94 protein-coding genes and 2 riboswitches (1 of these 96 cut by a window edge) are annotated in these 115,343 nt (G+C 54.5%); of the genes, 62 read left to right on the forward strand and 32 right to left on the reverse strand.

Annotated elements, in window-relative coordinates; all coding sequences use genetic code 11:
* Nucleotides 1–79: 79 nt before the first annotated feature.
* Nucleotides 80–997 carry an AraC family transcriptional regulator gene (locus MKY86_RS02915; RefSeq protein ID WP_076078874.1) on the reverse strand — a complete coding sequence of 306 codons (918 nt, stop codon included), beginning with the start codon at nt 995–997 and terminating at the stop codon, nt 80–82.
* 126 nt (nt 998–1,123) lie between these two features.
* On the opposite strand from MKY86_RS02915, the gene yicI reads away from it, so the two are divergent.
* Both yicI and MKY86_RS02925 read left to right on the forward strand, forming a co-directional pair.
* A complete protein-coding gene (gene yicI / locus MKY86_RS02920; protein ID WP_076078876.1) occupies nt 1,124–3,445 on the forward strand; it encodes an alpha-xylosidase in 2,322 nt (773 codons plus the stop codon).
* Nucleotides 3,446–4,031: 586 nt separating this feature from the next.
* The gene (locus MKY86_RS02925; protein ID WP_076078878.1) at nt 4,032–5,207 is read left to right on the forward strand and encodes an SGNH/GDSL hydrolase family protein; all 1,176 of its coding nucleotides are present in this window, start codon (nt 4,032–4,034) and stop codon (nt 5,205–5,207) included.
* A gap of 174 nt (nt 5,208–5,381) precedes the next feature.
* Here the strand turns inward: MKY86_RS02925 and MKY86_RS02930 are convergent, their stop codons facing one another.
* Nucleotides 5,382–7,271, reverse strand: coding sequence for a helix-turn-helix domain-containing protein (locus tag MKY86_RS02930; RefSeq protein WP_340826039.1), 1,890 nt, complete (start codon nt 7,269–7,271; stop codon nt 5,382–5,384).
* A complete protein-coding gene (locus MKY86_RS02935) occupies nt 7,268–9,106 on the reverse strand; it encodes a sensor histidine kinase (protein WP_076078879.1) in 1,839 nt (612 codons plus the stop codon). The genes MKY86_RS02930 and MKY86_RS02935 overlap by 4 nt, the downstream gene beginning before the upstream one ends.
* 133 nt (nt 9,107–9,239) lie before the next feature.
* On the opposite strand from MKY86_RS02935, the gene MKY86_RS02940 reads away from it, so the two are divergent.
* From MKY86_RS02940 to MKY86_RS02955, 4 genes are all read left to right on the forward strand, one after another.
* On the forward strand, nt 9,240–10,121 hold the full coding sequence (locus tag MKY86_RS02940) for a carbohydrate ABC transporter permease (protein ID WP_076078881.1): 882 nt from the start codon (nt 9,240–9,242) through the stop codon (nt 10,119–10,121).
* Nucleotides 10,121–10,954 carry a carbohydrate ABC transporter permease gene (locus tag MKY86_RS02945; RefSeq protein WP_076078883.1) on the forward strand — a complete coding sequence of 278 codons (834 nt, stop codon included), beginning with the start codon at nt 10,121–10,123 and terminating at the stop codon, nt 10,952–10,954. Before MKY86_RS02940 ends, MKY86_RS02945 begins: the two co-directional genes overlap by 1 nt.
* 59 nt (nt 10,955–11,013) lie before the next feature.
* Nucleotides 11,014–12,318, forward strand: a complete 1,305-nt coding sequence (locus MKY86_RS02950) for an ABC transporter substrate-binding protein (protein WP_036731279.1) — start codon at nt 11,014–11,016, stop codon at nt 12,316–12,318.
* 103 nt (nt 12,319–12,421) lie between these two features.
* Nucleotides 12,422–14,518 (forward strand): beta-galactosidase, encoded by a 2,097-nt coding sequence (locus MKY86_RS02955; RefSeq protein ID WP_340826043.1) that lies wholly within the window; start codon nt 12,422–12,424, stop codon nt 14,516–14,518.
* Here the strand turns inward: MKY86_RS02955 and MKY86_RS02960 are convergent.
* Entirely contained in the window at nt 14,508–14,738 is a 231-nt protein-coding gene (locus tag MKY86_RS02960; protein ID WP_076078884.1) for a hypothetical protein, read from the reverse strand. The two genes, MKY86_RS02955 and MKY86_RS02960, sit on opposite strands and share 11 nt — an antisense overlap.
* Nucleotides 14,739–14,885: 147 nt before the next feature.
* Here MKY86_RS02960 and MKY86_RS02965 point away from each other — a divergent pair, with 147 nt between their 5' ends.
* Nucleotides 14,886–15,800 (forward strand): LysR family transcriptional regulator, encoded by a 915-nt coding sequence (locus MKY86_RS02965; RefSeq protein WP_076078886.1) that lies wholly within the window; start codon nt 14,886–14,888, stop codon nt 15,798–15,800.
* 105 nt (nt 15,801–15,905) lie between these two features.
* Here MKY86_RS02965 and MKY86_RS02970 read toward each other — a convergent pair whose 3' ends face one another.
* Nucleotides 15,906–16,742 (reverse strand): AraC family transcriptional regulator, encoded by an 837-nt coding sequence (locus tag MKY86_RS02970; RefSeq protein ID WP_051478505.1) that lies wholly within the window; start codon nt 16,740–16,742, stop codon nt 15,906–15,908.
* A 119-nt stretch (nt 16,743–16,861) separates the two neighbouring features.
* On the opposite strand from MKY86_RS02970, the gene MKY86_RS02975 reads away from it, so the two are divergent.
* Nucleotides 16,862–18,892, forward strand: coding sequence for a beta-galactosidase (locus MKY86_RS02975; protein WP_076078888.1), 2,031 nt, complete (start codon nt 16,862–16,864; stop codon nt 18,890–18,892).
* 85 nt (nt 18,893–18,977) lie between these two features.
* Here the strand turns inward: MKY86_RS02975 and MKY86_RS02980 are convergent, their stop codons facing one another.
* The 3 genes from MKY86_RS02980 to MKY86_RS02990 are packed head-to-tail and all read right to left on the reverse strand — an operon-like array spanning nt 18,978 to nt 22,948.
* Nucleotides 18,978–20,171 (reverse strand): Ger(x)C family spore germination protein, encoded by a 1,194-nt coding sequence (locus tag MKY86_RS02980; protein WP_076078890.1) that lies wholly within the window; start codon nt 20,169–20,171, stop codon nt 18,978–18,980.
* Nucleotides 20,164–21,267, reverse strand: coding sequence for a GerAB/ArcD/ProY family transporter (locus MKY86_RS02985; RefSeq protein WP_076078892.1), 1,104 nt, complete (start codon nt 21,265–21,267; stop codon nt 20,164–20,166). The genes MKY86_RS02980 and MKY86_RS02985 overlap by 8 nt, the downstream gene beginning before the upstream one ends.
* A gap of 28 nt (nt 21,268–21,295) precedes the next feature.
* On the reverse strand, nt 21,296–22,948 hold the full coding sequence (locus MKY86_RS02990) for a spore germination protein (RefSeq protein ID WP_076079000.1): 1,653 nt from the start codon (nt 22,946–22,948) through the stop codon (nt 21,296–21,298).
* 237 nt (nt 22,949–23,185) lie between these two features.
* Here MKY86_RS02990 and MKY86_RS02995 point away from each other — a divergent pair, with 237 nt between their 5' ends.
* Nucleotides 23,186–23,743 carry a DUF1273 domain-containing protein gene (locus tag MKY86_RS02995; RefSeq protein WP_036731292.1) on the forward strand — a complete coding sequence of 186 codons (558 nt, stop codon included), beginning with the start codon at nt 23,186–23,188 and terminating at the stop codon, nt 23,741–23,743.
* A 63-nt stretch (nt 23,744–23,806) separates the two neighbouring features.
* Here MKY86_RS02995 and MKY86_RS03000 read toward each other — a convergent pair whose 3' ends face one another.
* On the reverse strand, nt 23,807–25,264 hold the full coding sequence (locus MKY86_RS03000) for an amidase family protein (protein WP_076078894.1): 1,458 nt from the start codon (nt 25,262–25,264) through the stop codon (nt 23,807–23,809).
* 317 nt (nt 25,265–25,581) lie between these two features.
* Here MKY86_RS03000 and MKY86_RS03005 point away from each other — a divergent pair, with 317 nt between their 5' ends.
* Nucleotides 25,582–26,499 (forward strand): DUF6612 family protein, encoded by a 918-nt coding sequence (locus tag MKY86_RS03005; RefSeq protein WP_076078896.1) that lies wholly within the window; start codon nt 25,582–25,584, stop codon nt 26,497–26,499.
* A gap of 102 nt (nt 26,500–26,601) precedes the next feature.
* Here the strand turns inward: MKY86_RS03005 and MKY86_RS03010 are convergent, their stop codons facing one another.
* The 4 genes from MKY86_RS03010 to MKY86_RS03025 all read right to left on the reverse strand — a co-directional run bounded on the left by MKY86_RS03010 (nt 26,602) and on the right by MKY86_RS03025 (nt 30,286).
* Complete coding sequence (locus MKY86_RS03010) at nt 26,602–27,339, reverse strand: hypothetical protein (protein WP_076078897.1); 738 nt, start codon at nt 27,337–27,339, stop codon at nt 26,602–26,604.
* 156 nt (nt 27,340–27,495) lie between these two features.
* Nucleotides 27,496–28,011, reverse strand: a complete 516-nt coding sequence (locus MKY86_RS03015) for a hypothetical protein (RefSeq protein ID WP_076078899.1) — start codon at nt 28,009–28,011, stop codon at nt 27,496–27,498.
* Nucleotides 28,012–28,190: 179 nt separating this feature from the next.
* Complete coding sequence (locus MKY86_RS03020) at nt 28,191–29,618, reverse strand: HAMP domain-containing sensor histidine kinase (protein ID WP_076078901.1); 1,428 nt, start codon at nt 29,616–29,618, stop codon at nt 28,191–28,193.
* Entirely contained in the window at nt 29,606–30,286 is a 681-nt protein-coding gene (locus tag MKY86_RS03025; protein ID WP_076078903.1) for a response regulator transcription factor, read from the reverse strand. The genes MKY86_RS03020 and MKY86_RS03025 overlap by 13 nt, the downstream gene beginning before the upstream one ends.
* A 145-nt stretch (nt 30,287–30,431) precedes the next feature.
* On the opposite strand from MKY86_RS03025, the gene MKY86_RS03030 reads away from it, so the two are divergent.
* From MKY86_RS03030 to MKY86_RS03050, 5 genes are all read left to right on the forward strand, one after another.
* On the forward strand, nt 30,432–31,145 hold the full coding sequence (locus tag MKY86_RS03030; protein ID WP_076078904.1) for a YceI family protein: 714 nt from the start codon (nt 30,432–30,434) through the stop codon (nt 31,143–31,145).
* A 95-nt stretch (nt 31,146–31,240) separates the two neighbouring features.
* On the forward strand, nt 31,241–31,621 hold the full coding sequence (locus MKY86_RS03035) for a hypothetical protein (RefSeq protein WP_340826053.1): 381 nt from the start codon (nt 31,241–31,243) through the stop codon (nt 31,619–31,621).
* A gap of 216 nt (nt 31,622–31,837) precedes the next feature.
* A complete protein-coding gene (locus tag MKY86_RS03040; RefSeq protein WP_076078907.1) occupies nt 31,838–32,629 on the forward strand; it encodes a hypothetical protein in 792 nt (263 codons plus the stop codon).
* 111 nt (nt 32,630–32,740) lie between these two features.
* Complete coding sequence (locus MKY86_RS03045) at nt 32,741–33,739, forward strand: Gfo/Idh/MocA family protein (protein ID WP_076078909.1); 999 nt, start codon at nt 32,741–32,743, stop codon at nt 33,737–33,739.
* A 37-nt stretch (nt 33,740–33,776) separates the two neighbouring features.
* Nucleotides 33,777–34,700 carry an ADP-ribosylglycohydrolase family protein gene (locus tag MKY86_RS03050; protein WP_076078910.1) on the forward strand — a complete coding sequence of 308 codons (924 nt, stop codon included), beginning with the start codon at nt 33,777–33,779 and terminating at the stop codon, nt 34,698–34,700.
* Between the two features lie 720 nt (nt 34,701–35,420).
* Here the strand turns inward: MKY86_RS03050 and MKY86_RS03055 are convergent.
* A complete protein-coding gene (locus MKY86_RS03055; RefSeq protein ID WP_340826056.1) occupies nt 35,421–35,591 on the reverse strand; it encodes a hypothetical protein in 171 nt (56 codons plus the stop codon).
* A gap of 144 nt (nt 35,592–35,735) precedes the next feature.
* Here MKY86_RS03055 and MKY86_RS03060 point away from each other — a divergent pair, with 144 nt between their 5' ends.
* From MKY86_RS03060 to MKY86_RS03105, 10 genes are all read left to right on the forward strand, one after another.
* A complete protein-coding gene (locus MKY86_RS03060; RefSeq protein ID WP_340826059.1) occupies nt 35,736–35,912 on the forward strand; it encodes a hypothetical protein in 177 nt (58 codons plus the stop codon).
* Between the two features lie 28 nt (nt 35,913–35,940).
* Entirely contained in the window at nt 35,941–36,693 is a 753-nt protein-coding gene (locus MKY86_RS03065) for a WecB/TagA/CpsF family glycosyltransferase (RefSeq protein ID WP_340826060.1), read from the forward strand.
* 58 nt (nt 36,694–36,751) lie between these two features.
* Nucleotides 36,752–37,903 (forward strand): 3-dehydroquinate synthase, encoded by a 1,152-nt coding sequence (gene aroB, locus MKY86_RS03070; RefSeq protein WP_076078912.1) that lies wholly within the window; start codon nt 36,752–36,754, stop codon nt 37,901–37,903.
* Nucleotides 37,904–38,087: 184 nt separating this feature from the next.
* Nucleotides 38,088–38,462 (forward strand): Na-translocating system protein MpsC family protein, encoded by a 375-nt coding sequence (locus tag MKY86_RS03075; protein WP_340826062.1) that lies wholly within the window; start codon nt 38,088–38,090, stop codon nt 38,460–38,462.
* Nucleotides 38,463–38,580: 118 nt separating this feature from the next.
* Nucleotides 38,581–39,366: an ABC transporter ATP-binding protein gene (locus MKY86_RS03080; protein ID WP_036731326.1), complete on the forward strand. Its 786-nt coding sequence runs from the start codon at nt 38,581–38,583 to the stop codon at nt 39,364–39,366.
* Between the two features lie 109 nt (nt 39,367–39,475).
* Complete coding sequence (locus tag MKY86_RS03085; protein WP_445669927.1) at nt 39,476–40,285, forward strand: ABC transporter permease; 810 nt, start codon at nt 39,476–39,478, stop codon at nt 40,283–40,285.
* A gap of 41 nt (nt 40,286–40,326) precedes the next feature.
* Complete coding sequence (locus tag MKY86_RS03090; RefSeq protein WP_076078915.1) at nt 40,327–41,376, forward strand: ABC transporter substrate-binding protein; 1,050 nt, start codon at nt 40,327–40,329, stop codon at nt 41,374–41,376.
* A gap of 42 nt (nt 41,377–41,418) precedes the next feature.
* Entirely contained in the window at nt 41,419–42,057 is a 639-nt protein-coding gene (locus MKY86_RS03095; RefSeq protein WP_076078917.1) for a cysteine hydrolase family protein, read from the forward strand.
* A gap of 8 nt (nt 42,058–42,065) precedes the next feature.
* The gene (locus MKY86_RS03100; protein WP_076079003.1) at nt 42,066–43,466 is read left to right on the forward strand and encodes an MFS transporter; all 1,401 of its coding nucleotides are present in this window, start codon (nt 42,066–42,068) and stop codon (nt 43,464–43,466) included.
* A gap of 82 nt (nt 43,467–43,548) precedes the next feature.
* A complete protein-coding gene (locus tag MKY86_RS03105; RefSeq protein ID WP_076078919.1) occupies nt 43,549–43,884 on the forward strand; it encodes a hypothetical protein in 336 nt (111 codons plus the stop codon).
* Between the two features lie 311 nt (nt 43,885–44,195).
* Here MKY86_RS03105 and MKY86_RS03110 read toward each other — a convergent pair whose 3' ends face one another.
* The 3 genes from MKY86_RS03110 to MKY86_RS03120 are packed head-to-tail and all read right to left on the reverse strand — an operon-like array spanning nt 44,196 to nt 47,126.
* Nucleotides 44,196–46,001 carry a hypothetical protein gene (locus tag MKY86_RS03110; RefSeq protein WP_076078920.1) on the reverse strand — a complete coding sequence of 602 codons (1,806 nt, stop codon included), beginning with the start codon at nt 45,999–46,001 and terminating at the stop codon, nt 44,196–44,198.
* A gap of 56 nt (nt 46,002–46,057) precedes the next feature.
* The gene (locus tag MKY86_RS03115) at nt 46,058–46,981 is read right to left on the reverse strand and encodes a hypothetical protein (protein WP_076078922.1); all 924 of its coding nucleotides are present in this window, start codon (nt 46,979–46,981) and stop codon (nt 46,058–46,060) included.
* The gene (locus MKY86_RS03120; RefSeq protein ID WP_155991665.1) at nt 46,974–47,126 is read right to left on the reverse strand and encodes a hypothetical protein; all 153 of its coding nucleotides are present in this window, start codon (nt 47,124–47,126) and stop codon (nt 46,974–46,976) included. The genes MKY86_RS03115 and MKY86_RS03120 overlap by 8 nt, the downstream gene beginning before the upstream one ends.
* A 244-nt stretch (nt 47,127–47,370) precedes the next feature.
* Here MKY86_RS03120 and MKY86_RS03125 point away from each other — a divergent pair, with 244 nt between their 5' ends.
* The 3 genes from MKY86_RS03125 to MKY86_RS03135 all read left to right on the forward strand — a co-directional run bounded on the left by MKY86_RS03125 (nt 47,371) and on the right by MKY86_RS03135 (nt 55,097).
* Nucleotides 47,371–49,191: a vWA domain-containing protein gene (locus MKY86_RS03125; protein WP_076078923.1), complete on the forward strand. Its 1,821-nt coding sequence runs from the start codon at nt 47,371–47,373 to the stop codon at nt 49,189–49,191.
* A gap of 85 nt (nt 49,192–49,276) precedes the next feature.
* Nucleotides 49,277–52,666 carry a tubulin-like doman-containing protein gene (locus MKY86_RS03130; protein ID WP_076078925.1) on the forward strand — a complete coding sequence of 1,130 codons (3,390 nt, stop codon included), beginning with the start codon at nt 49,277–49,279 and terminating at the stop codon, nt 52,664–52,666.
* Between the two features lie 4 nt (nt 52,667–52,670).
* Complete coding sequence (locus MKY86_RS03135; RefSeq protein WP_083684950.1) at nt 52,671–55,097, forward strand: transcription initiation factor TFIID; 2,427 nt, start codon at nt 52,671–52,673, stop codon at nt 55,095–55,097.
* A gap of 155 nt (nt 55,098–55,252) precedes the next feature.
* On the opposite strand, the gene MKY86_RS03140 is transcribed toward MKY86_RS03135, so the two are convergent.
* Nucleotides 55,253–55,666 (reverse strand): hypothetical protein, encoded by a 414-nt coding sequence (locus tag MKY86_RS03140; RefSeq protein WP_340826076.1) that lies wholly within the window; start codon nt 55,664–55,666, stop codon nt 55,253–55,255.
* Nucleotides 55,667–55,898: 232 nt separating this feature from the next.
* On the opposite strand from MKY86_RS03140, the gene MKY86_RS03145 reads away from it, so the two are divergent.
* The 12 genes from MKY86_RS03145 (at nt 55,899) to MKY86_RS03200 (ending at nt 73,975) form a co-directional block, all read left to right on the forward strand.
* A complete protein-coding gene (locus MKY86_RS03145; RefSeq protein ID WP_076078927.1) occupies nt 55,899–57,170 on the forward strand; it encodes a vWA domain-containing protein in 1,272 nt (423 codons plus the stop codon).
* A gap of 30 nt (nt 57,171–57,200) precedes the next feature.
* A complete protein-coding gene (locus MKY86_RS03150; RefSeq protein WP_076078928.1) occupies nt 57,201–57,836 on the forward strand; it encodes a beta-mannanase in 636 nt (211 codons plus the stop codon).
* Between the two features lie 47 nt (nt 57,837–57,883).
* Nucleotides 57,884–59,146 carry a hypothetical protein gene (locus MKY86_RS03155; RefSeq protein ID WP_036731360.1) on the forward strand — a complete coding sequence of 421 codons (1,263 nt, stop codon included), beginning with the start codon at nt 57,884–57,886 and terminating at the stop codon, nt 59,144–59,146.
* Nucleotides 59,143–62,337 (forward strand): GAP1-N2 domain-containing protein, encoded by a 3,195-nt coding sequence (locus MKY86_RS03160; RefSeq protein WP_143803702.1) that lies wholly within the window; start codon nt 59,143–59,145, stop codon nt 62,335–62,337. Before MKY86_RS03155 ends, MKY86_RS03160 begins: the two co-directional genes overlap by 4 nt.
* Before the next feature lie 1,453 nt (nt 62,338–63,790).
* Nucleotides 63,791–63,983, forward strand: a riboswitch (cobalamin riboswitch).
* Nucleotides 63,984–64,196: 213 nt separating this feature from the next.
* A complete protein-coding gene (locus MKY86_RS03165; protein WP_340826086.1) occupies nt 64,197–65,381 on the forward strand; it encodes a prenyltransferase/squalene oxidase repeat-containing protein in 1,185 nt (394 codons plus the stop codon).
* Between the two features lie 7 nt (nt 65,382–65,388).
* The gene (locus MKY86_RS03170) at nt 65,389–66,366 is read left to right on the forward strand and encodes an S-layer homology domain-containing protein (protein ID WP_340826088.1); all 978 of its coding nucleotides are present in this window, start codon (nt 65,389–65,391) and stop codon (nt 66,364–66,366) included.
* Nucleotides 66,367–66,819: 453 nt separating this feature from the next.
* Entirely contained in the window at nt 66,820–67,677 is an 858-nt protein-coding gene (locus MKY86_RS03175) for a DUF4430 domain-containing protein (protein WP_076078933.1), read from the forward strand.
* On the forward strand, nt 67,674–68,618 hold the full coding sequence (locus MKY86_RS03180; protein WP_076078935.1) for an energy-coupling factor transporter transmembrane component T: 945 nt from the start codon (nt 67,674–67,676) through the stop codon (nt 68,616–68,618). The genes MKY86_RS03175 and MKY86_RS03180 overlap by 4 nt, the downstream gene beginning before the upstream one ends.
* Nucleotides 68,534–70,201 (forward strand): ABC transporter ATP-binding protein, encoded by a 1,668-nt coding sequence (locus MKY86_RS03185; RefSeq protein ID WP_076078936.1) that lies wholly within the window; start codon nt 68,534–68,536, stop codon nt 70,199–70,201. Before MKY86_RS03180 ends, MKY86_RS03185 begins: the two co-directional genes overlap by 85 nt.
* A complete protein-coding gene (locus MKY86_RS03190; RefSeq protein ID WP_076078938.1) occupies nt 70,174–70,860 on the forward strand; it encodes an ECF transporter S component in 687 nt (228 codons plus the stop codon). Before MKY86_RS03185 ends, MKY86_RS03190 begins: the two co-directional genes overlap by 28 nt.
* 149 nt (nt 70,861–71,009) lie before the next feature.
* The gene (locus MKY86_RS03195) at nt 71,010–72,719 is read left to right on the forward strand and encodes a methyl-accepting chemotaxis protein (protein WP_076078940.1); all 1,710 of its coding nucleotides are present in this window, start codon (nt 71,010–71,012) and stop codon (nt 72,717–72,719) included.
* Between the two features lie 122 nt (nt 72,720–72,841).
* Entirely contained in the window at nt 72,842–73,975 is a 1,134-nt protein-coding gene (locus MKY86_RS03200) for a TolB family protein (RefSeq protein WP_076078941.1), read from the forward strand.
* A 288-nt stretch (nt 73,976–74,263) separates the two neighbouring features.
* On the opposite strand, the gene qoxD is transcribed toward MKY86_RS03200, so the two are convergent.
* The 4 genes from qoxD to qoxA are packed head-to-tail and all read right to left on the reverse strand — an operon-like array spanning nt 74,264 to nt 78,162.
* Entirely contained in the window at nt 74,264–74,557 is a 294-nt protein-coding gene (qoxD, locus tag MKY86_RS03205) for a cytochrome aa3 quinol oxidase subunit IV (RefSeq protein ID WP_036731442.1), read from the reverse strand.
* Between the two features lies 1 nt (nt 74,558).
* A complete protein-coding gene (qoxC, locus tag MKY86_RS03210) occupies nt 74,559–75,155 on the reverse strand; it encodes a cytochrome aa3 quinol oxidase subunit III (RefSeq protein ID WP_036693560.1) in 597 nt (198 codons plus the stop codon).
* The gene (gene qoxB / locus MKY86_RS03215) at nt 75,152–77,101 is read right to left on the reverse strand and encodes a cytochrome aa3 quinol oxidase subunit I (RefSeq protein WP_076078943.1); all 1,950 of its coding nucleotides are present in this window, start codon (nt 77,099–77,101) and stop codon (nt 75,152–75,154) included. The genes qoxC and qoxB overlap by 4 nt, the downstream gene beginning before the upstream one ends.
* A 44-nt stretch (nt 77,102–77,145) precedes the next feature.
* Entirely contained in the window at nt 77,146–78,162 is a 1,017-nt protein-coding gene (gene qoxA, locus MKY86_RS03220; protein ID WP_076078945.1) for a cytochrome aa3 quinol oxidase subunit II, read from the reverse strand.
* 499 nt (nt 78,163–78,661) lie between these two features.
* Here qoxA and MKY86_RS03225 point away from each other — a divergent pair, with 499 nt between their 5' ends.
* Nucleotides 78,662–79,816 carry a polysaccharide deacetylase family protein gene (locus MKY86_RS03225; RefSeq protein ID WP_076078946.1) on the forward strand — a complete coding sequence of 385 codons (1,155 nt, stop codon included), beginning with the start codon at nt 78,662–78,664 and terminating at the stop codon, nt 79,814–79,816.
* Between the two features lie 91 nt (nt 79,817–79,907).
* On the opposite strand, the gene MKY86_RS03230 is transcribed toward MKY86_RS03225, so the two are convergent.
* Complete coding sequence (locus MKY86_RS03230; RefSeq protein ID WP_076078948.1) at nt 79,908–80,525, reverse strand: TetR/AcrR family transcriptional regulator; 618 nt, start codon at nt 80,523–80,525, stop codon at nt 79,908–79,910.
* A gap of 156 nt (nt 80,526–80,681) precedes the next feature.
* Here MKY86_RS03230 and MKY86_RS03235 point away from each other — a divergent pair, with 156 nt between their 5' ends.
* From MKY86_RS03235 to MKY86_RS03260, 6 genes are all read left to right on the forward strand, one after another.
* Nucleotides 80,682–81,683, forward strand: coding sequence for an MFS transporter (locus tag MKY86_RS03235; protein WP_076078949.1), 1,002 nt, complete (start codon nt 80,682–80,684; stop codon nt 81,681–81,683).
* A gap of 6 nt (nt 81,684–81,689) precedes the next feature.
* Complete coding sequence (locus MKY86_RS03240; protein ID WP_340826108.1) at nt 81,690–82,124, forward strand: hypothetical protein; 435 nt, start codon at nt 81,690–81,692, stop codon at nt 82,122–82,124.
* 276 nt (nt 82,125–82,400) lie between these two features.
* The gene (locus MKY86_RS03245; RefSeq protein WP_076078953.1) at nt 82,401–82,790 is read left to right on the forward strand and encodes a GntR family transcriptional regulator; all 390 of its coding nucleotides are present in this window, start codon (nt 82,401–82,403) and stop codon (nt 82,788–82,790) included.
* Nucleotides 82,783–83,685, forward strand: coding sequence for an ABC transporter ATP-binding protein (locus MKY86_RS03250; protein ID WP_076078954.1), 903 nt, complete (start codon nt 82,783–82,785; stop codon nt 83,683–83,685). The genes MKY86_RS03245 and MKY86_RS03250 overlap by 8 nt, the downstream gene beginning before the upstream one ends.
* A complete protein-coding gene (locus MKY86_RS03255; protein ID WP_143803704.1) occupies nt 83,639–85,669 on the forward strand; it encodes a DUF6449 domain-containing protein in 2,031 nt (676 codons plus the stop codon). Before MKY86_RS03250 ends, MKY86_RS03255 begins: the two co-directional genes overlap by 47 nt.
* A gap of 206 nt (nt 85,670–85,875) precedes the next feature.
* Nucleotides 85,876–86,397, forward strand: a complete 522-nt coding sequence (locus tag MKY86_RS03260; protein WP_076078957.1) for a mismatch-specific DNA-glycosylase — start codon at nt 85,876–85,878, stop codon at nt 86,395–86,397.
* Between the two features lie 611 nt (nt 86,398–87,008).
* Here the strand turns inward: MKY86_RS03260 and MKY86_RS03265 are convergent.
* Nucleotides 87,009–87,968, reverse strand: a complete 960-nt coding sequence (locus tag MKY86_RS03265) for an MraY family glycosyltransferase (RefSeq protein ID WP_442792616.1) — start codon at nt 87,966–87,968, stop codon at nt 87,009–87,011.
* 94 nt (nt 87,969–88,062) lie between these two features.
* Here MKY86_RS03265 and MKY86_RS03270 point away from each other — a divergent pair, with 94 nt between their 5' ends.
* Nucleotides 88,063–88,752 carry a YjjG family noncanonical pyrimidine nucleotidase gene (locus tag MKY86_RS03270; RefSeq protein WP_076079005.1) on the forward strand — a complete coding sequence of 230 codons (690 nt, stop codon included), beginning with the start codon at nt 88,063–88,065 and terminating at the stop codon, nt 88,750–88,752.
* Nucleotides 88,753–88,857: 105 nt separating this feature from the next.
* On the forward strand, nt 88,858–89,550 hold the full coding sequence (locus MKY86_RS03275) for a hypothetical protein (RefSeq protein ID WP_076078959.1): 693 nt from the start codon (nt 88,858–88,860) through the stop codon (nt 89,548–89,550).
* A gap of 104 nt (nt 89,551–89,654) precedes the next feature.
* On the opposite strand, the gene MKY86_RS03280 is transcribed toward MKY86_RS03275, so the two are convergent.
* Nucleotides 89,655–90,638 (reverse strand): ring-cleaving dioxygenase, encoded by a 984-nt coding sequence (locus MKY86_RS03280; RefSeq protein WP_076078960.1) that lies wholly within the window; start codon nt 90,636–90,638, stop codon nt 89,655–89,657.
* Between the two features lie 151 nt (nt 90,639–90,789).
* Between MKY86_RS03280 and MKY86_RS03285 the strand changes: the two genes are divergently transcribed.
* The 6 genes from MKY86_RS03285 (at nt 90,790) to MKY86_RS03310 (ending at nt 94,915) form a co-directional block, all read left to right on the forward strand.
* Entirely contained in the window at nt 90,790–91,626 is an 837-nt protein-coding gene (locus MKY86_RS03285; RefSeq protein ID WP_083684953.1) for an AAC(3) family N-acetyltransferase, read from the forward strand.
* An 87-nt stretch (nt 91,627–91,713) separates the two neighbouring features.
* A complete protein-coding gene (locus MKY86_RS03290; protein WP_076078962.1) occupies nt 91,714–92,646 on the forward strand; it encodes a manganese-dependent inorganic pyrophosphatase in 933 nt (310 codons plus the stop codon).
* Between the two features lie 163 nt (nt 92,647–92,809).
* A complete protein-coding gene (locus MKY86_RS03295; protein ID WP_076078963.1) occupies nt 92,810–93,385 on the forward strand; it encodes a hypothetical protein in 576 nt (191 codons plus the stop codon).
* Between the two features lie 22 nt (nt 93,386–93,407).
* Nucleotides 93,408–94,109 (forward strand): pirin family protein, encoded by a 702-nt coding sequence (locus MKY86_RS03300; RefSeq protein WP_076078965.1) that lies wholly within the window; start codon nt 93,408–93,410, stop codon nt 94,107–94,109.
* 36 nt (nt 94,110–94,145) lie between these two features.
* Nucleotides 94,146–94,475: a hypothetical protein gene (locus MKY86_RS03305; RefSeq protein ID WP_076078966.1), complete on the forward strand. Its 330-nt coding sequence runs from the start codon at nt 94,146–94,148 to the stop codon at nt 94,473–94,475.
* A gap of 95 nt (nt 94,476–94,570) precedes the next feature.
* On the forward strand, nt 94,571–94,915 hold the full coding sequence (locus MKY86_RS03310; protein ID WP_076078968.1) for a DUF898 family protein: 345 nt from the start codon (nt 94,571–94,573) through the stop codon (nt 94,913–94,915).
* Between the two features lie 765 nt (nt 94,916–95,680).
* Here MKY86_RS03310 and MKY86_RS03315 read toward each other — a convergent pair.
* The 3 genes from MKY86_RS03315 to MKY86_RS03325 form a co-directional block, all read right to left on the reverse strand.
* On the reverse strand, nt 95,681–96,364 hold the full coding sequence (locus MKY86_RS03315; protein WP_076079007.1) for a peptidylprolyl isomerase: 684 nt from the start codon (nt 96,362–96,364) through the stop codon (nt 95,681–95,683).
* A gap of 142 nt (nt 96,365–96,506) precedes the next feature.
* Nucleotides 96,507–97,820, reverse strand: coding sequence for a voltage-gated chloride channel family protein (locus MKY86_RS03320; RefSeq protein WP_076078969.1), 1,314 nt, complete (start codon nt 97,818–97,820; stop codon nt 96,507–96,509).
* Nucleotides 97,821–97,892: 72 nt separating this feature from the next.
* Nucleotides 97,893–97,954: riboswitch (Fluoride riboswitch) on the reverse strand.
* An 86-nt stretch (nt 97,955–98,040) separates the two neighbouring features.
* Nucleotides 98,041–98,649 carry a hypothetical protein gene (locus MKY86_RS03325; RefSeq protein WP_076078970.1) on the reverse strand — a complete coding sequence of 203 codons (609 nt, stop codon included), beginning with the start codon at nt 98,647–98,649 and terminating at the stop codon, nt 98,041–98,043.
* A 269-nt stretch (nt 98,650–98,918) separates the two neighbouring features.
* On the opposite strand from MKY86_RS03325, the gene MKY86_RS03330 reads away from it, so the two are divergent.
* Together MKY86_RS03330 and MKY86_RS03335 are read left to right on the forward strand one after the other, a co-directional pair.
* Nucleotides 98,919–100,814: a sensor histidine kinase gene (locus tag MKY86_RS03330; protein WP_076078971.1), complete on the forward strand. Its 1,896-nt coding sequence runs from the start codon at nt 98,919–98,921 to the stop codon at nt 100,812–100,814.
* A 182-nt stretch (nt 100,815–100,996) separates the two neighbouring features.
* On the forward strand, nt 100,997–102,841 hold the full coding sequence (locus MKY86_RS03335) for an ATP-binding protein (RefSeq protein WP_340826129.1): 1,845 nt from the start codon (nt 100,997–100,999) through the stop codon (nt 102,839–102,841).
* 18 nt (nt 102,842–102,859) lie between these two features.
* Here MKY86_RS03335 and MKY86_RS03340 read toward each other — a convergent pair whose 3' ends face one another.
* Together MKY86_RS03340 and MKY86_RS03345 are read right to left on the reverse strand one after the other, a co-directional pair.
* On the reverse strand, nt 102,860–103,108 hold the full coding sequence (locus MKY86_RS03340; RefSeq protein ID WP_372238068.1) for an NHLP leader peptide family RiPP precursor: 249 nt from the start codon (nt 103,106–103,108) through the stop codon (nt 102,860–102,862).
* A 74-nt stretch (nt 103,109–103,182) separates the two neighbouring features.
* The gene (locus MKY86_RS03345) at nt 103,183–104,124 is read right to left on the reverse strand and encodes a hypothetical protein (RefSeq protein ID WP_076078973.1); all 942 of its coding nucleotides are present in this window, start codon (nt 104,122–104,124) and stop codon (nt 103,183–103,185) included.
* Nucleotides 104,125–104,512: 388 nt separating this feature from the next.
* Here MKY86_RS03345 and MKY86_RS03350 point away from each other — a divergent pair, with 388 nt between their 5' ends.
* Complete coding sequence (locus MKY86_RS03350; protein ID WP_076078974.1) at nt 104,513–106,762, forward strand: glycoside hydrolase family 9 protein; 2,250 nt, start codon at nt 104,513–104,515, stop codon at nt 106,760–106,762.
* A 119-nt stretch (nt 106,763–106,881) separates the two neighbouring features.
* Here the strand turns inward: MKY86_RS03350 and MKY86_RS03355 are convergent, their stop codons facing one another.
* Nucleotides 106,882–109,161: a helix-turn-helix domain-containing protein gene (locus MKY86_RS03355; RefSeq protein ID WP_076078975.1), complete on the reverse strand. Its 2,280-nt coding sequence runs from the start codon at nt 109,159–109,161 to the stop codon at nt 106,882–106,884.
* A 313-nt stretch (nt 109,162–109,474) separates the two neighbouring features.
* Here MKY86_RS03355 and MKY86_RS03360 point away from each other — a divergent pair, with 313 nt between their 5' ends.
* The 4 genes from MKY86_RS03360 to MKY86_RS03375 are packed head-to-tail and all read left to right on the forward strand — an operon-like array spanning nt 109,475 to nt 114,749.
* Nucleotides 109,475–110,368 carry an ABC transporter permease gene (locus MKY86_RS03360; RefSeq protein WP_076079008.1) on the forward strand — a complete coding sequence of 298 codons (894 nt, stop codon included), beginning with the start codon at nt 109,475–109,477 and terminating at the stop codon, nt 110,366–110,368.
* Nucleotides 110,369–110,384: 16 nt separating this feature from the next.
* Nucleotides 110,385–111,251 (forward strand): carbohydrate ABC transporter permease, encoded by an 867-nt coding sequence (locus MKY86_RS03365; protein WP_076078976.1) that lies wholly within the window; start codon nt 110,385–110,387, stop codon nt 111,249–111,251.
* A gap of 39 nt (nt 111,252–111,290) precedes the next feature.
* Complete coding sequence (locus MKY86_RS03370) at nt 111,291–112,856, forward strand: extracellular solute-binding protein (protein WP_076078977.1); 1,566 nt, start codon at nt 111,291–111,293, stop codon at nt 112,854–112,856.
* Nucleotides 112,857–112,880: 24 nt separating this feature from the next.
* Complete coding sequence (locus tag MKY86_RS03375; protein ID WP_076078978.1) at nt 112,881–114,749, forward strand: glycoside hydrolase family 20 zincin-like fold domain-containing protein; 1,869 nt, start codon at nt 112,881–112,883, stop codon at nt 114,747–114,749.
* A gap of 121 nt (nt 114,750–114,870) precedes the next feature.
* Here the strand turns inward: MKY86_RS03375 and MKY86_RS03380 are convergent, their stop codons facing one another.
* Nucleotides 114,871–115,343, reverse strand: the end of a protein-coding gene (locus MKY86_RS03380) for a beta-N-acetylhexosaminidase (RefSeq protein WP_076078979.1). Its footprint extends 1,459 nt past the window's final position; only the last 473 of its 1,932 coding nucleotides appear in the window; the start codon falls outside the window, past its right edge — the gene reads right to left on this strand; it ends in the stop codon at nt 114,871–114,873.

Below are 115,343 nucleotides of genomic sequence, written 5' to 3' on the forward strand. Positions count from 1 at the left end.
GGTGCTGTGGTCATCCATACCCTAACTTAAACGTATCCGGGCATCCGTAAGCAGGAAAAAGTACAGGACGGGGTTCAGCCTACGGATAAAGCTGGTTCTGCCCGGCGAAGGGACCGGCGTCCTTGCGGAATTCCGAAGGCGAGCAGTTCATGACTTTGCGGAACACTTTGATGAAGTAGCTGACGTTGTCGAAGCCGACATCCATGGCAATATCGGAGATTTTGCGGTCTCCCTGCTTCAGCAGGGCTGCTGCCTGGCGGACCCGGTAGGAGTTGATGTAATCGACGGGCGTCTTGCGGGTCATGCTTTTGAAAAAACGGCAGAATTGCCCTTCGCTCATCGGAATCAGCCCCGACAGGTCACGGGTACGGATCGGCTCCTGGTAGTTGTCCTGGATATAGAGAATTACCCGCTTCAGGCGGTCAATCTTCGTGGGCTCCGCGCCTTCGGACTGGCTGTGGTTGACGAAGCGCCCCGGCTGCGCAATCTGCGAGAGCATAATCAGCAGGATCCCTTTCATAAAAGCTTCGAATCCGGGCATTTGTTGATCATACGCGTTCATCATGCGGTTCAAATGCACCAGCAGCTCCGCCTGCCAGGGAACAGAAGGGGTGAGGTGGCGCGGAAAGCTCTGGCGTTTCTCCTGAAGCGGCAGAATAACACTCTGCTGGATGGTATCATATTGGGCGCTGGCCAGCAGGTCAGGGTGAAAGACCAGGGCGCAGAAGCGGCAGGGGGTCTCCGTAAGCGCGTATGCGGCATGGATATCGCCGGATTCAATGAACACGGCCTCACCGGGGCGAAGCGTGAAATAGTCGGTGTCCACCTGAAACAGAATCTCGCCTTCCAGCAGCAGGAAGAACTCGGCTTCCTCATGCCAGTGGGTGTCCAGGACATGCGCTCCGGCGGGAAGGTCGATCCAGTAGGCAGCCAGGGGGAACATGACATCCCCGTGTTCGCGGTCTTCTTTGAGCAAGCGCTGCGAGGTACGGTCCATTAGGGGCCTCCTTGTCTGATGACGTCAAAATAGTGTTATAAATGAGCTATATATTATTAGTTTTGAGATTTTATTATCGGTATAATGCAACTATATACACCAAATCGAAGGGTGGCAAGTGCACATATGAAATTTACAGACGGCTTATGGCTGGTTCGTGACGGAATTACAATCAATGGTGCAGTGCAGAACTATGTAGTAGAAAAAACTGAAGAAGGCCTAACCGCCATCACGCAGACGACTCCCATCACGGGACGTTCGGCGACACTCAACTCCACACTGCTGACGGTGAAATTCCATTCCCCGCTTCCGGGCGTGGTAGGCGTCAAAATTATTCATAACGACGGCGTGATTCAGCGCGGACCTTCGTTCGAGCTGACTGAGGGAACCGGCGATCATGTTCAGGTGGAAGAGAGCGAAGCGCAGACCGTGCTGATCAGCGGGGGACTCCGCGTAGTCATCAACAAGGGCACACACTGGTCGGTGGACTTCTACCGCGGCGACGAGCGTATTACCGGCAGCGGTTACAAATCAATGGCCTATATCACGGATCAGGACGGCAACACCTTCATGCGTGAAGAGCTGGACTTAGGCGTCGGCGAATTCGTGTATGGCCTGGGTGAACGCTTCACGGCTTTTGTCAAAAACGGCCAGGTGGTCGATCTGTGGAACAAAGACGGCGGTACAAGCTCCGAGCAGGCGTACAAGAACGTTCCGTTCTATGTGACCAGCAAGGGCTACGGCGTCTTCGTGAACCAGCCGGAACTCGTCTCGTATGAGATTGCATCTGAGAAGGTGAAGAAGGCCCAGTTCAGCGTAGCCGGAGAGAGCCTGGAATACTTCGTGATTGAAGGGCCGACGATTAAAGAGGTCATCACCAAATACACCTCCCTGACCGGTAAGCCTGCGCTGCCTCCGGCCTGGACCTTCGGCCTGTGGCTGACGACTTCGTTCACTACAGACTACGATGAAGCTACCGTGAACTCCTTCGTGGAAGGGATGGCGGAGCGCGATCTGCCGCTGCATGTGTTCCACTTCGACTGCTTCTGGATGCGCGAATATCAATGGACGGATTTCCAGTGGGATTCCCGTGTGTTCCCGGACCCGGTGGGGATGCTGAAGCGTCTGCACGACAAGGGGCTGAAGATCTGCGTCTGGATCAACTCTTATATCGGACAGCGCTCCCCGTTGTTTGAAGAAGGCCGGAAGAACGGTTATCTGCTCAAAAAAGCCAACGGTGACGTCTATCAGACGGACCTCTGGCAAGCGGGAATGGGCCTGGTCGACTTCACGAACCCTGCGGCTTGTGAATGGTATGCCGGTTACCTGCGCGACCTGGTGGATATGGGCGTAGACAGCTTCAAGACGGATTTCGGCGAGCGGATTCCGACGGATGTGGTCTATTTCGACGGCTCCGATCCATACAAGATGCATAACTATTATACCCAGTTGTATAACAAGGTTGTATTCGAGGTGCTGGAAGAGAAGCTCGGCAAAAATGAAGCTGCCGTGTTCGCACGCTCCGCTACCGCTGGCGGCCAGCAGTTCCCGGTTCACTGGGGCGGCGATTGCTATGCCGACTATGAATCGATGGCAGAGAGCCTGCGCGGCGGCCTGTCGCTCGGCCTGTCCGGCTTCGGCTTCTGGAGCCATGACATCGGCGGGTTCGAGAACACCGCTCCGGCGCATGTCTTCAAGCGCTGGCTGGCCTTCGGCCTGCTCTCCAGCCACAGCCGTCTGCACGGCAGCACCTCGTACCGTGTGCCTTGGGCGTATGACGATGAAGCCGTGGACGTTACCCGCTTCTTCACCAAGCTCAAGTGCAGCCTGATGCCGTACCTGTATGATGTAGCCGGACAGGCACATGAGCAGGGCTGGGCCTCGATGCGGGCCATGGTGATGGAGTTCCCGGAAGATCCGACCTGTGAAGTGCTGGACCGCCAGTACATGCTGGGCGATTCCTTGCTGGTCGCTCCGATCTTCCAGGAGAACGGCGAAGTGAAGTATTACCTGCCGGCCGGCCGTTGGACACACCTGTTGAACGGTGAGACCGTACAGGGCGGAGCATGGCGCAAGGAGAAGCATGACTTCTTCAGCCTGCCGCTGTTCGTGCGTCCGAACACCTTGCTGGCCTTGGGCAGCGAGGACAGCCGTCCGGATTATGATTTTGCCGACGGCGTGAAGTTCGGCCTGTACTCCCTGGAGGACGGGAAGTCTGCTGCGGCGACTGTGCGCGATATCCACGGCGCACCTGAGCTGAAGGTAGAAGCTGTACGCAGCGGCAGCACTGTAAAGGTTACTGCCGAAGGCAGCGGCAAAGCATTCACCCTGGCGGTGAAGGATCTCGGCGCTATCGCTTCCGTGGAAGGTGCGGAGCAGGTAGATGAGACTACAGTGAGCGTGGGCGCCGGTGAGAAGTCCGTAACGTTCACGATTACGCTGAAATAAGTGAACTATAGACGGAATTAACACACACGCAAGACTGAATTAACACAACTATAGACGGAATTAACACACCCGCACGCTGGCTTAGCCTATGGCTGTGCCCTTAAGTAACCAAGCTCTCTGATGACAGGGGACATTCGTCTCCTGGATTGGGGAGCTTTTTGGGGATCAGTGCCAATGTGATCGGTTTTTTGGTTACATTGGGCCCGTGTGGCGTGCCCGTTCCAAATGTGATCGGTTTTTCGATTACATTGGGCCCACGTGGCGTGCTCAGTGCCATTGTGATCGGTTTTTCGATTACATTCGGCCTACGTGGCGAGCCCAGTTCAAATGTGATCGGTTTTTCGATTACATTAGGCCCACGTGACGCGTCCGGTTCAAATGTGATCGGTTTTTCGATTATATTCGGCCCACGTGACGCGTCCAGTCCAAATGTGATCGGTTTTTCGATTATATTCGGCCTACGTGACGCGTCCGGTTCAAATGTGATCAGTTTTTTCGATTACATTCTCCGAAGGAGTGCCAAAGACCTAAGGAGTGACAAGGTACTGTCAGCATAAGTCGCATCAGATTAGAGGAGTCGATGACTATGAACAATATTGAGAACAGTCTAGGCGGAGTACTGAGCCAGCCGGAGTTCACCTCGGCCACCGCGCTGTCTACAGCCGCCAACTATATTATGAACGCGGCGGAGCCGTTCACCCATACGTACCGCACCTATATCCGGCTGCGGGAGAACGGCAAGCTGACGCTGAAGTTCTGGCACAGCAACGCGGTGGATTCGACCTGGGACCTGGGCGCGGATGCCGTTGCCAGTGAACCGGGCGGCGAGTGGAGCATCGAAGCGGCATATGTCGCCGATGGCGGAGCCGCGCTAGACGGCAGCGTTGTGCCGGGCTCGCAGGTGCCGGTTACCTTTGGCGGCGAATTGTCGCGGCGAGTGGAGCCGGGTGAGCAGTTCTGGAGCGACGAAGCGCTTCTGGAGCTGCCGGAGGGCCATATGCTGGCCTTCACCTGGACCTTGAAGACGGCTGGCGCAGGCAAGTCATTCCCCTTCAATGTGGAGGGAATGCTGGTCTCCGGCTACGATGCGCCGGGTACACAGGCAGCGCAGGAGTCAGCGGCGGGGTTCAGCGAATCGGATAAGCTCCAGGTGCTGCCAAGCTTCATGGGTTACAAGAAGCAAGTGGTGAAGAGACTGGTATTCCTGGGCGATTCCATCACGCAGGGGGTGCGGACCGCCAAGGACCAATATGCGCACTGGGCGGCAAGAATTGCGGAGGGGCTGGGTACAGAGTATGGAGTGTGGAATATCGGCTCCGGCTGGGGCCGGGCTTACGATGTAGCCACGGACGGTCCCTGGTTGCATAAAGCACAGCAAGGTGATGAGGTGCTAATCGTGCTCGGCGTGAATGATCTGGATATCGGCCAGCGCTCGGCAGAGGAATTGCTGGGGGACCTCGCACACATTATCTCCCGGATCAAGGAAGCACAGCCGGAGGCAGCGGTAATTCTCAGCACGGTGCCGCCTTTCAATTTCGAGGGCGAGCGTGAGACCCATTGGCGTAAAGTGAATGAATGTATCCGCATGAGTCCTCCGGCCGGAGTGGACCGCGTATTCGACATGGCGGCCGTGCTCTCTGTTGCTGTTCCTGCTGACCACCGGATCAAGCCGGAGTATATGAGCGACGAGTTCGACCCGCATCCGAACGGTGCGGCGGGCAAGGCAGTGGCGGCGGCTTTTCTGGCGTGGTACAGAGGTTAGCGAAATTTAACAGCAAACGGACTCCAGTAAGTTAGTAGAGCATCAGCTCTTCATCTGTGGATGGGTGAAGAGCCATGGAGGACTAAAAGGGTGAAGTAACCGGAGCGAATGTAGGCGAAAAACCGAATACATTCTCCCCCAGTAATCAGCATTCACATACCACCCAGACGGAGCTTAATGCTCCGCCTGATCCCGGTAGTCTTTCGGCGAATGGCCGGTGTGCTTCTTGAAGACCTTGCTGAAGTATTTGACGTCGTGGAAGCCGACCATTTCCGAGATCTGGGCCAGCTTGAGGCCCGGATTCTGCATCAGCAGCTTGGCCTTCTCGATGCGGACGCTGACGATGTAGTCGGAGAAGTTGATGCCGTATTCCTGCTTGAACCGGCGTGAGACATACTCGCGGCTGACCTGGAATTTGCCCGCCACCTCCTGAAGGGAGAGGTCGGAGGGGTAATTCTGCTCAATGTATTTTACGATCTCCGTCATCGGGTTCCGCTCTTTCTGCTGTCTGTCCGTGAGCGCCCGGGATAACTGCTGCATGAAGGCAAGGGACCAATCGCGCCAGGCGAACAGGGAGAAGGAATAGCCGCTGGGCTGCGGAGAGGGGTTCTGCTGGTCCCCGTGCTCAAGCTCAGCCAGCACGTTAGCCGCCTGGCTGCCAAGCGCTTCCCGGACCAGCCGGGAGCGAAGCAGCAACGCATCGGCCTTCCAGTCGTTCAGCATCTGCGGGGTAACCACCCCCCGGCGGCTCAGCTCCTGGGTCCAGTGCTGCGCCGCTGCGGTCAGGGCCTCGGGCGTCCCGCTGATGACTGCCATCCGCCAGTCCTCCTGGACATCGGCGAAGCTCAGCGGGACGGCACTCTCCCGCTTATCGCGCGGCTTCCCGCCGAGCATCGCCCCCGGCCCCGCACCCGCACCTGACTTCCGGCCTGTCACCTCGCCCGTTCCCGAGCCAGTCAATCCGCCTGTCGCCGCACCCGCACCTGACTTCCGGCCTGTTACCTCGCCCGTTCCCGTGCCAGTCAATCCGCCTGTCACCGCACCCAAGCCTGGCTTCCCGCCCGTCATCACACCCACATCAGTCTCCCCGCCTGCCACCGAGCCCGCTCCCATGCTTGTCCCCGCGCCCGGCAGCGCCTCCGCACCCGCATAATGGCAGTAATCCTCATGCCTGAGCAGATTCCGCCGCAGCAGGGCTTCGGCGGCTTCGGCGCGTCCCGCCGGCAGATGCGCGGGGAAAGCGCCCGGCGTGCTGATTCCGAAATGCATGCGGAATTGCAGCGTCAGGAAGATGCCCTGATTCATCCGGCTAATCAGCGAAGTGACAGATTCATGCGGCTCCCAGAGCAGGATGGCAATCTCCGGCGGCCCGCCCCAGTAGCGGAACGCGATGCCCGTGCCCTGCTGCTGCAAAAATTCGTTGCAGATGTTCACGATGGCATAGTAGAGCAGCTCGCTGTCACCGCCGAAGCGCCGCAGCAGCGGATTGTTGCCGCTGTCCGTCTGCACGAGGAGCAGACGCGAAATCTTAATGTCCGGCGGAATGATGCCGTCATGGATCAGGCGGCGCAGCGAGGCCTCGGCATTCACCTTATCGTCGATCAATGCGGACAGCAGCTTCTCCCCGAAGATCGGCTTGATCTCATTCAGCCGGAGGCTCTGGTGCTGGCGGTGGCTGCGTTCCGCCTCCTCGGCCCGCCAGGCGGATACTGCTTTGGAGACCGCGCTGTTAATCATATCCGGGTCAATCGGCTTCAGGATATAATCGATGCCGCCATGGCGGACGGTCTGGCGGACGAAGTCGAAGTCATTATGCCCGCTGACCACAATGAACTTGGTGCTGCCTGCGAATTCATCCACCCAGGTCATTAGCTCCAGGCCGCTCCCGGACTCCATCATCATATCCATAATGACCAGCGCTGGCTTCTCCTGGCGGATTAGACCGATGGCCTCATTGCCGTTACCCGCCTCCAGAATCTCCTCAATCTGATGGGCCTCCCAGTCCACCAGCAGGCGGACGGCCTTCCGGACTCTTGCTTCGTCATCTACAATCAGTGCCTTCATATCCGTTCACTCTCCACTACAATATCGATTTCCAGGCGGATGATTACCCCGCCTGTCTTCAGATTATCCACGGTCAGCAGGGCGTTATCGCCGCAAACCAGCCGCAGCCTGGCCAGCACATTGCCGAGGCCGATGCCCGCGCCCGGTGCATCGCGTCTGCTGGGGCTGTCCTGCCCGGCATTCTGCAGGAGCTCCCGTTCTTCAACGGTGCTGGACTGCTCCAGCTCCTTGCGCAGCGCCTCCAGCCGTCCTGCCGGAATCGGGAGGCCGTTGTTGGCGATGCTGATCTCCATCCGCTCCGGGGTTAGCCCGGCCACGTTAATCTCCATGTATCCGTCCTGGCGGTCAAGCTGGAAGCCGTGTTTGAAGTAATTCTCCACAATCGGCTGAAGAATCATTTTGGGCATCAGCGCCTGAAGCAGCGGCTCCTCCACCTCAGACTGGAAACTGAACTTATTCTCAAAACGCTCCTTCTGCAGCTGGATATACGCTTTGACATGATCCAGCTCATTCTGGACCGTCACCACCTTCTCATCATTGTACATGCTGTAGCGCATCATTTTGGCCAGAGCCGAGAGCAAGCCGTAGATCTGCGGCACCTTCAGCTCCAGGGCCAGCGTACCGATAATCTGGAGAGTGTTGTTCAGAAAATGCGGATTAATCTGGGACTGGAGCGCCCTCAGCTCATTGGTCCGGCTCGCCAGCTCCAGTCTGTACTCCCGCAGAATGAGATTGTTTATCGTGTCCATCATACTGCGGAAATGCTCGGTGACCACCCCGATCTCATCGTTGCCCGCCGGGCGGATCTCAATGTTGAGATTCCCGGTCTGGACCTGATTCATATACCGGGTCAGCTGCTTGATCGGCGCGGTAATCCGGAAGGAGACGAGGATCGTCAGAACAATGATCGTCACCAGCAGCAGCGCCAGCAGCAGCAGGTTGATCGCGGCGGCCTCCTTGGCTTCGCGGAACAGATAGGAGACAGGAATCTGCTTGACGAGCGTCCAGCCGAGGCCGATGCTGTCGATCTTTTGATAGATGAATACAGAGCTGTCCTGTTCAAAATAACCCTGCAACTGCGTACTGTCCGCAATCTGAGTGTTATACCAATCAGCATTCAGCGGTTTGCCGAGCAGCCCGGAATCATGGCTGTAGACCAGCCTGCCGCTGCTGTCCACCAGGTAGAGCTTCTCCTGATCCTGCTCGTACAGCTGGTCCACAATCTCACTGAGGGCTGCCAGCTTCACATCAATTGACAGATAGCCTAGCGCCTGCGAGGTAGGGATACGCTCAATTCTGCGGTGCAGCGTAAAAACCGGCTCCGGTATAAACTGCGTTAACGGCAGCCTCAGCCCGTAAGCGTTGCTCAGATGTGTACTCTGCACGCTTACCGGGGAGCTTCCGCTCAGACTGGACTGGTGGTAGGGTGCACTAGCCAGCCAGCGCTTGGGTGTTGTATTGTCCGTAATCAGCGTAGCCTTCGAGTCTTTCACACTGTATAAGTACACCTGTGAGAGGTGGGGCAGCGAGGTGGAGATATAGCTGAGCGAGTTATAGATGGCAATATCGGAGGACAGATCGTCGTACCCTGCTTCCAGCAGCCGGTAGAAATCGCCGTCAGAATACACGTTCAGCGACAGACGGTTGAGCTCCTGCAGCAGACTGTTAATGTTCTTATAGCCCTGATAGAGCAGATTCTTGTTCTCCTCGACCGCCCGGTCCCGCAGTGACTTGGTGGTGTGGGAATAGCTGACATACATTGTAGCCATAATGCAGATTAAGGTGGGCACAAGCAGGAAGACGATCAGCTTCGTGCGGATACTGGTCCATTTCATGGGGCGGGTCACATCCAGGTCAATATTTTACACCCTAAAGATCACTTGCGTAGGTGTAAGAGGCTCTGCAAAAAACAGATAATATCTTTAGATCATAAACAAGTGAGTGAGTAAAAGAAAGGGGGGCCATAACATGCGCGGCAATAAATTGTCCCAGTTCGGTCAGCAGGTATTTTTCGTTGGCCCGGCATTATTGTTTTTTACCTTGATCATGATTGTTCCGTTTCTGATGGGGATGTACTACTCCTTCACAGACTGGAACGGTGTATCCGGTAATGTAAGCTGGGTCGGCTTTGAGAATTTTAAGAGTATTTTTACGAATGATCACGACTTCTGGTCATCCTTCTGGTTTACCGTGAGATTCACCGTGCTGGGTGTGATCTTGACTAACATAGTAGGCTTCTTCCTGGCCTATCTGTTGACCAAACCCTTGAAAACACGCAATATGCTCCGGACCATTTTTTTCATGCCGAATGTGATCGGGGGTCTGCTGCTCGGGTTCATCTGGCAGTTCATCTTCATCAAAGGCTTCGCCACTATGGGCGATCTTACAGGGCTATCCTTCTTCAACCTTCCTTGGCTCGGGGATGCGACCACCGGCTTCTGGGCAATTGTCATGGTCTTCATCTGGCAGTCCTCCGGCTATCTGATGGTCATCTACATCGCTTCGCTCAGCAACGTCTCCAAAGAGGTGCTCGAAGCTGCCGAGATTGACGGCGCCTCCCGGATGCAGGTGCTGCGTAACATCATTCTTCCGCTGATTATGCCTGCGGTTACGATTGGACTGTTCCTGGCGATCTCCTGGTCCTTCAAGATGTTCGACCTGAACCTCTCGCTGACCAAAGGCGGACCGTTCAAATCTACGGAATCTGTAGCGATGAACATCTATAACGAAGCCTTCCTGAACAACCGTTATGGTCTGGGTACGGCAAAGGCGCTGTTATTCTTCCTCATTGTAGCGCTGATCACTGTCATTCAGGTTCGTATAACGAAGAGTAAGGAGGTAGAAGCTTAATGAATGCCAAGACCAAAAGCAGATGGAACATCGGCATTGAAGTGATGATGATCCTTCTGGCGCTTCTGTTCCTCTCTCCGTTCTACTTCCTGTTGGCAAATTCGGTGAAATCCTTCGGCGAGATTCTGAGCGACGCGGCCAGCTGGCCGCAGACCTTCATGTGGTCGAACTATGTGAATGCCTGGAAGCTGGCCCGGTTCTCCGAGGCCTTCCGCAACTCGCTGATTATTACGATCATCAGTGTAGCGCTTATCTCGCTGTTCAGTGCGATGGCGGCGTACCGCATGGTGCGTGCCAATAACCGGTTCAACCAGATTCTGCTGCTGCTGATGGTAGCGGCGATGGTGGTTCCATTCCAGACGATTATGATTCCGATCCTGAAGGTAGTGAACGTCCTGGGCGTGAATAACTCCTTCACAGGTCTCATTATCTCCCATCTGGGTCTGAGCATTCCGATGGCGATCTTCCTGTTCCACGGCTTCATCAAGTCTGTGCCGCTGGAGATTGAAGAGGCGGCCACGGTGGATGGCTGTAACCCGATCTCCGCGTTCTTCCGGATTGTATTGCCGCTGCTGAGGCCGATGCTGATGACCATTATCGTGCTCAATGCGCTGGGAATCTGGAATGACTATCTGTTGCCGTCTCTGATTCTTCAGGCACCCGGACTGCGGACGATTCCGCTGGCGACCTTCTCGTTCTTCGGCCAGTATACGAAGCAGTGGGATATGGCGCTTCCGGCACTGACCATCGGGATTGCCCCGATCGTCATCTTCTATCTGTTCATGCAGCGTTACATTGTTGAGGGAATAGCGGCTGGCTCGGTGAAGGGTTAATTCACCGGGCTCCCGTTCCACATAAGAAGCAGTTAAATTATTCAAGGGGGAAATATCTAATGAAGAAGAAACATTCTGCACTGATGATGTCATCCGTAATGCTAATGTCAGTAGTGCTCGCGGCTTGTGGCGGCAATGCCGATAAGTCTGCCTCAAATAATGCTTCTAATGGAAGCGCTGGCAACAGCGGCGCTGTGAAGACGGTTAAGATTTTCCAGTTCAAGACTGAGATCGTGGAAGGCCTGAATGAGCTGAAGGTGGAATTCGAGAAAGAGCATCCTAACATCAAGCTGGATATCCAGACGGTGGGCGGCGGCGCAGACTATGGTGCAGCGCTGAAGACCAAATTCGCTTCCGGCGATGCTCCTGATATCTTCAGTAACGGCGGGTATGCTGAAATGGCACTGTGGCAAGACAAACTGGAAGACCTGTCCGACCAGCCTTGGGTGAAGGATCTGATTCCACTTGCAGCAGAACCTATGACCAAGGACGGCAAAACCTACGGGATGCCAATGAACCTTGAAGGAATCGGTTATGTATACAACAAGGACCTGTTCGCCAAGGCCGGGATTACAGAGACGCCAAAAACCATTTCCCAGCTTGAAGAAGCAGCTAAAAAGCTGCAGGCGATTGGAGTAACTCCGTTCGGCAACGCTTATCAGGAATGGTGGCTGCTGGGGATTCAGGGCATTAGCGTAGCTTTTGCACAGCAGGATAATGTGGATGAATTCATCAAGGGTCTGAACGACGGAACCGCATCCATCGTAGGGAATGAGAAGTTCAAGGATTGGAGCAACTTGCTGAATCTGACGGTAAAATACGGCCAGAAGAATCCTCTGACCACGGATGCTAACACTCACCTGGCGCTGTTCGCCAAGGGCGAAACGGCTATGATGCAGGAAGGCAACTGGGCACAGACACTGGTGGATAACATTACGCCGGACATGAACATCGGGATGTTCCCGATGCCAATCAACGACGATGCGGCGATGAACGATAAGCTGTCGGTGGGTGTTCCGGCGAACCTGGTAGTGAACAAGGAATCCGGCTCCAAGGAAGAAGCGAAGACGTTCCTGAACTGGCTGGTCACTTCGGATATGGGGAAAGAGTATATCGTGAAGAAATGGAAGTTCATTCCTGCATTGTCCACCATTCCGGCAACCCCTGAGGATATCGGTCTGCTGGGTGCAGATGTCTGGAATTATGTAAAGGAAGGCAAGGTCTATGGGCTGCAGGCATCCAAATTCCCTGATGGCGTCACTCAAGAGTTCGCCAGCTCCATTCAGGAATTGATTGCGGGCAAGGTGGATGAAGCAGGCTGGGAGAAGGGCATGCAGGCTGCCTGGGATAAGCTGAAGAAATAATCTGAAAGGGAACAGATTGGATAGAGTGGTTTGGCCGGGACGCTCATGCCCATCTCAGTGAATGAGGTGAGGCGGGGCGTCCTTTATGGTTTTCGGCTAACTGGTGATTGAGGTATACTCGAATCAGAGTCTTGTACATTACGATAAGAGGGAGCTGGGCACAATTCGGGAGCGGAATCATTACAGCAACGTGCAAATCGGTGTCGACTATTATCCTGAGCATTGGGACGAATCCATGTGGGAGAAGGATATCAAGTTAATGAAGGAAACCGGGGTCAAGGTTGTCCGGGTAGCGGAATTTGCCTGGAGCCGGCTGGAACCTTCGGACGGCAGCTTTGACTTCGCCTGGTTGGACCGGGCGCTGGATTTGTTCCATGCGTACGGGATTCAGATTGTGATCGGGACGCCTACAGCAACACCGCCGCGCTGGCTGACCTCCGCTTACCCGGATGTGTTGCCTGTACTCGCGGACGGCGGCGTCTTCCATCCGGGCGTGCGCGGCCACCGCTGTTATAATAGCGCTTCCCTGCGGAAACATGGCAGCCGGATTATTGAGGCGCTTGCCCGCCAGTACAGCAGCCACCCTGCAGTTATCGGCTGGCAGACGGATAACGAATTCAGTATGCTGGATTGCCACTGTGACAGCTGCAACCTGGCGTTCCGGGACTGGGTTCAGCAGAAGTACGGGACGCTGGAACAGCTTAATTCGGAGTGGGGAACCGTGGTCTGGAGCGGAAGCTACAGCAGCTGGAGTGAACTGACAGTTCCTTATGGCGCTTCACCTTTTCAGAACCCTTCGCTGCTGCTGGACTTCCAGCGGTTCCAATGGGATTCAGTGATTGCCTTCCAGAAGTCGCAGATTGATGTGCTGCGGGCGATCTGCCCACATCACTTTATCACCCATAACTTTCACAGTTATCCGCAGCGGCTGGACATGCACGGGCTGGCAGAGGAGCTGGATGTGGCGGCCTTCGATTACTATCCGAATCCTTCGCCTAAAAAACAGGCCACTGCACCATACAGCGGGGCCTTATCCCTGGATCTGACCCGCGGGATTAAACGTCGGGGCTTCTGGATCATGGAGCAGCTTAGCGGCCCTCCGGGCTGCTGGTTCCCGATGTGGCGCACTCCGTATCCCGGCCTGATCCGTGCATATGCCTGGCAGGCGATTGCCAGAGGTGCGGATACCGTGGTGCATTTCCGCTGGAGAAGCGCAGCCGCCGGAGCAGAGCAGTTCTGGCACGGCCTCATCGACCACAGCAATGTGCCCGGGCGGAGATTTGCCGAATTCGGGCAGCTGTGCAGTGAGGTGAATGCTCTGGCTCCGCTGCTGGAAGGGACCGGAGTCATGAGTCAGACGGCTATCCTGTATTCACACGAGCAGTTGGCTGCGCTGCGGATTCAGCCCCAGGCGGAGGGGCTGGACTATTATGATAACATCAAGCAATATCACCGGGCGTTAACCAAGCGTGGCATCAGTTGTGATGTGGTGGACTGGCGTCAGCCGCTGGAGGGCTACAAGTTGGTTATCGTCCCGAGCCTGTACCTGCATGATGAAGAGGCGGCACAGGCGCTGGAATCCTTTGCGGACGGCGGCGGCACAGTCATTTTGATGAGCCGAAGCGGTGTGAAGAACATGAATAATATCTGTGTAATGCAGCCTCTTCCCGGGCTGTTCTCACGTGCGGCCGGCATAACGGTGGAGGAGTATGATCCGGTTGGAGACGAGATTCATACGCTCCGTGATGCTGAAGGGAATATGTATGCATGCAGCCATTGGTGCGACATTCTTTGTCTGGAGGGAGCGGAGCCGATCGCCTGGTATGAAGATGATTACTATGCCGGAGTTCCTGCGGCTACACTTAACCGCTTCGGGGCGGGCAAGGTATATTATATCGGAACCGATCCCGGGGAGGATTATTGGCTGAAGCTTTTGGGTGATATCGCGCTGGACGCAGGGCTTGAGCAGTTCGCGGAATTACCGGAGGGCGTTCAGGCCTTCAAGCGTACAGGAGAGAACCGGGAGCTGCTGTTCCTGCTGAACCTCAGCCGGACGGCTCAGAGCATCCGGCTGGAGAAGCACTACCGCAGCGCGCTAACCGGCAATCTGGAGACTGGAACCGTCATGCTTCCGCCTTTTGCTGTTCAGATTCTGCAAGCTGTAAGCTCTGGCCTGCAGGAAGCTGGAGTCAGGCAGTAGGGTGACGTCTCTTCTCCTGCATGCGGGAGGCCAGGGAGACCACAGGAGCTTTCGGCTGTGGCTTCCGTCTCTCGGCCTGCTGCTTCTGCGCCGCCATAAGCTCCTCTTGGCGGAACCGGCTTAGGAGGTCATGGACAGTTCTGATTTCACTTGTACCGATAGCTATTTCTATGCCATCCGGATTACCGGGCAGCTGGAACTTCCACTTTTTGTTTTCCACTGCTCTCACTCCTAGCAATTTTTTAGTCGGGGTCTCGCATTCCTGTTATATTTCCATCATAAACGGTGTATCGGATCATGTATAATGAAGGGAAATGATGGAGGCCATCACTGCGGCTGATGGGTGATCCGGGGGGAGCGATACGGCGTGGATACGGGTCTTCTCAAAGTATTTCTGGCGGTTGCCGAAGAAGGAAGTATCTCTAAGGCAGCCCAAAGCCTGAACTATGTGCAGTCCAATGTAACGGCAAGAATCCAGCAACTGGAGCAGGAGCTGAAGACTCCGCTGTTCTACCGGCATAGCCGGGGAATTACCTTGACCTCGGCCGGACGGACGTTCATGGAGTATACGGTCAAGATTCTTAATCTGCTGGATGAGGCGAAGCTGGCGGTGCTGGATTCGCCGGTGCCCACAGGCTTGATTACCATCGGCTCGGATACGACGGCGGCAGTGCGGCTGCCTGCTATCCTGTCCACTTACCGAGGATGCTACCCGGAGGTGGAGGTGCAGCTGCAGGTCGGACGGGCGGGGGAGCTGATCGAGTCGGTTCTGCAGCATCAAGTCCAGGGGGCCTTTATGGACGGGCCGGTGGAGCACCCGGAGATTGTCCAGGAGCTGCTCATCCACGAACGGATCGGGCTGGTGATTCCCGATAGTATGGATTATCAGGGCATCCTCTCTGTTCATGACAAGACCCTGCTGATGCTGAATGCAGAATGCCTGTACCGGAACAAGCTGGAGAGCTGGCTGGCGGAAGAGGGCGGACGGCTGGGTAAGATGATGGAGTTCGGGACGATGGAGGGATTACTCGGCTGTGTAAGGGCGGGAATAGGGTATGCGGTGCTGCCGTTATCCTATTTCATCCGGATGAATGTCACGGAGGGGATAAGGATCTATCCGTTTCCCGAGAAGTATGCGGAGGTGCCGACGGTATTCATCCGGCGGCGCGACCTCTATATGACGAGCGCGTTCCGGGAGTTCATCGAAGAGCTGAAGGCAGGGCTGCCGGAAGCGGTGAGCGGGACAGACAGGATGCAGAACGGCAGCGGTCCTGTGGAGTAACGGGCAGCAGTGAAGTCATAAACGCAGGATAAGATCCTATATTCGTGCCGCAAAAGACGGATACCCCACTTAGGTGGATGGTATCCGTCTCTGTATGTTCAGGAGTTAGTGCAGCTTCCTGAACTGCTCCGGCGTAACCGCCGACTGCTTACGGAAGGTGGCTACGAAATGGCTGACATCGCGGAAGCCGACCAGCTGCGAGATGGCCTTAACGGTAAGCTGGGGATTCGCAACCAGCAGCTCCTTGCTCTTGCGGATGCGCAGCCGGACGAAATAAGCATAAGGCGATAGCCCGAAGGTCTGCAGGAACAGGCTGTTCAGATATCTGCCGGACACCTCAAGCCGGGAGGCGAGATCACTGAGGCCTACCTCGGGATCACCATAATGGCTGTCCATCCATTTCAGCAGCGGCTGAAGCTTGTCCACATTGCGGGAGATGGCCGTGTTGTTATGCAACTGCCCGTATTTGTTCAGGGTCAGCAGGAAACGGTAGGCATCGCTGGATTCCCCGAGACTGAACATGTCATTCGAAGTATCGTGGCGGTCCAGCATCTCCTTCAGCATCGAGCTCAGCGGCGCCCCGCTCTCCCAGCGGTAGAACAGGCTGGTGTTCATCCCGAGCGAATCCAGAATATGCCGGGCTGAGGTCCCGCCGAAGGTGAGATAATAGGTGCGCCAAGTCTCTGAGGAGAGTGCTTCATAGCGGTGCGGTGTCCCCGGCATCAGCAGAATGCCGCTGCCTTCGGTGAGTGTGAGCTTCTTGTTGTCGAAGTGGATCATCCCGCCGCCATGCGCCGTCTGCAGCCAGTGATAGGTGTGATAGCCTTGCGGCCGGGAGACTTGTTCCTGATCAGGGTTATAACCCATACTGTCGAGGGTGATGGGGAGCAGCTGGCCGCTCTCCTGGGCGAATACGATTCTGCGGACGGTATCCAGTGACATTTCGGTTCATCTCCTGGTGTTCCATATTATTATATTCCAATTCATTAATATTATATTTATAGCGATAGAGGTAGCGATTAAAATAAGAATATACTTATACTATAAAGGATGTGCGTAGCGTGATCAACGAGAAATTACCTAAGATCTGGTACGGTGGAGATTATAACCCGGAGCAATGGGAGGCCCCGGACTGGGCGGAGGACGAGCGGATGTTCAAGCTCGCGGGCATAGACGTAGCAACCATTAATGTGTTCTCTTGGGCGCTGATTCAGCCGTCTGAGGATACGTACGATTTCAGTGGTCTGGATGAGTTAATCGACCGCTTATATAAGAACGGCACCTATGTATGTCTGGCTACGGGTACCGGGGCACATCCGGCCTGGATGGCTCACCGCTATCCGGAGGTCACCCGCGTGGATGTTCAGGGCCGGAAGCGTAAATTCGGCGGCCGCCACAACTCCAACCCGAACAGCGCAGTCTACCGCAAATATGCGGCCCTGCTGGCCGGTAAGCTGGCTGAGCGCTATAAGGATCACCCGGGCCTGGTGGCCTGGCATATCTCCAATGAATATGGGGGATATGATTACTCCGAGCAGTCCGAGGCTGCTTTTCGTGTCTGGTTGAAGGAACGTTACGGAACGCTGGATGCGCTCAACAAAGCCTGGAACACCCGGTTCTGGGGCCATACCTTCTATGACTGGGAGGAAATCGTTGTTCCGAATGAACTCAGTGAAGAGTGGGGCGGTAACCGGACCAACTTCCAGGGAATTTCTCTGGACTACCGCAGATTCATGTCGGATAGCCTGCTGGAATGCTACATCCTCGAATATGAAGCAATCAAGCAGCACAGCACGAACATTCCGATTACAACCAACATGATGGGCTTCTACCCGGAGCTGGATTATTTCAAGTGGGCGAAATATCTGGATGTAATCTCCTGGGATAACTATCCGGCACTGGACACACCGGTCAGCCATACGGCGATGACGCATGATCTTATGCGCGGCCTGAAGAACGGACAGCCGTTCATGCTGATGGAGCAGACGCCAAGCCAGCAGAACTGGCAGCCGTACAATTCCCTGAAGCGTCCCGGCGTCATGCGCCTCTGGAGCTATCAGGCAGTAGCACGCGGTGCTGACACCGTGCTGTTCTTCCAGCTGCGGCGGTCCATCGGCGCTTGCGAGAAATACCACGGAGCGGTCATTGAGCATGTAGGGCATGAGCATACCCGCGTATTCCGCGAATGTGCTGAGCTGGGCCGGGAGCTGGAGAGCTTGGGCAGCGAGCTGCTGGATGCACGCAGTGCGGCGCAGATCGGGATTATCTACGACTGGGAGAACCGCTGGGCGCTTGATCTCTCCAGCGGCCCGTCTGTTGCACTGAAATATGTGGACGAGGTCCATAAGTATTATGATGCGCTCTATCAGCAGAATATTGAAGCGGATATGATCGGCGTTGAAGAGGAGCTGTCGAGATACAAGATTGTCATTGCACCGGTGCTGTATATGGTGAAGCCGGGCTTCGCCGAGAAGGTCGAAGCCTTCGTCCAGGCAGGCGGCACCTTCATTACGACGTATTTCAGCGGGATTGTCAATGAGAATGATCTGGTTACGGTTGGCGGGTATCCGGGAGAGCTGCGCAAGGTGCTCGGCATCTGGGCTGAGGAGATCGACGCCCTGCTGCCGGGCATGAGCAATGAGATCGTGATGAACAAGGAGTGGGGATCACTTAATCGTTCATATAGCTGCGATCTGCTCTGCGACCTGATTCATCCCGAAGGCGCAGAGGTGCTCGCTCAGTATGGTGCGGATTTCTATAAAGGTATGCCTGCCCTAACGGTGAACAGCTTCGGCGCTGGTAAGGCTTATTATGTGGCCACCAGCCCGGATGCGGCCTTCCTGCGCGGCTTCCTGGCTAACCTGTGCGCCGATAACGGCATTGCACCGCTGGTCAGCGCGCCGGAAGGTATTGAGTCCGTTCAGCGTGTGAAGGACGGCGTATCCTATTTGTTCCTGCTGAACCATTCAGCAGAGGAGCTTCGTGCGGATATCGGTAACCTAGAGCGGACCGATCTGCTTACCGGGAAGAAGTTCAGCGGCTCCACTACAGTTCCCGGGCGCGGAGTGCTGATTCTCTCAGACAAGCAGTAAGGCACGACAAAGCTGTCCCGAAGGCCGTTCATTAGACACGGCCTCTGGGACAGCTTTTTTAAAACAGACTCTTAACGGGATTACCCTATTGAGTGAAGGAGCCGAAGTCCGTAATCTTCAAATCAACCGTGACATGAATAGGAGTCCGGCTGAACACCTCGTCCCAATGATCCTTCAGCTTGTTCCATAAGGCGGGTTCCTGGATGCTGAGCCTGGTGGAGAATCCGCCCACATCTGCTTTGTAATCCGACTGCAGCTTGTGAAGCATACTCTTCATCATCCGCTCCAGCCGCTCCTTGAACAGCTTCTCTGCTTTTTGGGGAAGATGGGTGGCCGCAGGGTATTCCTCTACGTTCCAGGTTTCGCTTAGCCTTCCTTCCGTTACAAGCTTGACGTCGAAGGACAGCTCGCCGCCGTCTGCTTTGGCAGTGATTTTACTCTTCATGGACTTGAGTTCATAGGTAATCGGCTCATTGTTCCAGTCGTAGGTCTTGATGACCCCGCTTTGCCCCCCGTTGGTCAGCCAGCTCAGACATTCGGTCTCCTCCTGATTCAGCGGGCCCACCCAGTGCCCGGTATCTCCCTTGATGACTCCGGCTCCCGAGAATTCTACCTCCCCATTCGCCGTTACCAGGTTCTGCAGTGCATAACTGCGTTTGGAGTGCATATTGGCATCCATTTTCGATAAAATAACAGGGTCCAGCACCTTGCTGGTTCTCTTCTGATTGCGCAGCATATCTCTGATGTGAAAGGCAGGAATTTCATTTTTTTGCTTCGCGACCATGGTGTCTGCTGCGCGGCCTTGGCTTAAGAACACCATCGTGCTGGGACGGATATCATTATCCCGAAGGACGAAATCCATTAACTGGTTTATCCTCTGCTGCTTGAGCAGCTCACTGGAGATCACTATAACCTTGAGGTGGTGGCCGATGATCGGCCGTTCACGCAGAATCGAATATTGACGGAAGATCTCCAGCACAGAATCTCCGGTTCCGGTTACATTCATATAGGGTGGACTGCTGCCGCTGCTGCCGCCTTGTTTATCTGTCCCTCCCACGGAGTTAGCCGGAACCATCTGCACAGTGGCGGTGATTTTATTCTTTTTATAATAAGTAGCGCCCTTCTCCTCCAGCTCCTGTTCTGTGGGCGAGAACTCTCCGACATCCAGAGCCAGCCCTGCGTATAGGGCCAGATCCTCAATCTCTTTACTGCTCCAGCAGGAGGTCAGTGTGGCAAGGATTAGCAGACTGCACAGCACTACCAGGATTCGTCTACACATGCTGCTTCAGCCCCTTCACCCGGATGAGCCAGACGACAGAGAGCAGGACAGGCACCAGCAGGAACAGCACCAACCCCATCTTGCCTATGGTATCTCCGAGTGCGAACAGATCGCCTAAGGATTTGGGCAGCATCGCCGAGATGAACAGCAGCGGAACCAACGCATAAATAATCGGGTGCACCTTAAGCTTGAAGATCTGTGAGAGACCCAGCGTAGACTGGAAAAAGAAGCTGCTGAAGTTGCAGAACATCTGCATCAGCCAGATGACCATGAACGGGAATTCCAGGCGCTCGAAGAAAAATCCCGGCACCTCGAAGCTGCGCAATAGATCAATAGTGGGCCAGGTGCTGGTGATGGCGGAATCAATAGAGATGCCTCCGATCACTATAATGATGGTCAGGAAATAGATGGACAGCAGGATGGCCAGGCCGCCAAGCATAGCTTTGACAGCCTTTTTGGGGTCATCCATGAATGCCACAAGCGTCATAGTGACTTCACAGCCGGTGAATACAAGCACGGTGGATTTGAGCCCGGCGAATACGGGGGACCATCCCTTGCCGAGTACAGGACGCAGATTATCGATATCGAACATCCGCAGGCTGAGCACGAAGGAGATGAGCAGAATCATAATGCTGATCGGAAAAACAATGGTGTAGACACGGGCAATAGAGTTGATGCCTCCGTATACGAGGTAGGTGCTCAGCCAGAGAAAAGGTAGGATTACTGCCCAGATCGGAGTCCCCTCCAGCAGGAAAAATAGGGTAACCTCAGCCAGTGTACGGATCTCAAAGCCGGCGATAGTGATGAAATACAGGATTAACAGCATGGACAGAATGCCGCCGATGAACCGGCCGGTCAGCAGCCTTGAGTACTGAAAGACGGTTTTTCCCGGAAATTGCTGGCTGATCTTCACCATAAGGAGGACAACCAGCATCACAATGGCCCCGCCGAGCAGGGTGGAGATCCAGCCATCCGGAGTTCCGACACTCTTGCTTACGCTGCGCGGCAGTGTGAGCACACCCGCGCCCAGCAAGGTATTGTTCAGGAAAATGGCCGTTTGTGTAGCCGTGATTTTATCATCCGTGCGTATGAACATACTGCATTCCTCCTTATACCAGGCGCGGTCATGATCTTCGTTTACTCTGCTTAGTCTTCATCATTTTCGGTCTGCGCTTCATCAGTGCCATCGGAGCGCGCAGGAACAGATCCTTCCAGTCACTGAGCCGGAAAGGGGAGAGCGGGGTCAGATAAGGCACTCCGAAGCTCTTGAGCTTGGTCAGGTGGCAGCAGATCAGCAGGAAGAACAGAATGGTCCCGTACATTCCCAGCACCGAGGCGAACAGCATACCGGCGAAGCGCAGCATCCGCAGGGTGATCCCGGCGCTGTACATCGGAATGGAGAAGGAGGAGATGGCAGTTACGGCCACCGTAATGACCAGGAACGGGCTGACGATCCCCGCCTGAACCGCTGCATCGCCGATGATCAGACCGCCGACGATGCCCATCGCCGGACCGATCGGCTTCGGCAGCCGGATGCCCGCTTCCCTAAGAATCTCGATGGCGACCTCCAGAATCAGCACCTCTATTAGAGAGGGAAAGGGCACACCCTGCCGGGTCTTAATGATCGTGATCGCCAGCTCTGTAGGAATCAGCCCCGGATGAAAGGAGATGAATGAGATGTACAGGGCTGGAGCCATCAGGGCAAAGAAGGATGCTCCAAAACGCAGCAGCCGCAGGAGAGTGCCGGGCAGCCAGCGTTCGTAATAATCTTCCGGCGACTGCAGCAGCATGCTGAAGGTCACCGGTGCGATTAGCACAAAGGGCGTGCCGTCCAGCAGAATGGCGACCCGTCCTTCCAGCAGGGCACTGATGACCCTGTCCGGCCGTTCTGTATTCTGCAGCTGCTGGAACGGGCTGAGATAATTATCCTCAATCAGCTGCTCGATGTAGCCGGATTCGGCCAGGAAATCCATATCGATTTTGCAGATGCGGTTCTTAATCTCCTCCAGCAGGTCGGGATTGACGATATCCTTCATGTAGGCCACAACGATCTCCCTTTCAATAGCGGTCCCTGCCCGGAAGGATACCATCTCAAGCTGATCGCTAAGGCCCTGGCGGCGTAAAATAGAGGTATTCTCGCTGAGCACCTCCGTGAAGCCCAGTCTGGGGCCGCGGAGCAGCGCTTCGGAGACCGGCTCGTCCGCCTGGCGGCTGGGAGCACCGGGCATCTCGATCAGGAGCCCGCAGCGCAGCCCATCGATCAGCAGGGCGGCATGGCCGAAGAGGACAGACTTATTGAAGTCCCTGATATGCTCTTCCTCTCTAAGCTCGCTGAAGGGAAGACGATGCCCGGCCATTTCAACAGAAGACTGCGGACCGGGAGGCATCGCATGCATCAGGTATTGCATGACTTCCATACTGAGCAGCCGGTCACTCTGCATGCCGTCGACATGGATGACGACTCCTTGTGCACCTGTTTTCGCATTTGTGAATGCTCTGAAATGGACATCGCTGTTGTTGCCGATGCCGGATTTTACCGCCTGCAGGTCATCCTTAAGATCACCGGTAAACCGGGCGGAGGATTCCTCTGGAGCCAGCGGCGGCGGCCCCTGCGCAGGAAGGGTTCTTGCGCCGTACCCGATCTGGCCGCGTCCGCTGCCTACCAGCTTGTAGAGCGATTTATAGAGATAGGCCAGGAGCAGCGGAACAAGCATAGCCACACCCGCTTGGGCGAAGATTGCCCAGCCGGGTATATAGGAAAGAATCATACCGAACAGTGTAATCATCCCCAGCTTTTGAATTTGGGTATAACGGAGTACGAGTTTTCATCTTCATGCAGTTTTCCAAACTTTATCTAAATTTACTCGTAATTACCGAAAATAATTTGGCACGGTGGTCCGGCTTATATGCTCCCCGGGTCCGGCAGCCCTGCCACGCGAAATAAGATATAATGCATAGAGTACAGGTTGTTCCATACATTTCGGAATGAAGCAGTCAGGAGAGAGGCGCAGCACATGAAGACTTTACTGGTCACAGGCTACCGGGCCCATGAGCTCGGCATTTATGACAGCAAGCATCAGGGCATTCCCTATATCAAAAAAGCACTCGCGAACCGGATCATTCCGCTGGTGGAGGAGGGACTGGAATGGGTCATTACTCCCGGGCAATATGGTGTTGATCTGTGGGCCTGCGAGGTGGTGCTGGAGCTGAAGCAGCAATATCCCGGACTGAAGCTGGGCATTATTACAGCCCATGCGTCACCGGAGGAGAAGTGGAAGGAAGAGAAGCAGAATGAATACCGCCGCATTGTAGCCGGTGCTGACTACTACGGAGCCGTTAGCAATGCTCCCTATGACGGGAGCTGGCAGTTCAAGGCCAGAGATGATCTGCTGCTGCGTAAAAGCGACGGGATTCTGTTGTTCTACGACGAGGATGCGGCGGAGAGCAGTGCGAAGTTCACCAAAGAGCGGGTCGTGAAGCTGCATGCTGAAGGCGATTATGAGCTGCATCTGATGCATGCAGAGGAGATTCAGAGCATTGCCGATGAAGAGAACCGGCATGACTATGATTGAGAAGGGGGTGCGCAGCTGCGAGCTGCGCACCTGGAGCCTGTCCCATGTTGGCATGAAGCGGGATCAGATGAAGCTGCGGAGTGAAGGCGGCTTGCGCACCTTATAGTTCTGCTCATAGGCGTAAGCCAGTCTGATAAGCACCGGTTCTTCATAGGCCCGGGCGGAGAAGGTTACGCCGAAGGGGGCACCGGCTGAGGTATAGCCTGACGGCACCACGATCGACGGATATCCGGCTCTTGAGGTAATCCGTGCGCCGAAGTCAGCGGGGAACAGCAGGGCATCAAGCTGATGTTCGCGCATAGTAGCGTCAATCCCGAGCTCCTTGCAGAGTCTGAGATCCGTCATGCGGTCACGCAAATATTGCGGCTCAGTGAAGGTGCCGGAGGTTGTTAATTCGGCATCGAGCAGGGTCGCTTGCCCGAACTTCAGCGTCTGGACCGGATGGGCATGATTGAAATCAATAATTTCCTTCAGGGTGCGCATCGGTGCACCCGGACCCAGGCGGGCCAGATAGGCGTTCAGTGAGGTTTTGAATTCATTCAGCACCACAGATGAATAGCTGATCTCCCGCGCCGTTGTTATCTCGGCCGGATCAATAATGGTCGCTCCAAGCTCACGCATTCTCACTACAGAGGCATTGAACAGCCCAAGCTGTTCCTCCGTCAGCTCCTCGAAGTAATAATCGCGCGGAATTCCGATTCTCGCTCCCCGCAGACCGTCTGCATCCAGGAAAACCGTATAATCCTCATGAACCTTAGATCTGTTCGTTCCCATAGCCGCATCACCGGCATCCTGACCGAGTAAAGCATTCAGCAGAAGGACGGCATCCCGGACCGTTCGTGCCATAGGCCCGGCGGTATCCTGCGTGCTGGAGAGCGGCAGAATACCCGAGCGGCTGATCAGCCCCACCGTGGGCTTAATACCGATAATAGAGCCAAGATTGCCGGGATTGAGGATGGAGCCGGAGGTCTCTGTTCCAACGGAAACGGTGCAGAAATTACAGGCCACCGCTACCGCAGACCCTGCGCTGGAGCCGCCTGTCGGCGTGGAGATGTTATAGGGGTTAAGCACCTGCCCGCCCCGGGAGCTGTAGCCGGAGGGCATGCCATTCGTCATGAAGTTGGCGAATTCCGTCATATTAGCCTTGCCCATAATGATAGCTCCCGCCTCGCGCAGCCTGCTGACGATGAAGGCATCCTCTCCGGCAAAAGAGTCCGCCAACGCGAGCGAGCCCGCGCTGGTATGCATGTTATCCCCGGTATTAATGTTATCCTTCAATAGCACCGGTATGCCGTGCAGCGGTCCGCGCGGACCCTGAAGCTGGCGCTCTACGTCCAGGGATTCAGCGATGAACAGCGCATCCGGGTTAATCTCCAGTACAGAATTCACCGTCAGACCGTTTTTGTCATGATCCGCTATGCGCTCAAGGTACATCAGGACTAATTGTCTGGAAGTGATCTCCCCGGAATCCAGAGCGGCTTGAATGTCAGACAGGGTAGCCTCTACGATTTCAAAACTCATGCGGGTCCACGCTTCTTTCCCTTTAGGATTTATATAGATTGTTCTTGTAAGTTTTTCGGACCAGGAATACGTGACTCCAAAGAATGTTTGGCCCTCCGTCACTTTCCTTGTCCTTGTGTTTCCAAATTCAATCTATATATTGGTTTCTCCATATATAAGCACAGTTTTGCCTGTCTTCATAGCATTCTTTTAACACCCGGACGACCATGACTTTGGATGTAACTTTTAAACGGCTGATTAAAAGGGGGGCTCCTGTGGTTAAATACATCACAAGATTTAACAATACTACTTGCTAACATCACTAGGAGGAATCGAACTTGAAGAAATGGACTACGATATTTATGGGTGTTATGCTGACTGTTGCCTTGGCTGGCTGCGGCAATAATGAGGAGCTCAAACCATCGGAGGGCGCTGCAACAGCTGCACCTGCAGGAAGCGCGGCTCCGGAAGCCTCCGCATCGGCAGCGCCTGCTGAACAGACATCAGATGGCGTTCCAACGGTGGATGAATTGATTCAGAAGTCGGTTGCCGCATCGGGTGATCTGAAGAGCTTCGCGATGGAATCGCAGGTGAAGCAGAAGATCAATGTGAAGACGGCACAAGGGGACAATGCGCAAGATACCGATATGACCACGAAATCTGAGTTCATTAAGGAGCCGCTGATGATGCATCAGGAGGTGCAGATGAAGACGGCCCAGGGCGACCAGAAGATCGAGCAATATGTGACTAAGGACGGCTTCTATTCCCAGATGAACGGGCAATGGATGAAGATGCCTGCTACGATGGGTGAACAGGTCCTAGCTGCTATGCAGCAGTCCGCGAACCCTGAGAAGCAAATGGAGCAATTCAAGGCGCTTACCGAGAAGACAAAAATCACCGAGGAAGGCGATAGTTATCTGCTGTCTGCTGAGGTATCCGGCGATGACGTCAAGGAGCTGGCGAAGTCTTATATGAACCAGGGCGGCAGTGCCGATCCTCAGATGGCTGCTATGATGGAGCAGATGAACATCAAGAGCATGAACATCGCTTATGCTGTTGATAAGAAGACGTATTATCCAACCCGTACAGATGTAACCATGGTCATGGATATGACCAGCAATGACCAGACGATATCGATTGATATGGATATGAAGGCGACCATCAGCGAGCACAACAAGGTCGATGAGATCAAGATTCCGCAGGAAGCGCTGGACGCGAAGGAAGTTGAAATGCCAACAACCCCGACAACTCCGTAACAGGCTTACCCGCTGAATAGCAATGTAACATATGGAAACGGCGCTGCTGTCCTGATTAGGACGGCAGCGCCGTTTTTGACGTGAATTGTTTGGGGGGTGATTTTATAAATTAAACGAGTTGCTTAGCATACCAAAGGCTGCGCCGGCAATGACGGAGGTGATCAGCTTGTAGAAAATATACCCGGTCACAATGTTGGCGATGGCAATCGGGTATAAGGTGTCCATTCCCCGGCTGCCGGCGGTGTTCAGCGGATATTGAAACAAAGCCGTATTCATGCTGATGAAGACGAACAGGAAGGACAACGCCAGCAGTGTGGTCGAGAAGGAGTACAGGCTGACAACGAGCGTGAGAATCGCCAGCACCAGCAGCGCCACGGCCGGAACCAGCAGCGTGCCCATCCGGGTAATCAGCAATTTGAAATCGAAGCTGACCTTCTCCAGCCGGAGAACGGCATAAGTGGCTCCGCAAGCAACGGCAAGGCCTACCGCCGTCAATAACAGCGGCTTCAGGAAGCCGGGGCCGAAGATGGCTGAGACATCCCATTTGATGAACAGGGTGAGGAAATATAAGGCGGTTAACAACGCTGTAAGGCCCATGGTGATCAGGCTGTTCATGAAATGGGCCACAGGAATTTCCCTCATTGTACTGTACGGGCGGGTAAGGGCTCTCAGGTAAAAGCTCCAATACTGCTTGCCTACTGCCTGTGCCTGCTGTACACGTTCATCCTTGAGCAGATTATTGAACTGCTCGGTTACCTTGCGCTGGGGCTGCGGTTGCCCAGGTTGGTTGTTAGGCCCCTCAGGATTCGTGAAGGGTGTTCCGCCTTCCGGATTGTTCATTGTGATTCCTCCTTGTGAAATATATGGAAAATGCCATTGGCTATAGTATAAGGGCACTCACCGGGGAATTCTATAAATTTGCCGGAATATGCAGGAATTCATGCGAAAAAGCCCGTAAATCGTCGATAAACGTCGATTTACGGGCCGGGCCCCCTTCTATACCTGGGGTTCGTCCACCACCCGGGCAAACCCCTCTTCAGCGAGATATTCCTCCGCTTCAGCCGTCGTCTCGAAGGCCATCTCAAGCTGTAGTCCTGCATAGAGATACCACAGATCCTCCTCGAATCTCAGGCTCAGCGTATGCCCGTCCTCATTCTTCCACAGCGACTGCGCTTCAGCTCCGCCCGTCTGCGCTTTTTTCTTTCTTTTGGAAGGGGCAGGGGCCTCGGGAATGTACATCAAGAGAGAAGTGATCGACGCATCCAGCAGCTCGCGCAGCGCAGCCTCCGAATAATCGCGGATATTGACCAGTCCCTTATCATCCGTCTCATAGCCCCGCAGCAGTCCGGCATAGACGAAGCCGTTCCCGTTCGGGTGAATATGCGAAGCCACGGTCTTCTTATCGTGACGGCTCTGCTCCAGGTGATAATTCACCCGTCCCAGTGAGACCTTCCGCGCCTCCAGCTGGGGGTAGGAATCAAGAATAGCTATTTTCTGTTCAAAAGTAAGCATATACGCCTCCGGTTCACTTGAAATATAAAAATGTATAGGTTTCACGCTATACATTATCTTTCTATTTCTCGCTGAAACGGTACCGTCCTTTAAAAGGACGGCAATACCGTTTCCGCTTGTAGTCAGTTGATTATAGCATGCAGCGGGACAATGGACTACAGCGCCTCTCCATGGATTGTTTACTCTGCCAGCGGGAGCCGCAGCACGAAGGTGCAGCCCTGCGGCGGGTTGCTGCCCAGCTCCAGGCTGCCGCCCATGGCCTCGGCCAGCAGTCTGCTGAAGGTCAGGCCCAGCCCGAGTCCGCGAAGCAGGCTCTGCTTGCCCGAGCTGCGGTAGAAGGCTTCGAAGATCCGCTCCCGGCTGTCCGGATGGATGCCCGGTCCGTTATCCGTAACAGTGATTTCGGCCTGTCCCTGCGGCGTAGAAGTAAGTTCAAGCTTCAATTGAAGCTTGCGGTCCGGCGTCTTCGCCTGCAGGCTGTTGCCCAGCAGATTCACAATAATCTGTTGGATGCGCAGCGGGTCTCCCCGCAGCACAAGCGGAGTCTCCGGCAGCAGCAGGATGGGCTTACTGACCTCCTCGTTCTGGGTCAGCATCCATTGATAGAGGATTTCCTCCAGCAGCGGGGCCGCTTCGAGCTTATCATGACGGACGGCAACCATGCCCGCTGTCAGCGCATTGTAGTCCAGCAGATCGGCGACCATATGCTGCAGCCGCCCGGTCTCAAGCAGAGCAATATCGAGGAATTCATTGGCCTCCTCGCCTTCGACAACGCCCTCGCGGACCGCATGAAGCAGTCCTTTGATTGAGGTGACCGGTGTCTTGAGCTCATGGGACACGCCGGCCAGCATGATGGCCCGCGACTGCTCGAACTGCTGCAGCTTGCCCGCCATCTCCTGGAAGGAGACGAGGAGTTCGTGAATCTCTCGCTCTCTGACCCCGGTCTCAAGCGCGATATTATACTGGCCGCTGCTGATCTGCGCGGCGGCCGCAGCCACCCGCTGAACCGGCTTGGCCAGCTTGATCGACAAGAGATAGATCGTCAGCCAGCTTAGGATAATCAGGAAGACGATGATAATCGAGAAGAAGGTGATCTCCTCTGTCGGAATATGACGCAGGGAGCGCTTGGACTGCATAACCAGCACCTGCCCCAGCGTGCCCTGGTCCCCCTGGATCTGAGCGGCAGCGGCTTTGTATTCCGAGGTCCGCGAATCGGTCAGGGTATCATTGAGCTTATATCGCATCTCCTCGTCCGTCATCGGGGGCTGGGAGTATAGCAACTCGCCTTCGGGTCCGGTGATGATTACGCACATCTCCTCAGTTACCTTGAAGAAGCGTTTGCGGTCCTCCACCAGCCTATTCAGGTTCGGGGTAATCGCTAATTGACCGTCTGTATCCACGCTCCGGTCAGCGATCTCCTGCGCCAGCAGGCCGGTCGTCTGCATCCGGTTGCTCATCGCCTCCTGCTGCATCCACCAGAGGGTGAACAGCGCAGTCACCAGCAGCCCGATACTGATGATCAGCAGATACCGCAGTGTCCAGTAAGTGAGAATGGAGGTGGTCTTCTTCTTCCTGCTGTTCTTCTTACTCTTATTTATGTTGTCCATAATTGATAACCTGTTCCTCTCAGTGTGCGGATCTCGCCTTCATCCTCCGGCCAGTGCGAGAGCGCCTGGCGCAGTCTTTTGATGGAGAGATCAACGGCCCGGTCGCTTCCCTCGTAATCCATCTCCCATACATGCTCCAGCAGTTGGTCACGGGTGCAGATCTGATTCGGCCGCTCGGCCAGGAACAGCAGCACCGACATGTCGCGCGGGCTAAGGCTGACCTCTGCCCCGTTCAGGAAGATGCTGCGGGCCGAGAAGTCGATGAACAGGCTGCCGTAATGGCGCTTGCGGCTGCCGTCCGACCACTGCGAGGGGCGGCGCAGCACCGCCCGCACCCTTGCGACCACCTCCTCGGGAATGAAGGGCTTCGACATATAGTCATCCGCCCCGCCGTCCAGACCCGCCAGCCGGTCCTTGATCCCGTCGCGGGCGGTGAGCATGATGACCGGGCAGCTGCTCCGCTCACGGATGAGCTGCAGCAGCTCGAAGCCGTCCATCGCCGGCAGCATGATATCGAGCAGGACCAGCGAGGGAGGTGCCTCCTCGAAGGCGTCCAGGGCACTCCGGCCGTCTGCGGCCCGGGTGACGTGAAAGCCAGCTTTTCGCAGATAGGCACTAAGCACCCGCGCGATGGCTTCTTCATCCTCTACGATTAGTATCGATTGCATGAGCTTCAGTCCCTTAACTAAAATTACGACAATTCTAACACATTTGCAGGCTAGTATGCTTTGACTTATTCCCGACATATTGCTTTGGTAGAATGGGAGCCAGGCCAATAGAGCAGAGATAAGAATATGGAATGGAGGAGATCGTATGAAGAAGAGAACAGTCGCTATAACCGCAGCTATCGTCGTCATTGCAGGAGCCATCACCGCCTTCATCCTAGTGAACAACAGCCTTGGCAATAAGGTGGAGATTGAATCAGTGATTCCTGAGCAGGCGCAGAACAGCGGAGCCCAGAAGGAAGGAACAGCCAATGCGGCTGCTGCCGCTGCTGCTGTAACGCCGGAGCAGTTGAACGGAACCTGGAACATTGCAGAGCCGTCCAAGGTCTACTGGTCCGTAACCACATCCAAAGAAACGGTTAACTTCGTAGATCCTGCCGTGAAGGGCACCTGGAAGGTGAATCTGGAGGATGCCTCCGCGATGACCGGCGAAGGGTCGGTCGACATGAGCGCGCTTGATTCGGGAACCGCCCAGCGGGACGAGCATGTCAAGGGAGCAGACTTCCTGTCCGTTGCGGAATTTCCGGAGGCCACCTTCAAGGTGAAGTCCTTCTCGGAGCTGCCGAAGGAATGGACAGAGGGGACGGCGGTGCCGATACAACTGCAGGGGACGCTGACCGTGAAAGGCGTCGAGAAGGAAGTGACGTTCGACTCGCAGGCCGCATATAGCGGCGGAGAGCTTAAGCTGTCGGGTACGACTACCGTAACCTTCGAGGATTTCGGCCTCAGCAATCCGCATTCCATCGTGCTCAGTACCGAGAACAACCTTGAGGTGCGTCTGGAGCTAGTGCTTAAGAAATAACATAGGGTTGGGGATGACCCTCCCCGTCTGCTGCGGATTCACGGCTGGCGGGGAGGGTTTTTGCTGTAACTTGGGCTGTTGCGGCGGCGGGGGCTGTGGAGGATGTATGTGGAAAAGCGAACACATTGGGCTGGCGCGGGGTGTACGGCCGGAATGTAATCGAAAAACCGATTACATTGGGCTGGCGCGGGGCCTATGGCCGAAATGTAATCGAAAAACCGATTACATTGGGCCGGCGCAGGGCGAATGGCTGGAATGTAATCGAAAAACCGATTACATTGGGCTGGCGCAGGGCGTATGGCTGGAATGTAATCGAAAAACCGATTACATTGGGCTGGCGCAGGGCGTATGGCTGGAATGTAATCGAAAAACCGATTACATTGGGCTGGAGCGGGGTGTATGGCCGAAATGTAATCGAAAAACCGATTACATTGGGCTGGCGCGTGGTGCGTGCTCCACAGCCCGTGACTTTTTAGAGGAATCCTGCAAGATGTGCAACAATCTATCCATGTAAGCGGTCGGTGAGAGAAGACTCTCAGAACTGGCGAGGGGGAGGCTGAGCATCGACATGAAAGCATCTTTCACCCGGTAGGGTGTTTTTTGTGACGGTGCAAATTCCCGCCTCCAGGTTAAATATAAGAGATACATAATTATTCAATAGGACCATCAGGTAAGGAAGGGAGCTAAGATACATGGATCGTAAGGCCAAAACCATACTGCAAAAATCGTTCTGGAGCGCCAGCGGCTGGAAGGGGACATACGGGCCTTTTTCCGGTGAAGATTTCGACTATGCGAAGAGCAAGGGGGTCATGTTCGATCCCCTCACAATCACCCATGATGAGCTGGTGGAGAAGCTGCGGGTGCTGCACAGCAGAAGCGTGACCCGGGACAAGGTGGCGGCGGCTTTTCTGCACAGCCTGTCTACCCGCAAGGTTCGTCTGCGGAGTGCCTTGTCCAGCTGGGCTTTAACCTCGGAGCTGCCTGCACATGAATTCGCCCAGCCCCCCGCCGAGCAGCCAAGGTATAGCAGCTGTGCTGCTTGTGATGCCAGGCACCTGATGTCTGATCAGCAGTACAACGGTGTGGATCTGAATGTGCTCAATTTCGAGCGGGTCAAATGGGGCGGCATCCGCCTTAATAAGCTGCTGTATTGCTGGCTCGATCTGGAGCTGTTTAGCAGGGAAGAGGAGGTGGAGGCTGCTCCGCAGGATCTTCGTATTTTGCAGGATATGGCCGAAGCCGTGAAGCTATGCGGCAGCAAGGATGGTGCACGGAAGCTGGAGAAGCATTGGAAGGATATATTCCCCTCGAACCAGCATGAACGGGATGTGGTGATGGAGATCTGGGGATATGCTGGCATTCTGGTTCCGCAGGAGGAGCCGCGCCAGGGGCGGGGCGGAGACAATGACTTCAACGCTGTAGCCAACTGGCGCGGGGAGGACGGTTATTCGGAGGAGCGCCTGAATTTGTTGTTCGGGCTATAATACATATCTGTATGGAGCTGGAGGGTTCCGGCGGGATGCGGACATGTACACAACAGGGAGATTTTGATAGAATCAGAGGGACCTGAGCTTCATTACGAGGAGGATATTACTATGGCAGAAGATAACGCTTACACGATAAAATGGGGCATTCTCAGCACAGGCTGGATCGCCCATCAGTTCGCCACGGATCTGGCCCACGCCAGCAATGGGGTGGCCTATGCAGTCGGCTCGCGCTCGCAGGAGAGCGCGGATAAATTCGCAGCCGATCACGGCATTCCTGTCGCATATGCCACCTACGAAGAGCTGGTTAACGATCCTGATGTGGACGCCATCTATATCGGCACACCGCATCCGTTCCACCGGGAGAATGCGTTGCTGGCTTTGCGGGCGGGCAAGGCTGTGCTGTGCGAGAAGCCTTTTACCGTTAACAGTGCTGAACTGGAGGAAGTCGTGGCCTATGCCCGGGAGCATAAGCTGTTCCTCATGGAAGCGATGTGGAGCCGGTATATCCCGGCACATGTGAAGGTGAGGGAATGGCTGGCCGCCGGGCGCATCGGCGAGGTGAAGCTAGTGAAGGCGGACCTTGGGTTCCGTTCTGACTGGAACCCGGAAGGACGTCTGCTGAATCCTGTCCTTGGCGGCGGTGCGCTGCTGGATGTCGGCATCTATCCGGTCTCCTTCACCTCGATGGTTCTCGGACCTCATCCAGAGTCGATCGCCAGCACCGTTCATATCGGGGAGACCGGCGTGGATGAGCACTTCTCGCTGCTGCTGTCCTACGGGAATGGCGTATCTGCTTCACTCCATGCCGGCATCCGCCTGAATCTGGACGATGAAGCCTATATCTATGGAACGGAAGGCAGTATCGTGGTCAATGGCACCCTGGTTAATCCGAAATCGGCCGAGCTCTACGTGAACGGCGAATTGGCGGAGAGGTTCGAAGATGACCGCGCTTCAGTCGGGTACTGCTTCGAGGCGGAAGAGGTAGGCCGTTGTCTTCAGGCCGGACTTACCGAGAGCCCGGTGATGACGCTGGATGAATCCGTAGCCCTGATGAAGCTGCTGGATGAAGTCCGGGCGCAGTGGGGACTGAAGTATCCCGGCGAATAAGTGCGGGCAGGAAGCTTCCGAGAAAGGGGGAGACCAAGTGCCATTGACTGATGATCGTTATCAGGGCTGCCTGCAGGGGCTGGCCGCCGGGGATGCGCTGGGCACAACTGTAGAATTCCAGGCACCCGGAACCTTCAAGCCAATGACAGATATTGTCGGCGGCGGGGTATTCGCTCTGCAGCCGGGTCAGTGGACGGATGATACCTCGATGGCGCTCTGTGTTGCGGAGAGTCTGCTTGCCATGCAGGGCTTCGATCCGGCAGATCAAATGCAGCGTTATGTGAAATGGTACCGCGAAGGAGCGCTTAGCAGCACCGGCAGATGCTTCGATATCGGCAACGCAACGCGTGAAGCGCTGCACCGGTATGAAGCCAGAGGGGAGGCTTACAGCGGTTCAGAGGATCCGTTCTCTGCCGGGAACGGCTCAATTATGCGTCTGGCTCCGGTGGTGATGTACTATGCGGAGCAGCCCGCTGAGGCGATCCGCTATGCAGCAATGAGTTCAAGAACCACGCACGGGGCCGCCGAGTGTCTTGCTGCCTGCCGCCTGCTCGCGGCATATATTCTAGCCGGGCTGCACGGCTGGAGCAAGCAGGAGATGCTGGCGCCGGATGCCTTCCGCGAATGGCTGGATGAAGATACGCTGACGCCGCATATGCTGAATATCAAGCAAGGCTCCTACAAGCTGAAGGAGCCGCCGCAGATTCAAGGCTCGGGCTATGTCGTAGAGTCGCTGGAAGCGGCGCTATGGGCATTCCATAAGTCGGACAGCTTCGCAGAGGGCGCGCTGCTTGCTGTGAATCTCGGCAATGACGCCGACACCACTGGTGCCATCTACGGCCAGATCGCCGGAGCCTACTATGGCCTGAGCGGCATTCCGGCCGATTGGAGCGGCAAGCTGGCGTTGCGCGGGCTGATCAGCGATTACGCGGGGCGGCTGTTTACGGAGCGGGTGCGATAGACGGAGGTAGTTAAGCTGCACGTGGCAGGCGGGGCGCATGGGTTACAGGGCGCCCCACCTGCCACGTGCAGGATGATGCGGAGTTTCGCATGTGAACTATAGAAGTTGGTTCATTGCGCTAACGCTGTAATGTGTGGGTCTGTGTTTGAAGGAGACATTCAGAGATAAGTGTATTCTGTACAATTAAAAACCGTGAAATGGCAAACATTCCTCTCCTAACTGTAGTCTGTACAACTAAATTTGCCTGAGTGGGCGAGAACCCAGATATAGAGGGATTTTAGTTGTACGAACTACAGCTAAACGGCTATCCTACGGCACATCAGACGATTTAGTTGTACAGAATGCAATTAAGTTAACCGCTTGTACCTTAATGGGGGCCACAATGGATGATAGTAGGCAATTCTGCACCTGTCGCCGGCCCCTGGACTTGAATTGAAAGCAACTGATTGTATTTCCTGCAATAGAAAACTCATATTTGACCATGAAATGAGATTCTATTGTATTTCGTACAGTGGAATGTTGCGTATTGAGCGAAAAATGGCTTTTATTCAAAATTCAAATGTACCGAATGCAATAGAATCTATTTCGATGCCCTTTTTACAGCATTCCATTGTACAAAATACAGTTACTACTGTTTCAGCGCCTACAGCATACGTATGACTGCTGCGGGAATGAGGCGTTAGTTATCTTTTTCGGAACAGGGCCGTCCACAGAAAAGCTTCACCGACAGATTCTCACTCTGCTCCGTCTGGCATCCGGACAATCCCGGAAAAAAGGAATGGCCTTCTCCTTATCCGCATAGAATCCATCCCACCATGCCCCCTCGTCCCGGAAAAGAGCGTCCAGCATCCTCAGCGTGTCCTCATGGCTATAAATCGTTTCGTTCGACATTCTATAACAGCCTCCCTTCCTCTCATCAGCGGTAAACCCAATGTACACTATGAGACAATACAGACAGTAACCCTCCTAAATTATGTTATAATATTCCGGAAATATGTTCTGTGCGGTTGGTAGGAGGGAACGGAGATTCTGTGAGTGAAGGACTTCCAGCAATACCTATCAGAGGATCTGTCCTACGCGACAATGTACAAGGAGAATAACTGCTTTGTGAAGATGGAGAAGCGGGTCCGCCGGGTGCTGCTGGAGGAATTCCGCCTGCGCGGCGTAGATGAGCCTTGGCTGGTGGAGTGGTGGAAGTACTTCGAGGATTGAATGGTATTAGACAAATGGGAGAGGTGAGATGATGAAGGACAAGGTGTGTATTCTGGGAGTCCCCTTCTCCAAACTGACGCTGGAACAGACAACTTCGCTGCTGGACGAGCAGATCATGGACGGGCAGGTAGGGCTGTTTCATCTCATTACGGCGAATCCGGAGATTACTTTGGCGAGTCAGACGGACGAACAGCTGCGGAAGATTATCCATTCGGCAGACCTGATTGTCCCTGACGGGATCGGCATTGTGATGGCTGCGCGAAGACAAGGAAATCCTATCACGGAGCGGGTGACCGGCTACGACCTGCTGCTGAGTTTACTTGCGAAAGGAAATGAGCGGGGCTGGAGTTTTTATTTTCTGGGAACAGATGAGCCTACTAGCAGACTGGCGGTGGAGCAAATTAATCTGCGCTATCCGCAGGTGAAGATTGCCGGGAGGCATCACGGGTTCTTTGCGCCAGACGAAGAGTCAGGGATCATCGCCAGTATTCAGCAGTCCAAGCCGGATGTGCTCATTCTTGCCATGGGAGCGCCTTACTCGGATAAATGGCTGTATAAGCACAAGGACGAATTGCAGGGAATCAAGCTTGTTTTTGGCGTGGGCGGAAGTCTGGATGTGATCTCCGGGAAAGTAAGACCGGCACCGGCCATCTGGAAAAAAATGAATCTGGAGTGGGCGCACAGACTGTTGTTCTCCCCCGTCGCCAAAGGCCAGAAGTCACGCTGGCGCAGACAATCTGCGCTGCCGAAGTTCGTCTACCGGACGATGATCCGTAAATGAAATCTTAAAGTTGCATTCTCCTGCAAGCTACAGTCTATTGATGAAAGGGGCTCAACCCATGTCCAAGAGCTTTGAAGTCACACTCCAAAAAGTAGTCGATCACTCGTACTCTATTGAAATCGGTGAGCATCTGTTTGCCTCAGTAGTCCGAGATTTGAAGCAGGGGCTGATTACGGGAGTCAGCAAATATGCTATTATTACAGACTCTACGGTGGAGCCGTTATATGGCCGTCCTTTATTGGAGCTGCTGCGGCGCGAGGGATTCCAGGCGGATCTGTTCTCCTTTCCGGCGGGCGAGTGCTCGAAGACCCGGGAGACGAAGGCATTGCTGGAGGACCAAATGCTAAGCCAGGCCTACGGCAGGGATTGCTGCATCATTGCGGTAGGGGGCGGAGCGGTGACTGATCTGGCAGGGTTTCTGGCAGGGACCTTTGGCCGGGGAGTGCCTTCTCTGAATTATGCTACCACCTTGCTGGCAGCAGCAGATGCCTCCGTTGGCGGCAAAACAGGCGTGAACACCCCTGTCGCCACCAACCTGATCGGCGTCTTTCACCAGCCCCGTAAAGTATACATAGATTTGGCCGCTTGGCGCACACTTCCGTCCCGTGAATTCAGAAGCGGTCTGGCCGAGACCATCAAGCACGCTTGTATGAGTGATGAGGAGTTCTTCAGCTATCTGGAAGCGAACATGGACAGGATTATTACGGAAGAAGGGGAGCTGATCCTGGATGCCGGGGTATGCGAGCAACTTGCGCTGACGAATTGCCGGATCAAATATGAAGTGGTAGAGCAGGACGAGCATGAAAGTAATCTGCGGCAGATTCTGAATCTGGGGCATACGGCAGGCCGGGCGCTTGAGGCGCTCAGCGGTTACCGGCTGCTGCATGGCGAGGCCATTGCAGTGGGGCTGGTCATCCAGGCGAAGCTGGGTGTGGAATTTGGTTATATGACGGAAGAGCAGGCTAACCGTGTGGTGGCTTTGCTGAAGAAGGCAGGCCTGCCAACAGAGCTTCCAGAGTACATTTCAAACCGGGCACTAGTGGACAAGATGTATACAGACAAAAAAGTACGCAATGGCCGCATCCGCTTCGTCTTCCAGGACGGCATCGGGAGGATGAAGCGTTTTGCCGACGGTTCTTATTCTGTTCCGGTTGAAGAATCGGCAGTCATGGAGCTGCTAGAGGAGATTCGCGTGAACCCGGCGACTTGAATGTTATATATTCTATCATGATATATATTTTTCTTTTAATTATGTTATATTATCTTCCGTATTTTTATTGACAAGTCTTTATATTTATCTATAATGATGTATAAGCGGTGGGAACACAGGCGATATAGTTGCTTATAAGTCACATTTCATAACATAATCTATTGCAGCAAAGGTGTGATCGCTAATGATCGCTTCCGCCGGACAATGGAAACAGGATATTCTACGGATTTACAACGAAATCAACAAGAAGCTGTTCAACGCCGGCGTTAAGCAGCAGAAGGTCGACTTCGTGGGCAACAAGATTATTATTTTATCCATTAATAGCCGGGTGCCCGTACTTAAGGTGCTGGATACCCATGATCCCACGGCAAGCCGTCAGATGAACCTGGTACTGCATGAAGTATTCAAAGCCGAGATCAAGCAGGCATTTCTGGATGAATTTCAAGTCAATATTAAGGCCGTTCTTAAAGATTATGATGTGGAGACCGAGTATTCCGGTACGATCATAATTTTGGAGAAGGACCTTGAGCATTATCTGAACGCTACGCTGGAACTCTGATCTTTCGGAGAGCCGGCCTGCCGTCAGTTTTCGGACATTTCCCTGCGGGGCTGTGTCCAGAACTGGCGGCTTTTTGTTTATGGTCATTATTCTATTACTTTCTTAAGGGGCTGATTCTATGAAAACCAAAATTGAGATTGCCGGTGTCAGCAAGTGGTTCCGCCGTGACGGACAGGAGATTATGGCCATGCAGGAGACGAATCTCTCCATAGAACAAGGCAGATTTGTCAGCATTATCGGCCCCAGCGGCTGCGGCAAGTCCACGCTGTTCAATATTATCGCGGGCCTGATTCCGCCCTCCACCGGCCGTGTGCTTGCAGACGGAGAGGATATCGTAGGGAAGACCGGATATGTCGGGTATATGTTGCAAAAGGATATGCTGCTGCCCTGGAGGACGATACTGGACAACATTATTCTAGGCATGGAGATCCGCGGGGTGCCGCGCAAGGAAGCGGTAGCCCGGGCCAAGCCCTTGATGGACCGCTATGGACTGAAGGGCTTCGACGGACATTACCCGGCAGAGCTGTCCGGCGGGATGCGCCAGCGGGCAGCGCTGCTCCGTACACTGCTGTATGAGCGCGATATTATTTTGCTGGACGAGCCCTTTGGCGCACTGGATGCCCAGACCCGGCTGACCATGCAGAACTGGCTGCTGGAGCTCTGGGAAGATTTCCGCAAGACAGTGTTATTCGTCACCCATGATATTGATGAAGCCATCTATCTGTCTGACGACATCTATGTCTTCTCCGGGCGGCCGGGACGGATCATCTCCAAGATTTCTGTAGATATGCCGCGTCCGAGACACCAGGAGGATACGGTATCTGCTTCATTCATGGAGCTGAAAGCCCATTTGCTGAATCTGCTGTCAAGCGGGGACCAGGAGCCAGCCACCCGTATCTCTTAGAATTCATAAACTGTTGAAGGAGAGGACAACCATGGAGAGTGTACAAAAGAAAGGCTATGTCATTCACAAGCTGGAAGCTGCCCCGGTCTATTCAGTCAAGCCGGACAAAATGCAGAAAGTGCCCGTCATCATTGATGAAGAAGCCGCCAGACGGCGGACGCGGCGGATCATCGGGATTGGACGGCTGTCTGTGGCGCTGCTGATCGTGCTCTGCTGGGAGCTGTTTACACGGATTGGCTGGATGGACTCGTATTATTGGAGCAGCCCGCTGCGGATTATTAGCACAACCTGGACTCAGATGACAGAGGGGACGCTGCTGGAGGATATCGCTTATACCTCAGGCTCGACGATTCTCGGCTTCATCGGCGGAACGCTGATTGGCTCGTTGCTCGGCCTGTCCTTCTGGTGGTCACGCAAATTTGCGGGCATCAGTGAACCGTTCCTGATCCTGCTCAACGCCATGCCGAAGCTGGCGCTTGCCCCGGTGCTGGTGATTCTGCTGGGCATTGGCTTCTTCTCGAAGGTGGCGCTAGCTTTTGCCATGACTGTGGTTGTGGCGGCCTTGTCGGCGCATAGCGGTGTGCAGAGTGTGGACAAGGATATGGAAAAGCTGATGTATTCGCTCGGGGCGAAGCGGCATCAGGTGTTCACCAAGGTGGTCATTCCCTGGGCAATGCCCTGGATGATCAGCAGCCTGCGGATTAATATTGCCCTCTCGCTGGCCGGTGCCATTGTCGGGGAATTCATCGCTTCAAGCCATGGTATAGGCCGCATGGTCATCTACGCCGGTACTATTCTCGATATTAATCTGGTCTGGGTAGGCGTTGTCGTTCTGTCTGCGCTGTCGATGGTCATGTATGCGGGAGTGGTGCTGCTGGAGAAGTGGTTGTCTAAGGGATATGGGATGAAAAAGGCTTAAGAAGCGGGCAATCATTTCAACAAGATAGAGGAGAGAAGCCAATGAAGAATGTTACTACAATGAAGCTGTCGACCGTCCTGCTGGCCTCTGTAATTCTGCTGTCCGGCTGCGGTGGCAAAGGCAATGCTGAAGTGGAAGCAGCCGCTGCCGGGAACGGTGCGGGGAAGCTGAAGAAGCTGGTTATTGCTGAGCCGCTGCATTATACAGGTTATTTGCCGCTGTATGTGGCGCAGCGTGAGGGGTATTTTGCCGAGGAGGGTCTTGAGGTGGAGATGCTTCAGGCTGCGGGCGGCACGCATGTCACCTCGGTGGTCAGCGGGGATGCCTGGGCGGTCATCGGCGGGCCGGAGTCCAATGCGTTGGCGAATATCGGCAACTCAGACCCGATCGTCTCGGTCAGCAATGTGGTGAACCGGGCGAATGTCTATCTGATGGCCAAAAAAGGGACCGCCCCGGCAGGCAGCTCAGATGAGGAATTGGCAGCCTTCCTGAAGGGCAAGAAACTGAATGCCGGACGGCATGGCGGAACGCCGAACCTGCTGACCCAGTATCTGCTGCTGGAGCTTGGGCTTGATCCGCAGAAGGATGTGCGGCTGCTGGAGCCGGCGGACGGCTCCACGGTGGTGGCGATGGTTCAGCAGGGGGCTGCGGATATTGCGAACGGCGCGGAGCCGCAGATCAGTGACGGGATGAGCAAGGGAGTGTGGGATGAACCTTTTTACAAGTTCCATGATCTGGGTGACTATGCTTACTCGGTGCTGAGCGTGAAGAAGTCTACCCTGGAGAAGGACCCGGAAACGGTACAGAAGGCGGTGAATGCTGTCGTCAAGGCGCTGAAGGTGATCCAGGAGGATAAAGAGCTGGCGATGCGTGTCCTGAAGGCGGAATTCCCTACACTCTCGGAGGTTGCTGCTCAGGCTGCGCTTGACCGGGCGTATCAGGACCGGCTCTGGAGCCCGGATGGAGTGATCTCGCAGGAGGCACTGGATAAGGATATGGATGTGATGATCAAGACCGGAATCTACAAAGGCGAGTATACCTATGATGACCTGGTCGATATGCAATTTGTGAATAAAACAGCAGCGAAGTAAGCTGAGACCCGCAGGTCTTCAAAAATGAAAGAGGTGACCAAAATGGAGTTAACTGCCGATCTGATTATCCCTGATAAAACGGCGCTTATTATAGTAGATGTTCAGAATGATTATTGTCATGAGGAAGGCGCGCTGGCCGCTGGCGGGAACAATGTGTCAGCCGTCGGTGAGATGATGCCGCAGCTCCACGGGTTGATTACGGCAGCGAGAACGCAGGGAGTGCCGATCATTTACATCCAGACCTTTCATGAAAAAGCGACGGACTCTCCGGTCTGGACCTCCCGCTCCGGACGGGGCTCGCTGAGTGTCTGCCGCCGGGGGAGCTGGGGGGCTGAATTCTACGAGGTATCCCCGCTTCCGGAGGAGATTATTGTCAATAAGCACCGGTACAGCGCTTTTATTAACACCCGGCTTGATTCGGTGCTGCGTTCGCTGCGGATCGAAACCCTGATTATGACTGGAGTGAGCACCAATGTCTGCGTGGAGTCGACCGCAAGGGACGGGTTCATGCTGGATTATCAGATTGTGATGGTTCAGGACGCCTGTGCCTCTTATTCCCGGGCGGCGCATGACATGACGCTGGAAAATATGAAGGGATACTTCGGCGTGGTTGCTTCAGCCGCAGAGATTGAAGCGGGCTGGAAGATCTGGAACCAGCCTGTGCTGCAGCAGCTGTCGTGAGCCTCACGATGCCGTCACCGGAAAGGGCCTTAAACCTCACGGCGGTTAAGGTGGTCATCTGTCTCGGGGCGTTCCTGTCCAATCTGTCCGCCGGGATGTTCAATATATCGCTGGTTGATATTTCCGCTGATCTGCAGATTCCCGTGGCCTCTGCGCAGTGGGTGGTCAGCATCTATCTGCTGGTCATTTCAGTGCTGTTGCCTGTAATGGGACGGCTGGGAGACAGGTTCGGCCGCCGCAAGGTGCATAATCTGGGTCTGCTCGCCTTCGCAGCAGGAGCGCTGGGCTGTGCGCTCGCCCAGAATGAAGCGATGCTGCTGGGCTTCAGAGTCTTGCAGGGGGCCGGGGCTTCCATGTATCAGGCAACCAACATGGCCTTGATCGTCTCGCTCTTCCCGGCGGAGCAGCGGGGCCAGGCGCTGGGGCTGATGAGCACCTTCGTGGCTGCGGGTTCGATGGCAGGTCCGGCCTTAGGCGGCTTCCTGATCCAGTGGTTTGCCTGGGAGAGCAGCTTCTGGCTGCTGGCCGTTGTTGCGGGAGCCGTGGGTGTGCTCGCGCATAGGCTGATTCCCCGGGATACAGAGACCGCCGGAGGCCGGATGAATCTGGCCGGAGCAGCCTGGATGGCTGTCTGTCTTACTTCGCTGATGGTGGCCTTCGATCTCGGCAGCCGCTCCTCATTCCTGTCTGTACCCGTACTGCTGTTGCTCGCGGTCTCGGTAGGGCTGGCAGCGGGTTATACGGGATATGCCCGTTTCGCTCAGCGCAACTCCCCGCCTGCGGAGAACGGCTTCAGCCTGTTCACGGACCGGGGCTTTGCCGCGGGGATCGTGATTACGGTTATCACGTATATGGCCGCTTTTGCCGCACAGCTGGCGTTGCCTTCGTTGCTGCGCCTATCCGGAGCTGAGCCTGCGTGGGTGGGGCTGATCATGATCGGCTATCCGCTGGCGCTGGTGGTAACTGCCCCTGTCAGCGGGAGTATCGCAGACCGCAAAGGACCGCTCGGCATTCTGGCCGCCGGCCTGCTGCTGATGAGTGTCACGCTGCTGGCGCTGGGCATTGGCTCTCCTGCTCTGAGAGCAGGTGCGATGGTGCTGCCGGTCGTACTGCTAGGCTGTGCTATGGGAATGATTACTTCGCCTAACACAAGCATCGTTATGGGTTTGGCGGCAAAATCGCAGCTTGGCCGGGTCAGCAGTATACTGGCGTTATCCCGCAACATCGGCATGATGTTCGGAACGGCGGCCGGTGGTCTGATGATCAGTGGGGGGAACGGGCCGAACGGAAGCTATGTGGCGGTGTTCGTAGCCTGTGCTGCGGCAGTGGGTCTGTCTTCCGTCTGGCCGCTGTATTCCTTCAGGCACAGCAGCAAGCGCAAAAGCGCGGAGCATCTGCACATACCGTAATAGAGTTAAGTTTCAGGTGAGCTGACCCCCGCCCCCTTCATTCTGGGTAATATAGAGAAAGAGAGCTTAGGAGGAGTCGATCATGGGCAACCCGCTGAAGGAATTCAAGAACAGCATGGATGGGCTGAAGCAGTCCCTGGATGGAGTGAAGCAATCTGTTGATGGACTGAAGGCGCCGGTGGATGAGTTCAAAGCGAATATGCAGGAGACGGTGGAGGCGGCGAAGCTGCGGAGTGACGGAGTGAAGTCGGAGCTTGGGCGGATGAAGCAGTCGGTCAAGGACACTCAGGAGGTGCTTGGTGAGGTGAAGGAGACGCTGAGCGCATCGGCGGAGGTGCTGTCTACCCGGAAGCGGTATCTCCGGCTGTTCAGCCGTAAGAAGGGACGTCTGATGGCCGCTAAGGGCCGCCGTTCGTGAACGATAACCACACATCTCCACGCGTCAAAAGAAAACGCAAGAGTCAGGGCGGCATACATCCCGTGTGACTCTTGCGTTTTTGTGTTCCGTTTTGGGATTTTCGGTCCATGCGGACTGGAGGGCCTTTATTTGGTCCGTTTACGCCATTCCAGTAACCTATCCGGACTCAGAGGACCTTAACTAACCTGTATCGACTCATTTTCAGTGTCAACGCGCCTTTTAACGGCCTCCCAGTCCGCGACGGGCAGAAAATTTGTCTTTTTGACCAAATAGCGTCCTCACAGTCCACCAAGCATTCAGCCGGGCCGCCATCAAGGTGCCATCAGGCTTAAGCTCTGCGCCGAATCGACCATAAACACAGGCACAGACTGTACCCCAAGCTCCGTCTCCACCTCTCCGAATTCATTCCCGAACTGGCCGCTGACTGCGGCGGGGCCGGTAAACAGCGGCACCTCGCCCTGGAGGAGCAGATCACGCCCATTTGCGCGTGCAACGGTTCTTCCGGCGGAGTCGATGATAATCTCGCAGGAGAACATCACCTTCTCATTGAGATGAAGCTCAAGCTGTGCCGCATCAATTGGAGTATAGGTGGCGGCGGACTCCTGATAGAGTTCCGAGAATTCATATGCCCCGTTCACTTGGCGGAAAATAGCGGTTCTGCCGGCAGCACCATCGGCCAGATCCGTGTTCATTACGCGGATGGAGCCATCCTCCGCCATCAGCTCATAGCTGCTGCCTGTGAAGCTGAACAGCAGGGAGATTCCCTCCGGCCGGATGGTATAGCCTGTGAAGATGCTGCGTCCGTCAGTCTCGCCGCTGTTAGCTACAACTACGGGTACTTCGGAGTAAGCAGACAACGCTTCGTCAAAAGAAAGAGCGCTCAGCATCCCCGAACCCGGGATCACCTCCCCGTTCCGGGTGGAGACCGTGCCGTCCCCGCTCATCTCGGCGTAGACCAGCTTGCCGCCAGCGTCTACTCCGGCTACAGCCACCTTGGCCCCGTACTTGTCGGTGACGGAGGCTGTAAGGGAGTAGCTGCCCGGCACTTCGCCGCCCGGCAGCAGCCGGAGCGGCTCGGCCATATTCCAGGCAAGCGTTGCGGCAGCGGTCTCCTTGGAGGTATCCTGCACCGGAGCCAGCTCTGCATAGAGCCTGATGGCATCCGCATACCGGCCGCCGCGCACATGGCGCGCGCCCTCGCGTAGCAGCCGGGCGATGCTGTTGTCGATCAGCTTCAGCACCTTGGAGCTGGTAATGCCGGCTGATGCGGCATAGCTGCGGTAACGGGCGGCATGTCCGGCGAAGGCTGCGGTGAGGTCACCGTCCAGATCCTTGTTCAGAATGAGCGAAGCGCTCTCCTGAACCTGCTTGCTAAGCCAGGGTGCGGTATAGCTATGATTCTTATAAGCTTCTTCCATAGAGAGGGCGCTCTCCAGCATAGGCCCGAAGCTTCCGGCTGCGGCCAGAGCCTTGAGCCTCGCGGTATCATGGGCCTTGAAGCTCGCAGCCAGCAGCTTATCCTTGGCGGCGGTTCCCCCGTAATAGTCTGCCGGAATCTGAAGCAGGCTCCATTTTAGATTGTCCGTACTGCCGCTGTCCGTCCCCGAATCTGCCCCCTTAGAACCTGCGGCGAGTCCGGCCAGATACTCCTCCTTGAACTGCCGGAACCCGGCTGTCATCTTGTCTGAGAGACCTGAATCTGCCGAGAGCTGGCGATAATAGGCTTCATAGGGACTGCCCGGCGTCATATATTTGCTCTTCAGACTGAGCAGAGCGGCGTAGCTCTCCATCATCCCTGCGAAATCCTTCACAGTCAGCTGGTCCGCAAGCGTTAAGGACAGTCTGCTTAGACTGCTGCGGATACTGGTGATGGGAGCCAGCTCTGCCAGTCTTTCATTGATTTCTTCTTCTTTATAAGAAATCGCGTGATTGGCCGCTGCTTGGCGGTACCGGTTCTCGGCAGCAATAAGCTCCCCGGCAGCGTACAATTCTCCAGCTTCTTGTACATCCTGAAGCTTATTCTTAATCCCTAGCGCCTTCTGTCCCAGCGGGAGCAGCATCAAAATACACAGAATAATCATAATATTCCGCAGGGTTATAGCCCGTATGATCGTCATATAATATAGCCCCTTTATGGATAGATAAGGATTAGAGCGGCAGGCAGCTTCTAACCTTATACTTCAGGGTCCCAGCGATACTTAAGCTCGCGGATCTCCTCCACCTTGACATCCAGGCCGTTCCACGGCTCATAAGGATTCGCGGCAATCAGTCTGGATAAGCGCAGGAACCGGTCCTTGGGCAGCTCCTGCACATAGCGGCCGATCATGCCGGAGTAGAGCAGCGCGTATCGCTTCATGCGCACCGCAGCACTGGCAACGGCGGTCATAATGTCCAGCCCCTTATCCATTTCGAGAATCTGCACCTCGTAATTCTTGACATAGCGCAGGGTGCGGTCTTTGATCAGCTCGGGACGGACCCTGGCGATCTCGCCGATATATTCAGCCAGCAGCGGCTCGAAGTCCTTCAGCAGCAGCTGCTCCAGCTCCAGCGTCATGTCCTTGCGGAGCTGGAAGCCGTGCAGCAGGGCGACGCGCTGGCGGGAGATCCGGTCTCCGCGCAGCAGCACGGAGATCTCGCGCAGCTTCTCATAAGCGAGCACATCATTCTCGCGCAGCACCGTTACGGCTTCCTGGCGGTTCAGCTCCAGATCCTCCTTGATGCTATAGATATTACGGCCAAGCAGTTTGTTCAGCGCATACAAATTTTCGTTCTGCCGGACTTTCCGCTGCGTATAGTAGACCAGTCCGGCTAATACGATGCCGCCTGCGCCGCACAGCACCATCTGCTGCAGATTCTGTCCGAAATAGATTCCGGCCAGGGTCAGCAGGAGGATAACGAGCAGCCGGGTCTGGACCTTGCGCCCGGCCTGGGACACTGCATACTTCTCCACCGGAGTCAGCGAGGCGCGGCCGCAGCGGGTGCAGCGTTCCTCGCCCAGCGCGGTGTAACGGTGACAGCGGCGGCAGATGCGCAGCTTCTCGAAGGCGTAACGGGGGGCCTTGAAGGGACGGAAGATGACGGGTTTCTTTTTACTCACGGGCCGTATCCCCTCCGTTCAATGCAGCCAGCAGGCGCTCGTCGATATCCTCACGGGTGAGCGGCTTCCGCTGGCGGGAAGCATATAGAATGATTTGAATCACAGCATAGAGAAACGTTATCCCGAGTATGGCGTATGTAATCATGGAACTCTTCCTTTCTGCTCTGGTTACGGTCTTTTAATCAAATATTCAGGATTACGGCGTATACTTAGAATAGTCTATCCGGCTCAGGATGGCGATTGTTACTCGCGGAAGTGCCGGTCCAGCGGTCACTATGTTGAAGTTTACAAGGTTTAATTATATCATAATGGCATGCTATTGACAGAATTTAGCTATGCGTTACGGATCTGCCATATCCGCCTAATTTCACACAAGAGGAGCCCTATTTATGCTTCGTAACGAACGTAATTTCAGCAAGGCCAAGAATAGACTACAGCGCATATTGCCTGTATTGCTCATGATTCTATGTATCACTGTATCCCCATATGCTGCTTCGAGAGCCAGCGCGGCTTCAGCCGCACCGTCACATATTGACGCTGTGCTGCTGATCGACGTCAGCAACTCGATGAACAAGAGCGACAAGAACAAGATAGCCAATGAAGCGATGAAGATGTTCATAGATATGCTGTCCACCCAAGGCGATAAGGTAGGCATTGTGGCCTACACCGATAAGGTGCAGCGCGAGAAGGCGCTGCTCGGCATCAAATCCGCCGGCGACAAGGAGGATCTGAAGAATTTCATCGACGGGCTTAGCCGCGGACCCTACACGGACCTGGCAGTCGGGATGGAAGAAGCGGTGAAGGTGCTGGAGAACGGCAGCGATCCCGGCCATGAGCCGATGATCGTCATGCTGGCGGACGGCAACAATGACCTCAACGAAGCCAGCGGCCGCAAGCAGTCCGATTCCGACAAGGAGCTGAAGGCGGCAGTAGAGGCTGCCAAGCAGAAGGGGTATCCCGTATATACCATAGGACTGAATGCGGACGGCAAGCTGAACAAGAATATTCTGGCCGGACTGTCCACCGAGACAGGCGGCAAGGCGTTCACCACGAATTCCGCGGATGATCTGCCGCAGATTCTCAGCGAGATTTTTGCCAGCCACTTGAAGCTGAAGGTCGTGCCGGTGCCGTCTATTACGGCAAACGGCGATTATCAGGAAGTTACGGTAAATGTGCCTAACGGCAGCGTGCTCGAAGCGAATATTTCCATCATGTCCTCGAAGCCGGTGACCGCGAAGCTCAGTAACCCTGCGGGGAAGGAAGTAGCGATTCCCTCCGATAAAGTGCTGTTATCCAAGTCTTCCAGCTATACGCTGATCAAGCTGCTGTCGCCGGAGGAGGGAGACTGGAAGCTCCGGGTCAAGGGAGTGCCGAAGGATAAGATCGACATCAATCTGGTATTCAACTACGATCTGGAGCTGAAGCTGGATGCCCTGCCCTCCAAGTCTTACGGCAAAGGCGACACGGTGGATATCTCCTCGCATCTGTTCAGCAACGGGACAGAGGTAACGGAGAGCAGCCTGTACCAGGATATGAAGGCTGTGCTGCTGGCTACAGATAAGGACACCGGCCAGGTACAGGAGATTCCGTTGGATAACTCGGGTGCAGAGTTCAAGGGTGCTTTTGAAATTAAGGATAATCATGAATATGAGCTGAAGGTCCGGGCCGAAGAGAGCAGCTTCTATCGGGAGAGCGATGTGCTGACCATCAATGCCAAGACCGGAACCGTGGCGACCACCCCGTCGTCAGCAGGCACTCCTGCGGGCGAAGAGCCTGCCGAGGAGAAGACCTCGAACACGCTGTACTATATCATCGGCGGCATTGTACTGCTGCTGGCTGCTGCAGCCGCATTCTGGCTGCTGCGCAGTAAGGCGAACCGGGGGTTCGTCGGACAGATGGTGGTAGAGGTGCTGGACAACAACACAGGAGAGAAAACCTATCCGCAGTACAAGAAGCTCTCCGGCTTCCGCGGCAAATTCACACTTCACCAGCTGCTGCAGCTGGCCCCGGAGCTGAAGGAGAGCGAGAAGCTGGTCTTCACGCCGGGAACGAATGACCGCCTGCTGCTGCGCAGCGGCGAGGGCATTACTGTAGAACGCTCAGGCCGTGCCGCCGATACGTCGCGGGGCCTGGAGATGAAGAGCGGGGACCGGGTAACGGTCTCTCTGCAGACGGTAGACAAGACGATTTCTCTGGAATATCTGATCTGATAAGCAGGCTAAGTGTATGCTCCCGAAGCAATCATGCGAAGTGATTCGGGATGCGTAGGCTATCACAACTTTTGGGGGAGAACCTATGAAACCGGTAGTAAGAGAACATATTCAACAGCTGGATGTATCGCTTGGCGGAGGGATCGTCAGCGACAAGATCAGAGTGGATACCATTGACAACCCGATCCTCATTATCGGGCTTGGCGGCACGGGCATCGATGCCCTGCTGCGGCTCAAATACCAGATTAACCGCCGCTTCAAGCTGCCTGAAGATCCGTTGTCCAAGAAGAAGCGGGATAAGCCCGACAACGTGGAGTTCCTGGCGTTCGAGACCAATGAACAGGACCGCGGCAAAAAATACAAGGGCATCGGCCTCGACCCGCAGAATGAATTCGTGCTGCTGGCCAATGCCGAGATCGGCGGACTGCTGCAGAACCGCAGCATCCTGGATTCTTACATTACAGACTGGCTGTCGCCGGAGCTGAGCATCACAGACGGGATGAACGGAGCCGCCGGGGTGCGTCAGGCCGGACGCTTGCTGCTGTTCACGAAAATCAACCAGGTGGTTGCCGCCATCGACAAGAAGATCAAGACGCTGTCTGTCGGCACCAGCAAGAAGCTCATGGTCTTCCTGCTTACCGGTCTGTCCGGCGGAACCGGCAGCGGGGCGTTCCTAGATATTGCCTACATCGTGCGCGGCATTATTGAGCGTGACTACGGCGCAGCCGGGATAGACCGTGTCAATACGCTGGGCTATCTGTTTACACCGGACGTCAATCTGTCCAACAAGAGCCTCAGCGAGCATACCCGCGAATATATCCGCAAGAACGGGTATGCCGCGCTCAAAGAGCTGGACTACTGGATGAACGTGGACAGCCGAGGCGAACGCTTCCGCCAGAAGTACGGCAATATTCTTAGCGTCAACTCGCCGCTGCCGCCGTTCAATCTCTGTCATCTCATCTCCGCAACGAATACGGAAGGCAAGCTGTTGGAGAACGCCTACGATTACTGCATGAACGTGACGGCTGAGAATATCACCAACTTCATGGCCAGTGAAGAGAAGGCCTCCGGCGAGGAATTCGCCATCCATGACTATATCAGCAACATCCGCACGAACATTGCCCAGATGAACAAGACCTATCCTGCCAACTATGAATACAACATTATCGGGGCATCCTCGGCCGTGCTGCCGATTGAGGAAATGACAACTTACCTGGCTTACCGTCTCTTCGACAAAATGGACAAGATGTTCCATCACGCCCCGAATCAGGAGGATGTGGAGAAGATGGCGCGCAAGCTCGGCATTGATCTTGATACGATGATCAAGACGTTCGAGTCCCGTGTGCCGGAGCCGCTGCCGGGTTATCAGAACAGCGAGCGCCTCAGCCATGCCAATGTCGTCAAGAATCAGGTCGTCAGCATGGATACGGAGCTGGAGCAGAACTTCCTGGCCCGTGCGCGTGAGGAATATATCAAATCCAAGAAGCAGCTTCCGGGTGAGATTGCCGGACAGTTCGGCGAAGAGCTGGAGCGCATCTTCTTGCATCCTGAGCAGGGGCCGTTCTATGTGTCGCGGCTGCTGTACACCGAGAAGGGCTTCTGCATCCTGAAGCTGATCCAGTCTTATATTGAAGCGCTGCGCGAGAGTCTCTTGCGCCTGCCGCGTGATATTGAGACCGCACAGGAGAGTGCAGAGGATAAGCTGGGCGATGCGCGGAGCGCTTTTGTGTCCAAGGAGAAGAAGAAGAACGCCTATATTGAAGCCAAAATCAATGAATACTGGCTGCATGCCGATGTGGAGCGCACCGAGCAGATGATCCAGTTCTATGAGGATCTGTATGAGCTGCTGAATGAAGAGAACAGCCGGATCTACGGGGTGTTCACCGAGATTCTGACCGCGCTCAGCTCGATCTTCGAGAAGAATGGCGACATTCTGATTAACGGCGAAGAGCAGGCCGACCACAAGGGCAACAAAACCTACTATTGGAATATCGTTAACGTGCCGGATATCTCTGCGACCATCTCCAAAATCATGGACCAGAAGGACGGCGATGATCTGATCCGTGACTTCACACGCGAGATGCTGAAGCATTCCGGGCGCTGGGTAAGGGAGCAGGAGATTGATATTGTCCGCTCCATATCCGAGTTCCTCAGCGACAAGTTCGGGGACCTCATTACCCGCTCGATGGAGGATTTCCTGGTGATGAAATACGGGCGCGAGGAGCCGCTGGATAAGTTCGTGGAGCGGATTATTGCCGGACGTCTGGATGAGGATGCGGTGCCGATTTTCCACCTCAGCAACAGCTCCGGCAGCCTGCACTTCCCGTCCTGGGGCTTCGTCTCTGTGCCGGTGAAGGCGCCGGGGATTCTGAAGGGTGTACGGAATTATCAGAATAATGCACTCGGCAAATCGCAGTTTACGATCAAGGAGAGCGAGGTCAAAAACCGGATTTTCTGGCTGAATACACGCAACGGGGTGCCGCTGTTCGTATATACACCGCTGCGGGTGTACGAGGAGAACTACGAGCGGACCATTCTCGACAAGGAAGGCATCGGCCGCCATCTGGTGATGACCGATAAGGACAACTGGACCTATCTGCCTTCGCCGATCCCGGAGAAGTCCTGGGGCGATACGTATGCGAATCCGCGGGTCCGTGAGTACAATGCCAGGGTGCGGGCAGATTTCGGCCGGGCGCTGGAGTCGGGTGTAATTATAGAAAAGGGTGTGGACGAGAACACGAGCAGCCGCTTCTCGGTGATCTTCACGAAGCCGCTGGATCTGGGCAAGCTGCTGGGTGCTTATGATCTGCAGCTGGATGCGCCGCGTCCGAATCTGGGTGAAGTGCGCAAGGCCGCTGAGGAGCTCAAAGCGCTCCGCACCGGAGGTATTGAACGTGAAGCCGTGAAGGATATCTTCGGCAGTATTAATCTGGAGCTGGCGCAGGAGAACCTGATCCGTTCCCCGCAGCTCATCGCCCGTGTCCGTGAGGAGCTGGCGAAATACGATGCGCTGGCGGCCAAATCTGCGGAACTGGAAGCGCTGGTGCATCAGCATCTGGATGAGGACAAATGGCTGGACCAGTTCATCGAAGCGCTATACACCGATACGATTACCAAAAAAGGCGCGCTTTATGTCTATGACCGTGACGAGGACGAGGATGCCTGGGAGCCGTTCGCGAATCTGATGAAGGAACGCAGCTATGTGGAGTATGCCGTCTACCGCCATTTCCGTGAGCTGGATGAGAAAAGCCGCAGTCTCCTGCTCCGCAAGGCAGCGCGCCGGGCCGGAGAAATGACCGCAGCTGAAGATGTAACTCCGCTGCTGTATAAGCTGGAAGGGATGTATGTCTCGTTCCTGGAGGCACGTGACGCTCTGGAATATGAGCGGGTAGAGCATGCTAACGGAGATGAAATGTACGGCTTCTACAAGAGCCTGACCGGCAAGCTTGGCAGCATCCGCAGAAAGCTGAAGTAGGCCTATGATCAGAGATCAGGCCTTACAATATGCCGAGCAATACGCCGCCCAGGAGGAAGCACAGCATAATAAGGGGGATGGGCGCAGCAGTATCCATTACCCTGCGCTGTTCCTGTTCCTGGGCGATAAGGTGACCCCGGCCATCGGTCCGGTGCTGGAACGCTGCCAGCGTAAATGGGACAATACAGGCGGCGTGATGGCACTGCATGCCGGTTCGCATAACGGCAGCGGCAGTACGCAGGAGAAGGAGGGGGTCAAGGGGCGGATCGGCAGCGGAAACAGCAGCGTCCATGAACGCGTGATGCACATGACCCTGCCGGATACGGCAGGGCGTGATCCGCGTACGGTCCGGCGTGAGCTATACCGTGAATTTCATGAGGATAGCCAGTATTTGGCCGGAATGAACAGGACGCTGCGTCAGTTAAGCAACAGCATAGCGGATTACGGGCGGCTGTATTCTTCTTTTGACGTCATCCATCTGTCTGTCATTACACGGGTCGATGACCCGCAGAATGTGCTGTTGCCGGAGATCGTGCTGCTGGCCCGCGCAATTCTCAGCCAGTCATTCAAATCGGTACAGATGGATCTGTATGCGCTGATTAACGAACGGGAGCAGGGGGATAACTTCGGCTATTCCAGCTCGGTCGGGCTGGCTTGTCTGCGTGAGCTGGACGGGATGCAGGCGGCGGATTATGCCTTAAGCGCTCCGCTGCTGGTGACGGAGGAAGGGCTGTCCATTCCGGTGACGCATGGCCCTTCTCCGCTGTTCGACCTGGTCTATCTGCTCTCCGACAAGAACGAGCGCGGACTCATGTCCGTCCATGGCATGGACGATAATTACGAGATTATCGCCCACATCAGCCTGCTGAAGAACCGGGTCCGGCCTGCGGCCGATCAGGCCTCCGGGCACGGCGGCTACAATAATATGACGTTCAAAAGCGGCATCCGCGGCAGCACAGGCAGACAAGGCTATGCGTCTGCCGGCTTCTCGGCGGTGCGGCGGCCGAACCGCCAGATTGCACTGGCGGTGCTGTACCATGCACTGCATTATCTGTCCGGGCGGCTGCGTGCAGGCCATACCCGGAGTCTGAAGGAGCGGCAGGCGATGCTTGGCCTTGGAGCGGATACCCTGCGGGACCGCGCGGCGGAATTGCTGCCAGAGCAGTCCGCTCTCGCCGAGATGACCGGGCTGATGAGCCACGGGCGTCCGTCCTATTCACAGCTTCGGATGCTCTCGCTGCGCGAGGCTGAGGAGCTGCTGTTCGGGGAAGGGGCGCAGGCTTACTTCCGCAGTAATTTTGCGGAGGTGTCTGCCCGTAGGGCTGCCGGGATTGATCCGGCCCGGGAGTGGGCCGGAGTACTGGCTGCCGGGGAAGCAGGAGCCTCCCCGGTCACCTTCTACCAGCTGGCGGAATGGACCAGTGAGAAGACAGGTGAGGGAGGCAGCGTCCTGCAGGCCTTGCGCCAGCATATGGGCGGACTACGTTCTGCTCTGCTCTCCGGTCAGGAGGAGCTGGAACGGCTCTATGCGGAGAGCGTGGAGCGCCAGCCGTTCCAGCGGGTGCCGCTGCTGGACAAACGGACGGTGCGCAATTTCATTCATTACCTGTTCGAGTCCGTCTACGGCAAGAAGTATGAGCTTCTGCTGCTGGAGAGCGAGCTGGCCCTCTGTCTACGCTATGACGCTGCACTGGAGCAACTGCATGCAGACAGCAAGACCAAGGTTGCGAAGATGGAAGCGCTGGAGGAGGAGCTGCAGAGTGTCGCTCTGGCCAGCATCGGCCGCAGCAAGGAGACGGTAGATCAGAATATTATGGAGTACTACCGCACGGTGACGGATGAGGTCATGAAGGACATCGAGAACCGGCGCGGGGCGGGAATCTTCTTCAGCGAGCGGTTCCTGGGCAGCCTCTCCGGGCTGCTGGTGAACGGAGGCGGCCAGGCGGTGGCCGAGCGGCTGATCGAGCTGTGCCGCTGGGAGCTGCTTACAGCGGGGCCGTTCAACCTACCGTTCGAAGAAGAGCTGCTGCGGCGGGCCAATGTCGCAGCAGCCTACGAGAACCGGGACATTGTCTCCAAGGAGGAGCTGTTCAAGCAGCTCTACCGCAGTCTGGAGGAGGAGGCGGCGATGAATGTTCGCCTGTTCGAATATACGCAGGAGCACCGGCATGAGGAGAAGTACTTCTTCGGCGACAGCTCCTCCGAATTCTTGCGCTATGCCTTCAGTGCAGACGAGACCACCCGCATCTACCGGCTCGGCTTCGTGCATGAGCAGCGCCGCAGCGGCGTGGAGAAGCTGAATCTGATGGGCGGCTTCCACCTGGAGGACCTGCTCTATTACCGCAACGGTAAGGTCTATTACGAGACTTATGCCGGCAACGGATACCAGCTCCACGGTCTGGAAGAGGAGCAACTGCCGGAGATGAGATGAGTGGAATGCTGGTGAACGGAAATGAGATTGGATGAGCAGAGTAGAGATTAGATTAGATTAGTGGAGTGTTATGACAAACTATTATTTTAGGTCAGGCTACCACAACCATATTAGGTCAGGCTACCACAACCGCAGGATCTATAGTCCACGCTAGTTCAGAGGCTCATCGGATGCTGCTGAAAGTGGGCCGGATGGCGGAAAAGAGAGGGATAAATCCCTTTAATGCTGCTGAAAGTGGGCTGGATGGCGGAAAGAGAGGGATAAATCCCTTTAATGCTGCTGAAAGTGGGCTGGATGGCGGAAAGAGAGGGATAAATCCCTTTAATGCTGACAAGTGTTGGCAATAGTGCACCTGATTTCACCGAACGTGTGCCGAACCACCAAATGAGGAGCACTAGTGCACCTGATTTCACCGAAAGTGTGTAAAACCACCAAATGAGGAGCACTAGTACACCTGATTTTACTGATAGTGTGCAGAACCACCAAATGAGGAGCATTAATGCCCCTGAATTCACCGAAAGTGTGCTAAACCACCAAATGAGGAGCACTAGTGCCCCTGATTTCGCCAAATGCCCGTCGAACCACCAAATGAGGAGCACTAGTACCCCTGATTACAGGGGGACGGCCGAAATCCGAGGGTTTGCCATAATAATGCCTAGGCTCCGGGTCTCGGACCTGGGTGCGGGCCTACACTAACAGGCTTAGTAGGACAATTCTCATTCATTCTGCTGCCGGATGTGCAATAGAATGAAATGGGGAAGCGTGTGTTGAGCAAGCTTTTCCCGGAAAGGATGAAATGCAATGCAGCGAAAAATCAATCTGCTCCTGCTGCTGTTCAGTCTGCTCGGCGCGGGTGTAGCGTTTGTGCTCGGTGAGCTGCTGCTGGACCGCAGGCCGTATGATTTACCTCAGATGGTGCTGGTCGGCATCTATTTTGCCATCTGGGCCTTATGTGTTGGAATAGGCGCTCTGGTCGCAGAGACGATCTCGCCGAGGCTGAACGGACAGTCCTGGAAGCTGCGTTATCTGGGCACCTCGTGGAAAATGTTCCCACTCATGGTCGTGCTGCTGCTTGGCATGGGCACGCTGACCGAGTTCGTGTACGAGCTGAACTTCGGCGGCAGCAAGCCGGTTAAGAATGTCGTCATGGTGATCGATGATTCCGGCAGCATGATGCAGAGCGATCCGTCAGACCGGCGTTACGCGGCGGCCAAGAATCTGGTGCAGCAGCTCAAAAAAGACAACAAAGTCGCCGTAGTCACCTTCAGCAATGAGGCTTCCGTCGTCCAGCCGCTGCTCCCGCTCTCCAAAGCGGCGAACCGCGAGAAGGTCATGGAGGTCATCAGCAGTCTGAAGACGACCGAAGGCGGAACGAACATCAGCGGCGCGCTGGCCGAAGCAATGAAGGTGATTCATGAAGACGGCGCGGACCGCGGGGCGATGGTTATTCTTTTATCCGACGGCGTCAGCCAGTTCAATACCTCTACGGAGCTGACAGACTATGTGGCGCGGGGAATTAAAGTAAATACGATCGGGCTGGCCCTGGATGATCCGTCCGGCGCAAGTCTGCTGCAGAATATCGCCAGCGGTACCGGCGGACAGTATTATGATGTGGCCGATGCGAACCGGCTTGGCGATGTATTCCAGCAGATTTATGACCGTCTGGGAGACCGGACACTGCTGACCGAGCGCAGCGACCAGACCGCGGACAGCCCTTATTATGCTGTGGTGCGTGTGCTGGCCTTGATGCTGCTCGGCACGGCGCTGGGTCTGGGCCTTGGCATTGTGTTCGATAACCGCCATCTGGCCCGGAGCTTCAGTATCGGAGGCGCGGTATCGGGACTTGTGGCGGGGCTGATTCTGGAATCCGGCCTGAACGGCGACACGCTCTGGGACCCTATGACCCGGCTGCTGGCGCTGCTCGTTCTGGCGGCTATTCTCACCTTGTTCACATATATCGTGCCTGTAGGGGAAGGGCGCCTGTCGCGCCGGGGAAGAGCTGCCGGAGCTGGTAATGCACCTGCGGACAGTATTCATTCACCCCGCCGTAACCGCGGCAGTAAAGGGTTCTAAAGCCAGATGCAGGGAAAGGGGCAGGTTGCCATGAAGTACGCCGAGGCAGACGCTGGAGCACCGGTTATTGCCGAAGTTGTATCCAGAGTGGAGGACCGGTTCTGTACGCTGCGCTGGCGCTGGCCGGACGGTGTACAGGCAGTATATATTCATAAGGCCTCTGCGGAGGCACCGGACAGTCATGAGCATCCGCCTCCGGGCATGAAGCTCTATACGCGTGAAGAGTACAAAGCGAATAACGGGTACCGGGACCGGCTGGACGAGATCGGGATGGTGGCTTATACCATTTACGTGCGGCTCAGTGAGAATGGGGAGACGCTGCTGGTCCGCCAGCAGGATGGCGGTAACCGGGCGCTCGTCAGTGCGGGCAAAGCGAGGATCTACTACGCGGTCCAGCACAAAAAAGGGTTATTCAGCAAGCTGAAAACCGTGCAGATGACGATCACTGCCGAGGTGCCGGTACCGAAGGAAGTGCTCTGCTACGTCAAAAAGCGGGATGCGCACCCGTCCTCCAAGGAGGACGGCGCAAGGTTCCCGTTCGTCCAGGACTTCGCTCCCGGGCGCAACCAGCTCCCGCCGATTGAGGTCGGCAAGGACGACTTTATCCGTATTTTTTTCACCGACGGGCCTAAATACGGGGCGTATTATGAGCTGGTACCCGAGTGAGCGGGAGCAGCATACCGGGTGCTGACACACCCTGAGGAGGATGAGAGATGTCTTTTTTTAGCCGTTTCATGAAGAAGAATCAGCCCGCAGCGAGGCCGCTGTATTACGATATTGTCTGCCCGTTCTGCTTCACGCGCTTTGAGCCGGAGGAAGTGGTGTTCCGGGCCATGCACAGCCGTGAGGATGATGAGAATTATGCGCTCGGTGAGGATGATCTGCTGAATAAATACCGGGAGCGCTTCGGCCTCGATACGGTGGATGATATGGAGGCGGTTCTGCATCCGGCGGATATCCCGGAGGAGTACCATCATTATACAGACAACGTGCTGACCGGGCTCACCGACCGCTATGGGGTGATGACCCGCAGACGGCTCTGTCCGTCCTGCCATAACGAGCTGCCTGTAACGGCCGGCAAGGTGCCTAGCAATATTATCTCGATTATCGGGGCTTCCCAGGTCGGGAAGTCTGTCTATATGACCTCGCTGATCCATACGCTCCAGCATACGACGGCAGGGCATTTCGACGCAGCCTGTATGCCGCTGAATGCCGAGATCAGCCGCAAATTCCGCACCCTGTATGAGGAGCCGCTGTTCGAGCGGGGGGATCTGCTGGCGTCTACCCAGAAGGAGAAGATGCAGGAGCCGTTTATTTTCCAGTTCGTGTTCAAGGATGAGTCCAAGCCCCCGCTGACGCTGGTGTTCTTCGATGTTGCCGGTGAAGGCATGGTCGATCAGGATTATCTGGGCCTGCACGGCCAGCATATCAAGAACTCCGCAGGGATTCTGTTCATGGTCGATCCGCTGCAGATCCGTTCGGTCCGGGAGAAGATCCGCATTAACTTCGGCGACCGCCCGGGAGAGTGGGTATCGCAGTATGATGAGCCGCGTGATGTGGTGCTGACCATGTTCGGTGATTTCATCGCCTATCAGGAGAAGAGCAAGACCGAGATTCCGACCGCAGTCGTCCTGGCCAAAAGCGATATGCTCCACTCCCTCAAGGATGAGGATGGCGACTATATCAAGTCGAACAGCAATGTGTTCAACAACTATGTGCACCGCAAAACGCTGAACCTGGACGAGTTCCACAACATCGACGGTGAAATCCGGCGCTTCATTGAGAAGGTGGACCGTCCGTTCAAGGATACGATGGATGTGTATTTTGCCAATACCGGGTATTTCGCCGTGTCTGCGCTGGGCAGCAATCCGGTCAATCAGAAGGTGGAGGGCGTAGTCAGCCCGATCCGGGTGGATGAGCCGTTCATCTGGCTGCTGCACAAGCTGAATTATATTGAGGGGAGCGACGGGCCGTGAACAGATTGTCAGGGTCCATGATCACCCAGCAGATGTATACCCGCGAGCGCCGTGGCGTATACCGGTCGACAGAGGGCTTCGATACGGTAGCGAAATCGGAGAGTCTCGACAATAATTTTGTCAAAAAAATTCTGCATCCCTTCTGCCTCTACGATGCCCCGGCTGAGCTTACGGCACGCGGCGAGAAGGATGAGGAGCTGTATCCTGCTGCGCTGCATCTGTTCCATACGGAGAGCAACGAGACAGTGATTGGAGAGAGCCGGTATCTGGCGGCGGATTTCACGGGGCAGCGGAGCGCTTTTTTTGCCCATAATTTCGTGGTGCCGCCTATCCGCTCCGAAGAGATTGTCGAGGGGTACGGGGACTGGCTGCATGCGGGGTTTGCCCGGAGCTATGAAGGGGAGCCTGGCGGGACACTGCCTGAGCTGGAGTCGATTCCAGTGGCAACCCGTCCGCTGGACGAGCCGTCAGACCCGCGCAGCGTGCTGTCCGGTCTAGGCTTCACAGAAGAGCTGTTCAAAGCCCTGCTGCAGGCAGTGATGCTGTCCGTAGCCGGGAAGAAGAAAATCTATGTAGCGCTGGATGTGCCGATCAGTGAGTTGTCGCAGCGTGCGGCCCGGCTGACGGAGGTCCTCTTCGCTGCGCTGCCGTATGACTTCCGCCGCAGGCTGGGAGTGATCACGTATGCCAAGGAGCCGCAGAGCCGCAAATACATTCACCTGACCTTCGTGGAGAAGGGCTCTCTGCGTCCGGGCGACCGCAATATCGAGAAGGATTATATCTTCGATCTGGCCGGCGCAAGGTTCCTGAATACCGACTTCGGCGAGTCGCGGCAGATCTATGCCGATCTGGCCTGGAAAACGCTGGTGGAGAAGGGCGGAAGCCTCCGTGATTTCGCTAAGTTTGCCGACAGCTTGCTGCTCGGGGAGAGTGCGGAGCGTAAGCTGTCGCTGGCGCTCTACAATGAGCTGGCGGTCTTTTATGAAATCGAGCAAGGCAACGAAGCCTTATATACAGATAACAAGAACGCTATACTCGGCGGCCTGTTGTCCTATCTGAAGCCGGAGGGGAAGCTGGACTCGCGGGTGCGGCTGAATGATATGTTCCTGGAGCGGTTCGACCGCGAATATGATCTGATCCGCAAGCAGGGGATTCCGTCAGTTGAAATCCTGGAGCAGTTCAAGGCGTATTACGCGCTGCCGGGCCATAATTACCGGGTGAAGATCGTCGATTACTTCATCAACGGGATGCTGAACTGCCAGTCCGGGGGCCGGGAGGATGTGCTGGCGGCGGCTTACGGGATTATCGAGAGCGATGCGGAGCTTAGTGAGGCGTTCTTCAAAAAAGTGCTGTCCCAATCTCTCTTCCGCAGAGCGCTGTTCGAGCCGTATCTGGAATCCCGGCTGGCGGCCGCTGCCGGAACGGCGGATATCCTCCGCCTCGTGGGCCACTTTGGCCGGAGTCTTCCGGAGGTGCTTCAGCAGGCAGCGGTACGGGATACCTTCAAGGAATATCTGCTGGAGAAGCTGCAGCGGGAATCCGATCCGGTAGCGGCGGTAACGGCTGTTCATGAAGCGGTCCAGCAGGCAGAGAAGCAGCGCCGCAGAGGCGGCGTATACCCGGAGGCCTTGTCCGTTATGGAGGAGCTCGGCACAGTTGCTGACCGCTTCCTGCTGAACCGGCTCTCGCTGGACGAGCTGACGATGGAGCAGCTGCTGGAGATCTCGTTCCTGCGTTACCGGGATACGGCAGACTGGCAGCCGCCGCTTGATGCGATTGCGAAGCGCAAAGCGAATGCGCTGCGCGCGGCCTACCGCTGGTTCGGGGAGGAGTCGCCGGACGAGGAGATTTTTGCCGGACTGACGCCGCGTGAGCTGGACGATGTACAGCTGCTCGGCGCGCGGTGGCTGAAGGAAGCGCGGAGCCTGGAGCCGTTCGACCGGCTGCCGCTGGCCTTCTATCACAGCAGTGAACGTGAAGGCGGGCCGCTGGATTATGATGCGCTGCTGGATCTGGTGGTCCGCAAGGCGGGCAATGACAAGGAGACGGTGTACCGGTTCCTGGACTGGTCGCAGCACAGCTGGCTGTTCGCAAGCTCAGGCAAGAAGCTGTGGCCGAATTACAAGCGGGCCGTGCTGAGGTATTTCCTGAAGAGCGACCGCGAGGCGTTCAAGAACCGGGAATTCCGCAAAACCCATCTCGACACAGCAACGCCTGCCATGCAGACTGTCTACAATGAAGCCCGCGCCCAGCTGGCTTCGCCGCTGGCGCGGTGGGTCAGCCGCAGCCGATTTCAAATCCTGATCTCAGGGAGCATCCTCGGGATCATTCTGATTGCGGCGGTTATCCTGCTGAGCCAGCTAGGGGGACGCGGCAGGGATACAGCTGCGCCGGTGGCCAGCCCCAGCCCGCTTCCGGCAGTGACCGGGGGGGCCGCTGTAGCGGCCCCGGTCTCTGTCCGGCTTATCGGCGGTGATGCAGGGACTGGCGGGAATAGTAGCGGTGATGCGGGAAGCGGAGAAGCGGGTAAGAATAACGGCGTTAAGCTGTTGTTCAGCTTCACTGATGCTGCGGAATGCTCCGCCTTCAAGCCGGAGCGGATCGGCGTGGAGTCCGCCAGCGGCGTTACGGACTACGAGGTTAAGGCAACGGTTAGCAGTTGCCAGGTTGAAGCAGGCGCCGGAGTGGACGGCGATGTGAAGAGTGAAGCAGGCGCCGGAGCGGACGGCGGTGCGAAGAGTGAGGCAGGCGCCGGAGTGGACGGCGGTGCGAAGAGTGAAGCAGGCGCCGGAGTGGACGGCGATGCGAAGGGTGAGGCAGGCGCCGGAGTGGACGGCGATGCGAAGGGTGAGGCAGGCGCCGGAGTAGACGGCGATGCGAAGGGTGAGGCAGGCGCCGGAGTGGACGGCGGTGCGAGCGCTGAGACAGGCGCTGGAGTAGACAGCGGCGCGGATAGTGGAGCAACCGCCACTCCAGCGGCGGCGGGGACTCCTCCGTCACGCGTCTACGAGGTGACGGTGGAGCTTTCAGCAGGCGCGAAGCTGGCGGCAGGTGATATGATCACCGCCGGAAGATACTCGCTGAAGCTGGCGGCAGATCCGGGCAGCGCCCCGGAGGCCACAGCCACAGCCGCGCCTAGTGCGGAGCCGTCCGCTTCCGCAAGCCCGGAAGCGGACAAGGACGTGGAATAACACAGCGGCAACAAGCAGGCTGCGTAAGCTTTTAACTAACGCGATCGGATAATGCAATCGACTGACGCAATTGATTGCCGCTACCGGCCAACGCAATCGACTGACGCTACCGACTGACGCTACCGACTGACGCTACCGACTGACGCTACCGACTGACGCTACCGACTGACGCTACCGACTGACGCTACCGACTGACGCTACCGACTGACGCTACCGACTGACGCTACCGACTGACGCAATCGACTAACGCTACCGACTGACGCAATCGACTAACGCTACCGACTGATGCTACCGGCCAACGCAATCGACTGACGCTACCGACTGATGCTATCGACTAACGCTACCGACTGACGCAATTGATTGCCGCTACCAGCCAACGCAATCGACTAACGCTACTGATTCACTCAACCGACTGACGCTACCGAGTGGCGCTTTTAACTAACGCTAACGAGTAACGCTCCTTAGTCATTCAGCCGACTCACACAACTAACTGACGGTTTTGAGTCGATACCAAGTGATGGTACTGAGTAACATTGCTTACAGTGATAGGTGTACTCCGTACAACTAAAAACAGTGAAAAGGAAGACGTTCCTCTCGTAACTGTATTCCATACAACTAATTTTGCCCGAATGGGCGAAAAGCCGGTACAGAAGCATTTTAGGTGCATGAAATACAGCTAAAAGTACATTTGGCAGTAAATCAGACGATTTAGTTGTACAGATTGCATTTAAGCATAACGTTTGGAGCTAGAATAGTACCTTAGTTAGTCGGGGTACGGCAGCCCCCCAGCAAGCTAGAGGATTAAATGAATGCTGATTAGTTAGAACCTGATGATCGACTAGCGGTAGCTGATCCGCTGTGCGCATATAGCGCGGCATGGTGGACTGGTCAGAGCCTGGTGCATACTACTTTATGTAGTACAATGATTTGCGCTCCGGCAGGCTGATACGAGCATAAAGTAATTAGTTAAGTGTGCTAGTGTCCGAACGAAGCTGCTCGATTGCACTTTGTACACTAGAATGAGGCATATCGAGCCTTATATGGTGTTCTGCTGTATTCGGTACATTAGATTTTGGGAATTTGGCCCGGCGGAGGGTTATTTGCCACAATCGATTGTATGAAATGCAGCAGAATGCGTTATCGACCGCTTTTACACGAATTCTAATGTACATAATACAATCGCCTGGCTTCCGCTGTCTCCGTTAGTACCGCCAACGGCTTAATTAACAGCAGAAGAATGACTCCATAGTCCTGAATAGTACGATGTGCCGGGGTAGCGGGCATGTGCTGTTCAGGATTTTTTGCTGCGGAATGGGCGGGGCTTCGGGGGGATGGAATAGAAATAGCTTGTCTATAGACATACAGGGGAATAGTAGATATGATTGTTTCAGAATATTAAAATTTAATAAGCTTTGGGAAAAGGTGCAGATTGCCTCAGAGACCGCGCGCTGTCGCTAGCAGATGCTGGCAGGGCTATGTCTAATAGAGGAATCTGCTTAAAAGGGAAGCCCGGTGCAAGTCCGGCGCGGTCCCGCCACTGTAAATACGGAGCAACTCCTGAGGAGCCACTGTCTGCTAACGGGATGGGAAGGCGGGGGAAGCGGTGAAGTATGAGCCAGGAGACCTGCCTTTTTCGTTGTTGTTTCTATTCTTCGGGGGTAAGAATGTGGAAGCAGATGCTGATATTGGCGAGGGCTGTATATGCTGTATTGTATGTAGTGTGGGAGAGCAATCGGCTCCTTCAGCCGCCCTGTATTGTATTCTTCCCCGGCCGCCCTGCACAGGGCGGTCTTTAGGTTGCCGCTTTATCTGCGGAGGAAGCAGGATTCATCCATTCTATTTCAGGAAAGAGGTTAGTTATGAAGAACCATTCTCTATCATCCAGGTTCACACGGCTGGGACTAGCTGTCATTATGCTGTTCGCACTGTTGGGAGCAGCCGTAGCCCCGGCAGGACAGGCTGCTGCTGCACAGGCAGGCGGGACTTCCGCACCCGCGGTATCCGCTCTGCCCGCAAGTGAGGCAGCCAGCGTAACCGCTGCGGTCTATGCCACTGCGGAGTTCATGCTGAAGAACGGAGTCCAGTCGGACTGGCAGGCGATTGGCCTTGCGCAAGCAGGCTACAAGGTTCCTGCCAGCTATCTGAAGGCGCTTGAAGGCAAGGTGGCTGAGGCTAAGGGTGTTTTTGCCAGAGCTACGGACTATGCCCGGATCACGCTGGCTGTTAAGGCACTGGGCGGCGACCCGGCGAATGTGGCAGGCTTTAACCTGATCGAGAAGCTGTACAATAACGATAAAATTACGGGCCAGACGCTGAATAATCCGGTCTATGCACTGCTGGCTCTGGATTCCGGCAGCTATACGATCCCGGCAACTGCAAAATGGACACAATCTAAGCTGCTGGCAGAGATTCTGGCGAAGCAGAACCCGGACGGCGGCTTCACCCTGACCACGGGTGGGAGTGATCCGGATATGACAGCGATGGTGCTGAACGCACTGGCTGGACACAAGCAGGAAGCGGCAGTGAATGCTGCCGGTCAGCGGGCGGGAGCCTGGCTGGCTAAGGCACAGGATAAGAACGGCGGATATGGCGACAGCAGCGAGAGTGTAGCTCAGGCCATCATCGGTCTGTCTGCCTTCGGCATTGATCCTGCAGGAGCAGATTATACCAAGGGTAATATCAATCTGGTCAGCAAGCTGCTGAGCTTCAGCGCAGAGGGCGGCGGATTCGCCCACACTGCAGGCGGCAGCTCCAATCCGCTCTCTACAGAGCAGGCGCTGGAGGCTTTGGTAGCGTACAAGCTGTTTGGTACAGGCGGTAAGCTCTTTGATTTTAGCGGCATACCAGTGAAGAATCCTCAGGTAAGTGTCTCGGTTACAGTTGAAGGTCCGAATGGAACCTTGGCTGAGGGCAGCGTGTACGCCGGAAATGTGCTTACGGCACTGGATAAGACAGCAGCAGCCAAGCGCCTGGCTCTGGTCAATGAAGCAGGCAATTATGTGACGGATCGGCGGCGTGATTGCGGGTACTTTTGGTGGATATGATGGCTGGATGTACGTGATCGCACGCGGCGGAGCATGGATCTATCCAAGTGTAGGGATGGGCGACTTCGCGCTGGAGGAGAATGACCGCATTGTGGTCTATTATGGTGGGGACAACACGCAGGTGGTTGATGCCGTAACCGTGACTCCCGCACAGCCGCAGCCTGGACAAGATCTGAAGGTGCAGGTAACCCAGAAGCAATGGGTCTGGAATGAGGCGACCTTCACCTCCGATTCGGTAACCTCACCGGCGGCAGGCGTACAGGTAACCATCGGCGGCAAAACAGCAGTTACAGATGCTGCGGGCGTGGCTGTTGTGGCCGGAGGACTGCCAGCAAATAAATATACCCTGACGGTTACGGGATATCTGAAGGATAAAACCCCGGCCATCGTGCGTCATACGGTTCCGGTAACAGTGGCTTCTGCGGCGGCGGACCGTCCGGCTTTTGGCGATGTGAAGTCGATCTCGCCTTGGGCGCTGGAGTCGGTATACACGGCGTATGACCGCAAGCTGATGAATGGTGTGAGTGAGGACAGCCTGCTGTTTGCACCGAAAAAGAATATTACCCGTGCTGAATTTGCAGCACTGCTGCTGCGGTTAACCGGGAACGAGCCGTCTGCGGCGTCTTCCGCTGGGGCCTTCAGTGATGTTAAGGCTGGTACATGGTATTATGGAACAGTGAACCGGGCGAAGGAGCTAGGAATCATCAGCGGCGTAAGCGCCAAAACGTTCAAACCGGACGGGCTGGTTACACGCCAGGATATGGCTGTGATGATGGTTAGAGCTTTTAAGCTGGATGCTACATCAGCCGGAGCAGGAGCAGGGGCTGGTAAGTTCAGCGATGAAGATAAGATTAGCGACTATGCATTGTCCGCTGTCCGTACGGTGACGGGACTTGGATATATGAGCGGTACCGGCGGCGCATTCGAGCCTACTGCTGTAGTAACCCGTGAGATGGCTGCTGCTGTAGCGGTTAGATTGCCATAGTTGAGTAAGAGTAGGGGATGGTATAGTTTAGTTGAAATTTCCATTCCGCTGCAGGATGGGTGCTGTACGCTGGGGCGGACAATAAGTGGATAAATGACATCTAATCTGGCAGGATTTGCTGCAAAGCGGGAGTTAGTTGGAAAAACAACACTTATTCACGCTCGATGCTCCCGTATGATGGGTTGTGGGCAGAATTAGATGCCTGAAATCCAACTAATTTCTATACAGGTGCGTAACCAGAATAATTAAGTGTAGAAAATCCAACTACCGCCCCCGTGCCGATGAGTAGTTGAGGCGTATAGGGTTGTTGAAGCGTTGCAGGCTCATTAGACAGGCGATTTTGCTTGGAATTAGTTCGGATATGTCTTGAAAAGTAAGCATAAGGTGTATGAAGGAACGGGGAACAGGCTGACTGGCCCCCGTTCTTTTCCCTTTTGTGGAGGTGTGCTGGTAATGTTCAATCTATTCAAAAGAGGCCGGGGAAGGCTGGCGCCGCTGCTTCTCCTGCTGATGGTATTGCTGCTCCCCGGCTGCTCCTCTGGGCAGCCGGATCAGGCAGGCGGCAGCCCGCAGCCGCCCGCCGGGACCCCGGCCGCGCAGACGCCGCGGCCTGGAGACGAAGCGGCTCCGCTGCCGGGAGCCGCTGAGGGCACTGCCGTACCATCCGCCCCTGCGGAAGGTACGGCAGCTCCAGCGTCGCCAGGCGCAGCTGCGACGCAGCCTCCGGCGGGCGCGAGCGAGCCCGCCAAGTCCCCGGCGTCGCCAGGCGCAGCGGCGACGCAGCCACCGGCGGGCGCGAGCAAGCCCGCCAAGTCCCCGGCGTCGCCAGCCGCAGCGGCGACGCAGCCTTCGGCGGGCGTAAGCGAGCCCGCCACGTCCCCGGCGTCGCCAGGCGCAGCGGCGACGCAGCCTTCGGCGGGCGCGAGCAAGCCCGCCAAGTCCCCGGCGGCCACACCCAAGCCGGACAACGTAGTCACTCTCTCCATCACCGGAGATGAGGAGCATGGCGTGATTCTGGCCGCTGCCCAGTACGAGATCAAGAAGGGCGAGAGTGTGCTGGACCTGCTGAAGCGGATTACACGGGCGCAGAAGATCCAGATGGAATATCAGGGCAGCAAGGCTTTTGCTTACGTGGAAGGTATAGATAATTTGTACGAGGGTGATCACGGGGCAGAGAGCGGCTGGATGTACAAGGTGAATGGAGAATTTCCGTCCAAGGCTGCGGGTAGCTGGATCGTCGAGCCCGGGGATACCATCGAGTGGCTGTATACACTTGATCTAGGCAAAGACCTGGGGGCCAAAGCGCCATGAGCAGCGGCTTTCGTTCCATGCATCCGGTAGTAGCCCTGCTGTATTATGCAGGGCTGCTGCTGTTCACTCTGCTGGTCTTCCATCCGTTATTTCTGGCTACAGAGATAGCCGGACTGCTGGCGCTGCTGCTGTTGCAGGGACAAGGGCGTCAGCTGGTGCGCAGCTTGCCTTTTATACTGCTGATGGCAGCTTCCGTGGCCTTGCTGAACCCGCTGTTCTCACATCGAGGGGCGCATATTCTGTTCTACTGGCTGGATCAGCCTATTACGCTGGAAGCTGTGCTGTATGGACTGATGATGATGACTATGCTGCTTACTATTTTTATCTGGTTTATATCCTACAATTACACGGTGACTACAGATAAGTTCATGTACCTGTTCGCGGCGGCTGCGCCGAGAACGGCGCTGCTGACGCTGATGGCCATCCGGTTCGTACCGCTGTTCCAGCGGCGGCTGCGCCAGATTACGCTGATCCAGCGTCTGCGCGGGATAGATGCCGGTACGGGAAGCCTTAAGAAAAGAATGACGGACGGAATGACGCTGCTCAAAGTACTGTTGACCTGGTCGCTGGAGGAAGCCCTGCAGACAGGAGATTCCATGACAGCCCGCGGCTACGGAAGTACCAAACGCAGCACTTACACGATATACAAGGCCGATTTGCAGGATAAGCTGGTGATGCTGCTGTTAACCGTTAGCGGTGTGGTTACGCTGCTGTTCTGGGTGCAGGGCTACGGCAAGCTGGAGATCTATCCCCGGATGAGACCAGCGGACTTCGGCTGGCAGGAGGCCGTCATGTACGGCAGCTTCTGCCTGTTCGTGCTGATTCCTGCGGGACTGGAAGGAAAGGAGAAATGGTTATGGAGATCCTCAAAGCACAGCAATTATCCTTCCGATACCCTGAAGAAGACAGGGACACGCTCCATGAGCTATCGTTCGTCATAGAAGAGGGGGAATTTGTCGTGCTCTGCGGCCCGTCCGGCAGCGGCAAAACCACCCTGCTGCGTCATCTGAAGCGGGAGCTCACTCCGGTGGGTTCATCCAGCGGAACCTTGACCTACAAAGGGCAGCCTCTGTCCGGGCTTCCGGCAGCGGTGGCCGCCGGGGAGATTGGGATGGTCTTCCAGAACCCGGATGCACAGATCGTGATGGATACGGTCTGGCATGAGCTGGCCTTCTCCATGGAGAACCTGGGGCTGCCGCCTGCTGTCATGCGGACCCGGCTGGCGGAGATCTGCGGCTTGTTCGGGCTGGAGCCGCTGCTCTACCGTCCGGTACATGAGCTGTCAGGCGGACAAAAGCAGCTCATGAACCTGGCCTCAGTGCTGCTGCTTCAGCCCAAGGTGCTGCTGCTGGATGAGCCAACCTCCCAGCTTGATCCTGTTGCTGCACGGGAATTCATGATGGCGCTACAGCGGCTGAACGAGGAAATGGCGGTCACGGTGATCATCAGCGAGCACAGGCTCGAGGAGGTACTGCCGCTGGCGGATCGTGTGCTGATGCTGGAAGACGGCAAGCTGCTGGCAGATGCCGCTCCCCGCCTGTTCGCCCGGCAGACCGGCAGCGGAGCCTTGACTTCGGCTGGGCGTTACTTGCCAGCCGCCTCACGCCTGTACTTGTCGCTTGCTCCGGAAGCGGATTCGGCTGCGACGGAGAACATTCCGCTGACGGTGCGTGAGGGCAGACGCTGGATACATTCCCTGATGGCAGGAACGGACGCTGCCGCAGGCGCTGAACTGGTTAATAACTTGAATAGTCCCGCCGCAGCGTCTCTGCTCACCTGCCGCGAAGTAACCTTCCGGTATGAGAAGGAGGGCCGGGAGGTCCTGAGGAAGCTCACGCTGACACTTAAGCAGGGGGAGCTCCTGGCAGTCATGGGCGGGAATGGTGCGGGCAAGTCGACCCTGCTGCATGTACTGAACGGACTGATGAAGCCGCAGCGCGGCAAGATAGAGCTGGCCAAGGGCAAGACAACAGGTCTCCTGGCGCAGAATCCGTTGCTCTATTTCAGCTATGATACGGTAGCCGAGGAGCTGCAGCATATGGGGAGCTACGCCGGACTATCTCCTGAGGCAACAGCAAGCCGGATTGAGGCTTTGCTCGAAGTGTTCCAGCTCCGGGAGGTGCTGCAGAGTCATCCGCATGACCTCAGCGGCGGGCAGCAGCAGCAGGCCGCGCTTGCCATGATGCTGCTGATGAAGCCGGATATTCTGCTGCTGGATGAGCCGACTAAGGGGCTTGATCCGGCCGCCAAAGACAGGCTGGCCGCCCTGCTTCAGCAATTGCGCGGGCAGGGGATCAGTATTCTCATCGTAACGCATGATGTAGAATTCGCGGCTAAGCATGCTTCGCGCTGTGCACTCCTGTTTGACGGGGGAATTACGGCAGCGGGCACACCGGCTGAGTTCTTCAGCAGCAATTACTTCTATACCACGGCAGTCAACCGGATAGTGCGGGACTGGCTGCCGCAGGCATTGACCATAGAGGATGTGATTCGCGCATGGCCCGCTTCCGCATTCCGCTGCTAATAGCCCTGGGACTCTTCACCGCCGGGCTTGCGCTTACCGCAGCATTCACTGACCGGCATTATGTGCTGCTTAGCGTGGTGCTGCTGCTGGCTGCTCTCCTGCCGCTGTTCATCCGCCTGGAGCGCCGGCCGCTCCAGTCCCGTGAACTCGTGCTGCTGGCTGTATTGTCCGCTATTGCAGCTGTCAGCCGGATTCCTTTTGCTGCGTTGCCGGGGGTAAAGCCTGTGTCGGCCGTTGTCATCCTCTCCGCTTATGTCTTCGGGGCAGAGGCGGGGTTCGTTATCGGAGCAGTCGCTGCCCTGGTCTCCAATATTTACTTCGGGCAAGGGCCCTGGACGCCATGGCAGATGTTCGCCTGGGGTATGACCGGACTTACAGCCGGGTGGCTACGGAGGAGCTGGCTATTGCGCCGGCGGGCCGGGCTGCTGGTGTTTGGCTTCATCTGGGGGTTCCTGTTCGGCTGGATTATGAATATCTGGGTCCTGCTCAGTCTGCCGGATGCCTTAAGCTGGCGGCTGGTTGCCGTTACGTTTGCCGCAAGCTTTTACTTCGATCTGGCCCATGCCTTGTCGAATGTATTCTTCTTAGCGGTGCTGGCCGGAGGCTGGACCAAGGTGCTGCAGAGATTCCGCAAGAAATATGGCTTGCTTCAAGAGTGAATGGAATTATAATTAATGGATATCGCTCTACCAAAACGATAATTTTCTTCTTTTTTCGACAAATTTCTTAGCAGGGCCATCAACAATTCGATGTTATTCTCCGATAATTAAGGTTACAGCTAGATATCGAGAAGGCGGGATAACAGGAAATGAGACATCTGAAGATTAAGCATAAAATGATTGTACTGATCGCAGTGGTTATTCTACTACTAATCGGGATCGGAACAACGGGTATCCTGACGACAACCAGAATGGCTGAGAGGTCTGAAGAGACATACAGGCAGAACCTGCAGCCGATTTATTTCGTAACGGAGATCCGCGGGAATAACCGGGCGATTGAGTCTTTTCTGCTGGAGGATCTGATTACAACGGATGACGCGAAGAAGCAGGAGCTGAAGGCGAGAATTCAGGAGAATATCCAGACGAACAATGAGCTGATGGCCGAACTGAGGAAGATTGAATTCAACAATGACAAGATTGCAGCTTATGTGAACGAATATACCCTGCTGCTGCCGGATTACCGTTCACAGCGTGATAATATTATCCATCTGGCCGATAACGACCTTAACGATGAAGGATATCAGGTGTACACGGGCCGGACCTTTAACGAACTGCGTGACAAAATGGTCCGGCTGCTAGAAGAGACGGCGACGTTATTCATTCAGGATGCGTCTGCCCATAATACACGGACGGCTGACAGTGCCAAGAGCTCTGTTACGTTAAGCGGCATTCTGATTGCGCTGGCCTTGCTGCTCAGTATTGTCCTGAGTGTGATCATCACCAGATTGATTACGAGACCGCTGAAGGAATTGCAGGGGCTGATGAAGCGGGCGGAAGAAGGGGATCTGACGGCCTCTGCCGCTTACCGGTCCAAGGATGAGATCGGCCAGATTAATACATCGTTCAATACCATGCTGGACGGGTTGAAAAATATGATGCGCGGCGTCTCGGAGAGCGCCGAGATTCTCTCGGCCTCCTCCCAGCAGATGAGCGCCAGTGCCGACCAGACAGCGCACGCCTCACAGATGATCGCTGAGACCTCAGGCGAGATCGTAGCCGGATTCGATGTGCAGGCGGAGAGCATTACCCTGACTACGCAGTCTGTGCGGACGATGTCCTATGAGATTGCCGAAGCCCGGTATAGTGGACAAGAAATGACCCGCCTGATGGAGCAGGCTGCCTCCTCCACGGAACGCGGTGTATACGCAGTAGAACAGATTCTGGCCCAGATGCGGGAGATTGACTCCAGTGTCTCGGCGAGCCGCCAGATTGTCGGCAACCTGGGTAGTCTGTCCGAAGAGATTAACACCATTATTACAACCATTAATGAGATTGCGACCCAGACCAATCTGTTGTCCCTGAATGCTTCCATCGAAGCCGCCCGGGCGGGCGAGCATGGCCGTGGCTTCGCTGTAGTTGCCGGTGAGATCCGCAAGCTGGCGGAAGCTACCGGAACAAGCTCGCTGCAGATTACAGAGATCATTAACCATATCCGTCAGCAGACCGCCAGTGCCGTAGAATCGATGGAGCAAGGCTCCGGGATTGTCTCTCACGGTGTAGCACAGAGTGAGGTGGTATCCGAATCCTTTACGGCGATCCAGACCTCCATTCAGGCTGCCAGTGAGCAGACAGAGCAGATCACAGAGGTCATCGGCCATGTCGCGCAGGAATCGGAGGAAGTGGCCAGATCCATGTCAACGGTGAATGAAATCTCACGCAAAGGCGCCGCAGACGTTCAGGGCACCAGCGAAGCAAGCCTGGAGCAGCTGACCGCGATGGGAGAGATGTCCTCCTCTGCGCAGTATCTGGCTACCCTGGCCGAGGACCTGCAGAAGCATCTGGCCCGGTTCCGGCTGTAACGGCTATAATAGACATCAGCCCGGCCCGATTCGGCCGAGGAACCCTGGAGATTCCCGGGCATCTTCGGCGGAGCCGGGCTTTTGAACGTATTATTATTAATCTCAAGGAGGCGGTCTCTATAATGAACACTCGAACATGGAAGCTGGTGATAGTTCCAGCCTTGTTAATGACACTTGCAGCTTGTAGCTCGAATCAGGCTAGTGCTCCGGCGGTTAGCCCCAGCCCACAGCCAACAGCGGCTCCTGTAGAAGCTTCTGCCCAGCCTACGGAAGGGCCAAAGGTTACACCGGCACCTGCTGAAGCTGCTGGGGTAACGGTAGGGGAAAGTAAACAGTATGAGAAAATAGCAATCTCCGACTGGAAGGACGATAGAACCGTTGTCGTGTCCAAGCAGAACGATAAGCTGGGACCGATCAGCTCGGGAGAGCTGAAGGGTTCCTATCCGCAGAGCCTGTATTTCTTCCATCTGGATACCGGCGAATACGAATTGATTACAGAGAAGGCGAACATGATGCTGGGGGATGCCAAGCTGTCCGCCGATCAGTTGTTTCTGCTCTATAGTGAATTCTCCCTGGGTGATCCAGTCTACAATGTAATGGACCTGGGGTCCAAGAAGACGTTCACCATTAAGGGCGATACCATTGCCGGAGCAATGGGGGCCGATTGGGCGGATAAGGATACGGTAGTGGGTCCTGCATACAGCGGCGGTGCTTACACAGCGACGGCTACCTCAATGAAGATTGCCCCGGTGGAGGGACTAGGCGGGGAAGGTCTGATTGTTGTAAGACAAATCAAGGATAAGATCTATTACACCAGTAATTCGAAGGACTCGCTGCACACCCTGGACCTGAATACTAAGGCGAAGGCTGACCTGAATATTCCGGGTACCAGCAGCGTAATCCCTTCACCTGACGAAGAACAAATGCTGATCCTGCAATATAAGGAGACGACCCAGTCGCTGCTGCTCAGCGGCACAGACGGTAAGAATCCGCGGACCCTGGTGGAAGGCACCGAGCTTGGGGCCGTCTCCTGGTCCCCGGATCAGCGGCTGATTGCCTATAGTGTAACTCTTGAGGAGAATGGTATAACGAATCATACCTTATATGTCTACGATCTGACTTCTGACAAGTCCGTCCAGATTGCGGAGAGCAACGGGACGATGACCACCTCATGGAGCCCCTCGGGCAAGCAGCTTGCGTATACAGAGCGGGATGACAGCGGAAGCAGCAGCAGTATAGTCCAGTTAAAGTATTAAAGGATCTTGTAGATTTTGAACTTGAACAGACCATGCCAGGTGGAAGTGACGGAAGGGAAGTTTGAAACTGGAGGAGCGTTAGCGTCCGCCTTTATGTTTGGATTTCTACCGCAGCCAGCGGTTTATAATCAGGAAATTCAAACATAACAGCGGCCGGAAGTTCAAACATTCCCTGCAGTTACGACTACATCATCATGATGGCAAGCTTTAAAATCCAAAAAAAGCGGTCCGTATCCGGTAGACTCACCGGTACGGACCACTTTTTTTATAACTAGATAGAACTAAGTTCTAAGCATACCAGCCCCATACGAAGATGAACAGGGTGCCGAAGATGGTGACCAGAGCCACGAACATGGCGTATGCGATGTTGATATACAGTTCTTTTTTGGAATCGGCCGATTCTCCGATGTGCATGAACACAAACAGCTGCAAGGAGGCCTGGATCAGCGCCGTAACCAGCAGCACCACCATATTGGCACTGGAGGACAGGTCTCCGTAAATTACAATCAGTGCAGCGGCAGAGAGGACCAGAGAGGCTACATAACCCATCACATGCTTAATAGGGAATAGTTGCTTCATCATGTCACATCAGTCCTTTCAGGTAGACGAAGCTGAAGATAAAGATCCAGACCACGTCTAAGAAGTGCCAGAACAAGGAGAAGATGAACGTTTTGTTGGCGGTAGCGGGAGTAATGCCGCGCTTCCACAGTTGAATCATAATGCCAATTCCCCACAGCAGACCGAAGCTGACGTGAAGACCATGCGTTCCCAGTAGTATGAACAGACTGGAGAGGAAGCCGCTGGTCTGCAGCGTAGCTCCTTCATGTACATAAGTGAAGAACTCGTCGATTTCAATACCGACAAAAGCCAGACCCATCACCAGCGTAATCGCCATGAAGACCATCATGGCTTTCTTGTAGCCGTGCCGCATGGCATGGACAGCCAGACCGATGGTGAAGGAGCTCGACAGCAGGAGGAAGGTCTCCATCAGCACCGGGCCGATCTCGAACAGCTCGCTGCCGCTTGGTCCGCTGGCATAGCGGTTAACCATTACGAAATATACAGTGAACAGCGTAGCGAAGAGAGGGATCTCGGCTCCGAGAAAGACCCAGAAGCCGAAGATCTTGTTACTGTTCTCTTCCGTTGAATATTCGAGCGGCTTGGACGCATCTATTTTCATACAGTCTCACCCCGCATCAGTTTCTTTTCTGTAGCTGCAATCTCTTCTACAGGAATGTAGTAGCCCTGGTCCTTATCGAAGGACATGAAGGCCAGTACGACCAGAATTCCAATCCCTGAGACGATCGCCGGAATCCACATGCTGAAGACCAGGAAGAAGCCTAGGAAGAAGAAGACTACACCCAATATGAACGGTTTGCCGGTATTGCTTGGCATATGAATCTTGGTGTATTTAGTGTCTGTATACAATGGAATATTCTCGTGCTTCGCAGACCATAGAGCATCGCGCGTCTCAACCTTAGGCACAATCGCAAAGTTGTAGAGCGGGATCGGGCTGTGTGTCGCCCATTCGAGCGTCCGGCCATCCCAAGGATCGTTGGTTGTATCTCTCGGCATGTAGCGGGTACTCCAGTAAATATTGTAGACCAGGATCACGAAGCCGATCGCGAGTCCGACGGCCCCGACGAAGCTCAGCATATTGAGCGGACCAAAGCCTGATTCCTTAGAGTAAGTATACAGACGGCGTGTCATTCCCATCAGTCCCAGGAAGAACATTGGGAAGAAGGTTACGTTAAAGGAAATGATGATCCACCAGAAGGCATGCTTGCCCAGCCGTTCGTTCAGGCGGAAGCCGAACACTTTCGGGAACCAATAGTGGAAGCCGGCGATGACGGCGAACACGGCACCCGGAATCAGCACGTAGTGGAAATGCGCTACCAGGAACATCGTGTTGTGATACTGGTAATCGGCGCTGGCCATTGCCAGCATGACGCCCGTTACCCCGCCGATCGTAAAGATCGGGATAAAGGCCAGTGTGTACAGCATCGGGGTCGTGAAGGTAATCCTGCCCTTTCGCAGGGTGAATAGCCAGTTGAATATTTTGACCCCGGTAGGTACTGCTATGGCCATCGTTGTGATTGAGAAGAAGCTGTTGACCATGGCACCTTGACCCATTGTATAGAAATGGTGCGCCCATACAAGGAAGGACAGGAGCGAGATGATCAGCATGCTGAATACCATGGAGGTATAGCCGTACAGGTTCTTCTTCGAGAAGGTGGCGATAATCTCACTATAAATACCGAAGGCCGGAAGGATAACGATATAGACCTCCGGATGTCCCCAGACCCAGAACAGGTTGGCCCAGAGCATATCCATCCCGCCGTTGGCCATCGTGAAGAACTGGGAGCCGAAGAGGCGGTCGAACATCATCATCGCCAGCGCTACGGTAAGAACCGGGAAGGCGAAGACAATGATAACGTTGGTGATAAGTACGGACCAGGTGAACATCGGCATCTTCATCAGCGTCATGCCTGGTGCGCGCATTTTGAGAATCGTTACGATAAAGTTAACCCCTGTGATCAGCGTACCGATACCAGATATTTGCAGGGCCAGAGAGTAATAGTTGTTCCCTACGGTCGGGCTGAATTCAAGACTCGCCAGCGGGAAGTAGGCTGACCAGCCCGCATCCGGCGAGCCGCCGATGACGAAGGAAATGTTCAGCAGCATGGCGCCCATGAAGAAGAGCCAGAAGCTGACGGCGTTCAGCCGCGGGAAGGCAACGTCCCGTGCGCCGATCTGCAGCGGAATGATTACGTTCATCAGACCGATGATAAAAGGCATGGCCATGAAGAGAATCATGATCAGACCATGGGTGGTGAAGACCTCATTGTAATGCTGCGCATCGAGGAATTTCATTTCCGGCGCAGCCGTCTGCAGACGCATCATCATCGCATCTACACCGCCGCGGAACAGCATCAGCAGCGCCGCGAGGATGTACATGATCCCGATTTTTTTGTGGTCAACCGTGGTCAGCCATTCGCGCCACAGATAGCCCCATTTCTTGAAATAGGTAAGCCCTACGAGAATCCCGATGGTTGCCAGTGCAATACTGATCATGGCCCCGTATATCAAGGGTTCGCCGTGAACCTTAAATTTGTCCAAATCCATTAGGGTAGCTCCTTTCAGTGTGTTGCATTAAGCTCTTCAGAGAGCTAGTGTCCTTCATGTGTGCTTTCATCGACAGGGGAGCTTGGCAGCGGCTGATCGACTTCCGGATCAGGCTTGCTGTCGAATTCCGTTCCGCTGGACGGTTCGGGAGACGGATGAATCTCCTTGTTATCCTGATGCTCCGGATTGCCGTTGTCCATATCCATCTCTTTGCCGCCGCCGCTCATATGATCTCCGTGATTTCCCGGAGGAGGGCTGAACTCCAGATGGGTGGAGGAATACGTTTTGCGTCCGAGGTAATCCGTGGCCAGCAGGCCTTTGAATTCTTCCTCAGTCAGCTTAGGTGCAGTTTCCTTCACTTCCTTCACCCAGTCCTCGTAACCTTTGTTACTCAGGACAAGTGCTTCGAATTCCATGTGGGCGAAGCCTTTACCGCTGAAGTTAGCATTCTTTCCGATATAAGAGCCTTCCGTATCAGCGGAGAGGTGAAGCGTTGTCAGCATGTCGCTCATGGCGTACTTTTGACCGGCAAGCTGTGGAATCCAAAGACTGGTAATGGTGCCGAATGAGTACATTCTGAATTCAACTGCACGGTGTACCGGCATATTCACGTAGTTAACTGTTTCAATGCCTTCTTCCGGATAACTGAAATGCCATTTCCAGTTGGAGGAGGACGCATAGATGACCAGCGGAGTCTGATCTTTATAATCCGCAGCCACATTCTCCACTTCGTTTGTCGTCTTGACGGTTACAACAGACAGGAAGGCTACGATAATGATCGGGATAATAATCCAGATCGCCTCAAGGACTACATTGCCTTCCTCGTGCTTTGGAATGTAACCCTCATTACTCTTCTTCGCACGGTATTTCACCAATACAAAGATGTATAGGATGTAGACAACTGCCAGAACACCAAGCATTACAATAATTGAGAGGATAATGGTGTCAGATAACGTTCTGGCAGACGGCCCCTTCGGGTTCAGAACAGCGATTGAGCTGCATCCCGGCAGGAGAAGGATCAGGCTTAGAAACAGAGCGTATAACGGTCCCTTTTTTTTCATATAGAACTCCTTCCTTCAATACTACTTTTCATTCGCCGTTCATTAACGGAAGTACATTGATCTGTATCTATAGTAAGAACTACTTACCCATAATGCAAAATACATATTTTGTATAATTATATAAAATAGACCTTAAAAATGGCGAACAAGTTAAATATGTGTGATCAAATTGTTACAACTCCCTAAGGGTATGATAAAGATCACTGTAGTGGCGCACTTTAGCTAATTTTAAGGTTGTTCAATTTTTGTTCAAAATTCCGATATTGTTATTAAATTTGTCACAATTATTCTGTGCCAAAAACCGCTGATTTAACCGTGTAACGCCTGCTGTGACAGCATTCGACGAGAATTGCGTGCTTTCTGAAAATAATGGCGAACCCTCATTTATCATTGCATAAGAGTAACAATTTCTTAGCTTGCGGTTACAATCTCTCAAATTACGTTGAAAGTATATATGATAAAGTGATAGACAAATATACATAGATTGGAGACTGCTGCTGTGCGCATCAAGAAAATTCTGCTTTTATTCATGTCTTTATTCCTAATTATGGGGCTTGTGCAGGTCCCGGCTAACGCTAAAGGTGAAAGCACTATTCTTAAACTCGGAGTCAACGATAAATTAAGCAAGGTTGAAGCTGTATCCGTAAAAGGCACCTATTATGTTCCGCTGCGCGCGCTTGCGGATGAGCTGAAATGGACCCTTACCGGCCTGACGGACGGGATTCATGTAGCCGGCGGGACAGGTTCGCTTACCCTGCTGAGCAAGGACGGAGGTGCGGTGCTGAAGGATGGGACTGCCGTGCCTATGAGCACTTTCGTACAGGACGGCAAACTCATGGCTCCGCTGAAGCTCAGCGGTTACCTCGGGTATAGCATTTCCTATGCGGGAGATAAATATTTACTTCGTGTGAAGGACGGCTCGGCGCAGCTTACCGATGCAGCCTTCACCGATAAATATGCTGCCGAGCTGAAGCCGGAGGCTCCGGTAGCTCCAACGAATCCAGCGACTCCGGTTACACCAACTGAGCCGGGCAAGCCGGGCCGGACCGTATACCTGACCTTCGACGATGGCCCGTCAGCCACGACTGGCGACCTGCTGGACATCCTCCGTAAATATGACGTACAGGCAACCTTCTTCATGCTGGGGAACAACATGAATCAGCATCCCGCCCAGGTGAAGCGGACTGCGAAAGAAGGCCATGGCTTAGCGCTGCATGGCGTGACCCACCGCCAGGAGAAGTTCTATGCTTCGCCGGCAGCGGCGCTTGCCGAGATGTCGGGGGCCAATGCGACACTGAAGAAGCTGACGGGAGCCAGCACCACCTTGATTCGTACGCCATATGGAAGTAAGCCGTATTTCACCAAGTCCTTCCGCGATAAAGTCCTGACGCAGGGATATCATCTCTGGGACTGGAACGTGGATTCCTATGACTGGAAATACAAACAGAACAGCGACAGAATCTATAACACCGTGATGGATCAGGTGAACAAGCTGAAGGCGTCCAAGACCAATCCGGTCATTCTGATGCATGACCAGAAGGCTACACTCAAGGTGCTGCCGCGTATTCTGGAGAAGCTGAAGAAGGAAGGTTATACCTTCAAGCTCATTACGAAGGATATGGAGCCGCTCAATTTCTGGAAGGATAAACGCTGATCCGTAAGGGTTAATAGAGAAGAGCAAGCTGCAGGGTAACCTGCGGGCTTGCTCTTTTTTTTGGCGAGAATCTATAAAGAAAACACTGCTGTTACTTGTACAGATATTGCACCAGCATATGAACCAGCTCTGACTTCAGCCGGTCCACAGTGACCCGCTGCGGTGAGAAGGAGATGAAGTCGACAATAGCGCTCACAGACTCAAACACAATGATCGAAGCTGCCTCCGTATCCCGGGTCTTCAGCTCGTCCTGCCCCATCTGGAGATAGGTAAGCGTTTTGAGTCGGCCGGTCTCGTACTGGGCATCCATCAACTGCTTGATGGCCTCATCGCTGTGATACATAATGCTTAGATCCTTATGATATCCGATAAAAGCCTTATGCGAGAGCAGAAGCGTGTCTATCAGATGCAGGATCAGGTCCGTACGTTCAATCGTATTGAAATTAATTTCTGACATTGAATCATCGATTCTGGCGAGCAGCTCATCCCCGTATTTGTGGAGCACTTCAATGAATACGGCTCTTTTATCCACAAAATAGGAGTAGAAGCTCCCGGTAGAGACCCCGGCGGCTGCTGCAATCTCCTTGGTATTCGTCTGATAGAAGCCCTTGTCCGAGAATAGCTTCATCGCGGCCCGGATAATGGCTTCCTTGGTTCGTATACTGCGCTCCTGCTGCGGAGTTCTAATTTTGTCCTCTGTTTCACCCATATCGTAAGATCCCCCTTATAGTACAGATTGTAGTGGAGCGGTTTTGTGCTGTCAATAAAAGTTGAACCAAAGTTCATTTTTTAAATTGACAAATATGAACTTTGGTTCATATAATCTGAATATGAACTCTATTTCATATTTCAGGAGATGATCAAGATGGGGATTGGAATGCGCAGAGCTTTATCCTTTACGGCGATTGTGCTGGGCTTTTTCATGGCGCTGCTGGATACGACCATTATTAATATTGCCCTGCCGGAGATGACCCGCCAGTTCGGGGGAAGTGTGTCGCAGGTATCCTGGGTGATGAACGGCTATAACCTGGCATTTGCCGTATTCATCCTGACTGCCTCGCGTCTGGCCGACCAATTCGGACGGAAGAAGGTGTTTCTCATTGGAGTGGGGCTGTTCACACTGAGTTCCCTGCTGGCTGGACTCTCCACTTCCCTTGGCATGCTGATTCTGTTCAGGGTTATTCAAGGCTTGGCGGGAGCCGTTATTGTGCCGGTTACGATTCCGCTGAGCACCACCACCTTTCCCAAAGAAATGCACGGACTGATTATAGGCATATGGGGGGCCGTCTCGGGAGTGGCTGCTGCAAGCGGTCCGGCGCTTGGCGGAATATTGACACAGAAGCTGAGCTGGGAGTGGATTTTTTTTGTGAACGTACCGCTTGGGCTGCTGAGCATAGGGCTGACCGTTATATTCATTCAGGAATCACGGGATGATTCAGCAGGGCGGTCCATAGATTACGGCGGAATCCTGGGGATAACGGGAGGGATGTTCTGCATTACATATGCTCTGATTAAAGTGCAGGATTACGGCTGGAGCTCGCGCCCGTTCCTGGGTCTGACGGCTGCGGACCTGCTCTTTCTGGTGGTCTTTTTTCTTACGCAGTATAAGGGGAAAGAACCGATGCTGCCTCTGTCCCTGCTGAAGATCAGAGCCTTCAACAGTACCTCGGTATCGATGATCGTGCTGGGGGCGGCGCTGATGAATATTTCGCTGTTGACCTCCTTTTACCTGACCCGGGTGATGGGGGTATCGGAGCTGAAGGCAGGGCTTGTCCTCTCAACCATGGCCTTAGGCTCCATCGCCAGCTCGGCTGTATCCGGGCCGCTATCTGCGAAATATGGCAGCAGTCTGTTCGCCGCAGCGTGAATGGTGATGATTGGCGCTGCCACCTATTCCATGAGCGGGCTTGAGGCTGATTCTACGCTGGGTGCGGTGATGCTACGGCTTGCACTGACCGGCTTCGGCGTGGGGCTCTCAATGGCTCCTGTGATGTCATCAGCGATCCGGGTTGTTCCTGAAGACAAGGTCGGCATCGCCTCGGGGGTGACGAATATGGCGAAGGCGCTGGGAAGTGTGCTCGGTGTGGCCATCATCGTCACTGTGCTCCAGCACAATACAACCCGGGAGCTGAGCGCGGCGAATTCCGCAGGCACAGAGGCGGGGGCCGGGGTAATAAGACAGCAGCAGGCGGCTGTGGATGCGTTCAGTCAGACCTATAAGTTCGCAGGCTACCTGCTGCTCCCGGGTATAGGCGCTGCCCTGTTCAGCGATGAACGCAGACAGCGGCGGAGCAGAAATAGTCAATAGAATAGTGCTTCCAATCGTTTGCCCGTTCAGTTGCGCGTAGTGAAGACCTCTTCGAACGAAGTGTGGATATTGATATCGTCCCGTCCTTTGGGGTGAATGAAAGAACCGTAGCTCCGATCTGTCCAAAAGATAGATGGGGGCTTATTTGCGTGACACGCTGAAACTAGACAAAGTAAAAGTTAATGATTGACATTAATGCTCAACTGTATTAATAATAGTAGTACAGTTAACACAGTTGATCAGTCGGATCATAGATCCGAAGAAGGGAGGACTGTCATGTTCGAACTGGATGTGCGCAGCCGCAAGCCGATCTATGAGCAGCTCACCGACAAGGTCAAAGAGATGATTATGCATGGTATTCTGCGGGCGGATGAACAGCTGCCCTCGGTGAGGGCTTTATCCTCGCAGCTCACAGTGAACCCGAATACGATCCAGAAGGCTTACAGGGAGCTGGAGCGGGAAGGGTACATCTATTCACAGCAGGGCAAAGGTAATTTCGTGGCCCCGCTGCAGCAGGGGCAGAATGAGAGCAAACGGACGGAGCTGAAGGAAGAGCTGCTGCGTCTGATGGCAGAGGCGGTATACCTTGGTTTTACGGAAAGTGAAATGAGTGCGCTGTACCGCCAGGCGTTGGATAAGAGAAGAGAGGAGAACAGCCATGATTGAGATTCGCGGAGTCAGCAAGATTTTTCAGGAGGAAAAGGCTGTTGATAACATCTCGCTGACTGTACATAAAGGTGCTATTTACGGATTGCTGGGATCGAATGGGGCGGGCAAAACAACGCTGCTGAAGACGCTCGCCGGTATTTATCGTCCTGAGGCGGGGAGTGTCAAGCTAGACGGGCAGCCGGTGTATGAGTCGCCGGAGGTGAAGCGCAGAATGATCTTCATGCCGGATAGTCCGTATTTCTTCGCGCAGGCAACCCTTAAGAGTATGGCGGCATTCTACCGTTCTATATATCCGGGCTGGAGCCAGAAGAGGTACGAGGAGCTTGGGACGATGTTCCGGCTGGACACCCGGCGCAAGCTCAGCCGTTTCTCCAAGGGGATGCAGCGCCAGGCTGCTGTCTGGCTGGCCCTCAGCTGCAAGCCGGATGTGCTGATCATGGACGAGCCCATCGACGGGCTGGACCCGGTGATGCGCCGCCAGATCAAGAATCTCCTGTTCCAGGAGGTCGCCGAGCGGGAGCTGACGGTGCTGATCTCCTCGCATAACCTGCGGGAGATTGAGGATTTATGCGACCATGTCGGCATTATGCATGAGGGCCGGATGCTGGTCGAGAAGGATCTGGATGATCTGAAGGCGGACACGCACAAGATTCAGGTGGCTTTCCGCGACGAACGCCATGCGGCCGCACTGGATGCCAAGCTGCAGATTCTCCACCGGGAGCAGCGGGGAAGTGTCAGCTTGTATATTGTAAAAGGGGACCGAGAGCGGATCAGCCAGGCTTTTCATGTCTACGAGCCCTATGTATTTGATCTGCTGCCGCTGACGCTGGAGGAAATCTTTATTTATGAAATGGGGGATGCCGGTTATGACGCGCAGCCGATTATTCTTTAACAGCAGCATTATCCGCCAGAACCTGCGCCAGCATGGCTGGATCGGAATATTATATACATTGGTCCTGTTGATTGTGCTTCCGCTGGAGATGTTCATGGAGAGCAATCCGCTTGCGGAGCCAAATACAGTAGACAATCTGTTCAATATCGGTGGTGCCGATATCGCACCGTTCCTTATCGCTTTTCCGGTTGTGGCCGGATTGTTCCTGTTCCGTTATCTGCAGTCCAAAATGCCTTCGGATCTGTGGCACAGCCTCCCGCTGCGCCGCTCGCACCTGCTGGCTTCCCATACGGTAAGCGGATTGATCCTGCTGCTTGTGCCGGTCTGGCTTACGGCTGCGGTTACAGCTATCGTCCGCCCGCTGGACGGCAATATGTATATCTATCAAGGCGCGGATATCTGGGAGTGGTGCCTGGTTATCAGTGTGCTGACGCTGTTTCTGTATGTCTTTACTATCTTTGTAGGTATTTGCACAGGACAGACCATTCTGCAGGGAATAGTGGTCTTCATTCTGTTAATTCTTCCGGCAGCCATGCTGCAATTTACCGACATGCACTTGAACAGATATTTGTACGGGTATCCGGAAGGGCAAAGCTTGTGGGGGACCCTGATGAACTGGGCGCCGTTACTGCGTATTATGAATATCTCCTATGAGCCTCTTAGTAATAAAGAGTTATGGAGCTATATCCTCTTGTCTGCTGTGTTCATGGTATTGTCATTCGTGCTGTACCGTAAGCGCCACAGCGAAAAAGCCAGTCAGGCGATGGCCTTCACCTACTTCAATCCGCTGTTCAAAGGCGGTGTAATGCTCTGCAGTATGCTGCTGGCGAGCAGCTACTTCGGCAGCATCAGGCAGCAGCCCGGCTGGATTATCGGCAGCGCCATTGCCGGAGGGATGATCGGCTATATCGTAGTTGAAATGATTCTCCGCAAAACCTGGCATATTCTGACACGCAGAATGCCGCTGGAGTTTGCGGTGTACGGTGTACTGCTGGGCCTTCTGCTCTATGTTCCCGTGTCCGAATTAACGGGTTATGAGAACCGGGTTCCGCGAAATGATAAAGTAACCGAAGTATTTGCCGGAGGGAATTACGGGGAATTAACCCGGAATCCGCAAGGAATCACTACCCGGGAGGAACGGGAGGATGAGATATTCTCCGCAGACCGGAAATACATCGAGGCTGTAACCGCCTTGCATCATGCTGTTGTAGCTTCGAAGCCGGACCAGCAGCGTAATACCCGTCGGTATGATTATCGCGAGAGCAAGCGTTTCACGCTGGTTTACCGGCTGGAGAGCGGGCGGAAGCTGATGCGGACCTACATTATTCCGGCAGCGGGCTTTGAGCCGGAGCTGAAGGCGGTCATGGAGCATGCGGAATACAAACGTGACCGGTATCTTCTGTCCCGGATGGACGAGAACGTAGAGAGCTTCAGGCTAAGCAATTTGAACAAGGTCATAAGTATTTCTGACCCGCAGGATGTACAGGAGTTCAACGAAATTCTGAAACGGGAAATTCTTAATATGTCCTATGAAGATGAGGTCTCTGATCAACGGGCGAGAGCATCTATTAATCTGGTCTACAAGCCGGATTCGACCGATTATCAGCTATTCTATACGTATGAATGGCTTCCTTCCTTCAAGGAGATGACCGCTTGGCTGGAACAGAAGGGCTATGCCGGTAAAATCAAGCTTACCGCAGCAGATGTTTTGTCCGCCGAGATGTTCAGGGATATACACCAGAGTGCAATCCCTCAGGGTTTGATGTACAATCCCGACGCTCATATGGAGTTAGCCCGCAGCGAGAAGCGGTCAGCGGTGGTTACAGATAAGACTCTGATTGATAGTATTCTGGAGCACCGGCGCGATTTCACCCGCGAAGAGGGCAGATATGTAGTGAAGATCGAGTATAAGGAAGGGACGGTGAACTACATTTCGCTGAATGAGCAAGATGTGGCACCGGCGCTTAAGGCCCTTCTTCCTTAGTCAGTTTGTTCTGTTACAGTAACCAGGCAGTCTTGATTTCCCCCGTTAACGGATGTATATCCTGTGCGGGGGATTTCTTTGTTGAAGGGGAAGCTGTTGTTGTGCTATTGCTTCTGTTGCTGCTTCTGGTGTACCTGAGCACATAGCATGGGTATATTAGATTAGGGTCTGCAAAATAATGCGGACAGTGTAAGGAGGAAACGAACATGGAAGAGGTACGGGATCATCTGGATCACGGACTCCAGATTGTATTCATAGGGTTCAACCCCAGCATCCGCTCGGGCGAGCTGGGTCATCATTATGCCAATCCGCGCAATAATTTCTGGCGCATACTGCATAAGTCCGGGCTGACGCCGCGGTTATACGAGGCTACCGAGGACGGGGAGCTGCTGAAGCTGGGATATGGCTTCACCAACATCGTTGCCCGCCCCACCGTAGGCGCTGAAGATATCACCCGCGAGGAGTATGCCAAGGGCCGCGAGCTTCTGCGGGCCAAGCTGGAGGAATACCGCCCGGAGATTGCCTGTTTTGTCGGCAAGGGCGTATATACAGAGTTCAGCCGCAGAACTACAGCCGCCTGGGGCTTCCAGGAAGGTATTGCTCCCGTGGTGGACGGAGTCCGCGAGTTCGTCGCCCCGTCATCCAGCGGTCTGGTCCGCATGCCGATGCCAGAAATCATCGGAATCTACTCGCAGCTGCGTGACTTCACGGAGGAGCAGGAGCCGTGAAGCCAGGCCTGGGATCTTATACATGGGTAACTGGCCCAATGTATGCGGGAAACCGAATACAATTTGCTGGTGAACGGCACGTGGTCCCAATGTATGCGAAAAACAGCATACATTTGCTGGCGCGCAGGCGTGTGGCCCGAATGTATGCGAAAAACCTAACGCATGAGCTGACGCGAGGGCGAAAGGGTGTGTAGTATCGGGTTTGTGGTTTTAAATCGCATCCCGCTTAAACAGCGGAGAGGACGGAACGAATGCGGAAAAGCGATAGCGGTCGCCTTTGTCTCCGGATTTTTACCGATTAGGGAAATAAATAAAATCTGGAGACAACAGCGATTGTAGCAACGTTCCGTTCGCGGAGCGTCCACCCGAGCGCCCGCGTTGATCCTGCTCAAAAGTAAAAGTCCGAGCAACCACTTCATGTGGAACAACGTTCCGTTCGCGGAGCGTCCACCCGAGTGCCCGCGTTGATCCTGCTCAAAAGTAAAAGGTTCTCCCATGTAATCAGGCAGCGCCCACGCTGATCCTGCTCGAAAAACCCATACTAAAAAGGCTGCCCCAATCAGCCATTTCATGACTTTTGGGAACAGCCCTTTTAATAAATAGCGGCCTGCCTACGTCTGGATCAGCAGCAGGATGATGGACGACAGGGAGAGGCAAATGCTGGCCAGATAAAGCACGCCGACCACCTGTCTCTGGTTCAGACCAGCCTTGAGCAGACGGTAATGAACCTGAGTGGCGTCCGCCTGATAGATGGCTTGTCCCTTCAGGAAGCGCCGGATGACGACAAAAATATTGTCGAAGATCGGTACGCCCAGCGCGAGAATCGGAATGAACAGCGACAACACCGTGGCCTGCTTGAAGGCGCCGTCCAGCGCAATCACTGCCAGAATGAAGCCGAGGAAGGTGGCGCCGGCATCGCCCATGAAGATTTTGGCCGGAGCCTTGTTGAAGCGCAAGTACGCCAGCGTAACCCCGATCAGCGAAATTGCCATGTAGGCAGAAGTAGATTGGCCCATCGTAAGTGCGACTACGAATAGGGTTACTGCTGAGATCGCTGTAAGTCCGCCGGCCAGACCGTCCATACCGTCCGAGAAATTAATGACCGTAGTGACGCCGAAGATCCAGATGATCGTCAGCAGGAACTGCAAAATGAACGGCAGTGAGATATAATCACCTGAGAACGGATTAATGAAGCCGGTAAACGCATTGCCCGAAAAGAACACCAGAACGGCGGCGGCAATCTGTACGATGAATTTGGGCAGGGCTGGGAAATCCTTGCCTTTGGTTTTGTACCAGTCATCGATGGTTCCTATAGTCAGCAGAAGCACACCGCCAATGAACAGGGCGAGCGTCTCCAGGGTGAATTCACGTGCGAAGAGCAGATATGTAATGAAAAAACCTACGAATATGGCATAGCTTGCCGTTAGCGGGATGGGTTCCCTATGGATTTTGCGTTCAACATCTTCCCTCGGCCTGTCCACGAAATCCAGCCGGAAAGCGAGCCTGCCCAGAGGAGGAATCAGCAGATAAACGATAAAAAATGACACGAGAAAAGCTAAACCGTATAAAATGACAATCACCCCGTTGATTTTTTTAAGGCCTATCCCAGATTATATCGCAGAAGGATGTATGTTGTCGAACTACATAAGCGAGATGGAGGAAAAGATGAAATACGAATGTATCCTATTTGATGCTGATGATACACTGTTCGATTATGGAATGGCCGAGAACCACGCCTTGAGCCATGCCTTTGCCCACTTCGGGCTGCCGACAGGCGCGCAGGAGTATGCGGCCAGCTACCAGGAGATTAACCATGCCTTATGGAAGGATTTCGAGCAAGGGAAGATCACCTCTGCCGCCCTGCGGGTGGAGCGGTTCAACCGGCTGTTTGCCGCCCGTCAGCTCACGTTCAAGCCGGAGGAATTCAGTGAAGCGTACCTGCGCTTTCTCGGGGAAGGTACCTTCCTGATTCAGGGGGCTGCCGAGCTCTGCGGTGAGCTTGCCGGGTGCCGGCTGGCAGTGATTACGAACGGAATCAGCGATGTGCAGCATGCCCGGATTAAGGGTTCCCCGCTAAGCGAGGTATTCGAGGCGGTTATTGTATCGGATGAGACGGGCTACCAGAAGCCGGAGACGGGGATTTTTGATTATGCTTTTGCTAAGCTTAAGCTGTCCGATAGACGCAAGGTGCTGATCGTCGGGGACTCCCTGACCTCGGATATCCGGGGCGGGAACAATTACGGCATCGATACATGCTGGTTCAATCCGCTGGGCAAGCCCGGTGATCCTGAGATCCTTCCTACCTATGAAATCCGCAGTCTGGACGAGCTGGTGGAGATCGTCAACCGCGCTTAAGCGGAATAAACGGCGGCAGGCAGGTTGAAAGTTTCGCTTCCGTGTTAAATATATAGGGACGCAAAGTTTCTACTTTTTTAACAACAACATACGGGAGAGGATATTATGAAAAAAAAATGGCTGATTGCCGCGGTGGTCACCGGCATGACGGTAACAGGCTCGGCAGGAGTGTATGCGGGCACCAAGCTGCAGCAGATTAAGGCTTATCTGAACCATAGCCTGGGTATTGTGGTGGATGGTAATCCTTTTTGGATGAAAGACGGCAACGGCAAAACCCTGACTCCAATTACCTATGAAGGTCTCACCTACCTGCCGGTCCAATCGATCGCCACGGTGCTGAAGGTACCTATCAATTATGACTCGGTCAACTATAAAGTGAGAATTGGAGAAGGCAGCGCAAATATTCCTGCTCCGACTCCTGCACCGGGAACCTCTACCGGCGGTGGGAATACAACTCCTGCTCCTGTAGTGGAGGGAACGGCCAGACCGGTTAATCTGCCTAAGGATTTTCCGATTCCCCAGGACGCCCTGATTGCGATCACTCTGGATACGGATGCTAACGGCCAGAAGAAGGTAGCGTTCACGTATTCCACGCAGGAGACACTGGAGATCATGGGCTTCGTGTACAGTGAATATGCGCGGATTAAAAATCTGGATAATGCCTCGGAGTCGGTATCCGCCAGCAATGTAAAAATTTCGGGCAGACTCGGCGGGACAAGTCCTGTATCCATTACAGGCAAAGCTTCCACGGCCCGGCCCGGCTTCAACCTCTTCACGATCACCTGGTCGGAGAGCTGATCTGAGCCAGTACAGTTAAGCTATGCAGGCTTGGCTAACCTAAAAAGAAACTCCGGCTTGTAAATCAGCCGGAGTTTCTTCATGTGCAATTCAGCTGAATAAGGTTAGACTTGCGGGCGGGTATCCAGCGGCTTCAGGTGGGCCTCAATCTGTTCACGCTTTGCTTCCAGGAACGGCGGCAGGGCCAGCGCTTCGCCCAGATGCTCGACTTCCTCATCTGTGGCGAAGCCCGGTCCGTCCGTTGCCAGCTCGAACAGAATACCGTTCGGCTCGCGGAAGTACAGGGAGCGGAAGTAGAAGCGGTCCACAAAGCCCGAGTTCGGGAGCTGTACGCTGCGGATGCGTTCAATCCACTGCTTCAGCTCCTCTTCGTTATCGACACGGAAGGCTACATGATGCACGCCGCCTCGTCCCAGGCGCTCCTGCGGAAGATCGCTGCGTTCCTCCAGATGGATCTCCGTACCAGAGCCGCCTTCACCAGTCTCGAACACGATAATATCCGGCTGGCCCGCGACTGGAGAAGGATAATTGCCTGCGCGGCGGAAGCCGAGCAGGTCCTCCAGAATCAGTGCCGTATGCTCAGCGGTCTCGACGGTCAGATGTGCCGGTCCCAGCCCGACAATGGCATACTCGGCAGGAACCGGGCTCTTGGCCCACGGCTTGCCGCCGGGCATGCCCTCGTTATGCTCATCTGAGACGAGGATGAGGCGCTGGCCCTCATGGTCGGTGAAGGCCAGCGTTTTGCGGCCGCCGCGTTCGGTGATTTCTTCATGCTCTACGCCCAGCACGGTGAAGCGCTGTGTCCAGAAGAGCAGGGCATCATCCCCGGGTACACGCAGGGAGAGTGCGGAGATGCTGTTGTTGCCGTCGCGGTTACGCCCTGCGTTAGGCAGCTCGAAGAAGGTAAGCTCCGTGCCGGGATTCCCGGTCTCATCCCCGTAGAACAGGTGATAGACAGATACGTCATCCTGGTTGACGGTCTTCTTGATCAAGCGGAGTCCGAGCACTTCTGTATAGAATTTGTAGTTTTCCGGCGCTTTTGCGGTAATGGCGGATACATGGTGAAGTCCTTTTAATGTTAAACTCATGGGAATACCTCCTGAAATTTAGGTTGTTGGTTATATAAAAGCCGCAAATTACTTATTAATATTAAGTTACTATAATTTTAATAGTAAATGAGTAATTTTGCAAGGTGTATTTCAAGGATGGTATTTATTATTTAGGAAAGCGGGGTTAATCATGCACACCAGATCAAGTCTGATGAAGCAGCTGGAGAGGATGGGAATCGATCCGCAGGGGACACTGCTGGTCCATTCCTCGCTCAAAAGCATCGGTGAAGTAGAAGGGGGAGCGGATACCGTACTGGATGTTCTCTCAGAATATATGAAGGAGGGGCTGCTGGTTCTGCCCACCCATACCTGGTCTTATATCGACGGGCAGAATCCGCGCTTCTCTGTGCTGGAGTCTCCCGCCTGCGTAGGAATTCTGCCGGAGCTGTTCCGGAAGCGGCCGGGCGTGATCCGTTCCTGGCATCCCACACATTCGGTGGCGGCGCTGGGCAGGGATGCGGCGGTGTTCACGGCCGGAGATGAGCGCTGGGATACGCCCTGTGCACGCGGTTCGGTCTATGGCAAGCTGCTGGACCGGGAAGCGGAGATTATGCTGCTTGGTGTGGATCTGCGGAGAAATACGTTCATTCACGGCATTGAAGAGTGGGTGGATATTCCCGGCCGGATGACGGATGGGCATGAGGCGCTCTGTACCGTGACGCCTGAAGGCAGGGAGATCGCGGTGCCTTCGCGCAGACACTGCGGACTGTCCTGGTCGCAGCATTTCTGGAAGGTGGAATCCGTGCTGGAGGACGGCGGGGCGCTGCGCAGGGGCAGCTTCGGCGATGCGGCGGTTATGCTCTGCGGCACTGTAGAGACTACGCGTATCTTGAGTGATATGCTCAGAGAGAACCCGGATCTGTTCTCGGATAACGAGCCGTTATACGGGGAGAATGCGCCTGAGGCGCTGCCGAAGACGAAGCGGGGTCAGCCTGTAGAGGCAGTGCAGGAGCATACCAAGAGTTAACCCGGGCCGGATATTTACGGGTCTCTGGCAGGTTTCTATCAATGTATGGTATATTATTCTCACAAAAACATAGTAAGGAGATTGGAAATGACAAAAACTTTGATCTTTGGTCACAAAAACCCGGATACAGATACGATCTGCTCGGCCATTGCTTATGCGGCACTGAAGAAGGAACTGGGCTGGGATGCTGAGCCGGTCCGGCTTGGAGACATCAGCGGAGAGACTCAGTTCGCCCTCGACCACTTCGGGGTAGAAGCGCCGCGTCTGGTGGAGAACGTTGCTGCAGAAGCTGAACAAGTGATTCTGGTTGACCATAATGAACGCCAGCAAAGTGTGAATGATATCGATCAGGTCCGTGTGGTTGAGGTGATTGATCATCACCGGATTGCGAACTTCGAGACCGCCTATCCGCTGTATTACCGGGCTGAGCCAGTCGGCTGTACGGCTACCATTCTGAACAAGCTGTACAAAGAGAATGGCGTGGCCATTCCTAAGAACATCGCCGGTCTGATGCTGTCCGCTATCATTTCCGATTCCTTGCTGTTCAAATCGCCGACCTGCACGGAGCAGGATGTGGCTGCTGCGCGTGAACTGGCGGACATTGCCGGAGTGGATGCCGAGAGCTATGGCCTGGACATGCTCAAAGCCGGTGCAGACCTGAGCGATAAGAGCATTGCCCAACTGATCTCTCTGGATGCCAAGGAATTCAAGATGGGTGAATATAAGGTGGAGATCGCCCAGGTTAACGCTGTGGATGTGAATGATGTCCTGTCCAAGCAGCCGGAGCTGGAAGCCGCGCTTACCGCGATTATTGACGACAAGGGACTGGATCTGTTCCTGTTCGTGGTTACCGATATCCTGAACAACGATTCCGTGGGTCTTGCCCTGGGCCGCGTAGCCGGCGCTGTGGAGCAGGCTTACAATGTGAAGCTGGATGATAACAAGGCTGTGCTGAAGGGTGTAGTGTCCCGTAAATCACAGATTGTACCGGTTCTTACCGAGACGATCGCCAAGCTGTAAATGCTGCTTCCGGGTGTACCCGGAGCAAGAAGTTTGTCCCGTGACCGGCTGTGCCTTTTCCTCAGGAAAAACGTACAGCCGGTTTTATTTTACAATTCACAGCAACTCCTTGCCGCCTTAAGGGTATAAACAGCATAGGACATTATAGAGGGGGACGGGAATAATGGGGAAGATGCGCAAGCTGGCGATTTCAACAATGTGCCTGATGATGGTCTCGGGAGGAGGCTTGCTGTATGCTGCTGCCGGCAAAACAGATCTCTCATTCTATGTGAATAATATGCTGCTTAAGCAGCCTGCAATATCCTCGGAAGGCGGGGCCTATGTGCCTGTGGAGCAGCTTTCTGAGAATATGCAGGCGATTGTATCCGTGGACGAGTCAGCAGGGACGGTCAAGATCTACAAGCCTAATGTGAACACGGTGCTGCTGGATGAGCAAGGTAAGATTTTCGGGAAAGTCAGAATTGACACCAGCAATACCTTCTCTGCCCTGGTGCAGGTGGATGATCTCAAAACAGATATCTCCGATCTGAAAATCACCATTACAGACCCGGCAGGCAAGACGGATGTTGTGGATAACCAGCCGATTACAGAGAAGAAGGACAGCTTCTGGTTCAAATCGGCAGCGTATAATTATAAGGTTACGGACAAGGGGAACTATATGATCCAGGTGTATTTCAAGGATGCTGCGTCCAAGAAATGGTTCATCGTTTCTGAACTGCAGATATCGACCACTTCATAATAAACTACAGGAGGCGGTTCCATTGATTACAATCTATCCTGCTGCGTCTGCGCACCAGTTCGATCTCGGCTGGCTGAAGGGCAGTCATGTCTTCTCCTTCGGGGATTTCTATGATCCGGAGAACACGGCCTTTGGGCCGATGAGGGTCTGTAACGATGATACGATCGCTCCGGGAAAAGGCTTCGGTGCCCATCCGCACAGTGACATGGAGATTGTCTCGATTGTGCTGTCCGGCGTGCTTCGTCATGAGGACAACCTCGGCAATGTTGCACAGACGTCCTTCGGCGGGATTCAGCGGATGTCGGCAGGGACCGGCGCGATTCATACGGAGCATAACCCTTCGGACAGTGAGCCGGTCCGCCTGCTTCAGCTATGGTTCATGCCCAAGGCCCGGGGGACGGCTCCCTCCTATGCAACCGGACGCTTCGATCCGGCCAAGCTTGAAGGACGCTTGCTTCCGGTAGTAGCGGCCGAAGCGTCGGAGGAGATTGTCGATATAGCCCAGGATATGACGATTTATCTGGGGAAGGCCGAGGCGGGAGGGCAACTGAATTTCCGGCAGGAGACGGGGCGGCGCAGCTTTGTATATCTGGTAGAAGGGCAGCTTACCCTGAACGGGAAGGATGTGCTGAAGCCGGGCGATTCGGCAAGAATCGAGGACACAGCGCAGCTGGAGCTGAAGGCTGATGAGAATATACTGGTCATGGTGATTGATCTGCCGTAATGAGCGGCGGGATTCAGACATGAAGGAGGAGCGCGAATGGCAGAACAGGAAAGAGTGCTGGTGAAGCATTCCGTAACCGGGCGCATGCTTGTGAACAGCATGGAGGGAGTAGGGTATACCTTCGATGAGCAGGGCGGGCTGACCTTAATCACCCTGACGAATGTGGCGGCAGATAAGGGCGCGGCGGTAGTGGAACTGAAGACGGAGCTTAATGTATTCCGCTTCGAGGAGCCTGCGGACGGGCCGGTCATCAAGCATTGGTACTACGTCGGAGATCAGCCCGTAACCTATGATGCGGACTCCGGACGTTTAACGATAGCCGTGCAGTCCGAAATCGAATACCGGCCAGATCAATACTGGGCCTGATGGGGATAGAATTGTGAGAAATGTAGCAGTGCTCGCCATGGATAATAAGGAAAATAGAACCAGGAATAATTTGCATGAATGAAAGGCGGAGGCCCATGGGAGCACTGCATATGAATCCGGCAGCGATGAATTATGGAAGCAGGGAATCTTATTTTGACGGGAAGCTTATTGAGTACATTGGGTGGTGCCTCGCTGGCTGGCTGGTTACGGTCTGTACCTTCGGTATCTGCTATCCCTGGTCAGTAGTAGTGCTCTACCGCTGGAAGGTTGAGCATACCGTGGTGGAAGGGCAGCGCCTGCGGTTCGACGGTACAGCCGTCAGCCTGTTCGGACAATGGATCAAGTGGTTCCTGCTGACGCTGATTACGCTCGGAATCTACGGCTTCTGGGTGGTCATTAAGCTGGAGCAGTGGAGAACGAAGCACACCCACTTCCAATAAGAAGCTGCATGCTTTAAGTATACTAAGATGCGAAGAAGAGCCATTCTCCGGTTATGGGGGATGGCTCTTCTGTGTGGATTTTGGAGCAAGACTAGTGAGCATCAGACCTAAAGAAGTTAATGCAGTTCAACCCAAGCAGTGCTTTATGGCGTGTAGTTCCAAGTAGACATTCAGGGATAGTTGCAGAATGTACACTTAAAAACAGCGAAAAAGAAGGCTTGCCTCTTATAGCTGCAATCTGTACAACTAAATCTGCCCCAACGAGTGTAAACTCGGGAAAGTGGGGATTTTCAGTGTACGAAATACAGCTAAACGTATACTGGGGAGCCAACCAGACGTTTTAGTTGTACAAAATACAATTAAGCCTATCGCCTATGAATGGTTACAGGTAATCGGGGCGCTGCAACAAACTGCAGGTGCTGGAACGATAGCAACTGCAGTTTGTACATTAGAATGCTGTAAAAAAGCCTACAAAATAGATTCTATTGTATTCAGTACAATGGAATGTTGAAAAAAGGCCATTTTTCAGCTAAAACACAACATTCCACTGTATGAAATACAATAGAATCTTATTTTACGGTCGGCTATGCCTTTTCTATTGCAGGAAATACAATCAGCTACTTGAATGTAGGAGTTGAAGTCAGCAACGGGGTTCAGCCTAGTATTAAATCGATGTTAATGCTCAGATTTTAACACTCCTGAGGTCTATTCTTACAGTTCTAAATCTGATGCTCCACTAGTCTGTGCAGCCGGCCTGCAGGCTGCTTATTGTACTTTTTGCGGCTCGGGATACGTAACCCCAAGGGTATCAACGGTGACCTTCTTCATTACCGGCGGCTGATCCGGACGGTCATTCTTGCCACGCGGCAGACTGACGATGGCCTGGACCGCTTCGAGTCCTTCGGTAACCTTACCGAAGGCAGCGTAATCGCCGTCCAGGCTTGGATAAGCAGCGGCCATAATGAAGAACTGGGAGCCAGCAGAGTTCATATCGTGCTGTCCTCTCGCCATGGACAGCACGCCCTCTGTATGCAGCAGATTATTGGTGAAGCCGTTGTTATTGAATTCTCCGGCAATGCTGTAGTCCGGTCCGCCCATTCCTGTGCCATCCGGGTCCCCGCCCTGGATCATGAAGCCCGGAATGACCCGGTGGAAGATGGTTCCGTCATAGAAGCCCTTCTGAATCAATGAAATGAAGCTGTTGACCGTATTGGGGGCAACCTCGGGATACAGCTCGGCCTTAATAACAGCGCCGTTATCCATCTCGATCGTGACCACCGGATGGCTGGCTGTGGCTGAAGGCACGCCTTCTGTAGCAGCGGCGCTCTCCTGCGGTGCTGCTGTAGCCTCACTGCCTGTTCCGTTACTGCTGTTACCATTACCGGCGGCATTATTATTCACTGGCTTATTGCCGCAGCCCGCCAGAATGACGAGCATCAGGCACATCATCGCAAGCAGGATGACGGGTTTTCTTGTGATAGACTTCACTTCAGTATCTCTCCTTTTGAATAATCTGGTGCATTCACCTCTGTATCATACCTTCTTTGTCCTGCTTCTGGCAAAGCCTGCTTCCGCGCCCTGCCGGATTCCGCTACTTTGGTGCGGGCTGCTCTTTGGCGGAAGCGAGCGTTGTTCCTTCGGGAACCGGCAGTAAGGCGCTTTTGGAGATGCCGATGAGCTGGGAGCTGTAGATGCCGCTGTGCCCGGAGAACAGATAGCTGATGATGCAGGCGATGAACATATAGACCGCTCCGCCGGAGCCGAACAGCTCGATGCCCATTATGAAGCAGGCAAGCGGTGTGTTGGTGGCTCCGCAGAAGACAGCGATGAAACCAAGTGAGGCCAGAAAAGGCCCATATAGATGAAGCACTCCGGCCAGGCTGCTCCCCAGAGAAGCTCCAATAGCGAATAGCGGCGTCACTTCGCCGCCCTGGAAGCCGGTCCCCAGAGTGAACGCGGTGAAGATCAGCTTCCATAGAAAAGCGAAGGGCGATACGCCGTCTTCGAAGGAGCTGCTGATCAGCGGAAGGCCCAGCCCCAGATAGTCCCGGGAACCGGCTATGTAGACCAGGGCAATAATGATCAGCCCGCCGGCGACGCTTTTAAGCATAGGATTACGGATGATGGCGGTGAAGGTCCGCTTCAGATAATGGGTAAGCTCACTGAACAGCAGGCTGCACAGGCCGAAGAGGATGGAGGCGAATATAACCTTGACCAGCACCAGCGCATCCATAGCGGGGAAGACATCCACCTGATAGTGGATATGGTGAACGCCCCACAAGCGGGAGGCTACCAGATCACCGGTGAAGCTGGCGGCAAAACAGGGCAGCAGCGCCTTATGGCTGATCAGCCCGATGGCGATGACCTCCAGGCCGAACACCGTTCCGGCCAGCGGAGTGCCGAAGATGGAGCCAAAGCCGCCGCTGATGCCGCACATCAGCAGGATTCGGCGGTCCAGCGGACCGATTCTGAGCCAGCGTCCGAGTGCGTCGGCCAGACTGCCGCCCATCTGCACGGCCGTGCCTTCGCGTCCGGCCGAGCCGCCGAAGAGATGGGTAATTAGCGTCCCGCCAAGGACCAGCGGGGCCATGCGCAGCGGAATCGCTTCATTGCCCTGGCGGATCTGCTCCAGGATCAGATTGTTACCCTTCAGGCTGCTCTTGCCGTAACGCATATACATTCCGCTGACGAGCGCGCCTCCCGCCGGAAGCAGGAAGAGCAGCCAGGCATGCTCCAGCCTTACCTGGGTGACTGCGTTCAGACTGGCCAGGAACAAGGCCGAGGCACTTCCTGCCAGCAGTCCGACCATTCCCCCCAGAATCACCCATTTCACGAATGTACTCCAGAGCGCAAGCTGGCTCCGGCGTGCTGCAAGCTCTGCCCACTGTTCATACTTCCTCTTCATTATGGCTAACGCTCCCCTACCCGAAATAAATACTGCCCTGAAATCAAAACAGACTCCTACCAGCGTTGTTAACCACTGGTAGGAGTCATTAGCCCCGAAGGGCGGTTATGGCGAACTCCATCGCCGTAATCGAATGAAACTATCGTATGCTGATTGTCTCCAAAAGTCAATACGAACCTGGACCTTGGGTGAACGCCCCGGCAGGACCGCTTCGCCGTGTCTACTCATCACCGTTCGAGCCGTTCAGCACATCGGTTCCGGGCATAGCATCAGGGTCCGGGGAGACCGGGTCAACGCTGCTGCCGGGAACCAGCTCATCCGCATCCGGGACATCCTCCAGCGGAGCGGCTTCCTCCGCTGCTCCTGCCACCTCGTCCTCCGTATCCGCATAATCAATGATGCTCCCCGTTAATCCGGCTGCACCGGCTGTGTATACAGCATCCGACTCCAGCAGCTCATCCCGCTGCGGACCGGGAGTGGCGGAAGAAGGAGCGGGGCGGTCTGCGCGCGGTCCAAGCCCGGCGTCCGGCACATTCAGGCCGATATCGGCTGCTAGTATAGGATCGCTCTCCAGCGCTGGATCCGAGCCGTCATCCACTACACCGTCGAAATCGATCGGTGTGAAGTGAGCAGGGTCATGACTGGCCAGTGCAGATTCCAGCGGGCGGTTCCCGGCGCCTACAGTTTCTTCACTGGGGCTTGGCTCAGTAATCGTGCCAAGCGGACGCAATTCTTCCAGCGGGATATCCTGCTCCGGGGAGACACCGCCCATTTTGGTATAGCGCTCATATGCAAAGTCGGCTTCCGTCTTATTGAATTCGTTACCCATCGTGAATCAGCTCCCTTTTCCCTTGTTGTAAGTCTTCTTCATCTTATAGTACAACTATACCCGTTTAAGCGGCGGCGAATCTGCCCGGCATCCAGGCTGCCCATCTGATTAATATATTCATTTCTCCGGCAGAATAACCGGAATAGATGAATTAACCGAGCCGTTTCGAGGTTATTTGCAGTCTGATGGCAGGTATTGTGCAAACGTTGTCGAAAATAAGAATCATATGGACTATATAAATACAACTAAGGATTCACTGAGGTGCCACAATGAAGTTAGCATCAACCAAAACAGCCGCAGTCTTTATTATGCTGCTGCTTGTAATAACCATCATTCCGGCGGGGATCGCCATAGAATGGGATGCACATACCGAAGCGGAAATTCCGGCCTGGGAGCTGAAGTGGGAAACGGCCGGGAATAGCGGCATAGAAGCTGTAATGGCCGGGCCAGCCGCCGGATGGACATGGGTGCGGGCCAGGGAGGCCAGGCCCCTTTCGCCACCAGGTACCGCTTCCGCCTGGATGCGGATTACCTTGCCCCCTGCGGGAGCAACTCCCGCTATTCTGATTGATAGAGTATTTGGCGACAACCTGAAAGCATATATAGACAACCGGCTAATCTACGATTCCAGCGGGGATGTGGAATATAGCGGCAACAAGGTGCTGATTCCATTACCGGCACAAGATAGTGCGAAGCCGCTCTATCTATGGAATGCGGGCAGCGGGGAGTTTGGAATCGAGGGGGACATAAGGGTCGGCAGCTATAATCAGCTGCTGTCCTTTTATGTGAAGCAGGATCTGGTGGACGTTGTACTCGGAGCCGCCATGATCTTCATGGCCGGAGCGTTATTGATCTGCCTGCTGTTCCTTAAGCCGGAATTCTTCTACAGCGGTTTCTTTCTGGCCCTGGTCATCCTGTCCTTTGGAGTGCTGCTGCTTACGTACTCCCCGTTTCTAACGCTGATTCTAAGCCGGGGGGACCGTCTGAGGCAGATCAGTTTCGATTTGGCCCTGTTTACCATTATGCCCGCGTTCACGCTTTATTTTGAGCAGTTATTCGGACCGGGCAAGCGGAGACTCACTGCCCGAGTGCGTAAATTTCAGCTGGCCTACTCCCTGTTCTGTACCGCAGCGCTTATTCTGAATACCGCAGTGTCCTTCCGGCTGGACGCGCTCTATTCTGCTCTGACTATTAACGCAACCGGTGTACTAATGATTGCCCAGTTTATCTATCTGCTGTATCTGGCGCTTACTTATGCCCGCAAAGGCAATTCAGATGCCATCCTGTTCACTGGCGGCTTCTCTGTATTTGCCGTGGTATCGGTGGCGGAGCTGTTGCGTTACTTCATTTCAATGGAGAGGTATCATCTGTACTGGTGGAAATGGGGCATGGTGGTATTCATTCTTTCCCTGATTGCTATTCTGGGGAAACGGTTTGCGGGAAGCCATGAGAAGGCGCTGGAATACGCCAGGGAGCTGGAGAAGTTCAATAATGAGCTGCAGCGTTCGGAGAAAATGGAGATTATCAGTGAGCTGGCCGCCTCGGTAGCCCATGAGGTGCGTAATCCGCTCCAGGTCACACGCGGGTTCCTGCAGATTCTGGGGGAGCGCTCCGGCAACAAGGAGAAGGAATATCTGAAGATGGCTGTCGGAGAGCTGGACCGGGCCTCGGTAATCATTACTGATTTCCTTACCTTTGCGAAGCCGGGCTTGGATATCGTGGATGTATTCGAAGTCTCGGGGGAGCTGAAGCATGTGTCGGGAATCCTGCTGCCGCTGGCTAATCTGCAGGGCGGTTCGATAGAGCTGCGTCTGCAGCAGGAGCTTCAAGTGACGGGCAGCCCGGCCAAATTCAAACAGGCGTTCATTAATCTGATCAAGAACAGCATTGAATCACTGCAGGAGGAGGGGGAGATTGTCGTAACAGCCTGGAGGACAGGCAACTGGGTAATCATCAGCGTGAAGGATAACGGCGAGGGAATGAAGGTTAGCGAACTGGCCCGTCTGGGCGAGCCGTATTACTCCAATAAGACCAAGGGGACGGGGCTCGGCCTCATGGTCACCTTCCGTATTATTGAAGCGATGAACGGCACGATTGAGTTCCACAGCCGCAAGGGCGAAGGAACCGAGGTGCTTATTAAATTGCCGGCCTCCAGCATAAATTAGGAATTTTTTTTGTTTATTCCGTTTTTTTGAAGGGATGGGCAGAGCATGGGGCGAAATATTAACACTAAGAGAACTTTGCTTCTAAAACTTTCCTCTGAGGTGCTTGCATGTCTTTGATGGTCAAAAGTTTACATACAGCGTTAGTATTGTTTCTGCTTTGCCTAACCTGCGGAAGCCTCCTGGTGTCCGCGCAAAGCGCTTCCCCCGCCGGTGAGATCAGACATTGGCAGATGAAGTGGCAGGAGGGGACGGATGATGGCGGACTCCAGGCTCCGGTAACGGAAGACCAAGGGTGGATCGATGTGGAGGCGAAGGCCGAGATGCCGCGCAAGCCTTCCGGGGTATCCTCCGCCTGGACCAAGATTACTTTGCCCTCCTATCATTACGTGTCTCCCTCCGTCTATATTCAGACGATCTATGCGCTACATGTGAAGGTGTATGTGGAGGACCGGCTGGTTTTTGAAGGGGACCGCGGCTTTATTATGGATAATTATTCCTTGCTTGTGCCCCTGGACATGCGGGATAACGGAAAGACGCTCTATATCTGGACGCAGACGCTCCAGGACCGGATCGGAATCAAAGAGCAGGTTGTGCTCGGTGAGCACAGTCTTCTAATCAAGGACTATATCAAGAACGGACTCATAGATGTGATTCTGGGCGGCGCTTTTATCTTCGTGGCGGCGGTGCTGTTTGTGTGCGCATTTTTCCTGAACAAGGAGTATTTCCCCGTGGCGGCTTCGCTGTCTATTGTTATCGCCTCTACCGGTGTGCTGTCTGTAACCTACTCTCCCTTCACGTATACCTTCTACAGCTATTTGGGCGGGCTCAGTGTATTTTTGTTCGATGTGGCGCTGTTGTCCCTGTTACCCGCACTGACCTTCCTGTTCGAGAAAATATTCGGCGCGGGCAAATACGGCATCATCCGCAGGTTCCGCAAATTCCAGATGGCCTATTCCTTATTCTGCTGTGTCCTCCTCATTATAAATGCACTCTCCGGGGGCCGGTATCTGAAATTCTACTACTTCATCTCCACCAACATTGTCGGCATTATTATGATTCTTCAATTCATTCTGCTGATCGGCTGCGTCATCGTGTTCTCCCTGAAGCGCAATAAGGATGCGATCATCTTCGCCTGCGGCTTCGGTACGGCTGCCCTTACCGGGGTGTTGGAGCTGTTGTGGTATTATTTCAAACGTGGAAATTATGATCTCTTCTACTGGAAGTGGGCGCTGGTTGTGTTCATTCTCTCGCTGATTGTGATTCTGGGACGGCGGCTGGCGCAGAACCACAGCCAAGTGGTGAAATATTCGCAGGAGCTGGAGCTGTTCAACAACGAACTGCAGCGTTCAGAGAAAATGGAGATTATCAGCGAGCTGGCAGCATCGGTAGCCCATGAGGTGCGTAACCCGCTCCAGGTGACCCGGGGGTTCCTCCAGCTGCTCAGCGAGAAGTCGAGCGGGGATGAGCAGAAATACCTGTCCATGGCGCTCAGTGAGCTGGACCGGGCGGCGAGTATTATCACCGATTTTCTGACCTTTGCCAAGCCGGAATTTGAACAGGTCTCCCTGCTCTATGTGAATGAAGAGTTCATGCATATCCAGAGCATCCTGCTGCCTTTATGCCATTTGAACGGGGGCAAAATGATTCTGGAGGTGGAAGACGGCCTGCGGGTCAAAGGGAATTCCTCGAAGTTCAAGCAAGCGATGATTAATATCATCAAGAACAGCATTGAATCCCTGGGGGAGGAAGGCACGATTCATCTGCTGGCCTACAGCCGGGGGGATAAGGTGCATATTCATATTAAGGATAACGGGGCAGGTATGGAACCGGCTGTGCTTAGCCGTCTGGGCGAGCCGTATTTCTCCTCCAACAAGACGAAGGGCACGGGGCTCGGGCTGATGGTTACCTTCCGTATTATTGAAGCGATGGAGGGCGAAATTCGTTTTATGAGCAAAAAAGGAGCCGGAACCGAGTCCATTACCATTCTGCCGCGTGCAGAAGGGCCGGACGATTCCAACTCCCGATAATAGGTTGACTTGAGTTTGCTACCAGGTTCCCATTGGGGTGATACGTGTCTTCATTACATCGGAAGAAGGGCTTGGGGGAATGACCAGGTAGAATTCATTAGAGCCTTCCTCTACGGTCTTCAGTGTAATGTTGTCAGGAAGGTTGATGCCCAGCGCTTCCTGGAGCGCTGCCTTCGGGTCTGCGAGCAGTCTTTGTTTGAAAGCCGGATCTTCCCACGCCTTCTGAATCACCTGATTCTTAAGAACTCCTACTGACAATACAATCACCCTTTCAAAATGGTTATAATTGCCTTTTTAGTATAGCATAGGCCATTCTATAATTCTATTGCTATTTCCATAAATTATGAGAGATTTGAGTGCGAAGATAGCCAGTAATCCAACCCCCCGCCCAGCAGCAATTGCTTCTGCGCTTCAATGGCTGCGGCGATTTGCTGCAGGTTCTGCACGAGCACGAGATGAAAGGACACCAGCAAGGGCAGCTGTAAGCTGGCCTCCTCCAGGATGAGTTGGTTGGCTTGGGCCGTTGCGGCATATCCAGTAAGTCCGCCTGTTACATAGATGAAGTCCTTCACTGTTGATTCGGTCAGTGGTTCTCCTGCGGCCATCCCGGTACTGGAGCGTACCAGTGACAACAGGCAGTTATAGCTGCTGTCCTCCAGATCCTGCTCCCAATCTTCGTAGTCGTCAAGCAGCTGCAGGGTCAACAGCACAGTGTGAATCATCTCTTCGGCCTCGGGAATGGAGGAGGACTGGCCGGAGAGCAGCAGTGCGGCCGTGCTGCTGAGCTTAAGCGGGCTGGCCTTATGGGAGATACGGATGCGGTCATTCAGGAAGTAATCGCTGCCGGCTTCACCGCTCACGCTGTCTGCCCACTCGCTGATGTAACGGCTGAAGCAGGGCCAGAAGGGAGAGTCCGCCGGGAACAGCGGAAGGTAGGTAGCCAGAAACTCGACATAGAGCAGATTGGCAAGTGGCAGCACTTGCGCAGCCGAGGCCTCCGGGCTGTCCATCAGATCATCCTGGAGGAAGAAGTAGAGCATGAGGAAGATGTTACCTGCGGACATCCTGCGGGCCACTTCAGGACTCAGGCCACAAGGGTCCTGGAGCCAGAAGGGCAGCAGGTAACAGATGTAATTCTTGTGGCTGTCAGGGTGGAACACGTTGAACTGATTGAGATACGACAGGCCGCGGGCATTAAGCGGCTCTGGAAACGCAGAGATCACCCTGCGGTTCTCCTCAAAGATCACACGGAGCTCGTCCTCATAAGCATGAAGCCAATCCATAGGCTTGTCTCCTGTCAATTATGTATTTTATTTAAAATATTAGGTAAAAAGTGGGTATGTGACCTGATTATAATCCTACGTCCGTCCTATTTCAATCAAAATTTGGAAAGTAGGACTATATTCCTTGGAAGCATCGGACACTGACCATATACACTTTGCCATGTATGTATTCATTTTCTTCGCTATCCGTAAAAAAGACGATATAAATAACATATGAGGATTTAATTCCCATGATAGGACTGGTTATAATGCAGGTACACCGCTCCAAGGCGCAGCGGTTTGCAGCCTGACATTTAAATGACTTCATGGAGGTGATTGGGTGAGGCGGGCGGCTTCATATAAATTACAGCACCTTGCATATGAAAAATGAAAGGGCGTGTACAAAGATATGAATTCACCGGATTCGGTTCAAGCTAGTGTAAGCGGCATATTTATAAGGGTTAACCAGGTTGGATACAGTCCGGCTGCGGCTAAAATAGCCATCGTATTATCAAGCACGGGCTTGAGCGGAGTTAGATATGATGTGTTCAATTCAAACAACACCTCGGTATTGAACGGAACCATTACCACAGCCAGTAAAGGGAGCTGGGGTGACGCGGGTGGTGCAAATTGTGCTTATTCCTATGCTATAGATTTCAGTGCACTAACTACTGCCGGAAGCGGATATTATATAAAAATCAACGCCTATAAGTCCCCGGTCTTCGCTATAAGCAATTCGGTTTACAGCAGTTTGGCCGATCTGTCCATGCAGTTCTTCAAAGTGCAGCGGTGTGGAAATACCAGTCCGCAGGATCACGGCGTATGCCATATGACGGGAACGAACTCATCCATTGACGGAAAGCCGGATGGTGCTTCCGGCACCAAGGACTTTACCGGGGGCTGGCATGATGCCTCGGATTATATCAAATTTCTGAGCACCATCGGACATGTTACGGATGTGATGCTAACGACTTATATCCACCATCCGGAAGCTTTTCCTGCTCCAGGAAGCGCGGCCGGAGCATTGACGGAAGCGAAGGTAGGTCTTGATTTCATTCTCAAGCTGTGGGACAACACCAACCAGATTCTATATATGGAAGTAGCCGACGGCCTGGACCATGATGTCGAGAATGATGATCTGGATTCCCGCAGCAAAACCTGGCCGCAAAATGACAATACGATCTATGGCGCGGCGCGTCCGGTGCATCCATGCCCTGCCGGTACAGGCGCAAACTTGGCCGGAAAAGCTGCAGCTGCCTTAGCACTAGGAGCTAAAATATGGGGAGATTCTGCCGGACCGGTCTATAATGCTGCATTAGCTGCCGGCTATTTGACTGCAGCCCAGCAGATCTACACCTGGGGGAAGACAAGGACGGGAATTGCCGGGGATGCGGACGGATTCTACGTGGATACGGACTATAAAGACGATATGGCCTGGGCGGCTGCCGAACTCTACCGGGCCACAGGTACCGCCGCCTATTTAACAGAAGCGAAATCGTTCTGTGACAGTGCGGGAGAATGGTACAACAAAAGTAACACAAGCCTCAACTGGTCCAGAGCCTATCACTGGGCAAACTATGAGGTCGCCTCCCTTGATCCGGCTTATAAGAATACTGCCGCAGGCCGGATGAATAATCATCTGAACCTGAAAAAGAATTATGCTGACGGGCAATTCTGGAATACCAGCAGTGAACCCAAATGGGGTACGTATGAAGCCATGAGCAATAATGCGGTAGAAGCGATGATGTATCAGGAATTAACCGGAAATACCACATATGCGCCTCTGGCCCAGCAGCAGATTGATTTCATGCTGGGAAGGAATCCGTGGGGCGTGAGTAAGTTAAATGGTGCGGGTACCACCTGGTTTAAAAATCCCCGCCACCGTGTAACCACATTGAACCGTGTGAATAACCCGAATTACCAGCTCCGCGGAGCCTGGAGCGAGGGGTTTGAGACCAGCAGCCAGTACGCTGTAGACCAGCAGGACCCGCTGCTTGCCGGGCAGGAAGATCCGGGTATCGTGCAGTTCAATGACAACCGGATGATCTGGCATGATAACCGCAGAGATTATGCTACCAATGAGGTTACCATATCAGGCAATGCAGCGGGTATGGCGATGGTCGCCTTCATGGGAGGAGGCGCATCCTCAGGTGCACCAACCGACTATATTACAAATGGAGATGCCTATGTAAGAGACGGCACCTATGCGGCAACCAACTATGGAACAGCAGCAACAGTCGATGTAAAGGGAGATGCGGATGAGGGCTATAACCGGAAAGGGTTTGTAAGATTCGATCTTACCGGTCGTACGGGATCACCCGTTGCTTCTGCTCTCTTGAAGATGTACTGTAATGCCGTATCTGCGTCAACGCCTGTGAAGGTATACGGACTTACCGGCAGTGATGAATGGATAGAGTCGGGAACAGGAGGTATCACCTGGAACAATCAGCCGGGCAGTACAGGTGCAGTGCTGATTGGAACAATTAATGTATCTACAGCCGGCTGGTACACTATCGATGCAGCGGGGTTTGTGAATAGCCAGCTCGGAGGCGATAAGAAAATGACCTTCAAGCTGCAGGTTGAGAACAATAACGGTGCAACGATAAGCTTCAACAGCAAAGAAAACACAGCCAATAAACCGGTTCTGACTGTGAGTTAGGCAGGTGATTAAATAGGAACCACAGAGAATCCAGACTGGAACGGAAGGCTGCTGAGCTTAGATCAGCAGCCTTTTCTTTGCGTGCGTATGGACCATCGAGGCAGAGGAAGCGGACCGCCTCAAGGCTCGTCTTCCGCAGCGGGCAGTCCTCCGCTGGCATGGCTTTTGCGGTATTCGCCGGGCGTAAGGCCGGAGGCGCGTTTGAACATACGGATGAAGGAATTGACATTCAGGTAGCCGACCTGGAGTGCGATCTCCTGAATGCGCAGGTCGACGTTCATCAGCAGCTCCTTGGCATGGCTGATCCGCAGGTTGTTCAGATAGTCGCTGAAATTGATGCCTTGCTTCTCCTTGAAGAAGGTAGACAGATAGCCCGGACTCAGATTCAGCTTGTCTGCAACAAGATTCAGATTGATATTCTCTCCGTAGTGCTTATCCAGATAGTCCAGCATATAGGCAAGTACCGGGTCCCTGGTCTCGGATTTCGCCCGCATGGCGGCAAGGATCGGCCGGACCATTGCGTGAAGCCATTCCTTATACTGCCCGGTGGAATAGAAGCTCTCGAAGTTCTCCTTAAGAGCCGGCTGAATCAGTACGGCCTCCTCCAACCCCAGCTTCATTACCGTCTTGCCCGCCTGCTCCACCGCTCCCGCGGCAAAGGCCCGGAAATCTTCGGCCGCAGCGTCCTTCTGGTTCAACTGCTCCAGCTGTCTGGCCAGCCATCCCAGCACCGCTTCCTCATTGCCTGACAGCAGAAGGCCCGATAGCTCCTCCCCATGGGTTACCTTGACATGAAAGGAACGGGCCGATGAAGCGCGCGGCTCCACGATAATCTGGGTTTCTTCGTTCAGCCTGCGTTCTTTAAGCAGTGAGGAGAGAATCCCGTAAGCACCGGTAATCGGAGTTTCTCCGGAGTAGACAGGACTTACCGCAATGGTCAAATAAAAGGCGGGCTCCACCTCCAGCAGCTCCTTCAGAGTCTGGAGTGTCTGAAGAATAGCGCTCTGCGGTCCGCATTGGAACAGCAGCAGCAGGAGCTGATTCTGCTCCGGTTGCACAGCCACTATATCCCCTTCGCTGCCCAGGAACAGGTGCTGGATCAGCTGCCACAGCATCAGGGTATCCTTCTCCGGGCTCTGGGACGGCTGCTTGAAGCTGAGCTTGAACAGCACGGCTGCATACGGCCGGTCTTCCGCTTGGGCATCCTCCAGATCCAGCAGATTGGGGTTCAGGGGGATGTTCTTAATTTTATGGGAGTAGGCGTACTGGCGCACCAGCGAATTTTTATGCTCCAGATCGGTCTGAATGAATTGGTTGGTCTCCAGAATACGGCTCATGCGGTCCCCGATGATAGCGAATTCCTTCACGCTGCTTAGCTTATCCGCACCTGTACCCGACTTGCGCTCCAGTGCTGCAATCAGCCGCTGCAGCGGCCGGTTAAGACGGTAACTGAAGAACAGCGAAAACAGAATACTGGTGAGCACGGCGGCAGTCAGCAGGGCGGCCAGCAGCAGCTGCATCTGGCGCATTCCGGAAGTAACTGCAGCGGCTGGTGTAACCTGGACATAAGTGAATCCGGTCTGCCCGCCTTTTTGATAGAAATAATATTGGTCTCCGACCTGCTCATGGTAGCTGATGCTCCCGGAGAAGTCGCTTAATACCGGCCGGTCTGCCGTGGTGGAGAACAGCATGACGCCGTCTGCATCCAGAATATAGAACGGACTTGCGCTCCCATCCCCGTAAGCCGTTTGCAATTCGCGTGCATTCAGCATGACAATGCCATAGACCTCCTTATTGGGAAGAACCTGGGTGACCAGCGGCAGCAGCGACCCGAGCGGACGCGAGGAATTCATCGTACTCTCTCTAAAATTAGCTGCAGGCAGGACCCTCATGTACTGATTGCCCATCGTCTGCCGGCTCCAATAATCCGGCGGATACTCCTTGCTGGCATAATATTTGGAGAACATATCGTTCATACTGCTTGTGCCGTCCTTTTCAAAAACATAATCCGCTTCTTTGAAATAGAGAATGAAGTTCTCAATATGCAGGAACGGGTTGGAGTAGACGTTCGCCAGATCCGATTTGACCTCACGGACCACATCATAACGCCTGTTCTCGCGGACCTGGCTCAAGAGGCCCAGGTTGGCCGTCCATGTACGCGATCGGTTAAGGGTTAGAATGATGTTCTGTGTCAGCCGGAAATGATTCTCGTAGCTCAGGGCGGTCTGCTTGAGACTCAACTCATTCTGGCGGACCATCTCCTGATAGACCTTCTTGCTCAGATATAGATGAGAGACAAGATTGAAAGAAGCCAGCAGCAGGATAACGCTGAGAAAGCTCAGCATTAGCTTCACGAACAAGGCGTTGAAAGCAAATTTAAAGTCTGTTCTTCTGCGCATGATGGTCCCCCTTGCTATGGACATTCTTTTTATACCATCATAGCTCCCGAAAGCTCACACGGACAATATGCACTTTCTTCTTTTTATACGCCGATTCTTAGAAAATCGCTAATCGGGCGATATGTATTATAACATGCTGATAGCGCTATCACTGATTTTATTCCTATAATTCAACCATAACTCCCGGCTTGAAAGGGGAAATAAGCTAACATCACTACAGTATTTAGGGAGGATGCGTATGGGGCAAGCAAATGCACTGCCGGAGACAACCGCCGGGAGAAACCGGGAACGGCCGCAGCTGAGGGAACGGGTGATGAAGACCTGGAGAAGAAACAAATTATTATGGCTGCTGTTTCTTCCCTGTCTGCTGTATTATTTGATTTTCAAGTATCTGCCGATGTTCGGGCTGGTGATCACGTTTAAGGATTACAATCTGTTCAAGGGGATCTGGGCCAGCAACTGGGTGGGCTTCAAATATTATCGGATGTTTCTGGAGAATCCGGATTTCCTGCTGCTGATGAAGAATACCTTTCTACTTGGATTATACCGGCTGGTATTCGGCTTTCCTGCCCCGATCCTACTCGCGATTCTGCTGAATGAGGTAAGGAAGGCATCCTACAAACGCCTCGTGCAGACGGTAAGCTATCTTCCGCATTTCATCTCCAATGTCATTGTTGCCAGTATGGTGATTATGTTTCTCTCGCCAACGGGAGGGCTGATCAATAATCTGCTCGGCAGCATTGGCATCGGGCCTGTTAACTTCATGAACGAGCCGGGTTTCTTCCGTATCATTTATGTACTCTCCGAAATCTGGCAGCATATCGGCTGGGAGACCATCATCTATCTGGCTGCGCTAACCGCCCTTGATCCCCAGCTATACGAAGCGGCAGAAATGGACGGAGCAGGCAGACTGCGGCGGATCTGGCATATTACGCTGCCGGGTATCTCTCCCGCGATTGTCATTACACTCATTCTGAATATCGGGCAGGTGCTGGAGATAGGCTTCGAGAAGGTCTTCTTGATGCAGAATCCGGCGATTTACGAAACTGCGGATATTATCAGCACTTATGTATACAGAGTCGGTATGCAGCAAGGTAATTTCAGCTACGGTGCTTCCATAGACCTATTCATGGGGATGATCAGTCTGGTCTTCATCTATAGTGCCAACTGGATCAGCCGCCGCATAAGTGAAACCAGTCTATGGTAAAAAAGAGGTGCTTATTATGAAATTCCGGATGAACCTGTTCAGTATAATCAATGGGATTGTGCTGCTGATGGTTGTGGCCGCTACGCTGTATCCGTTTGTACACATGCTGGCGGTGTCGCTTAGCAGTGATTCTAATGTCATCCAGAATAAAGTGTCCATCTGGCCCAAGGGCTTTAACCTTGACATGTATAAAGTGGTACTGGAGGACTCCAAGATCTGGGTAGCTTACAAGAACACGATCGTCTACACCTTTACGGGTACACTGATCTCCCTGCTCATCACCTCCACGGGAGCTTACGCCTTGTCGCGGAGCGATATGGCGCTGCGCAAAAGCTTGACCATGCTGATTGTAGTCACCATGTTCTTCAGCGGCGGGATGATTCCCACCTTCCTCGTGGTCCGCTCTCTGAATCTGGTGGATACCGTATGGGGGATGGTGCTGCCGGGTGCGGTGAGCACCTGGAATCTGATTCTGATGCGCACGTTCTTCGCGGGCATTCCGAAGGAGCTGGAGGAGTCGGGGCGTATGGACGGATTGAATGACATCGGTATCTTTGCCCGTATCATCGTGCCCTTGTCCAAAGCTTCATTTGCGACGATTGCGCTCTTCTATGCAGTGAGTATGTGGAATAATTTCCTCGGCCCGCTCTTGTATCTGCGCTCCTCGGAGCTGTTCCCGCTGCAGGTACTGCTGCGCAATATGGTCCTTGCCGGCACCTCCAGCTCAGGAGATGTAACCGGTATTGGGGGGGATAATCAGATTGTTGAAGAATCGCTGAAATATGCGACGATTATGGTATCAACACTTCCGATTCTAGCCGTGTATCCGTTTATCCAGAAGTATTTCGTCCAAGGCGCAATGATTGGAGCCGTCAAAGGCTGACAACGAACAGTACAATTCATAGGAATGGGAGTGGCTTATATGAGAAAATGGATGACTGCAAGTCTGCTTACCGTGATGGCAATGCTGCTTCTGTCCGGCTGCAGCGGCAACAATAATAATGCAGCCGCGCCGGAAGCTGCTGTGCAGGAGGGCGGTGAAGGTTCGGGAAGTCCGTCTGCATTGCCGGTCAAGACCTTCACGGCACTGCTGGACAACAATGCTACGTTTCCTTATTCGGAGTCCTGGCCGGTCTGGAGCTGGCTGAAGGAGAAGACCGGTGTCACCCTGAAGGTGCAGACGCCTTCCGGGGAGCTTGAAGAAAGCCTCAATCTGGCGATTGCCTCCAAAAACCTGCCGGACATCCTATATATGCCGAACCGTAAGGAATCTAACAAATTCGGCCAGCAAGGTGCTCTGGTGGATATCAAGGAGTATATGGACAAGATGCCGAACTTGAGCAAGTGGATCCAGCAGTATCCTGATGAAGCTAAGGCGGCGTTGTCCGCAGACGGGAAGATGTATATGTTCCCGAACCAGGGCTTCGGAGAGACGAACCGCTTAGTCTGGATGTACCGGAAGGATGTTTTTGACAAGGAAGGCTTGAAGGCGCCAACGACCTATAAGGAGCTTCATGAAGCTCTTCAGGTGCTGAAGGCGAAATATCCGGATAGCTTTCCGCTCTCCATCCGTTACGGGCAGAACCCCGATGAGCTGAATGCCAGCATGACGATAAACTTCGGGACCAGTGAGGGTGCATATTATAATTTTGATAACAGTGAGTGGCATTACGGGCCAACGGAGCCCGCTTATAAGGAAATGCTCGGTATGTGGAAAAGCTTCTATGATGAAGGGTTAATTCCTCCAGACTTCCTCTCGCTGCAGACAAAACAGTGGCAGGATATGGTGTCTACCAGCAAGTCTTTTGTCACCGTCGATTATATCAGCCGGATTGATTTCTTCAACAATGCGATGCAGAAAGACAACCCTGAATACAACATGCAGTTCCTGGCTCCACCCGCAGGTCTGGCGGACGGCAAGCAGCTTAATCCTTATTTTCACTATCTGGAGAGCGGTCTGACAGTGGCTTCGACCTCGAAGCAGATTGAAGACATCATGGCCTATATGGATTTCTTCTATACAGAGGAAGGGCGTACACTTGCCAGCTGGGGCAAGGAGGGGGAGACCTATACCAAAGAAGGCGATACGATCAAGTTCAAGCCGGAATACAGCGATGTGACCGAAATGCGCAAGCAGACCGGGCTGCAGACCAGCGGCACGTATACCTGGATCGACTTCGATGCCCATCTGTCGCTGTTCTCCGATAACCTGAAGCATGCTTATGAAGAAGCGACCAAGTATGACCCGTCCGCCATGCAGCCCCGCCCGGCCTTCACCGAGCAGGAGAATGAAGTGATCTCGCTTACCGGGGAAGCGATCAACAAGCACCGGGATGAGAGCTTCGCCAAATTCGTCACCGGCTCCAGAAATCTGGCCGAATGGGATAAGTATGTGGAGGAAATGAACAATCTGGGCGTGGATAAGCTGGTAGGCGTATATAAGGAAGCTTACGACCGTATGCAGAACGTGCAGCTGAGCGGGGAATGAAGCTGCAAGATAAGGAGGAGAGCCGTGTATAATTTATTGCCAGAACCGCAACAGTTGAAGCTAGAGGACGGAAGCGCTTTTCAAATCAATGATGGAGTATGGCTGAGTCTGATGATGGAGCAGGAGGAGCCAAGGCTGGAGCGGCATTGCCGCCGTGCTTTTCCCGGGGCGAAGCTGGCCAGCTCCACAGAAGGCAGCGGCTATTCTCTGCTGCTGCACAGCGCGTCGGGAAAGTCTGCTGGTGAGCGTCTGCAGAAAGGAGCGTTGGGAGGGGGCGGTGGTGAGAACGGCGTAGCGGGAGCTGGGCTAGTTGGAGTGCCGGAAGCGGAGCTTTCGCTGCTGGAAGGCCGGAAGGAGAGTTATCTGCTGGAGGTGTCTGAGCATCGCGTTCGCATCCAGGCTACGGATGCCGCCGGGCTGTATTATGGGCTCCAGACCTTGCTGCAGCTGCGGAATCCGCAGGGAGAGATATTCGCAGTCACCATTATGGACTGGCCGGATACCCGTTTGCGTGCGATGAACTATGACCTCCGCCAGACCTTCTCAAAGCCGGAGCTGTTGGTCCGTTATTTGGCTGATTTCTCCAACTACAAGATCAATGCGGTCCTGATCGAATACGAAGACAAGTTTCCGTTCCGGAAGTATCCGGAGCTGACGCACCCGCAGCATGCGCTGAATCTGGAGCAGCTGGAGGCGCTGCACGACGCTGCGAAGGAGCATTTTATCGAGATTATTCCGCTTCAGCAGAGCTTCGGGCATCTGGAATATGTGCTTCGGCACGACCGTTGGCGGCATCTCCGGGAGACCGAGTCTTCCACCGGAGAAATCTGCCCGTCCCGTCCGGAATCCTATCAGCTCATTACGGATTTGCTGGAGGAGATGATGGAGGCTCATCCGGACTCCCCATATATTCATCTAGGCTGTGATGAAGTGTATAGCTTGTGTGAGTGTACGCAATGCCGGGAAGCCTTCGGCGGAATCCGGGAGCGGGCGTTCATCGCCTTTCTGAACCAGCTGATTGAATTCACTTCAAGCCGGGGCAGAACGCCGGTATTCTGGCATGACATGCTGGATAAATGCCCGCCTGAGGAACTGGCGAAGCTGGACCCGCGCAGTGTAGCGATGATCTGGATCTATAACGGCCGCAATATTGAAGCGGAGGTCTCAGGGCTGGCGGACAAATTCCGGGCTCTCGGCATTGAAGTGATGGGTGCATCGGCGGTCCGCAGCTTCGACTCGGCAGAGCATCAGAATTATCCTGTGCTGGATAACCGGACGGATAATCTGCGGCAGTGGGCTGAAGCAGCCGGTCGTCTCCACCTTGATTGCGTGGTGGCTACGAACTGGACCGGCCCGTTCAGTCTGGGAGTCCCTTACGGAATCTTTGAAACGACCTGGTATCCCATGCTGCTTCATGCTGAGCTGGCCTGGAACCGGAAGGCGGATACGGAGACTTTTATTGACCGCTTCCTGGAGCGGTTCCACGGCATTCCTGCCGGGAAGGCGCATGAGCTTCAGGGAAGGTACAGGCTGGAGGATTATTATCATCTGATCTGGAAGCTGGTTGATGAAGTCCGGCTCAACAAAGATGTTGCCGGACTGATTGCGGTAATGCATGATTTTGAAGAGGCTACAGATCGTTCGCGGGCTATCCATAAATACGTCTACCGCTGGGAGATGTATCCGGGGGATGAGGCGGAATGGCAGTCCCTGCTGAACAGTTACCGGCATAACCGCCATGGGCGAGAGGCGGTCCTCCCGCGCATGACAGCAGCGTTGGAACAGTATCAGTCTCCCGATATGGCCGCTCATTTTGTAAGCTCGCGTTTCTTCCTGCATGATTATCTGGAGCGGACCTTATACCATGTGATGGGGCTTCATTTGGAGCATTGAGCAACCAGTTGATAGAACTCTTCAAGCAGAGTCAACAGGACAAGTCTCCTAGTTAACAGCGGGGCTTGTTTTTTTGGCATGGAATGATGACTCATTTTCTATTTGTCTAAACTTAGAAGCTTTACTCCACAGCCGCCCCACTCAGCTTGGCGGCAAGTACGGTATATTCCCCGCGCAGGCGGACCAGCTTCGAGACACTGCGCTCCAGGCCGCCCGGCCGGTTGCGCCGGGTCCAGAGCTGGCGGTACTGGTGGAGCAGCAGATCCAGGTCATGGATCAGCGCCTGAACCTGCGCTGCCTGGGGCTGCGAATCGGCTGCGGCGAGCTGCTGCTTGAGCCGGGTAAGCTGCACGGCATGCTTCACGAAGTGAATGCCGCTGCGCAGCTCCAGGATCACCAGCTCTGCATCGCTGCATTCCAGAACCGGCTGCTCAAGCCGGGCTTCAAGGCCGAGGATGTACTGCTCAAGCCTGTCAAGCTGCTCTACAGGCAGCTTCGTAGCCAGCTGCACATGCTCCAGATGGCTGCGCAGCAGCATAGACATCTCCGTGTCATTCGGGCGGACCGTGCCCGACTCCAGCTTATAGTAGTTCC

Origin of the sequence: Paenibacillus sp. FSL R7-0333, from assembly GCF_038000365.1 — a bacterium.
Classification (GTDB): domain Bacteria; phylum Bacillota; class Bacilli; order Paenibacillales; family Paenibacillaceae; genus Paenibacillus_AQ; species Paenibacillus_AQ silagei.

Coding starts and splice junctions, on each gene's coding strand:
- MKY86_RS02915 (WP_076078874.1), bottom strand. CDS start 997: ATGGACCGTACCTCGCAGCGCTTGCTCAAAGAAGACCGCGAACACGGG.
- yicI (WP_076078876.1), top strand. CDS start 1,124: ATGAAATTTACAGACGGCTTATGGCTGGTTCGTGACGGAATTACAATC.
- MKY86_RS02925 (WP_076078878.1), top strand. CDS start 4,032: ATGAACAATATTGAGAACAGTCTAGGCGGAGTACTGAGCCAGCCGGAG.
- MKY86_RS02930 (WP_340826039.1), bottom strand. CDS start 7,271: ATGAAGGCACTGATTGTAGATGACGAAGCAAGAGTCCGGAAGGCCGTC.
- MKY86_RS02935 (WP_076078879.1), bottom strand. CDS start 9,106: ATGAAATGGACCAGTATCCGCACGAAGCTGATCGTCTTCCTGCTTGTG.
- MKY86_RS02940 (WP_076078881.1), top strand. CDS start 9,240: ATGCGCGGCAATAAATTGTCCCAGTTCGGTCAGCAGGTATTTTTCGTT.
- MKY86_RS02945 (WP_076078883.1), top strand. CDS start 10,121: ATGAATGCCAAGACCAAAAGCAGATGGAACATCGGCATTGAAGTGATG.
- MKY86_RS02950 (WP_036731279.1), top strand. CDS start 11,014: ATGAAGAAGAAACATTCTGCACTGATGATGTCATCCGTAATGCTAATG.
- MKY86_RS02970 (WP_051478505.1), bottom strand. CDS start 16,742: ATGTCACTGGATACCGTCCGCAGAATCGTATTCGCCCAGGAGAGCGGC.
- MKY86_RS02980 (WP_076078890.1), bottom strand. CDS start 20,171: ATGTGTAGACGAATCCTGGTAGTGCTGTGCAGTCTGCTAATCCTTGCC.
- MKY86_RS02985 (WP_076078892.1), bottom strand. CDS start 21,267: ATGTTCATACGCACGGATGATAAAATCACGGCTACACAAACGGCCATT.
- MKY86_RS02995 (WP_036731292.1), top strand. CDS start 23,186: ATGAAGACTTTACTGGTCACAGGCTACCGGGCCCATGAGCTCGGCATT.
- MKY86_RS03000 (WP_076078894.1), bottom strand. CDS start 25,264: ATGAGTTTTGAAATCGTAGAGGCTACCCTGTCTGACATTCAAGCCGCT.
- MKY86_RS03010 (WP_076078897.1), bottom strand. CDS start 27,339: ATGAACAATCCGGAAGGCGGAACACCCTTCACGAATCCTGAGGGGCCT.
- MKY86_RS03015 (WP_076078899.1), bottom strand. CDS start 28,011: ATGCTTACTTTTGAACAGAAAATAGCTATTCTTGATTCCTACCCCCAG.
- MKY86_RS03020 (WP_076078901.1), bottom strand. CDS start 29,618: ATGGACAACATAAATAAGAGTAAGAAGAACAGCAGGAAGAAGAAGACC.
- MKY86_RS03025 (WP_076078903.1), bottom strand. CDS start 30,286: ATGCAATCGATACTAATCGTAGAGGATGAAGAAGCCATCGCGCGGGTG.
- MKY86_RS03030 (WP_076078904.1), top strand. CDS start 30,432: ATGAAGAAGAGAACAGTCGCTATAACCGCAGCTATCGTCGTCATTGCA.
- MKY86_RS03040 (WP_076078907.1), top strand. CDS start 31,838: ATGGATCGTAAGGCCAAAACCATACTGCAAAAATCGTTCTGGAGCGCC.
- MKY86_RS03045 (WP_076078909.1), top strand. CDS start 32,741: ATGGCAGAAGATAACGCTTACACGATAAAATGGGGCATTCTCAGCACA.
- MKY86_RS03055 (WP_340826056.1), bottom strand. CDS start 35,591: ATGTCGAACGAAACGATTTATAGCCATGAGGACACGCTGAGGATGCTG.
- MKY86_RS03065 (WP_340826060.1), top strand. CDS start 35,941: ATGATGAAGGACAAGGTGTGTATTCTGGGAGTCCCCTTCTCCAAACTG.
- aroB (WP_076078912.1), top strand. CDS start 36,752: ATGTCCAAGAGCTTTGAAGTCACACTCCAAAAAGTAGTCGATCACTCG.
- MKY86_RS03075 (WP_340826062.1), top strand. CDS start 38,088: ATGATCGCTTCCGCCGGACAATGGAAACAGGATATTCTACGGATTTAC.
- MKY86_RS03080 (WP_036731326.1), top strand. CDS start 38,581: ATGAAAACCAAAATTGAGATTGCCGGTGTCAGCAAGTGGTTCCGCCGT.
- MKY86_RS03085 (WP_445669927.1), top strand. CDS start 39,476: ATGCAGAAAGTGCCCGTCATCATTGATGAAGAAGCCGCCAGACGGCGG.
- MKY86_RS03090 (WP_076078915.1), top strand. CDS start 40,327: ATGAAGAATGTTACTACAATGAAGCTGTCGACCGTCCTGCTGGCCTCT.
- MKY86_RS03095 (WP_076078917.1), top strand. CDS start 41,419: ATGGAGTTAACTGCCGATCTGATTATCCCTGATAAAACGGCGCTTATT.
- MKY86_RS03100 (WP_076079003.1), top strand. CDS start 42,066: ATGCCGTCACCGGAAAGGGCCTTAAACCTCACGGCGGTTAAGGTGGTC.
- MKY86_RS03105 (WP_076078919.1), top strand. CDS start 43,549: ATGGGCAACCCGCTGAAGGAATTCAAGAACAGCATGGATGGGCTGAAG.
- MKY86_RS03110 (WP_076078920.1), bottom strand. CDS start 46,001: ATGACGATCATACGGGCTATAACCCTGCGGAATATTATGATTATTCTG.
- MKY86_RS03120 (WP_155991665.1), bottom strand. CDS start 47,126: ATGATTACATACGCCATACTCGGGATAACGTTTCTCTATGCTGTGATT.
- MKY86_RS03125 (WP_076078923.1), top strand. CDS start 47,371: ATGCTTCGTAACGAACGTAATTTCAGCAAGGCCAAGAATAGACTACAG.
- MKY86_RS03130 (WP_076078925.1), top strand. CDS start 49,277: ATGAAACCGGTAGTAAGAGAACATATTCAACAGCTGGATGTATCGCTT.
- MKY86_RS03135 (WP_083684950.1), top strand. CDS start 52,671: ATGATCAGAGATCAGGCCTTACAATATGCCGAGCAATACGCCGCCCAG.
- MKY86_RS03145 (WP_076078927.1), top strand. CDS start 55,899: ATGCAGCGAAAAATCAATCTGCTCCTGCTGCTGTTCAGTCTGCTCGGC.
- MKY86_RS03150 (WP_076078928.1), top strand. CDS start 57,201: ATGAAGTACGCCGAGGCAGACGCTGGAGCACCGGTTATTGCCGAAGTT.
- MKY86_RS03155 (WP_036731360.1), top strand. CDS start 57,884: ATGTCTTTTTTTAGCCGTTTCATGAAGAAGAATCAGCCCGCAGCGAGG.
- MKY86_RS03165 (WP_340826086.1), top strand. CDS start 64,197: ATGAAGAACCATTCTCTATCATCCAGGTTCACACGGCTGGGACTAGCT.
- MKY86_RS03170 (WP_340826088.1), top strand. CDS start 65,389: ATGTACGTGATCGCACGCGGCGGAGCATGGATCTATCCAAGTGTAGGG.
- MKY86_RS03175 (WP_076078933.1), top strand. CDS start 66,820: ATGTTCAATCTATTCAAAAGAGGCCGGGGAAGGCTGGCGCCGCTGCTT.
- MKY86_RS03180 (WP_076078935.1), top strand. CDS start 67,674: ATGAGCAGCGGCTTTCGTTCCATGCATCCGGTAGTAGCCCTGCTGTAT.
- MKY86_RS03185 (WP_076078936.1), top strand. CDS start 68,534: ATGGAGATCCTCAAAGCACAGCAATTATCCTTCCGATACCCTGAAGAA.
- MKY86_RS03190 (WP_076078938.1), top strand. CDS start 70,174: ATGGCCCGCTTCCGCATTCCGCTGCTAATAGCCCTGGGACTCTTCACC.
- MKY86_RS03195 (WP_076078940.1), top strand. CDS start 71,010: ATGAGACATCTGAAGATTAAGCATAAAATGATTGTACTGATCGCAGTG.
- MKY86_RS03200 (WP_076078941.1), top strand. CDS start 72,842: ATGAACACTCGAACATGGAAGCTGGTGATAGTTCCAGCCTTGTTAATG.
- qoxD (WP_036731442.1), bottom strand. CDS start 74,557: ATGATGAAGCAACTATTCCCTATTAAGCATGTGATGGGTTATGTAGCC.
- qoxC (WP_036693560.1), bottom strand. CDS start 75,155: ATGAAAATAGATGCGTCCAAGCCGCTCGAATATTCAACGGAAGAGAAC.
- qoxB (WP_076078943.1), bottom strand. CDS start 77,101: ATGGATTTGGACAAATTTAAGGTTCACGGCGAACCCTTGATATACGGG.
- qoxA (WP_076078945.1), bottom strand. CDS start 78,162: ATGAAAAAAAAGGGACCGTTATACGCTCTGTTTCTAAGCCTGATCCTT.
- MKY86_RS03230 (WP_076078948.1), bottom strand. CDS start 80,525: ATGGGTGAAACAGAGGACAAAATTAGAACTCCGCAGCAGGAGCGCAGT.
- MKY86_RS03235 (WP_076078949.1), top strand. CDS start 80,682: ATGGGGATTGGAATGCGCAGAGCTTTATCCTTTACGGCGATTGTGCTG.
- MKY86_RS03240 (WP_340826108.1), top strand. CDS start 81,690: ATGATTGGCGCTGCCACCTATTCCATGAGCGGGCTTGAGGCTGATTCT.
- MKY86_RS03245 (WP_076078953.1), top strand. CDS start 82,401: ATGTTCGAACTGGATGTGCGCAGCCGCAAGCCGATCTATGAGCAGCTC.
- MKY86_RS03250 (WP_076078954.1), top strand. CDS start 82,783: ATGATTGAGATTCGCGGAGTCAGCAAGATTTTTCAGGAGGAAAAGGCT.
- MKY86_RS03255 (WP_143803704.1), top strand. CDS start 83,639: ATGAAATGGGGGATGCCGGTTATGACGCGCAGCCGATTATTCTTTAAC.
- MKY86_RS03260 (WP_076078957.1), top strand. CDS start 85,876: ATGGAAGAGGTACGGGATCATCTGGATCACGGACTCCAGATTGTATTC.
- MKY86_RS03270 (WP_076079005.1), top strand. CDS start 88,063: ATGAAATACGAATGTATCCTATTTGATGCTGATGATACACTGTTCGAT.
- MKY86_RS03275 (WP_076078959.1), top strand. CDS start 88,858: ATGAAAAAAAAATGGCTGATTGCCGCGGTGGTCACCGGCATGACGGTA.
- MKY86_RS03280 (WP_076078960.1), bottom strand. CDS start 90,638: ATGAGTTTAACATTAAAAGGACTTCACCATGTATCCGCCATTACCGCA.
- MKY86_RS03285 (WP_083684953.1), top strand. CDS start 90,790: ATGCACACCAGATCAAGTCTGATGAAGCAGCTGGAGAGGATGGGAATC.
- MKY86_RS03290 (WP_076078962.1), top strand. CDS start 91,714: ATGACAAAAACTTTGATCTTTGGTCACAAAAACCCGGATACAGATACG.
- MKY86_RS03295 (WP_076078963.1), top strand. CDS start 92,810: ATGGGGAAGATGCGCAAGCTGGCGATTTCAACAATGTGCCTGATGATG.
- MKY86_RS03305 (WP_076078966.1), top strand. CDS start 94,146: ATGGCAGAACAGGAAAGAGTGCTGGTGAAGCATTCCGTAACCGGGCGC.
- MKY86_RS03310 (WP_076078968.1), top strand. CDS start 94,571: ATGGGAGCACTGCATATGAATCCGGCAGCGATGAATTATGGAAGCAGG.
- MKY86_RS03315 (WP_076079007.1), bottom strand. CDS start 96,364: ATGATGTGCCTGATGCTCGTCATTCTGGCGGGCTGCGGCAATAAGCCA.
- MKY86_RS03320 (WP_076078969.1), bottom strand. CDS start 97,820: ATGAAGAGGAAGTATGAACAGTGGGCAGAGCTTGCAGCACGCCGGAGC.
- MKY86_RS03325 (WP_076078970.1), bottom strand. CDS start 98,649: ATGGGTAACGAATTCAATAAGACGGAAGCCGACTTTGCATATGAGCGC.
- MKY86_RS03330 (WP_076078971.1), top strand. CDS start 98,919: ATGAAGTTAGCATCAACCAAAACAGCCGCAGTCTTTATTATGCTGCTG.
- MKY86_RS03345 (WP_076078973.1), bottom strand. CDS start 104,124: ATGGATTGGCTTCATGCTTATGAGGACGAGCTCCGTGTGATCTTTGAG.
- MKY86_RS03350 (WP_076078974.1), top strand. CDS start 104,513: ATGAATTCACCGGATTCGGTTCAAGCTAGTGTAAGCGGCATATTTATA.
- MKY86_RS03355 (WP_076078975.1), bottom strand. CDS start 109,161: ATGCGCAGAAGAACAGACTTTAAATTTGCTTTCAACGCCTTGTTCGTG.
- MKY86_RS03360 (WP_076079008.1), top strand. CDS start 109,475: ATGAAGACCTGGAGAAGAAACAAATTATTATGGCTGCTGTTTCTTCCC.
- MKY86_RS03365 (WP_076078976.1), top strand. CDS start 110,385: ATGAAATTCCGGATGAACCTGTTCAGTATAATCAATGGGATTGTGCTG.
- MKY86_RS03370 (WP_076078977.1), top strand. CDS start 111,291: ATGAGAAAATGGATGACTGCAAGTCTGCTTACCGTGATGGCAATGCTG.